105 protein-coding genes, 8 tRNA genes and 1 riboswitch (1 of these 114 running past the window's edge) are annotated in these 111944 nt (G+C 66.2%); of the genes, 51 read left to right on the top strand and 62 right to left on the bottom strand.

Translation table 11 applies throughout. The features are described from left to right. Positions 1–1181: the 3' portion of a M13 family metallopeptidase gene (locus MY55_RS02775; RefSeq protein WP_065201998.1), read on the top strand. Its footprint begins 841 nt before the window's first position; 1181 of the gene's 2022 nt are visible here — the last part of the coding sequence; the start codon falls outside the window, past its left edge; it ends in the stop codon at positions 1179–1181. A 56-nt stretch (positions 1182–1237) separates the two neighbouring features. Here the strand turns inward: MY55_RS02775 and MY55_RS02770 are convergent, their stop codons facing one another. From MY55_RS02770 to MY55_RS02760, 3 genes are all read right to left on the bottom strand, one after another. After that, positions 1238–1771 carry a YfaZ family outer membrane protein gene (locus tag MY55_RS02770; protein WP_065201938.1) on the bottom strand — a complete coding sequence of 178 codons (534 nt, stop codon included), beginning with the start codon at positions 1769–1771 and terminating at the stop codon, positions 1238–1240. A 62-nt stretch (positions 1772–1833) separates the two neighbouring features. Then, positions 1834–2466, bottom strand: a complete 633-nt coding sequence (locus MY55_RS02765) for a YceH family protein (protein ID WP_047238052.1) — start codon at positions 2464–2466, stop codon at positions 1834–1836. 64 nt (positions 2467–2530) lie between these two features. Continuing rightward, positions 2531–4063, bottom strand: a complete 1533-nt coding sequence (locus MY55_RS02760; protein ID WP_043571840.1) for a glycine betaine uptake BCCT transporter — start codon at positions 4061–4063, stop codon at positions 2531–2533. 402 nt (positions 4064–4465) lie between these two features. Between MY55_RS02760 and MY55_RS02755 the strand changes: the two genes are divergently transcribed. Then, complete coding sequence (locus MY55_RS02755) at positions 4466–5212, top strand: TlyA family RNA methyltransferase (protein ID WP_065201937.1); 747 nt, start codon at positions 4466–4468, stop codon at positions 5210–5212. A gap of 39 nt (positions 5213–5251) precedes the next feature. Here the strand turns inward: MY55_RS02755 and MY55_RS23245 are convergent, their stop codons facing one another. The 6 genes from MY55_RS23245 to MY55_RS02725 form a co-directional block, all read right to left on the bottom strand. Continuing rightward, positions 5252–5728: a universal stress protein gene (locus MY55_RS23245; protein WP_065201936.1), complete on the bottom strand. Its 477-nt coding sequence runs from the start codon at positions 5726–5728 to the stop codon at positions 5252–5254. 427 nt (positions 5729–6155) lie between these two features. Further along, positions 6156–7505: a glutamine synthetase family protein gene (locus MY55_RS02745; protein WP_065201935.1), complete on the bottom strand. Its 1350-nt coding sequence runs from the start codon at positions 7503–7505 to the stop codon at positions 6156–6158. 124 nt (positions 7506–7629) lie between these two features. Beyond that, a complete protein-coding gene (locus MY55_RS02740) occupies positions 7630–9240 on the bottom strand; it encodes a methyl-accepting chemotaxis protein (protein ID WP_043571849.1) in 1611 nt (536 codons plus the stop codon). A 146-nt stretch (positions 9241–9386) separates the two neighbouring features. Continuing rightward, positions 9387–10787, bottom strand: coding sequence for a DUF2252 domain-containing protein (locus tag MY55_RS02735; protein WP_043571850.1), 1401 nt, complete (start codon positions 10785–10787; stop codon positions 9387–9389). A 246-nt stretch (positions 10788–11033) separates the two neighbouring features. Beyond that, positions 11034–11402: a hypothetical protein gene (locus MY55_RS02730; protein ID WP_043571852.1), complete on the bottom strand. Its 369-nt coding sequence runs from the start codon at positions 11400–11402 to the stop codon at positions 11034–11036. Between the two features lie 96 nt (positions 11403–11498). Further along, positions 11499–11975 carry a WbuC family cupin fold metalloprotein gene (locus tag MY55_RS02725; protein WP_043571855.1) on the bottom strand — a complete coding sequence of 159 codons (477 nt, stop codon included), beginning with the start codon at positions 11973–11975 and terminating at the stop codon, positions 11499–11501. Positions 11976–12223: 248 nt separating this feature from the next. On the opposite strand from MY55_RS02725, the gene MY55_RS02720 reads away from it, so the two are divergent. Beyond that, the gene (locus tag MY55_RS02720; RefSeq protein WP_047238517.1) at positions 12224–13162 is read left to right on the top strand and encodes an aspartyl protease family protein; all 939 of its coding nucleotides are present in this window, start codon (positions 12224–12226) and stop codon (positions 13160–13162) included. On the opposite strand, the gene MY55_RS22415 is transcribed toward MY55_RS02720, so the two are convergent. From MY55_RS22415 to MY55_RS02660, 13 genes are all read right to left on the bottom strand, one after another. Beyond that, on the bottom strand, positions 13146–13460 hold the full coding sequence (locus MY55_RS22415; RefSeq protein ID WP_076098093.1) for a WbuC family cupin fold metalloprotein: 315 nt from the start codon (positions 13458–13460) through the stop codon (positions 13146–13148). The two genes, MY55_RS02720 and MY55_RS22415, sit on opposite strands and share 17 nt — an antisense overlap. A gap of 647 nt (positions 13461–14107) precedes the next feature. Next, positions 14108–15367: a glutamate-5-semialdehyde dehydrogenase gene (locus MY55_RS02715; protein ID WP_047249208.1), complete on the bottom strand. Its 1260-nt coding sequence runs from the start codon at positions 15365–15367 to the stop codon at positions 14108–14110. Positions 15368–15458: 91 nt separating this feature from the next. Then, positions 15459–17051, bottom strand: coding sequence for a mechanosensitive ion channel family protein (locus MY55_RS02710; RefSeq protein WP_065201934.1), 1593 nt, complete (start codon positions 17049–17051; stop codon positions 15459–15461). Between the two features lie 63 nt (positions 17052–17114). Beyond that, the gene (locus MY55_RS02705) at positions 17115–18302 is read right to left on the bottom strand and encodes a cyanate transporter (RefSeq protein ID WP_047236176.1); all 1188 of its coding nucleotides are present in this window, start codon (positions 18300–18302) and stop codon (positions 17115–17117) included. Between the two features lie 13 nt (positions 18303–18315). Further along, positions 18316–19116, bottom strand: a complete 801-nt coding sequence (locus MY55_RS02700) for an alpha/beta fold hydrolase (RefSeq protein WP_043571866.1) — start codon at positions 19114–19116, stop codon at positions 18316–18318. A gap of 91 nt (positions 19117–19207) precedes the next feature. Next, complete coding sequence (locus tag MY55_RS02695) at positions 19208–19705, bottom strand: MarR family winged helix-turn-helix transcriptional regulator (protein WP_047236178.1); 498 nt, start codon at positions 19703–19705, stop codon at positions 19208–19210. Between the two features lie 57 nt (positions 19706–19762). After that, positions 19763–20170: a lysozyme inhibitor LprI family protein gene (locus tag MY55_RS02690; RefSeq protein ID WP_043571869.1), complete on the bottom strand. Its 408-nt coding sequence runs from the start codon at positions 20168–20170 to the stop codon at positions 19763–19765. Between the two features lie 90 nt (positions 20171–20260). Further along, entirely contained in the window at positions 20261–21913 is a 1653-nt protein-coding gene (locus MY55_RS02685; protein ID WP_065201933.1) for an acid phosphatase, read from the bottom strand. Between the two features lie 82 nt (positions 21914–21995). After that, the gene (locus MY55_RS02680; protein ID WP_065201932.1) at positions 21996–22880 is read right to left on the bottom strand and encodes a phytanoyl-CoA dioxygenase family protein; all 885 of its coding nucleotides are present in this window, start codon (positions 22878–22880) and stop codon (positions 21996–21998) included. Positions 22881–22958: 78 nt separating this feature from the next. Beyond that, positions 22959–23387: a DUF721 domain-containing protein gene (locus MY55_RS02675; RefSeq protein ID WP_047236180.1), complete on the bottom strand. Its 429-nt coding sequence runs from the start codon at positions 23385–23387 to the stop codon at positions 22959–22961. A 104-nt stretch (positions 23388–23491) separates the two neighbouring features. Next, positions 23492–24805 (bottom strand): ABC transporter ATP-binding protein, encoded by a 1314-nt coding sequence (locus MY55_RS02670; protein ID WP_047236181.1) that lies wholly within the window; start codon positions 24803–24805, stop codon positions 23492–23494. A 9-nt stretch (positions 24806–24814) separates the two neighbouring features. Further along, positions 24815–26554, bottom strand: coding sequence for an ABC transporter permease (locus MY55_RS02665; RefSeq protein WP_043571877.1), 1740 nt, complete (start codon positions 26552–26554; stop codon positions 24815–24817). Positions 26555–26863: 309 nt separating this feature from the next. Continuing rightward, on the bottom strand, positions 26864–28909 hold the full coding sequence (locus tag MY55_RS02660; RefSeq protein ID WP_043571879.1) for an alkaline phosphatase D family protein: 2046 nt from the start codon (positions 28907–28909) through the stop codon (positions 26864–26866). A gap of 270 nt (positions 28910–29179) precedes the next feature. Here MY55_RS02660 and secA point away from each other — a divergent pair, with 270 nt between their 5' ends. Further along, complete coding sequence (secA, locus tag MY55_RS02655) at positions 29180–31891, top strand: preprotein translocase subunit SecA (protein WP_043571882.1); 2712 nt, start codon at positions 29180–29182, stop codon at positions 31889–31891. A gap of 270 nt (positions 31892–32161) precedes the next feature. Here the strand turns inward: secA and MY55_RS02650 are convergent, their stop codons facing one another. Both MY55_RS02650 and MY55_RS02645 read right to left on the bottom strand, forming a co-directional pair. Further along, on the bottom strand, positions 32162–33313 hold the full coding sequence (locus tag MY55_RS02650) for an MraY family glycosyltransferase (protein WP_052941682.1): 1152 nt from the start codon (positions 33311–33313) through the stop codon (positions 32162–32164). A 378-nt stretch (positions 33314–33691) separates the two neighbouring features. After that, complete coding sequence (locus MY55_RS02645) at positions 33692–34171, bottom strand: TlpA family protein disulfide reductase (RefSeq protein ID WP_043571883.1); 480 nt, start codon at positions 34169–34171, stop codon at positions 33692–33694. A gap of 119 nt (positions 34172–34290) precedes the next feature. Between MY55_RS02645 and MY55_RS02640 the strand changes: the two genes are divergently transcribed. The 6 genes from MY55_RS02640 to MY55_RS02615 all read left to right on the top strand — a co-directional run bounded on the left by MY55_RS02640 (position 34291) and on the right by MY55_RS02615 (position 39557). Beyond that, a complete protein-coding gene (locus MY55_RS02640) occupies positions 34291–35235 on the top strand; it encodes a carbohydrate kinase family protein (RefSeq protein WP_043571885.1) in 945 nt (314 codons plus the stop codon). Positions 35236–35726: 491 nt separating this feature from the next. Next, on the top strand, positions 35727–37010 hold the full coding sequence (gene gshA / locus MY55_RS02635; RefSeq protein WP_043571886.1) for a glutamate--cysteine ligase: 1284 nt from the start codon (positions 35727–35729) through the stop codon (positions 37008–37010). A gap of 139 nt (positions 37011–37149) precedes the next feature. After that, positions 37150–37632, top strand: coding sequence for a hypothetical protein (locus tag MY55_RS02630; protein WP_047243103.1), 483 nt, complete (start codon positions 37150–37152; stop codon positions 37630–37632). Between the two features lie 47 nt (positions 37633–37679). Further along, entirely contained in the window at positions 37680–38624 is a 945-nt protein-coding gene (gene gshB, locus MY55_RS02625; RefSeq protein ID WP_043571888.1) for a glutathione synthase, read from the top strand. Positions 38625–38719: 95 nt separating this feature from the next. Continuing rightward, positions 38720–39100, top strand: a complete 381-nt coding sequence (locus tag MY55_RS02620) for a diacylglycerol kinase (RefSeq protein ID WP_065201931.1) — start codon at positions 38720–38722, stop codon at positions 39098–39100. 91 nt (positions 39101–39191) lie between these two features. After that, complete coding sequence (locus MY55_RS02615) at positions 39192–39557, top strand: DUF1622 domain-containing protein (RefSeq protein ID WP_065201930.1); 366 nt, start codon at positions 39192–39194, stop codon at positions 39555–39557. On the opposite strand, the gene MY55_RS02610 is transcribed toward MY55_RS02615, so the two are convergent. From MY55_RS02610 to MY55_RS02590, 5 genes are all read right to left on the bottom strand, one after another. Further along, entirely contained in the window at positions 39558–39935 is a 378-nt protein-coding gene (locus tag MY55_RS02610) for a hypothetical protein (protein ID WP_047236186.1), read from the bottom strand. 218 nt (positions 39936–40153) lie between these two features. Then, complete coding sequence (gene topA, locus MY55_RS02605) at positions 40154–42463, bottom strand: type I DNA topoisomerase (protein WP_043571895.1); 2310 nt, start codon at positions 42461–42463, stop codon at positions 40154–40156. A 148-nt stretch (positions 42464–42611) separates the two neighbouring features. Beyond that, positions 42612–43070, bottom strand: coding sequence for a Smg family protein (locus MY55_RS02600; RefSeq protein WP_043571897.1), 459 nt, complete (start codon positions 43068–43070; stop codon positions 42612–42614). Between the two features lie 30 nt (positions 43071–43100). Further along, positions 43101–44171 carry a DNA-processing protein DprA gene (gene dprA / locus MY55_RS02595; RefSeq protein WP_043571899.1) on the bottom strand — a complete coding sequence of 357 codons (1071 nt, stop codon included), beginning with the start codon at positions 44169–44171 and terminating at the stop codon, positions 43101–43103. Then, positions 44168–45205: a LysM peptidoglycan-binding domain-containing protein gene (locus tag MY55_RS02590; RefSeq protein WP_047243106.1), complete on the bottom strand. Its 1038-nt coding sequence runs from the start codon at positions 45203–45205 to the stop codon at positions 44168–44170. Before MY55_RS02590 ends, dprA begins: the two co-directional genes overlap by 4 nt. A 127-nt stretch (positions 45206–45332) precedes the next feature. Between MY55_RS02590 and def the strand changes: the two genes are divergently transcribed. The 8 genes from def to MY55_RS02550 all read left to right on the top strand — a co-directional run bounded on the left by def (position 45333) and on the right by MY55_RS02550 (position 53817). Further along, on the top strand, positions 45333–45836 hold the full coding sequence (def, locus tag MY55_RS02585; RefSeq protein ID WP_043571904.1) for a peptide deformylase: 504 nt from the start codon (positions 45333–45335) through the stop codon (positions 45834–45836). Between the two features lie 72 nt (positions 45837–45908). After that, on the top strand, positions 45909–46832 hold the full coding sequence (fmt, locus tag MY55_RS02580) for a methionyl-tRNA formyltransferase (protein ID WP_065201929.1): 924 nt from the start codon (positions 45909–45911) through the stop codon (positions 46830–46832). A 41-nt stretch (positions 46833–46873) separates the two neighbouring features. Then, positions 46874–47731, top strand: coding sequence for a zinc metalloprotease HtpX (gene htpX / locus MY55_RS02575; RefSeq protein WP_043571909.1), 858 nt, complete (start codon positions 46874–46876; stop codon positions 47729–47731). A gap of 72 nt (positions 47732–47803) precedes the next feature. After that, entirely contained in the window at positions 47804–49054 is a 1251-nt protein-coding gene (gene rsmB, locus MY55_RS02570) for a 16S rRNA (cytosine(967)-C(5))-methyltransferase RsmB (protein ID WP_043571995.1), read from the top strand. Beyond that, complete coding sequence (locus MY55_RS02565) at positions 49041–49613, top strand: DUF4390 domain-containing protein (protein WP_230623319.1); 573 nt, start codon at positions 49041–49043, stop codon at positions 49611–49613. Before rsmB ends, MY55_RS02565 begins: the two co-directional genes overlap by 14 nt. Continuing rightward, the gene (locus MY55_RS02560; RefSeq protein ID WP_065201928.1) at positions 49613–51724 is read left to right on the top strand and encodes a sensor histidine kinase; all 2112 of its coding nucleotides are present in this window, start codon (positions 49613–49615) and stop codon (positions 51722–51724) included. Before MY55_RS02565 ends, MY55_RS02560 begins: the two co-directional genes overlap by 1 nt. After that, entirely contained in the window at positions 51724–52992 is a 1269-nt protein-coding gene (locus tag MY55_RS02555) for a sigma-54-dependent transcriptional regulator (RefSeq protein ID WP_043571914.1), read from the top strand. The genes MY55_RS02560 and MY55_RS02555 overlap by 1 nt, the downstream gene beginning before the upstream one ends. A 63-nt stretch (positions 52993–53055) precedes the next feature. Further along, on the top strand, positions 53056–53817 hold the full coding sequence (locus MY55_RS02550; RefSeq protein ID WP_173427799.1) for a HesA/MoeB/ThiF family protein: 762 nt from the start codon (positions 53056–53058) through the stop codon (positions 53815–53817). A 93-nt stretch (positions 53818–53910) separates the two neighbouring features. Here the strand turns inward: MY55_RS02550 and MY55_RS02545 are convergent, their stop codons facing one another. From MY55_RS02545 to MY55_RS02525, 5 genes are all read right to left on the bottom strand, one after another. Beyond that, on the bottom strand, positions 53911–54396 hold the full coding sequence (locus tag MY55_RS02545; RefSeq protein ID WP_043571916.1) for a TlpA family protein disulfide reductase: 486 nt from the start codon (positions 54394–54396) through the stop codon (positions 53911–53913). 20 nt (positions 54397–54416) lie between these two features. Then, positions 54417–54830 (bottom strand): acyl-CoA thioesterase, encoded by a 414-nt coding sequence (locus MY55_RS02540; RefSeq protein ID WP_043571918.1) that lies wholly within the window; start codon positions 54828–54830, stop codon positions 54417–54419. A 28-nt stretch (positions 54831–54858) separates the two neighbouring features. After that, positions 54859–55236, bottom strand: coding sequence for a hypothetical protein (locus MY55_RS02535; protein WP_043571920.1), 378 nt, complete (start codon positions 55234–55236; stop codon positions 54859–54861). A gap of 14 nt (positions 55237–55250) precedes the next feature. Further along, a complete protein-coding gene (locus tag MY55_RS02530) occupies positions 55251–56108 on the bottom strand; it encodes an energy transducer TonB (protein ID WP_047236190.1) in 858 nt (285 codons plus the stop codon). A gap of 96 nt (positions 56109–56204) precedes the next feature. Further along, on the bottom strand, positions 56205–56669 hold the full coding sequence (locus tag MY55_RS02525) for a Dps family protein (RefSeq protein ID WP_043571921.1): 465 nt from the start codon (positions 56667–56669) through the stop codon (positions 56205–56207). Between the two features lie 77 nt (positions 56670–56746). Here MY55_RS02525 and MY55_RS02520 point away from each other — a divergent pair, with 77 nt between their 5' ends. Next, positions 56747–57043 carry a DUF167 domain-containing protein gene (locus MY55_RS02520; protein WP_065201927.1) on the top strand — a complete coding sequence of 99 codons (297 nt, stop codon included), beginning with the start codon at positions 56747–56749 and terminating at the stop codon, positions 57041–57043. Here MY55_RS02520 and MY55_RS02515 read toward each other — a convergent pair. Beyond that, positions 57037–57480, bottom strand: coding sequence for an FxsA family protein (locus MY55_RS02515; protein ID WP_043571925.1), 444 nt, complete (start codon positions 57478–57480; stop codon positions 57037–57039). The genes MY55_RS02520 and MY55_RS02515 overlap by 7 nt on opposite strands. Position 57481: 1 nt before the next feature. Here MY55_RS02515 and cutA point away from each other — a divergent pair, with 1 nt between their 5' ends. The 8 genes from cutA (at position 57482) to MY55_RS02475 (ending at position 59624) form a co-directional block, all read left to right on the top strand. Next, the gene (gene cutA, locus MY55_RS02510; protein WP_081284612.1) at positions 57482–57829 is read left to right on the top strand and encodes a divalent-cation tolerance protein CutA; all 348 of its coding nucleotides are present in this window, start codon (positions 57482–57484) and stop codon (positions 57827–57829) included. Positions 57830–57952: 123 nt separating this feature from the next. Next, positions 57953–58028 (top strand) — tRNA-Lys (locus MY55_RS02505). A gap of 28 nt (positions 58029–58056) precedes the next feature. Then, positions 58057–58132 (top strand) — tRNA-Lys (locus MY55_RS02500). 25 nt (positions 58133–58157) lie between these two features. Further along, positions 58158–58233: transfer RNA gene (locus tag MY55_RS02495), tRNA-Lys, on the top strand. 36 nt (positions 58234–58269) lie between these two features. Beyond that, positions 58270–58345, top strand: a tRNA-Lys gene (locus MY55_RS02490). Positions 58346–58379: 34 nt separating this feature from the next. After that, positions 58380–58455 (top strand) — tRNA-Lys (locus MY55_RS02485). A gap of 201 nt (positions 58456–58656) precedes the next feature. Beyond that, on the top strand, positions 58657–59238 hold the full coding sequence (locus MY55_RS02480; protein ID WP_043571929.1) for a biliverdin-producing heme oxygenase: 582 nt from the start codon (positions 58657–58659) through the stop codon (positions 59236–59238). Further along, positions 59235–59624, top strand: a complete 390-nt coding sequence (locus tag MY55_RS02475) for a YbaN family protein (protein ID WP_043571931.1) — start codon at positions 59235–59237, stop codon at positions 59622–59624. The genes MY55_RS02480 and MY55_RS02475 overlap by 4 nt, the downstream gene beginning before the upstream one ends. On the opposite strand, the gene kdpA is transcribed toward MY55_RS02475, so the two are convergent. Then, entirely contained in the window at positions 59621–61426 is a 1806-nt protein-coding gene (gene kdpA, locus MY55_RS02470; protein WP_065201925.1) for a potassium-transporting ATPase subunit KdpA, read from the bottom strand. The two genes, MY55_RS02475 and kdpA, sit on opposite strands and share 4 nt — an antisense overlap. A 186-nt stretch (positions 61427–61612) precedes the next feature. On the opposite strand from kdpA, the gene MY55_RS02465 reads away from it, so the two are divergent. After that, the gene (locus MY55_RS02465) at positions 61613–61942 is read left to right on the top strand and encodes a hypothetical protein (RefSeq protein ID WP_047236196.1); all 330 of its coding nucleotides are present in this window, start codon (positions 61613–61615) and stop codon (positions 61940–61942) included. Positions 61943–61951: 9 nt separating this feature from the next. On the opposite strand, the gene MY55_RS02460 is transcribed toward MY55_RS02465, so the two are convergent. Together MY55_RS02460 and pyrE are read right to left on the bottom strand one after the other, a co-directional pair. Beyond that, positions 61952–62548 (bottom strand): DUF4124 domain-containing protein, encoded by a 597-nt coding sequence (locus MY55_RS02460; protein WP_047236197.1) that lies wholly within the window; start codon positions 62546–62548, stop codon positions 61952–61954. Next, positions 62548–63192, bottom strand: a complete 645-nt coding sequence (gene pyrE / locus MY55_RS02455) for an orotate phosphoribosyltransferase (RefSeq protein ID WP_043571937.1) — start codon at positions 63190–63192, stop codon at positions 62548–62550. The genes MY55_RS02460 and pyrE overlap by 1 nt, the downstream gene beginning before the upstream one ends. Positions 63193–63268: 76 nt before the next feature. Here pyrE and MY55_RS02450 point away from each other — a divergent pair, with 76 nt between their 5' ends. Next, a complete protein-coding gene (locus MY55_RS02450; protein ID WP_047243109.1) occupies positions 63269–64045 on the top strand; it encodes an exodeoxyribonuclease III in 777 nt (258 codons plus the stop codon). After that, entirely contained in the window at positions 64045–64641 is a 597-nt protein-coding gene (locus MY55_RS02445; RefSeq protein ID WP_047236215.1) for an alpha/beta hydrolase, read from the top strand. Before MY55_RS02450 ends, MY55_RS02445 begins: the two co-directional genes overlap by 1 nt. 20 nt (positions 64642–64661) lie before the next feature. On the opposite strand, the gene MY55_RS02440 is transcribed toward MY55_RS02445, so the two are convergent. Beyond that, a complete protein-coding gene (locus MY55_RS02440) occupies positions 64662–65501 on the bottom strand; it encodes a sulfurtransferase (RefSeq protein WP_043571943.1) in 840 nt (279 codons plus the stop codon). Between the two features lie 179 nt (positions 65502–65680). Here MY55_RS02440 and MY55_RS02435 point away from each other — a divergent pair, with 179 nt between their 5' ends. Continuing rightward, positions 65681–67330: a methyl-accepting chemotaxis protein gene (locus MY55_RS02435; RefSeq protein ID WP_052877900.1), complete on the top strand. Its 1650-nt coding sequence runs from the start codon at positions 65681–65683 to the stop codon at positions 67328–67330. A 6-nt stretch (positions 67331–67336) separates the two neighbouring features. Here MY55_RS02435 and MY55_RS02430 read toward each other — a convergent pair whose 3' ends face one another. Next, on the bottom strand, positions 67337–67735 hold the full coding sequence (locus tag MY55_RS02430) for an HIT family protein (protein WP_047243111.1): 399 nt from the start codon (positions 67733–67735) through the stop codon (positions 67337–67339). Positions 67736–67883: 148 nt separating this feature from the next. On the opposite strand from MY55_RS02430, the gene paeA reads away from it, so the two are divergent. The 3 genes from paeA to MY55_RS02415 all read left to right on the top strand — a co-directional run bounded on the left by paeA (position 67884) and on the right by MY55_RS02415 (position 71467). After that, positions 67884–69200, top strand: coding sequence for a polyamine export protein PaeA (gene paeA, locus MY55_RS02425; protein WP_043571947.1), 1317 nt, complete (start codon positions 67884–67886; stop codon positions 69198–69200). Positions 69201–69331: 131 nt separating this feature from the next. Continuing rightward, a complete protein-coding gene (locus tag MY55_RS02420) occupies positions 69332–69574 on the top strand; it encodes a hypothetical protein (protein WP_043572005.1) in 243 nt (80 codons plus the stop codon). A 276-nt stretch (positions 69575–69850) separates the two neighbouring features. Further along, positions 69851–71467, top strand: a complete 1617-nt coding sequence (locus MY55_RS02415; RefSeq protein WP_047243112.1) for a glycosyl hydrolase family 18 protein — start codon at positions 69851–69853, stop codon at positions 71465–71467. 64 nt (positions 71468–71531) lie between these two features. Here MY55_RS02415 and MY55_RS02410 read toward each other — a convergent pair whose 3' ends face one another. From MY55_RS02410 to MY55_RS02375, 8 genes are all read right to left on the bottom strand, one after another. After that, entirely contained in the window at positions 71532–72056 is a 525-nt protein-coding gene (locus MY55_RS02410; protein WP_065201924.1) for a cysteine hydrolase family protein, read from the bottom strand. A 59-nt stretch (positions 72057–72115) separates the two neighbouring features. Then, on the bottom strand, positions 72116–73087 hold the full coding sequence (locus tag MY55_RS02405) for a D-2-hydroxyacid dehydrogenase family protein (protein WP_047236216.1): 972 nt from the start codon (positions 73085–73087) through the stop codon (positions 72116–72118). A gap of 41 nt (positions 73088–73128) precedes the next feature. After that, positions 73129–74616, bottom strand: coding sequence for a sensor domain-containing diguanylate cyclase (locus tag MY55_RS02400; protein ID WP_065201923.1), 1488 nt, complete (start codon positions 74614–74616; stop codon positions 73129–73131). Positions 74617–74714: 98 nt separating this feature from the next. Then, the gene (locus tag MY55_RS02395; protein WP_065201922.1) at positions 74715–75521 is read right to left on the bottom strand and encodes a MerR family transcriptional regulator; all 807 of its coding nucleotides are present in this window, start codon (positions 75519–75521) and stop codon (positions 74715–74717) included. An 89-nt stretch (positions 75522–75610) separates the two neighbouring features. After that, the gene (locus tag MY55_RS02390; RefSeq protein WP_065201921.1) at positions 75611–79465 is read right to left on the bottom strand and encodes a DUF3683 domain-containing protein; all 3855 of its coding nucleotides are present in this window, start codon (positions 79463–79465) and stop codon (positions 75611–75613) included. Between the two features lie 163 nt (positions 79466–79628). Next, positions 79629–80606 (bottom strand): 4-hydroxythreonine-4-phosphate dehydrogenase PdxA, encoded by a 978-nt coding sequence (gene pdxA, locus MY55_RS02385; RefSeq protein WP_065201920.1) that lies wholly within the window; start codon positions 80604–80606, stop codon positions 79629–79631. Beyond that, positions 80606–81895, bottom strand: coding sequence for a peptidylprolyl isomerase (locus tag MY55_RS02380; RefSeq protein ID WP_172670347.1), 1290 nt, complete (start codon positions 81893–81895; stop codon positions 80606–80608). The genes pdxA and MY55_RS02380 overlap by 1 nt, the downstream gene beginning before the upstream one ends. 9 nt (positions 81896–81904) lie before the next feature. Continuing rightward, positions 81905–84178, bottom strand: coding sequence for an LPS-assembly protein LptD (locus MY55_RS02375; RefSeq protein WP_047236204.1), 2274 nt, complete (start codon positions 84176–84178; stop codon positions 81905–81907). A 76-nt stretch (positions 84179–84254) separates the two neighbouring features. Here MY55_RS02375 and amgK point away from each other — a divergent pair, with 76 nt between their 5' ends. The 5 genes from amgK to ruvA all read left to right on the top strand — a co-directional run bounded on the left by amgK (position 84255) and on the right by ruvA (position 87872). Beyond that, the gene (gene amgK / locus MY55_RS02370; protein WP_043579629.1) at positions 84255–85289 is read left to right on the top strand and encodes an N-acetylmuramate/N-acetylglucosamine kinase AmgK; all 1035 of its coding nucleotides are present in this window, start codon (positions 84255–84257) and stop codon (positions 85287–85289) included. Beyond that, positions 85289–85951: a hypothetical protein gene (locus MY55_RS02365; RefSeq protein ID WP_065201919.1), complete on the top strand. Its 663-nt coding sequence runs from the start codon at positions 85289–85291 to the stop codon at positions 85949–85951. Before amgK ends, MY55_RS02365 begins: the two co-directional genes overlap by 1 nt. A gap of 11 nt (positions 85952–85962) precedes the next feature. Next, entirely contained in the window at positions 85963–86661 is a 699-nt protein-coding gene (gene murU, locus MY55_RS02360; protein ID WP_080770320.1) for an N-acetylmuramate alpha-1-phosphate uridylyltransferase MurU, read from the top strand. Continuing rightward, the gene (gene ruvC / locus MY55_RS02355) at positions 86658–87188 is read left to right on the top strand and encodes a crossover junction endodeoxyribonuclease RuvC (protein ID WP_043579623.1); all 531 of its coding nucleotides are present in this window, start codon (positions 86658–86660) and stop codon (positions 87186–87188) included. The genes murU and ruvC overlap by 4 nt, the downstream gene beginning before the upstream one ends. Before the next feature lie 90 nt (positions 87189–87278). After that, on the top strand, positions 87279–87872 hold the full coding sequence (ruvA, locus tag MY55_RS02350; protein WP_043579622.1) for a Holliday junction branch migration protein RuvA: 594 nt from the start codon (positions 87279–87281) through the stop codon (positions 87870–87872). A 56-nt stretch (positions 87873–87928) separates the two neighbouring features. Here ruvA and MY55_RS02345 read toward each other — a convergent pair whose 3' ends face one another. The 6 genes from MY55_RS02345 to ribB form a co-directional block, all read right to left on the bottom strand. After that, positions 87929–88261 carry a BON domain-containing protein gene (locus MY55_RS02345; protein ID WP_047243119.1) on the bottom strand — a complete coding sequence of 111 codons (333 nt, stop codon included), beginning with the start codon at positions 88259–88261 and terminating at the stop codon, positions 87929–87931. 259 nt (positions 88262–88520) lie between these two features. Continuing rightward, positions 88521–89861, bottom strand: coding sequence for a sigma 54-interacting transcriptional regulator (locus tag MY55_RS02340; RefSeq protein WP_047243120.1), 1341 nt, complete (start codon positions 89859–89861; stop codon positions 88521–88523). Further along, positions 89858–90343: a hypothetical protein gene (locus MY55_RS02335; protein ID WP_065201918.1), complete on the bottom strand. Its 486-nt coding sequence runs from the start codon at positions 90341–90343 to the stop codon at positions 89858–89860. The genes MY55_RS02340 and MY55_RS02335 overlap by 4 nt, the downstream gene beginning before the upstream one ends. After that, positions 90340–91731 carry an ATP-binding protein gene (locus MY55_RS02330; RefSeq protein WP_065201917.1) on the bottom strand — a complete coding sequence of 464 codons (1392 nt, stop codon included), beginning with the start codon at positions 91729–91731 and terminating at the stop codon, positions 90340–90342. Before MY55_RS02330 ends, MY55_RS02335 begins: the two co-directional genes overlap by 4 nt. Positions 91732–91819: 88 nt before the next feature. Continuing rightward, on the bottom strand, positions 91820–92530 hold the full coding sequence (locus MY55_RS02325) for a riboflavin synthase subunit alpha (protein WP_065201916.1): 711 nt from the start codon (positions 92528–92530) through the stop codon (positions 91820–91822). Between the two features lie 10 nt (positions 92531–92540). Then, entirely contained in the window at positions 92541–93173 is a 633-nt protein-coding gene (ribB, locus tag MY55_RS02320; RefSeq protein WP_047244571.1) for a 3,4-dihydroxy-2-butanone-4-phosphate synthase, read from the bottom strand. A 132-nt stretch (positions 93174–93305) separates the two neighbouring features. After that, positions 93306–93454, bottom strand: a riboswitch (FMN riboswitch). 76 nt (positions 93455–93530) lie between these two features. Here ribB and ruvB point away from each other — a divergent pair. The 3 genes from ruvB to MY55_RS02305 all read left to right on the top strand — a co-directional run bounded on the left by ruvB (position 93531) and on the right by MY55_RS02305 (position 95652). Then, entirely contained in the window at positions 93531–94568 is a 1038-nt protein-coding gene (gene ruvB, locus MY55_RS02315; RefSeq protein ID WP_043579604.1) for a Holliday junction branch migration DNA helicase RuvB, read from the top strand. 84 nt (positions 94569–94652) lie between these two features. After that, entirely contained in the window at positions 94653–95072 is a 420-nt protein-coding gene (locus tag MY55_RS02310) for a hypothetical protein (RefSeq protein ID WP_043579601.1), read from the top strand. Positions 95073–95079: 7 nt separating this feature from the next. After that, positions 95080–95652, top strand: coding sequence for a nucleotidyltransferase family protein (locus MY55_RS02305; RefSeq protein WP_208856013.1), 573 nt, complete (start codon positions 95080–95082; stop codon positions 95650–95652). Positions 95653–95907: 255 nt separating this feature from the next. On the opposite strand, the gene MY55_RS02300 is transcribed toward MY55_RS02305, so the two are convergent. The 4 genes from MY55_RS02300 to MY55_RS02285 all read right to left on the bottom strand — a co-directional run bounded on the left by MY55_RS02300 (position 95908) and on the right by MY55_RS02285 (position 101194). After that, the gene (locus MY55_RS02300) at positions 95908–96981 is read right to left on the bottom strand and encodes an ABC transporter substrate-binding protein (RefSeq protein WP_043579599.1); all 1074 of its coding nucleotides are present in this window, start codon (positions 96979–96981) and stop codon (positions 95908–95910) included. An 87-nt stretch (positions 96982–97068) separates the two neighbouring features. Next, a complete protein-coding gene (gene proB / locus MY55_RS02295) occupies positions 97069–98187 on the bottom strand; it encodes a glutamate 5-kinase (protein WP_043579597.1) in 1119 nt (372 codons plus the stop codon). Between the two features lie 75 nt (positions 98188–98262). Further along, positions 98263–99762 (bottom strand): hypothetical protein, encoded by a 1500-nt coding sequence (locus MY55_RS02290; RefSeq protein WP_043579595.1) that lies wholly within the window; start codon positions 99760–99762, stop codon positions 98263–98265. Between the two features lie 82 nt (positions 99763–99844). After that, positions 99845–101194 (bottom strand): adenosylmethionine--8-amino-7-oxononanoate transaminase, encoded by a 1350-nt coding sequence (locus MY55_RS02285; protein ID WP_047244568.1) that lies wholly within the window; start codon positions 101192–101194, stop codon positions 99845–99847. Between the two features lie 268 nt (positions 101195–101462). On the opposite strand from MY55_RS02285, the gene MY55_RS02280 reads away from it, so the two are divergent. The 4 genes from MY55_RS02280 to MY55_RS02265 all read left to right on the top strand — a co-directional run bounded on the left by MY55_RS02280 (position 101463) and on the right by MY55_RS02265 (position 106322). Beyond that, positions 101463–101939, top strand: a complete 477-nt coding sequence (locus MY55_RS02280; protein WP_043579592.1) for a pilin — start codon at positions 101463–101465, stop codon at positions 101937–101939. Between the two features lie 91 nt (positions 101940–102030). Further along, positions 102031–102501 carry a pilin gene (locus MY55_RS02275; RefSeq protein ID WP_052878144.1) on the top strand — a complete coding sequence of 157 codons (471 nt, stop codon included), beginning with the start codon at positions 102031–102033 and terminating at the stop codon, positions 102499–102501. 76 nt (positions 102502–102577) lie between these two features. Then, a complete protein-coding gene (locus tag MY55_RS02270) occupies positions 102578–104440 on the top strand; it encodes a PglL family O-oligosaccharyltransferase (protein ID WP_081284611.1) in 1863 nt (620 codons plus the stop codon). Between the two features lie 94 nt (positions 104441–104534). Further along, positions 104535–106322, top strand: a complete 1788-nt coding sequence (locus tag MY55_RS02265) for a PglL family O-oligosaccharyltransferase (RefSeq protein ID WP_043579580.1) — start codon at positions 104535–104537, stop codon at positions 106320–106322. A 199-nt stretch (positions 106323–106521) separates the two neighbouring features. On the opposite strand, the gene rpoH is transcribed toward MY55_RS02265, so the two are convergent. The 4 genes from rpoH to ftsY form a co-directional block, all read right to left on the bottom strand. Beyond that, positions 106522–107385, bottom strand: coding sequence for an RNA polymerase sigma factor RpoH (gene rpoH / locus MY55_RS02260; RefSeq protein WP_043579577.1), 864 nt, complete (start codon positions 107383–107385; stop codon positions 106522–106524). Positions 107386–107512: 127 nt separating this feature from the next. Further along, complete coding sequence (ftsX, locus tag MY55_RS02255) at positions 107513–108421, bottom strand: permease-like cell division protein FtsX (RefSeq protein WP_065201914.1); 909 nt, start codon at positions 108419–108421, stop codon at positions 107513–107515. Then, positions 108418–109071 carry a cell division ATP-binding protein FtsE gene (gene ftsE / locus MY55_RS02250; RefSeq protein WP_043579573.1) on the bottom strand — a complete coding sequence of 218 codons (654 nt, stop codon included), beginning with the start codon at positions 109069–109071 and terminating at the stop codon, positions 108418–108420. The genes ftsX and ftsE overlap by 4 nt, the downstream gene beginning before the upstream one ends. 61 nt (positions 109072–109132) lie before the next feature. After that, positions 109133–110281, bottom strand: coding sequence for a signal recognition particle-docking protein FtsY (gene ftsY / locus MY55_RS02245; protein WP_065201913.1), 1149 nt, complete (start codon positions 110279–110281; stop codon positions 109133–109135). Positions 110282–110508: 227 nt separating this feature from the next. On the opposite strand from ftsY, the gene rsmD reads away from it, so the two are divergent. The 5 genes from rsmD to MY55_RS02220 all read left to right on the top strand — a co-directional run bounded on the left by rsmD (position 110509) and on the right by MY55_RS02220 (position 111878). Continuing rightward, positions 110509–111078 (top strand): 16S rRNA (guanine(966)-N(2))-methyltransferase RsmD, encoded by a 570-nt coding sequence (rsmD, locus tag MY55_RS02240; protein ID WP_065201912.1) that lies wholly within the window; start codon positions 110509–110511, stop codon positions 111076–111078. A 101-nt stretch (positions 111079–111179) separates the two neighbouring features. Beyond that, on the top strand, positions 111180–111431 hold the full coding sequence (locus tag MY55_RS02235; protein ID WP_065201911.1) for a YfhL family 4Fe-4S dicluster ferredoxin: 252 nt from the start codon (positions 111180–111182) through the stop codon (positions 111429–111431). A gap of 139 nt (positions 111432–111570) precedes the next feature. Further along, a tRNA-Tyr gene (locus MY55_RS02230) sits at positions 111571–111656 on the top strand. Positions 111657–111705: 49 nt separating this feature from the next. Beyond that, positions 111706–111779: transfer RNA gene (locus tag MY55_RS02225), tRNA-Gly, on the top strand. A 24-nt stretch (positions 111780–111803) separates the two neighbouring features. Then, a tRNA-Thr gene (locus MY55_RS02220) sits at positions 111804–111878 on the top strand. The last annotated feature ends 66 nt before the right edge of the window (positions 111879–111944 follow it).

Raw genomic sequence — 111944 nt, 5'->3', positions numbered from 1 at the left:
CCAGCTACCTCGCCAAATTGTCCGGCGCGCTGTCGCATGCGCCGGTGGCGGTGTTGAAGGATTACCTGACCTTGCGCACGCTGGACGCGTATGCCGCCTATCTGGACAAGCCATGGGTGGCCGCGCACTTCGATTTCTACGGCAAAGTGCTGGATGGCCGCAGCGCCGACCGCCCGCGCTGGAAAAAGGCGGTGTCGCTGGTGAATGAGGGCATGGGAGAAGCGGTGGGCAAGCTGTATGTGGCCAAGTACTTCACGCCGGAGGCGAAGCGCCAGGCGGATGAGCTGGTGCGCAATTTGCTCAAGGCCTACGACCAAAGCATCGATACCTTGTCCTGGATGGAGCCGGCCACCAAGCGCGAGGCCCACGCCAAACTGGCCAAGTACACGCCCAAGATCGGCTACCCGGACAAGTGGCGCGATTACGGCGCGCTGGAGATCAAGGCGGACGATCTGGCCGGCAACGTGGCGCGCATCAGCCAGTTCAATTACCAGCGCGACGCGAAGCGGCTGAACGAGCCGGTAGACCGCGCCGAATGGGGCATGACGCCGCAAACGGTGAACGCCTACTACAACCCGGCCAACAACGAGATCGTGTTCCCGGCCGCCATCCTGCAATCGCCGTATTTCGATCCCAAATTCGATCTGGCGGTCAACTACGGCAGCATCGGCGCCACCATCGGCCACGAAATCAGCCACGGTTTCGACGATCAGGGCCATCAGTTCGACGGCGACGGCAATATGCGCAACTGGTGGACGCCGGCGGACGAGAAGCACTTCAAGGAAGTGACGGCCAAACTGGTCAAGCAGTACAGCGCTTTCGAGCCGGTGAAGGGGCATCATGTCAATGGCGAGTTGACGCTGGGAGAAAACATCGCCGACAACGCCGGCCTGGAAATCGCCTACAAGGCCTACAAGATCGCGCTGGGCGGCAAGGAAGCGCCGGTGATCGACGGCATGAGCGGCGATCAGCGCTTTTTCCTGGCCTTCGCCCAGTCGTGGCGCAGCAAGAGCCGCGACGCGGCGACGGTGAAGCAGATCGTGTCCGATCCGCACACGCCCGACCTGTACCGCCCGATCGGCACGGTCAGCAATCTGGACCCGTTCTATCAGGCTTTCGGCGTCAAGCCGGGCGACAAGATGTATTTGCCGCCGGCGCAGCGCTTCCACCTGTGGTGGTGAGCGGCGGCAAAAAAAACGGCAGCGCGAGCTGCCGTTTTTCATGGCGGGGCCGGCGCTTAGAAGCTCAGGCCGGCGCCCAGATAGGCGCCGTCGGCAAGGCGGCGGCTGCGGCTGGCGTCATCGCGGCGGATGTCGAAGTAGCGGTAGCCGGCTTCCACGCTGAACGGGCCGGCCACGTTCCAGCGCACGCCCGCGGCGTAGTCGCTGACGCGGTCGACGCTGCCGCTGGCGAAGCTGCTCGGCGCGTAGTAGGCCTGGCCGAACACCTTGACCTTGGGCGCCACGTCGAAGCTGGCGCGGCCGCCTATCATCGCCGCGGTGGCGGAGCCGCTGTCCGGCGACAGCGCCATCAGCTTGCCGCCGGCCGCCACGGTCAGCGGGCCCAGCGGCAATGCGAACTCCAGGCCGGCGCCGCCGGCGCTGCCCTTGTGGTCGTGGCGCAGGTAGTCGAGGTTGAGGCCGATGCCGAAACCGTCCGACGTGCGGGTGAGCTGCTGGGTGCCGTTGCCGGCGCCGAAGATGTAGTCGGCGGCATGGGCGCCGCCGGCCAGGCTGGTCAGCGCCAGCGCGAAAGCCAGATGTTTCTTCATGGGTCACATTCCTTAGTGGGATCAAACCAGAACAGATAGTGACCAATTGCTAAAAAACAAGTTCAGCCGGCCAGATGTTGTTCCAGCGACAGCAGCCTGGCTTTCAGCGCCGCCACCTCGGCTTCCAGCGCGGCGACGCGGCCGGTGAGGCCCACGTCTATGATTTCGCAGGGAGCCGCAGCCTCGGCCTGCTGCGGCTCGCCGCTCAGCAGATGGCACCAGCGCGCCTCGCGCTCGCCGGGCTGGCGCTCCAGCTTCATCGCCAGCGGCGGGTATTTGTCGGCCAGCGCCGCCAGCGCGGTTTCCACTTCATCCACGCCGGCAAAGCCGTAGATGCGGCCGGCGCGGGTGCGGATTTCGGCGCCGGTCTGCGGCCCGCGCAGCATCAGCAGCGTCAGCGCCGCTAGCCGCGCGCCGTCGATATTCCATTCGTAGTTGAGGCGGTGCTCGTACTTGGCGACGCGGCTGCCGGCCGGCAGCCTCTCGCCCACTAGCCGCTTGGCGATCAGCGCGTCCAGCGCGGCGCTGATGTCGGCGTCGGACAGCTGCAGCACCGGCTCGCGGCTGGTCAGCTGGTTGCAGGCGCTGGCGAGGCCGTTCAGCGTCATCGGATAGGCGTCCGGCGTCAGCGCCTGCTTCTCCACCAGCGCGCCCAGCACGCGCACTTCGATCGGGTCCAGTTGGTGCGTGTCCATACATCCTCCACTGCGAGATTCAATACGCACATCATCGCACCAAAGCCGCGCCGGGCCTAGGCATTCAGCGCGTCTCGCGGCGCTCCAGCGCTTCCAGCTGGCGCAGGCGGCGGATTTCGCGCTTGCGGCCGTCGCGCTCTTCCTCGTCCAGCGCCCGGTACAGCGACACCGCCATGCCTATCATGATCAGCATGAAGGGCAGCGCGCTGACGATCAGCACCGCCTGCAGGCCCTTGAGCCCGCCGCTTTGCAGCAGGATCAGCGCCACCGCGGCCAGCAGCACGCCCCAGACCAGCTTGACGCGGTGGCTGGGGTTGAGATTGCCGCCGCTGGTGAACATGCCCAGCACGAAGGTGGCGGAGTCGGCCGAGGTGACGAAGAAGATGATCACCAGCGCCATCGCCAGCAGCGACAGCGCATGGCCGCCCGGCAGCTGCTCGAACATCACGTACAGCGCGGTGGATACGTCGCTCTTGACCGCGGACACCAGGTCGGCGCCGCCGAACAGCTGCAGGTCCAGCGCGGCGCCGCCAAAGGCGGAGAACCAGACGAAGCTGGCCAGCGCCGGCACCAGCAGCACGCCGACGATGAATTCGCGGATGGTGCGGCCGCGGGAGACGCGGGCGATGAACATGCCGACGAACGGCGCCCAGGTCACCCACCACGCCCAGTAGAACAGCGTCCAGTTGGCCATCCAGGTGCCCTGGGTGAACGGGCTCATCCGCAGGCTGGTGCTGGTCAGATTGCCTAGATAGTCGCCCAGCGTGGTGGTGAAGGTGTCGAAGATGAAGCCGGTGGGGCCAAGCACCACCACCGCCAGGAACAGCAGGATGGCCAGACAGATGTTGAGGTTGGACAGCCACTTGATGCCGCGCGACAGGCCGGTCAGCGACGACAGCAGGAACAGCGCGGTGGCGATCACCACGATGGCCACGGTCAGCCAGTCGGACGGCTGGACGCCGAACAGCATCTGCAGCCCGCTCTCGATCTGCAGCGTGCCGAAGCCCAGCGTGGTGGCGACGCCGAACACGGTGGCCAGCACCGCCAGCACGTCGATGGCGATGCCGATCGGGCCGTTCACCCGGTCGCCCAGCAGCGGACGGAAGGCGGCGCTGATCAGGCCGGGCTGGCCGCGGTTGAACTTGAAGTAGGCCAGCACCAGCGCGGTCAGGCTGTACACCGCCCACGGATGCAGGCCCCAGTGGAAGAAGACATGGCGCATCGCGGCGCGCGCGGCGTCGGCCGACTGCGGCGCGGTGCCGGCGCTGGCCGGCGCGGCGAAGTGCGAGATCGGCTCGGCGACGCCCCAGAACACCAGGCCGATGCCCATGCCGGCGGAAAACAGCATGGCGAACCAACTCAGCCGCGAGAATTCGGGCTCCTCGTCCTCCTTGCCCAGGCGGATGTGGCCGAAACGGCCGAAGGCCAGGTACAGCGCGAACACCAGGAAGCCGAACACCGATAGCAGGTAGAACCAGCCGAAGCGGGAGATGGTGAAGCTCAGCCACTGGCCGGTGGCGGCGGCCATGTGTTCGGGGGCCAGCGCGCCCCACAGGGCGAACAATACGGTGAATAACAGCGATAGTCGTAAAACCATCTGCGCTCCTTGCGATGGCGGCGACGCCGAAGCCCCGCGCGGGGCGCGTCGCCGTAAGGGATGGGAAGATGGCGGCTCTAAGGCGAGCGCCGCTGGCGGGGCCGGCTTGGGCCGGGCTTTCCGCGCCGCCCGGCGGTGCGGGCGGATGATGGATGGAGCCAGCCTGTTGGCATGATCGACTGTCGCGAGATGGCGAATGGCGGTCGATCATCAGGCTGCATCCTGATGAATAATTGAATAAAATCAATCAATTGTTATTTAGACTAACATTATTAGCATTTTCTTGTAAACCTTTGGGCGGCATTTTTTCGCCGCGCGGCGGCGCGGCGGCGCCGCTTGACAGGGCGGGGCGGCTTGTCCAACCTGTCGCGTTTCATTGCCAAGCCGCCGCGGGGAGCACGGATGATCCGAATCGATATTTTGCTGGTGGAACAAGGGCTTGCCGCGTCGCGCACCGCCGCGCAGAACCTGATCGCCGCCGGCCGCGTCAGCCATCAGGGCGCGGTGGTGGCCAAGGCCAGCCAGAAGTTTCCGCCGCATGCCGAATTCGCGGTGGTCGCCGACGCGGCCGACCGCTATGTGTCGCGCGGCGGCCTGAAGATGCAGGGCGCGCTGGCGCAGGCCGGCATCGCGGTGGACGGCTGGTGCGCGCTGGATGTCGGCCAGTCCACCGGCGGCTTTTCCGACTGCCTGCTGCAATACGGCGCGCGCCGGGTGGTGGGGGTGGATGTCGGCCACGATCAGCTGCATCAGCGGCTGCGCGACGACGCGCGGGTGCGCTACTTCGAGGGCGTCAACGCGCGCGCGCTGGACCACGCCGCGCTGCTGGCCGCCAACGACGGCGATGGCTTCGACCTGATGGTCTGCGACGTGTCCTTCATCTCGCTGAGCCTGGTGCTGCCGTCGGCGCTGCCGCTGCTGAAGCCGGGCGGCCGCCTGCTCAGCCTGGTCAAGCCGCAATTCGAGGTGGGGCGCGAGGGGCTGTCCAAGGGCGGCATCGTTCGCGACGCCAGCTTGTATCCGCTGGTGCAGGACAAGATCAACCGGGTGCTGGCCGAGCAGAACATGAAGACGCTGGCCTGGTTCGACAGTCCGATCAAGGGCGGCGACGGCAACCACGAGTTCTTCGTCCACGCCGCGCGCCGCTGAAAAAGACAAAGCCCGCGCCAGGCGGGCCGGATGGCGGTTTTACTCGACGCGGATGTCGTCGTCGTCGGTGCTGCGCACGATCAGCAGCGGGCAGTGGCTGCGGCGCAGCACGTCCTGGGCGAAGCTGCCCATGAACAGGTGGGCCAGGCCGCTGCGGCCATGGGTGCCCAGCACCACCAGGTCGGCCTGCTGCGAGCGGGCGTAGCCTATCAGCAGGTCGGCCAGGTCGTGGCCGCCTTCCCAGCTTTTTTCCAGATGGCTCAGCACATTGTGCAGGCCGGCCTCGCGCGCCAGCTGCTGCGCGCGCGCCAGCGCCTCCTGGCCTTGCTGCAGCGCCAGGTCGTAGCCGGGGTCGCCGGCGTAGACGCCCAGGCTGTCGACGGCCAGTTCGCGCAGGCTGGCGATATGGACCAGGGTGAGCCGGGCGTCGCTGAATTTGGCGACGCGGATGGCTTCGTGCAGCGCTTTGTCGGAATTGTTGCTGCCGTCTATCGCGGCGATGATGTGGCGGTACATCTGCAGCTCCTTCGAAAAACACCGGCTAGGTGGGATGCCTTCAGCATACCGCGCCGGGCAGGCGGCGTCTCGCCGGGCGAGCGCTGGTGTTGATCCAGGGCAATGAAACAAAGGCTGCTGCATGAGACGGGACGCATATCGATGGCGCGGTATGTCGGCAGCCGACCGAATCCCCCTTCGGCCCGTGCCGGCAAAACAGTTTTGTACCAGGAGTTGTTGAGCCGCCGTTTTTTGATCGGCGGCGCCTGGCGCAAGACTGTTTTGTCGGGGTTTCTCGGGCCGCTGGGGTCGCCTGGAGTGGTCAGGGGGCTGGCGAGACAGCCTCCTGACCCGTTCGGCGGGCGGAACCGCCGTGAAAATCATTGTCCGCGTAGCGGACTCCGCAGCGTTGTTGTCGTGGCTTACCCAGGCAGGACTAGGATCTCGATCAGACCAGAAACCCCAGGTACTGCCGCTCCCAGGTGGTGACTTGGCGATGGTAGTCGGTCAACTCCACCTCCTTCACCGCCAGATAAGCGCGGCAGAAGTCGGCGCCGAACAGCTTTTCGCCGATTTCCGCCGCCGCCATCGCCGCGCAGGCGGCGTCCAGCGTGGTCGGCAGGCTGGCGGCCTGCTGCTTGAACACATTGCCGTGCGCCGCTTCGTCCGGCGTCAGTTTCTGTTCGATGCCGGCCAGACCGGCGCCCAGGCTGGCGGCCAGCGCGAGGTAGGGGTTGGCGTCGCAGCCGGGCAGGCGGTTTTCCACCCGGCGCGCCTCCGGGCCGGATACCGGCACCCTGAGGCCGACCGAGCGGTTGTCCAGCCCCCAGCTGAGGTTGACCGGCGCCGCCATGCCCTTGACGAAGCGGCGGTAGGAGTTGGGATTGGGGCAGAACAGCGGCATCAGCTCCGGCAGGAAGCGTTGCAGGCCGGCGATGAAGCCGAAGAACGCCGGGCTGGCTTCGCCGCCGTCGCCGCTGAAGACGTTGCGGCCGCGGCGGTCCACCAGGCTTTGGTGGATGTGCATCGAGCTGCCGGGCTGGCCGGGCAGCGGCTTGGCCATGCACACGGCGCTGAGGCCGTGGCGGTGGGCGATTTCCTTCAGCGCGGTCTTGAACAGGAAGGTGTCGTCGGCCAGCTTCAGCGCGTCGCCGTGCTTGAGGTTGATCTCGAACTGGCTGGGGCCCATCTCGTGCACGCAGGTGTCGGTGGCGATGCCCAGCGTCTCGCAGGCCTGGTATAGCTCGTCGAAAAAGGCTTCCAGTTCGCCCAGCGCGGAAAAGCCGAAGGCGTCGAAGCCGGTTTCGCGCCGGCCGCAGGGCAGTTGCGGCGGCTGGAACGGCTGCGCCGGGTCGCCGTGGGCGGCGAACAGGTAGAACTCCAGCTCCGGCGCGACGATGGGAGTCCAGCCGTGGGCGGCGTAGCGCGCCAGCAGCTGTTTCAGGATGGAGCGCGGCGCCAGCGGCGACAGGCCGCCGTCGTGGTCGACGCAGTCGCAGATCACCAGCGCGCGCGGCGTCTTGGCCCAGGGGACGAGACGCAGGGTGTCGTAGTCCGGCGTGAGGGTCACGTCCGGATCGTGTTCGCCGTATAAGCTGTAGTCGGGGAATTCCCCGACGCAGCTTTGCAGCGGCACCGCGCGGGCGATGCGCAGCTGCTGGCCCTGGATGAAGGCCGAAGCGGGCAGGGTCTTGCCACGGGCGAAGCCGTGGACATCGGCGAAGGCGAGTTCCACATCCCTCGCCTTGCTGTGTTGCAGCCATTCGATGCGGCCTGCCGGCATGCGGGCATCAGACATACGTTTCTCCACTGAAGCGTGCTGGGGTTCCTGTCTGTCCTCAGTTTTTTTTCTTGCTTTCATGGAGCGTGCGCCCGCAGCCATTATGCCAGCCGCAACGGCGGCGGCAAGTGCCGCGATGGGTTTACAGGCGGAAGCGGCCGACGGTCTGATGCAGATTGGCGGCTTGCTGGTCGATGTCGCGCACCGCCTCCACCGCGTTGCTGACCGAGTTCTGCGTTTCCTCCACCACGCCGGCCACCTGTTCGACATTGCCGGCGATATTGGTGCCGGCCTGGCTTTGCTCGCCCATCGCCACCACCACGTTGTGGACGTTTTCCAGCGCGCTGCTGGCCTGGCGGCTGATCGAATCCAGCGTCTGCGCCGCCTGCTGCACCTGTTCCACGCCGGCCTGCACCGCCGGGCGGATTTCGTCCATCTGGCTGGAGACGTTGCCGGTTTCGCTGATCACCGCCTGCACGATGGTGCTAATCTCGTCGGTGGCGCTGGCGGTGCGCTCGGCCAGTTTGCGCACCTCGTCGGCGACGACGGCGAAGCCGCGGCCCATCTCGCCGGCGCGCGCCGCTTCGATCGCCGCGTTCAGCGCCAACAGATTGGTCTGGTTGGCGATGTCGCGTATGGTTTCGGCGATGCTGCTGATGCTGCGGCTGCGCTCGGCCAGCTGGCCGACCATGTCGCTGGCGCTGTGGATCTGGTCGGCGACCTGGCGGATGCCGTCGGCGGCGTTGCCGGCCAGCGTCTTGCCTTCGCTGGCCAGCTGGGCGGTGTCGCGCGCGCCGCTTTCGGTGTCGCGGGTGCTGGCGCTGACATGGTCTATGCTGACCGACAGCTGCTCGATGGCGGCGGCGGCCGAGGTGGTGGACGAGCTGGCGATGCCGGACACCTCGTGCACCTTGTCCATGTCGCTGGAGAGCTGGCGGCAGGAGTGGTTGATGCTCTGCGTGGCGTGGCCGATCTCTTCTATCATCCGCCTGAGCTTGCCCTGCATGTCCTGCATCGCGCCCAGCAGGCTGCCGGCGCCGCCCTTCACTTGAATGGCTAAGCTGAGGTCGCCGTCGGCGATGGCCTTCACCACCTCGGCGGCATAGGCGGGCTCGCCGCCCAGCGACTGCAGGATGGAGCGCGACATCCAGCCCACCAGCGCGCCCAGCACCACGATGCAGAGCACCGCCACTAGCAGCAGCGTGCGCGCCTCGCTCCAGAACAGCTGGTCGATGTCGTCGATGAAGATGCCGGTGCCTATGGTCCAGCCCCAGGGGTCGAAGCGGAACACGCCGTTGAGCTTGGGGAATTCCTCGGCGCCGCTGCCGGCGCGCTTGGTCTGGATGGTCAGCACGCCGTAGTGGTCCTGCTGCATCGCGTCTTCGTAGGCCTGCACGGTGGTGCGGCCGTCCGGCAGCTTGCTGCCCATGTCCACCTTGCCGACGCGGTCCTTGCTGGGGTGGAACAGCACCAGGTTGTCGCGGTTGCGGCCGAAGAAATAGATGTCGCCGACCTTCAGCGCCGACAGCGCGGCGATGGCCTGCTTTTGCGCCTCCGGCCGCGGCATGCCCTGGGTTTCCAGCTGCTGGAAGTGGCTGAGGCTGTTTTCCGCCATTTTCAGCAGATGGACGATCTGTTCGCGTTTTTCCTGGTGCAGGGTGGCGCGGGTGGAGAACAGGGCGACCGTGGAGATGCCGAGCAGCGCGATCATGCTGGCGGCGATGATGATGATCAGGCGGGTATTCAGCTGCATTTTCAATACTCTGATGGGTGAGGAACAAGCCGCCGCAAGGCGGCGACGCCCGCTGGGATGCAGCGGCGGGCGCCGACTGGATTATGCGTTTCTGTTGTTACAGTCTAGTTCAGAGCAAGAAAATCAATATTGGAAGTTTCCCTGATTCAGCGCGCCGCCGCCGCGCACGGCAAACGGCCGCTTTGGATCGCGGCGTCGAATAGCCGGTAGTCGGCTTCCACCTGATCGGCATAGGCCTGCGCGTAGTCGGCCAGCGCCTGGTCGAACTTGTCGCTGTCGCCCAGGTAGCCGGCGATCTCGGCGGCGCAGCCGCCCGATTTGGCGTGCGCGCGCGCCAGCGTCCAGGCGCAGGCCTGGCCGTAGCTGGCCAGCTCTTCGGCGGCGGCGAAGGTTTCCAGCGTCGGCGCGCCTTTCATGTCGCGCAGCTGGCGCATGTAGAAATGGCGGCCGTCGGCGCTGTGGGTCCAGCCGAGGAACAGGTCGCTGGTGGCCTGCATCAGCCGCTGGCCGAACACCACCCGCTTGCCCTGGTTGCCGTGCACGCAGTCCTGGGTGAAGGCTTCCAGCACTGACGGCCGCGCTTCTTTCAGCTGCAGGAACAGCGGCTGGTCGTAGTCGTCCTGCAGCAGCAGCGCCAGGCAGCGGGTGCCGACGCTGCCGACGCCCACCACCTTGAACGCCGCGTCCACCAGACGGAAGCGCCGCAGCAGCTCGCGGCGGTCTTCCTTCAGCGTGGCGATGTAATGCTCCAGCATGCCTTGCACCTTGGAGAGGCTGTCGGCGCCCAGCCAGTCGTCGCAGGCGGCCAGCGGGCCGCCGGCCTCGTCCAGGTGGAAGATCACCGGCGGGTTGTCGCGCAGCCGCAGCGCGCCGTCCTCGCTTTCGGTCATCTTGGGCAGCAGGCGCTCCTGGGTCTGGCTGCGCGCCTTGTCGGCCACTTTCTGCAATTGCTGGCGCATCGCCGGGTCGGGCGCGTGCGACAGCAGCTCCTCGAAGCCCACCCGGCAGTACCACAGGTCGAGCTGGCTCATCTGCGAGAAGGCGAGCAGGCGGCGGCGGTAGGTGGCTGCCAGCTGCAATACGGTGTCGCGGGCGTCGCCGGCGCCGAAGCCGCGGCTGCGCGAGGCCAGCACCAGGCTGACCGCCAGCCGCTTGACGTCCCACTCCCAGGGGCCGGGGTGGGTTTCGTCGAAATCGTTGATGTCGAACACCAACTGCCGCTCCGGCGAGGCGAAGAAGCCGAAGTTCATCAGGTGGGCGTCGCCGCAGATCTGCAGGCGCAGGCCGCTGTCCGGGCCGGCGGCGAGGTCGGCGGCCTGGATCATCGCCATGCCGCGGAAGAAGGCGAACGGCGACGCGTGCATGCGCGCGTAGCGCAGCGGCGCCAGCGCCGGCACCCGGCCTTGCGAGGTGGACTCCACCAGCGCCACCACGTCGCGGTCGGCGGCCAGCCGGCACTCAGCCTGGCTGGCGCGTGGACAGTTCTGGCGGCGGGCTTTGCCGTCGGCGTAATGCTGGTCGTACATCGGGTGGGAAACGGCAGGCATAACGGGCATCCATGGTTGCGGCGGTTGCCGTTAGTGTAAACGCAGCCGGCGCGCCGCGCCGACTGACCGGCGTCAGGGTTATCCACAGCTTGTTGTCGAACTATCCACACTATTCACAGGTATTTGTGGATGTTTTTGCTTGCCCACAGCCGCGTCACGAATCGTCACGATTTGCCGTGGCTTACGCACAGGGTTATCCCGACTTATCCAAATTACCCACAGGCGGGTGAGGATTTTCCGACTTGTTCACAGCCTCTTGCCGCTGCAGCTGTGGATCAGCTTTTTCCAGGCCGGGCTCAGCGGCAGGCCGTTCAGCTCCACTTGCAGCCGGCTGCCGTCGGCCTGCGGCAGGATTTCCACCCGGGTGCCGGAGGCGTCGCTGGCGGGGTTGCGCATCGCCAGGCTGTGGCTGCCGTCGCGCTCGTCGCGGCGTTCGATGAAATCGTCGGGGATGTGCAGTTTCTGCAGCCCTTGCTGCAGGCAATCGGTCAGCTGTGCCGGCGGGCGGGAGGAGTCCAGCGCGGGGCCGCCGGCGGGGGCGGCGCGTAGCGGCGTGGTGCAGGCGAGCAGGGGCAGGGACAGGGCGAGGGACAGCAGCAGGCGGAACTTCGGCATCGGCGCGGCGCTTGTGGCGTGAGTGGAAGATGCCTTGTTGGTGGCACGGGGCGGCCGGTGGTTCCGGCCGTCCCGCCGCCAAAATGTTAAGCGATATTACGCGAAACGCTCGCCGGCCTGGCAGCCGCGCAGGAAAGCCAGCATGTCGGCGACGCGGGCGTCGCCTTCGGCCGGGGCCCAGGCGGCCTGGTCGGCGCTGTCCAGCGGCAGGTAGGGGCCGCGTTTGACTTCGAACACCACGCTGCCTGGTTCGAGCGACACCACCGAGTGCCAGGTGTTTGCCGGCATCTCGAACACGCGCGCGCCGCCCTCTCCCAGCCGGTGGCGGGCGACCACGGTTTCGCCGGCGGCGTCGAATTCGATCCAGTCCAGCGCGCCGGCCAGCACGATCAGCAGCTCAGGGCTGCCCGGATGGCGGTGCGGGCGGACATAAGTGTCCGGCTCCATGGCGATGGCCAGGCGCTGGATGGCGTCGTCCAGCTGCTCGTGGAGATTGTGGTGGGCGCGCAGGCGCGGCGCACAGGCGGCCTTGGCGGACATGGCGGCCAGGTCTGGATTGGTCAGGGTTTTCATATTTTTGGCAAAACGAGCTTATGAGGCAAAGGGGGATTATCGCGTGAATTGAGAGGGTTGTCTGATATCGCGATGGCGGAGGCGGCGGCGAGAGGAGGGCGTGGAAGTTTCATTTAATGATTTTGGCATTGAAAATTTCAATTGCAGGACAATTTGAATGCTTTCCGCTTCAGCTCCGCGAGGCGAGAAAATTCCACGCAGGCCTGAACAGGGGCTAGCGTGCCAATAAAAATGAAGAGGAACATCAAGTGAACGCAAATAAAAAAGTAGCGCTGGCGCTGTTGGCTGGTTCTTTCGGTTTCGGCTCCCCGGCGCAGTCCGCGCCAAGCGGAGCCGATTCGTCGCCGACTCCATTCAGCGTGCCCTTGGCGAAGCAAGCCAATGGCTTTGTCGCGGTGAAGGCGCGGCTCAATGGCGTGGATGGCCGCTTCTTGCTCGACAGCGGCGCGTCGATGACTTGCGTAGACCGCAAGCAGGCGGCCCGGTTTGGTTTGGAAAATCAAGGGACAACGCGCACCTCGCATGGGTCCGCCGGGGCAACCGAGATCAAGCGGGTAGCCGACAAGCGGCTGGAATGGGGCGGCAGATTGGCGGCAGACAAGTTGGCTGTGTATTTGACGGATTTCGACGCGATCAACCAAGGTTTGGCCGAAGAAGGGGTTGCCGCGGTGGATGGCGTCATCGGCATGGATGTGCTGGCCGAGCAATATGCGGTGCTGGATTATGGGCAACAGCAGTTGCGCTTGGGAAAGGGCGCCACGCCGGCAGCGGCTTTTGATCGCTTGCCTTTGACGTCGCTGGGCGGCAGCCAATTGATGCTGGAGGGGGTGATCAATGGCGTGAAAGGGCGCTTCATCATCGACACCGCCGCGGGAGGGACGTTCGTCACCGACGATGCGCACGCCGCCAGGTTCCATCTGGTCCGCCAACCTGGAGCGAATCAGGTCCATGGCGTCGGCGGCAGCGTCGAAAGTCATTTCTACTTATTGGACAGCTTGCAGCTAGGCCCGCGTTTCACGCTGCGGCAGCAGAAGGTGGAGACCATGGATCTGGCCGGCGTGAACGCCTCGCTGAAAGCCAAAGGGCTGGAGGAGGTGGATGGCTTGCTTGGCGCCAATGTGCTGAATCAGGGGGCGGCCGTCTTTGACATCGGACAACAGGTTTTGCAGCTCAAGCCATTGATTTGATTTTGAGCCCGAGCCAGCCGGACCGCATGATCAACAGCTCCGGGCTGCCGGGGCGGCGGTGCGGGCGGACGTAGGTGTCCGGCGCGATGGCGATGGCCAGGCGCTGGATCCCGTCTTCCAGTTGTTCATGCAGATTGTGATGGGCGCGCAGGCGGCCTTGGCGGACAGGTCTTGATTGGTCTGGGTTTTTGTCGGCAAACGAGCGTGTGAAGCGACAGCCAATTATGATGCGAAATGAAGAGGGTTGTCTGTTGTTGTGGGGGAAGGGGATAGTTGAGCCTATCAGTGAAATGATCAACTAAACGCTTAAGAAAGAAATTGGCAAGTGGTAGAAGAGCTAGTTAATTTCTTGGATAAGTTCAATAAGAGCGGCAGAGAACTTGGCAACATCTAAATCATGAACCCATTTTTCATTTTTATGGTTTCCTTCTAATGTGATGATGCCTGATAGGTGTGACCAATCCGTTGGTTTGAAGTCTATGAGGTTGAACTGGCAGGAGGATAATAATTCATCCTGATCGATTCGGTGTGCATTTGTTGATTTTATTTTTTTGGAATCATCTTTTCAGCGTGAATGATCTTGTTGCATGCTGTCCTTATAAGGTTTTTATTCTCATCTCTACTTAGATTTTGAGTATTGTTTAAGAACTCTCCTGATCTGTGTTTATTGTTGATTCTATCTCTAACGGATCTGTAACTTTCTATGTCCGCGTGAAGGTTATCAAGCGTACGTATAGTGATAGCGATGTTGAGTAGTAGATGTGAGATCTCCCGCGTATAAAGTTCGTCACCTAGTTTCTTTTCTAAGCTGGGATTGGCTGGGTCAGAATTGTAAGAAATAATTGAATCTGCGTAAAATATGCAAAGAAGACGATAAATATTGAGTTTTATCGTCTCTTTGTCGAGCGCGTAGCGGTCTGGCTGGCTCATGGCATGAAGTAAAACTTACTGCCTGATCTGCCCGTCGCCCAGCACGATCCACTTCTGGCTGGTCAGGCCATTGAGGCCCACCGGGCCGCGGGCGTGGATCTTGTCGGTGGAGATGCCGATTTCGGCGCCCAGGCCGTATTCGAAGCCGTCGGCGAAGCGGGTGGAGGCGTTGACCATCACGCTGGCCGAGTCCACCTCGCGCAGGAAGCGGCGCGCGCGGCCGTAGTCTTCGCTGACGATGGCGTCGGTGTGGTGGCTGCCCCAGTGGTTGATGTGCTCGATCGCCTCATCGATGTCCTTCACCACTTTCACCGCCAGCACCGGCGCCAGGTATTCGGTGGCCCAGTCGTCTTCGCTGGCCGGCACCACCTTGTCGCCCAGTATCACCCGGGTGCGCTCGCAGCCGCGCAGCTCCACGCCTTTTTCCCAGTAGGCGTCGGCCAGGCGCGGCAGCATGAATTCGGCGAAGGCGCCGTGCACCAGCAGCGTTTCCATGGTGTTGCAGGTGCCGTAGCGGTGGGTCTTGGCGTTGAGGGCGATGTTGAACGCCTTGTCCGGATTGGCGGTGTCGTCGATGTAGACGTGGCAGTTGCCGTCCAGGTGCTTGATCACCGGCACCCGCGCCTCGGCGCTGATGCGGGCGATCAGGCCCTTGCCGCCGCGCGGCACGATCACGTCGACGTATTCCGGCATGGAGATCAGTTCGCCCACCGCGGCGCGGTCGGTGGTTTCCAGCACCTGCACCGCCTCGGCCGGCAGGCCGGCCAGGCGCAGGCCCTCGTGCACGCAGGCGGCGATGGCCTGGTTGCTGTGGAAGGCTTCGGAGCCGCCGCGCAGGATGGTGGCGTTGCCGGACTTCAGGCACAGGCCGGCGGCGTCGGCGGTGACGTTGGGGCGGGCCTCGTAGATGATGCCGACCACGCCCAGAGGCACCCGCATCTTGCCCAGCTGGATGCCGGACGGGCGGTAGCTCATCTCGCTGATTTCGCCCACCGGGTCGGGCAGCGCGGCGATCTGGCGCAGGCCGTCGGCCATCGCCAGCGCGCCGTGGGCGGACAGGGTCAGCCGGTCCAGCATCGCGGCGTCGAGGCCGGCCCGGCGCGCGGCGTCCAGATCGCGCCGGTTGGCGGCCAGGAGCAGGTCCTGGTCGCGGACGATGGCGTCGGCGATGGCCAGCAGCGCGGCGTTCTTCTGTTGGGTGTCGGCGCGCGCCAGCAGGCGCGAGGCCTTGCGCGCCGCCTTGCCCAGCTGCTGCATGTATTCTTTTATGTTCATGGCGGAAGGTCCCGGTGATCTCGGTGTCGGATTGGCTAGAGCTTAAACCAAAGCGCAGCCTGCATCCAGCCGCAAGGCCGCGCCGGATTGGCTATTGTCCGGCAGGCGGTTCGCGCCAGCGCTGGGCCGGCACCGTGACCGGTTTTTCCGGCTGTTCGACGAAGTGCGGCGACATGATCTGCACGCCGAATTCGTTGAAGGCGTCCAGGATTTCGCCGTGCAGCGCGTCGCGCGCGCCGGGCGGATCGGCGTCCGGCAGCAGCCGCAGTTGCAGCTCGTACTCGATGTAGAAATCCTGCAGCGCCAGCTTGCGCACCTGCGGCGCGTACGCCGGATCGGCGCCGGGGCTGCGGCGCGCGGCGAGCTCCAGCAGCGCGGTCACCTGTCGCCACGGGGTGTCGTAGCCTATGGTGACGCGGCTGGCGATCATCGCGCCGCCGCCTTCGCCATGGCGGCTGAAGTTGCTGATCCGGCCGCCCACCGCCACCGCGTTGGGCAGGGTGATTTCATAGCCCTGGCTGGTGGCGAGCTTGGTGGACAGCGCCGACAGTTCGATCACCGTGCCCTCCACTTCGCCCACCCGCACGTAGTCGCCGCGCCGCAGCGCGCGGGCGTAGATCAGCACCAGGCCGCTCATCGCGTGGTTCATCAGCCCGGCGGAGCCCAGCGTCACCATCAGGCCGAAGAACACGCTGACGCCCTTGAAGGCGTCGCTGCCGGCGCCGGGCAGGTAGGGATAGGCGACGATCAGCGCGAACAGCCACAGCGCCACCCCGGCCAGCCGGCGGGTGGCGCCGACGGTCTCGGCGTGCAGGCCGGGCAGCGCCAGCTGGCCACGTTCCACCGCGCCGCACAGCAGCGTCAGGCCGCGGCCCAGCAGCCGGGTCAGCAGGAAGATCATCGCCACCGTGGCCAGGCCGGGCAGCGCCGACAGGATGTCGTCGGCCAGGGTGGCGAGCAGCTGGTAGAACGAATCTCCCAGTTTGCGGCCCAGCGGCCGGGTATAGGGAAACAGGCCCAGCGCGTAGCTGAGCCAGACATAGCCGGCGAACAGCGCGCATAGCAGCGCGGTGACGTCCACCAGCTGGCATTCGGCGGCGCGCAGGAAATGGCGCAGGTCGAACTTGCCGCCCAGCCAGGGCAGCCGGCCCAGCGGCTGCCGCTGCAGGCGGCGGCGCGAGGCCGCGCGCAAGCGCAGGATCAGCGCCAGCAGAACGGCGAAGGCGGCGCTGGCCAGCAGCGCCAGCAAGGCGGCCTTGGCCATCTGTTCCGGCGAGCGCTGCTCCAGCGCGGCCAGCCGCTGTTCGTTCAGCCGGTCGCGCACCCGGGCCGCAGCCTGCTCCAGCGTCAATTGATCGCCGGGGTCCAGGTCGTCCGCCAACAGCGTGAACAGCGGTTTGCCGTGGATGCTCAGCGCGATGCCGCGCAGGCTGGAGTCGGCCAGCGGCGCGGCTTGCACCGGCTGGCTCAGGTCGTCCGGCGTCAGCTCGCGGATGCGCTCCAGCGTGCGCCGCAGCCGCTGCTCCGGGCTCAGCCTGGCCTGGGGGGCCAGAAACAGGAAGATCGGGCGGTTGTCCAGCACCAGGGTGCGGGCGCTGTCGGCCGGCGACGGGTTGGCGCGCGGTTCGGCGGCCAGCGCCGGCAGGCATAGCGCAAGCAATAGCAACAGGCGAAGCAGGGGCATGCGGACTCCATGACGGGCGGGTTTCGCCCATCATCGCACAGCCGCCCGCCGCCGCGCATCCACTCAGGCCAAGCGCATCGCCAGCCGATAGCGTTGCGGGGCGAAGCGCGCGGTGAGCAGCAGCAACAGGACCACCGCGCCGGAGAGCGCCAGCCAGGCCAGCTGGAAGCTGGCGGTGACGTCGCGCAGCCAGCCGGCGGCGAACGGCGCGCAGGCGGCGATCAGGTAGCCTATTCCTTGCACGAAAGCCGTCAGCCTGCCGGCGGCCCGGCTGTCGTCCAGGTGCGACAGGGTCAGGATCATGCTGAGCGGGAACAGGCCGCCCACGCCCAGGCCCAGCAAACCCACCCACAGCAGCATCAGCCGGTCTTGCGGCAGCGCCACCATGCCGAGCAGCCCCGCCAAGGTGAAGCACAGCGCCAGCGCCAGCCAGCCGCGCAGGTCGGGGCCGCGCGCCGACAGCGCCGGCAAGGTCAGCCCGGCCAGCACCTCCATGCCGGTCATGTAGCTGAGCATCAGCCCGCCTTGCTGGCCGCTCCAGCCCAACTGCACGAAAAACGGCGGCAGCCAGGCCAGCGAGCAGGTGTAGACGGCAGTGCCCAGGCCAAAGTAGCCGGCCAGCAGCCAGGCGCGCGGCAGGCGGCCCGGCGAGGCGGCGGAGTGGGAGTGGGAGGCGTGGCCGGCCGCGGTCGGCGCGTGCCGCCACCACAGCCAGCAGCCCAGCGCGGCGGGCAGCGCCCATACCGCTAGGCCCAGATGCCATTGGCCGCTGGCTTGGGCCAGCCACGGCGCGCCGGCCGCGGCCAGCGAAGCGCCGCCCATGATGGCGGTCACGTACAGGCCCATCAGCAGCGAGACCTTATCGGGGAAATGCTGCTTGATCAGGCCGGGCAGCAGCGCCTGGGCCAGCGCGATGCCGCAGCCGGCCAGCAAGGCGGTGGCGAGCAGGGCGGGGTAGCCGGGCGGCGGCAGGCGCAGCGCGCAGGATAGCAGGATCAGCGCCAGCGCCAGCAGCACGCCGCCGCGCGCGCCCAGCCAGGCTTCCAGCCGGCCGCCGGCGAAAGCGCCCCCGCCCATGGCGGCGATGGGCAGCGTGGTGAGCAGGGCGGCGTCGCTGAAGCGGATGCCGGTGGCGTGGCGGATCGGTTCCAGCAAGGGGCCGATCGCGGCCAGGCAGGGGCGCAGATTGAGCCCGGCCAGAATGATGGCGCAGGCCAGGGCGAGAGAGGAGCGGGTGGTGCCGGGACTCATCGTGTTCTCCGCATCAGTGTTGGCGCAAGAAGGCGAGCAGGGCGGCGTTGAAGGCGGCGGCGCTGTCCACATTGGCTACGTGGGCGGCGCCGGGCAGCGTTGCAAAGCGCGCGCCGGGCACCTGGGCCGCCATCCATTGGCTTAGCGCCGGCGGCGACACCTCGTCGCATTCCCCGGCCAGATAGAGCGCTGGCGCGGCGATGGCGGACAGGTTCTCGGCTAGGTGGTAATCGGCTAGCCCTTCGCAGACATGGGCTTGCGACGCGCCGTCCGCCTGCGCCGCCTGCGCCTGCCACTGCCAGTACAGCGCCTGCCCGGCGGGGCTGGCGCGGAAGGCGGCGTTGAGGTTGCGCGGCCAGCTTTGCTCCAGCCGTTTCAGCGGGCCGTCCGGCTCGCGCAGCGTCTGCGCCCAGCCGGCCAGCATCTGCCTGGCTTCGTCGGTGGCGGTGGAGGGGAAGCTGCAGGCCACGGTCAGGCTGCGGACCCGCGACGGTGCGTCCAGCGCCAGCTGCTGCGCCGCCATGCCGCCCAGCGACAGGCCGACGATGTGCGCTTGCGCCAGATCCAGCTGATCCAGCAGCGCGACGCAGTCGGCGGCGAGATTGGCGACGCCGTACGAGGCGTCCAGCCGCGGCGAGGCGCCGTGGCCGGCGAAGTCCGGCGCGATCACGCGGTAGCCGGCCGCGGCCAGCGCCTCCAGCTGCGGCAGCCAGGCGCGGCCGCTGTTGCAGATGCCGTGCAGCAGCAGCGCAGCCGGGCCGTCGCCGTGAGCCAGGTAGTACAGCCGTCGATTCCGGTGGGTGTAGTAAGCCATCGCGGTCTCCTAAGTGAGCCTGGCGGCGGGCGAGCCGGGGGCGGCTGGCGCCGGCGGCGTCAGGGGTGGGAAAGCGGGAAAAGAGAGGGGCTTAGCCGGGCGATTCGCCGGGGAAGCCCTGCAGCCAGAGCTTGAGCAAGCCGGCCAGTTGAGCGCGCTGCTCGGGCGCGAGCGGCGAGAGCGCGTCTTCCATGGCGGCGACGTGTCCTTCCAGCGCGCGGTCTACCCGTTCGAGTCCTGCCGGGGTCAACAAGATGCGCAGCGCGCGGCGGTCGTCGGGATTGGGTTGGCGCGTCACCCAGCCAGCGGCTTCCAGCCGGTCCAGCCGTTTGCTGACGGCGCCGGAGGTCAGCATCAGGCTGGTGTAGAGGTCGGTTGGACAGAGGCCGTCGGCGCCGCCGGCGCGGCGCAGCGTGGCCAGCACGTCGAATTCGCCGTCTTTCAGGCCGAAGGCGGCGAAGTTGTCGGCCAGCCGGTTTTGCAGGTGGATGAGGAGGCGGCCCAGCCGGCCGACCACCGCCATCGCGGAGCAATCGACATCGGGGCGGGCCTGCCGCCATTGCTCGAGTATGCTATCTAGCTTGTCCATGAATGCATCATGGCACAAATTTATCTTCCTTGGAAGTTATTTCCTTGGAAGATAGTTTCAGTGCTGCTCCGGCAGCAGCTTGGCCAGTTCGGCGGCGCGCGCCGCGGTGGCGGCCAGCGCGCAGTCGGCGGCGGCCAATGCGGCGGCGGTGCCGCCGTCCGGGTCGGCGTAGAGACGGCAGTTGGCGTCGCGGTATTGCAGCCACAGCCGTTGCGCTGCCAGCAACTGCGGCTGGCGCGGCTTGGCCAGCGCGGCCATCAGCTTGCGGTAGTTGTCGTTGAGCGTTTTGTCCTGCTTGCCATGCTCGGCGGCGATGCAGTCCTGCATGGCGACGGTGGAGACGGCGGCGTCCATGCACTGGTCGTAGGCGCGGCTGTACAGCGCGGCTTCGTCGCCGCAGGCGAGTGCGGAGGAGGATAGCAGCGCCAGCGACAGGGCGGCGCAGAGGCGGGCGTGGGTTTTCATGGCGGACCTCTTGAAGCGGTGAAGGCTGGGAATATAGCAGAAACCAGCAAAAAGCCCGGCATCGCCGGGCTGTGGTACGGGATGGAGCGCTTAGAGCTGCAGCGCGCCGGTCAGGTCGCCCGGCGGCTGGGCGCCGCGCTGATGGAAGGCCTGGTTGCGCACCTTGACGCCCTCCAGCTCCGGCAGGCCGTGCAGGCGGCTGATGAAGCGGATGATGGAGGTGGTGTCGTAGAAGGTGTGGTCGACATGGCCCTTCTTGGCGAATGGCGACACGATGATGGCCGGGATGCGGCTGCCCGGGCCCCAGCGGTCGCCCTTGGGCGGGGCCACGTGGTCCCACCAACCGCCGTTTTCGTCGTGGGTGATGATCACCACCATATTCTTCCACTGCGGGCCGCTCATCAGGTGCTGCAGCACGTTGGCGACGTGGCGGTCGCCGCTTTCCACGTCGGAGTAGCCGGCGTGCATGTTGAGGTTGCCCTGCGGCTTGTAGAAGGCCACCGCCGGCAGCTTGCCGGCCACCGCGTCGGCGATGAAGCGGTTGCTGATCGGGCTGTCGCCCAGGCCGCCGTCGCGTAGGTGTTCGGCGCGGGCCTGGGTGCCGGGCGCGAAGTTCTTGAAGTAGTTGAACGGCTGGTGGTGGTACTGGAAGTTGGGGGTGTCCGGGCCGCCCTTGCCTTCCAGCGCCGCCTGCCAGCTGCCGCCGTACCAGGCCCAGCTGACGCCCTGGCGCGACAGCAGATCGCCGATGGTGTCGTAGGTTTGCGGCGGCAGGGTATTGGCGTCGGCCGGGTCGGCGTAGCGTTGGTCGCCGCCTTGGGCCGGCTTGATGTAGCTGGGTTGGAACGGCGGCGCCATGGTGTTGACCGCATAGCCGTCCGGGGTGATGGCGCCGTTGTTGACGAACTGCGGCGGGCCGTCCATCGCCGATGTCGCTTGCTTCACCTTCAGCTGGTAGCCCTGCGGGCCGTCGTCCAGCACGGCGATCTTTTTGGCCGCCGCGGTGTCCTTGGCGTTGAAGTATTCCGGCGTGCGGGCGGAAATCAGGAACTGGTGGTTCAGGTAGGAGCCGCCGAAGGCCGCCATGAAGAAGTTATCGCACAGCGTGTATTGCTGGGCGATTTTCCACTGGTTGAGGTTTTTCGCGGTTTCGCTGTAGTGGCCCATCACCAGCGCGCCGGAGTCGGCCCAGGCGACGAACTGGTCGTTCTTGCCGCCGTTGATCTGCATCTGGTTCTGGTAGAACAGATGCCACAGGTCGCGGGTGATCACGGCCTCCGGCAGCGGCTGGCCGTCGGCGTCCTTCAGCGGGAAGGGGCCGTTGGGCAGGTTCTGGATCGCGTTTTCGTCTATCAGGTAGTACTTGCCGGCGATGGTCTGGCCGCGCTGCACCATGCCGCCCCAGATCTTGGGCAGATTCTTCAGTTTGGAGCCGTCGCGGTCCAGCTGGATACAGGTTTCGGCCGGCGCTTGCGCCAGCGGATGCTTCACGCCGGGGAAGTTGCCGTACAGATTGTTGAAGCTGCGGTTTTCCAGGTAGATCACCACGACGTTCTTCACATGGTGGCGCAGCTTGGCGTCCAGCGGGCCGTGGACGGCCGGCGCGGCTGCGGCGCTTTCGCTGATGGCGGCCGGCAGCGCCGCGGCGGCGCCGATGGCTGCCAGGCCTTCGAACAGGCGGCGGCGCGACGGGTCTTGCGGCGCGGCATCGGTCGGGGGATGGAGGGGATCGTGGTCTGACATGGCGGCTGTCCTGTTTCCGTTCGCAGGGGTCAAGGAAAAACAGCCGCCACTTTACTCCGCTTCCATGGCAATTTGAAAGCGTTCAGCCCTTTTGCATGGCGGCGCGCGCCTCGGCCAGCGGGCCGCGGATCTCCTCGGGCAGGAATTCGGTGAAGCGCGCCTGGCCCTGGGCCGGGCCGCGCAGCAGTTCGATCGGATCGCGGCCGTCCACGCTGCCGAGGTTGGGCGCGTGGACGAAGTAGCCGAGCAGCCGCTGCAGCCGTTCCGGCAGCTCGCTCGCCAGCTCCCGCGGCACCGCCAGGTAGTGGTTTTCCGCCTGGCGCAGCCAGCCTAGGTTGTAGCTGAGCACCACGCCGGTGCGCGGCGCCGCGCTGCGGTTGGCGCCGCCGGCGTGGATGACCGAGCCCAGGTAGATCAGCACCGAGCCGGCCTGCATCGCGGCGCGCACGATTTCGTCTTCTTGCGCCTCGCGCCCTTCCGGCCACAGGTGGCTGCCGGGCGCGACATTGGTGGCGCCGTTGTCCTCGGTGAAGTCGTCCAGCGCGTACATGCAGTTGATCATGCTTTCCGAGCCTGGCACCTTCACTGGGAACATCAGGCCGTCGCTGTGCAGGAATTGGCGCGGCTCGCCGGGGCCGATGCGTATCGCCTGGGTCAGGTTGAGCTGGTATTCGCGGCAGCCCTTCAGCAGGAAGGCGTCCATCACCTGCAGGATCAGCGGGTGGATGGCCAGCTCGCGGCAGGCCGGCACGCGGGCGATCAGGCCGGACAGCCGGCGGGTGGCGTAGCCGTAGAAATCGCCCTGGCAGTCGGGCGAGGCGTCCAGCAGCGGGTTCAGCTGCTGGCGGAAGCGTGCCAGCGCGGCCGGTTCCAGCAATCGGTCGATGACGACGCCGCCGTCGCGCTCCAGCGCGGCGATGATGTCGGCGGGAGAATGGTCGGGCTGGAAATGTTGCAGGGCGGGCACGGCGGCTCCTTCTATTTTATTTTGAAGGGGACTATTTGCGTCGAAATGACCTTGGCTTGAAACTGGCTATTCGTACAGTCAGCCGCGGCGCTGATGTGCGATCAGCCTGGCCAAGGCCTGGCGCACCACCGGATTGTCTATGCTTTCGGCGGCTTGCTCCATGCCGTCCAGCGCGTTTTCGCTGATGGCCAGGGTCTTGGTTTTTTTCCGCCGCGCCAGCTTCAGCATCACCTTGACCTTCACCTTGGCGGCCGGGTAGCCCTGTCTGGCCAGCTGCGGCAGCAGGCCGGGCGCGCTCATGCGCAGCCGGGCGGCGACGATGCCGTTGTCGGCGTACAGCACCAGCTCGTCGTCGCGGATGCGCACCGCGCGGCAGGCTTCGGCCATGGCTTCCGGGATCAGCTTCTTGAAGGCGCGGTCCAGCGCCATCAGCTCGTTGGCGGCGGCGGTGAGGCGGGCCAGGTGGCTGTCCTGGCGGGTGATGTCTTGTAGCGGGCGTCCGGACATGGGATGGGGAGGAAACGGTCGATGCCGCATTGTAGCACCGCGCGGCGCGGGCAAAGAAAACGGGCGCCGTTGGGCGCCCGTCGTGTTCTTGGCGGCGGGAGGGTTTACTGGCCGCCCTCCACATCCTCCAGGCTGAAGGTTTCGGTGTGGTCGTTGTAGGAGAAGATCTCGGCGTAGCGGCCCCAGCTGATCACGGTGTCCAGCGTTTCTTCCGCCGCCTGGTCGGACAGCGAGTCTTCCAGCTCCTGGGCGAAGCGCAAGCGCGGCGCGCGCTGGCCGGGGCGCTCCTGCAGCACCTTGCGGATGTGGGCGGCCATCGGCACGTGGCGCAGCAGGTGTTCGGCGAACTGCACCTTGCGCTCCTGGGTGCCGTAGTCGGCGAACAGCTTGCCGGCGGCGGTCAGCAGGATATCGCCGTCCTTCAGTTCGACGAAGCCCAGGTGTTCGAGGATTTCCGCCACCGGGAACAGATCATCCACCTCCAGCCGCAGCTTCTCGGCGATTTCCGGCATGTCGGCTTTGCCGAAGTAAGGCGCCTGCGCCACTTCCTCGATCAGGCCGGCCATCAGGTTGGTGGACACCTCGCCGAGGTGGCTGCCGATTTCCAGCGGCAGCTTGTGCAGCGTGTGGGCGCTGCGGCGCGCGGTCATCAGCGCGTAGATGTCGTCCACCATCTTGCGGAAGGCCGGGTCCAGCCGATTGCGGCGGTGCGGGAACGGCACCTTGATCTCGGCCACCACGCGGCCGGGGTTGGACGACAGCACCAGGATGCGGTCGCACATGAACACCGCTTCCTCGATGTTGTGGGTGACGATCAGCACCGACTTGATCGGCAACTGCTTGTCGCTCCACAGGTCCAGCATGTCGGTGCGCAGCGTCTCGGCGGTCAGAACGTCCAGCGCCGAGAACGGTTCGTCCATCAGCAGCAGCGTCGGGTTGACCACCAGGCCGCGGGCGAAGCCGACGCGCTGGCGCATGCCGCCGGACAGTTCGCGCGGGTAGGCGTTTTCGAAGCCGTCCAGGCCGATCAGGTCGATGGCGGCCAGCGCGCGCTTGCGGCGCTCCTTGGGCTCCACGCCCAGCGCTTCCAGGCCGGCCTCGACGTTTTGCAGCACGGTCAGCCACGGGAACAGCGCGAAGGTCTGGAACACCATCGCCACGCCTTCGGCGGGGCCGGTCAGCGGCTTGCCGCGATAGTTGACCTCGCCGCTGCTTTGCTGGATCAGGCCGGCGATGATGCGCAGCAGCGTGGACTTGCCGGAGCCGGAGCGGCCCAGGAGGCCGACGATCTCGCCCTCGTGCAGCGTCAGGTTGACGTCGTCCAGCACCTGGATCTCGTCGCTGCCCTTGGCGAAGCCGCGGCAGACGTTCTTCAGCTTGAAGATTTCTTGTCCCGGGGTGGTGGTGTCGTGAGTCATGCTTGCCCCTTAGTTGAGACGGAGTTTGTTTTCGGCGATGGCGTACATCGGACGCCACAGCAGGCGGTTGAACAGCACCACGAACAGCGACATGGTGACGATGCCCAGCAGGATCTTCGGGTAGTCGCCGGCGGCGGTGGTCTGCGCGATGTAGGCGCCCAGGCCGTGCGCGACCACCTTGTCGTTGCCCCAGGACACGAATTCGGAAACGATGCTGGCGTTCCAGGCGCCGCCCGATGCCGTTATCGCGCCGGTGACGTAGTAGGGGAAGATGCCGGGCAGCATCACCTTGCGCCACCATTGCCAGCCGCGGATGCGGAAATTGGCCGCCGCCTCGCGGAAGTCGTTGGGGAAGGCGCTGGCGCCGGCGATCACGTTGAACAGGATGTACCACTGGGTGCCCAGCACGATCAGCGGCGACAGCCAGATGTCGGGGTTCAGCTTGAAATGGACGATGAACACCACGAACACCGGGAACAGCAGGTTGGCCGGGAAGGCGGCCAGGAACTGCGCCAGCGGCTGGATTTTTTCCGCCAGCGCCGGACGCAGGCCGATCAGCACGCCCAGCGGCACCCAGACCACCGAGGCCAGCACGATCAGCAGGCTGACGCGCACCAGCGTGATCAGGCCGAGGCCGAGCACCCGCAGCACCTCCGCCACGCCCACTTCGCGGGCGATGAAGTGCACCAGGATGTTGGCGCTGTAGATGGCCAGCATCGCCACGCCGAACCACCACACCACATCGATGCCGCGCGACACCGGGGTGTGGGCTTCGGAATGGATGCCCTTGGGCAGGCTGACATTCAGCCGCAGCCGGGCGATGGTCTTGATCAGCTTGCCGAAGGGCTTGAGCAGCTGCTGGATGAAATGGGTGCGCTGGATCAGGTTCAGCACCCACGATTCCGGCGCGGATTGGCTGGCGGTGTCCTCCAGGCGGAATTTGTCAGCCCAGGCCACCATCGGGCGGAACAGGAACTGGTCGTAGACCAAGATCACCACGGTCATGGTCAGGATCACCCAGCCGACGGCGGCCAGGTTCTTGTCCTGGATCGCCATCGCCAGGTAGGAGCCGACGCCGGGCAGGGTGACGGTCTTGTCGCCGACGGTGATCGCCTCCGACGCCACCACGAAGAACCAGCCGCCGGACATGCTCATCATCATGTTCCAAATCATGCCCGGCATCGAGAACGGCACTTCCAGCTTCCAGAATTTCTGCCACGGCGACAGGCGCAGGTTGACCGAGACTTCCTCCAGGTCGCGTGGCACGGTGCGCAGGCTTTGGTAGAAGCTGAAGGTCATGTTCCAGGCCTGGCTGGTGAAGATGGCGAAGATGGCCGCGCATTCCGCGCCCAGCACCCGGCCGGGGAACAAGGCCAGGAAGAAGGTGACGGTGAACGAGATGTAGCCCAGCACCGGCACCGACTGCAGGATGTCCAGTATCGGCACCAACAGCAGGCCGGCGCGGCGGCTCTTGGCCGCCAGCGTGCCGTAAATCAGCGTGAACACCAGGGCCGCCGCCATGGCGGCCAGCATGCGCAAAGTGGTGCGCAGCGCGTATTCCGGCAGGTTGCCGGGGTCCAGCGTGATCGGCACGGTCTGCAGCGCGGTGATCGGCGCCCAGGTTTCGCGGATGCCGCTGGTGGCCAGCAACAGAAAACCCAGGATCAGCGGAAACGCGATCAGATCCCAGCGGTTGGGTATCAGCCTCCGCGCGGTGGCGGGCATGAAATGGCGGACAGCGGTGGTCATCTGGCCTCTCCGGTTTAGGGGATTGCGCTGGCCGCGGCCGGCTGGGCGGCGGGCGGCCCGCTTGTATTATGACAACTCTGGAACGGGAGGCGGCGCCATGGCGGCCATATCCGGTCCCGGCGGGAGAGCGCGGTGTCGGTTCGTTGCCGGGAACGCCCCGGTTCAGGGCATGGATGCTACCAGAGAAGGTATAAAACGGATGTGAAAAACCGGGGCGTATCGTGGGTATTTTGTGACGAAATGTACTAGGGCAAACGGTTGGGGAGGGCGCCGCCGCGCCGGCTGTCGCCGGGCGGCGGCGCGGCCGCGTCACAGCACGTTGACCACCGGGGCGCCGGCCAGCACTTCCACGGTCTGGACGCTGGCGGTGGCGGGAGATGGCGCGACGCCGCCGACCAGCTTGGCCATCTTGTGGAAGGCGCAGCTGAGCTTGGCCGGCGTCAGCGTCACCACCGCGTAGCCCTGGGCGTCGCTGTCGGCGTATTTCAGCCAGGGGTTGAAGGTTTGCAGCGTGGCGGTGAAGGTGTTGACCGTCTGGCCGTTCGCGGTCTGGTAGATCAGCGGCTTGGCCTTGGCGAAGGCCGGCACCGTGTCCACCACGTTCTTGAAATAGCTGAAGAAGGAGTTGCTGGAGATGCCGGCGGTCACCAGGTCCACCATCACCGGGGTCGGGCTGGCGGCGTCGAAGTCGTCCATCACCTGGCCGGCGAAAAAGGCGTGGATGTCGCCGGTGATGCCCACCACATTGCCGATGTTGTTGGTTTTCAGGAAGGCCATCAGCGCCTTGCGCTCGGCGTTGTAGCCGTCCCACTGGTCGGCGTTGAGGATGTATTGGTTCAGCAGCATCGACGGCGGCAGCGCGGCGTCCAGCGCCGGCTTCAGCGCGGCGGCGAATACCGGCGCGGAAATGGCGGCGCTGAAGCCGGCGAGCAAGGGCTGGGTGTTGGCGTAAGTCAGCGCCGGGGTGGCGCCGCTGACGTCGGCGGCTTTCAGGTCCAGGTACAGCGCGCCGGCCAGCTGTTGCAGCTGGGGGGCGCTTAGATTGAGGGCGAAGTTCTGCGCCAGCGCCGGGGCCAGGCCCTGCGCCAGCATGCCGGCCACCGCCTGGGTGCCGTCCACGCCCATTCTCAGCAGCGACACTTCGTTGCCCCACAGCTTCCAGGCGCCGGCGGCGCCCTGCATCTGTTGCTGCCACCAGGCGCGCTGGCTGTCGCCCAGGATGGACACCGGCTGCAGGTCGCCGCCGGCTGCGGCGATCTTGGCGGCTTCGGTGGCCGACAGCAGCGCCTGCGGCACGAAATAGCGGCTGCCGATATTGGCCAGACCGGTATTGGGGACTGAGTCTTCGGAGATGATGTGGTCGGCGCGGTACAGCCGCTGGTCGGTCATCACCAGCGTGGCCAGCTTGCCGAAATCGAAGCTACGGTAGATCTGGATGTTCTGGAACGACGGATTGGCCAGATCGATGCTGACATCGGCCGGCGTGTACTCGAACCAGGCCTGGTTGGCGCTGCGGCGGCGCGGTGTGTTGGGGGTGTCGTCTTCGCCCGGATAGTAGACCTGGCGGTCCTGCCAGCAGTCGTCGGAGAATTCGTGGTCGTCCCAGATCGAGATCACCGGGAAGTTGGCGTGCACCGCCTGGATGCGCGGATCGGCGCGGTAGCTCTTGTACAGGTAGCGGTAGTCGGCCAGCGTGGTGGCGTAGATCGCGCCGTCGGCGCGCCGGGTGCCGTTGGGCAGGGTCAGCGGCGGATGGCGGGTTTCGTTGCCGCCGGTCTGGAAGCCGGCGCCGACGGTTTCGTAGATGTAGTCGCCGACATGCATGACGAAGTCCAGGTCCAGCTGGGCGATTTCATCGAAGGCGCCCCAGTGGTTGACGCTCCAGTCCTGGCAGGTGATGTAGGCGAATTTCAGCTGCGCCGGCGAGCTGCCGGCCGCCGGCGCGGTCTTGGTGCGGCCGGCGGCGCTGACCACGCTGCCGGTGAGGAAGCGGTAATAGTAGAAGGTGGCGGCGGACAGGCCGGTGACCTTGTGGCGCACCGTATAGTCCCAGCCGGGATCGGCGCTCAGGCTCTGATTGACCAGCAGATTGGAGAAGTCGGCCTTGTCCGACAGCTGCACGGTGACGGCGAGCGGGTTGCTGCCGTCGCCGCCGTCGACGCGAGTCCACAGCACGACGCTGTCCGGACGCGGATCGCCGGAAGCCACGCCCAGGTCGAAGCGCTTGCCGGCGGCGTTCAGGTTTCTGCCGCCCGCGCTGCTGCCGCTGTCGTCGCCTATGCATCCGCTCAGTCCGGCGCTGGCCGCCGACACCGTCAGGAAACTGCCCCACTTCAGAAATTGCCGCCTGTCCATCGTTTCTCCAGAGAATGTATGCCGCAGGTTTCGCAAAATCGCGCATTATCGCCGGCAAATATTTAAGCAGCATGAATGGTTCGGTCAATTGAATCGAGCGTTTGCTCTATTTGCGTGGCGGACGGCGTAGCCTAAAACCAACAGTTGTTTGTTACCCTGCTCTTGATGTGGCGCATGGATGCCCCCATAACCTTGTCTGCGAATGTGCTACACTTTTCAGCATTTTTTGCGGACACACTTTCCGGCCCGCTGGTTTCTGGATTCGATTACATGATCTCCTCGCTACTCAAGAAGGTATTCGGCAGCCGCAATGATCGTCTGCTGAAGCAGTTCCGCCAGACGGTGGTACGCATCAACGCCCTGGAACAGGGCCTGCAAGCGCTGTCCGACGAGGCGCTGGCCGCCAAGACCGATGAATTCCGCGCGCGCCTGTCCAAGGGCGAGACGCTGGACGACCTGTTGCCCGAAGCCTTCGCCGTCTGCCGCGAAGCCTCGCGCCGCGTGATGGGCATGCGTCACTTCGACGTGCAGCTGATCGGCGGCATGGCGCTGCACTACGGCAAGATCCCGGAAATGAAAACGGGCGAAGGCAAGACCCTGGTGGCGACGCTGGCGGTGTACCTGAACGCGCTGTCCGGCGACGGCGTGCACGTGGTGACCGTCAACGACTACCTGGTCAGTCGCGACGCCGGCATCATGGCGCCGCTGTACAACTTCCTCGGCCTGTCGGTGGGCGTGAACCTGTCGCAGATGGCCCATGACGACAAGCAGGCCGCCTACGCCTGCGACATCACCTACGGCACCAACAACGAATTCGGCTTCGACTACCTGCGCGACAACATGGTGTTCAGCGTCGAAGAAAAGGTGCAGCGCAAGCTGGCCTTCGCAGTGGTGGACGAGGTGGACTCCATCCTGATCGACGAGGCGCGCACGCCGCTGATCATCTCCGGTCCGGCCGACGACAACATCGACATGTACCAGCGCATGAACGCGGTGCCGCCGCTGCTCAAGCGCCAGGAAACCGAAGAAGGCGAAGGCGACTACTGGGTGGACGAAAAAGCCCACAGCCTGCTGTTGTCGGAAGCCGGCCACGAGCACAGCGAGGACATCCTCACCCGCATGGGCCTCTTGAAGGAAGGCGACAGCCTGTACTCGGCCACCAACATCACGCTGATGCACCACCTGATGGCCGCGCTGCGCGCCCACGCGCTGTTCCACCTGGACCAGCACTACGTGGTGCAGGACGGCGAAGTGGTGATCGTCGACGAATTCACCGGCCGCCTGATGGCCGGCCGCCGCTGGTCCGATGGCCTGCACCAGGCGGTGGAAGCCAAGGAAGGCGTGGAGATCAACCGCGAGAACCAGACGCTGGCCTCGATCACCTTCCAGAACTACTTCCGTCTGTACGGCAAGCTGTCCGGCATGACCGGCACCGCCGACACCGAGGCCTACGAATTCCAGAGCATCTACAACCTGGAAACCGTGGTGATCCCCACCAACAAGCCTATGGTGCGCAAGGACGCGCAGGACAAGGTGTACCGCTCCGCCAAGGAGAAGTACGACGCCATCCTGGCCGACATCAAGGACTGCCACGAGCGCGGCCAGCCGGTGCTGGTGGGCACCACCAGCATCGAAAACTCCGAGCTGGTGTCCGAGCTGCTGCACAAGGCCAAGCTGCCGCATAACGTGCTGAACGCCAAGGAGCACGCCCGCGAAGCCGACATCGTGGTGCAGGCCGGCCGTCCCGGCATGATCACGGTGGCCACCAATATGGCCGGCCGCGGCACCGACATCGTGCTGGGCGGCAATCCGGAACCGGAAATCAAGGCGGTGCGCGCTGACGACAGCCTGTCCGACGCCGAGAAAAACGCCAAGGTAGAGGCCATCCGCGCCGACTGGAAGCAACGTCACGCCGCGGTGCTGGAAGCCGGCGGCCTGCATATCGTCGGCACCGAACGCCACGAATCGCGCCGCATCGACAACCAGCTGCGCGGCCGTTCCGGCCGCCAGGGCGACCCGGGCTCGTCCCGCTTCTACCTGTGCCTGGAAGACCCGCTGCTGCGCATCTTCGCCTCCGAGCGCGTCGCCGCCATCATGGACCGGCTGAAGATGCCGGAAGGCGAGGCCATCGAGCACCCGTGGGTGACCCGCTCGATCGAAAACGCCCAGCGCAAGGTGGAAGGCCGCAACTTCGACATCCGCAAGCAATTGCTGGAATACGACGACGTCGCCAACGACCAGCGCAAGGTGATCTACCAGCAGCGCAGCGAAATCCTGGTGGAAGAGGACGTGTCCGACGTGGTGGTGAACATGCGCGAAGGCGTGATCTCCGATCTGGTCGACCTGCATCTGCCGCCGGAATCGCTGGAAGAGCAGTGGGACCTGGCCGGCCTGGAGAAGACGCTGGCCGCCGACTTCCTGCTGGAGGCGCCGGTGGCGGCCTGGATGCAGGCTGAAACCACCCTGGACATCGAACATATCCGCCAGCGCATCATCGATCTGGCCGCCGCGGCCTACCAGGCCAAGGTGGAGCAGGCCGGCGACGGCGTGATGCGCCAGTTCGAACGCAGCCTGGTGCTGCAGATGCTGGACAACCACTGGCGCGAACACCTGGCGGCGATGGACCATCTGCGCCAGGGCATCCATCTGCGCGGCTACGCGCAGAAGAACCCGAAGCAGGAGTACAAGCGCGAGGCCTTCGAGCTGTTCGCCGACATGCTGGAGCGCATCAAGCGCAGCGTGGTGCAAGTGCTGATGACGGTGCAGATCCGCGGCCAGGAAGACGTGGAGGCGGTGGAGCCGCACGCGCTGCCGGAGTTTGAAATGCAGCATGCCGAGCCGGGTTCGGCGCTGGGCGACGACGAGGACAATCCGCTGTCGCCGGAAGCGCTGGCCTCGCAAGGCCTGCGCATCAACCGCAACGACCTGTGCCCGTGCGGCAGCGGCAAAAAGTACAAGCAGTGCCACGGCCGTCTGGCTTGATGGCCTGAGTGGCAAAGCGAAAAGCCGGCGCGTGTGCGCCGGCTTTTTTCATGGGTGGATGATCGGAGCCAATGGCGACGAGGCTACGGGGCGTCAGCGGCCAGAGAGCGAGAGTGGCGGGCTGAGGTTGGCTAGTGCGTGTTAGAGCCGTGGCGAATGGGCTTGGGAACGAGGGCCTAGGCAGGCCCTGCTTGGCGGGTGCTGTTGGGAGAGTGTTGTCGGGAGGGGCGGAGAGAGATGGCGGAGACCATCCGCTCTCCTGGATGCGCGTCAGGAGCTGCGCTGTGGATTGGCCGCGGTACTGGCGCCGACCGGCGATTGCTGCTTGATCTGCTCATTGATCATGATCCAGCGCGGGGTGCGGAAGCGGACGATCGATTTGTACAGATAGGTGTAGCTGAGCACGAAGAGCGCGGCGAAAGCCATCAGCACGTACTTTTGGTTCCAGAACAGCATCGCTGGCAAGACGGAGCTGGAGGATAGCGCCCACAGATACGGCGAAGTCATGCTGTTGCGCTGGGTCAGGTGCTTGGCTTCTTTGGACGCCACCATCCACAGCACCACTCTTTTGTAGATGATCTGGTGCAGGTGCAGCGCATCCGGGTGGCCGATGGAGCGCTTCTGCAGGAACTTGCGGCGGTAAATGGTGAACACGGTCTCGAAGACCGGATAAATGACCACCAGCAGAGGGAACCACGGCGAGACATTGGGATGCCTGGCGATCAGTAGGATGGAAATCTCCGCGACGGCGAATCCTGTGAGGTAGGCGCCGCCATCGCCGGCGAAAATCAGGCCGCGAGGGAAGTTGAGCAGCAGGAAGCCCGATATCGCGCCTATCATGGCGAAGCAAAGCGCGATCAGGAATGAGTCGTTGACCTTGAAGGCCACGTAAGCGAGCGCCAGCAGGGTGAGAATGGCCACCGTGCCGGACAGGCCGTTGTAGCCGTCGATGATGTTGAACGCGTGAGCCACGCCGCCGGCGGCGAAAATCGTGAACAGGAAGGCCAAGGGCGCGTAGTTGGCGAGCAGGTGGTCCAGCCAGGGGATCTCGACACGGTTGATGCTGCCGTGCAGCAGGTAAAAGACTAGCGCCGCGGAGACGAAAGTGGCGAGCAGGCGAGGCAGCGGACCGATTCTTTTGGTCAAGTCCTCCGTCAGGCCAAATGCGAAGGCGGGCAGGGAGGCAAGCATGAAGTACAGCGCCTCGACGGAGGCGTGGAGTACGCCGGCGACCGTCAGTCCGACCGAAAAGCCCAGGAAGATCGGAATGCCGCCGATGCGGGGAACAGGACAGGCGTGGAATTTCTGGATGCCTGCCATATCGCTGTCAGCCGAGTATTTGCTGTGCAGGTAGTTGTAGCGCACCACCAGTATCGCCAAGATGAACGAGGTGAATAGGGCGGAGAAGAGAATAAGCAGCATAGTGTTCTGTTTCGATATCCAACTCGGGGGCCAGGCGGACCGCTGGGCCTTGGCATAACCAAAAACATCGCTAATCTGAAAACTGCCGGCGCGCCGGACCGGGTACGCGGATGGATGTCCAGGCAACTTCCCCGCTTGGGCGCTTCAACGGTTTGGAATGGGGCCAGACGCCATTGGTTCCATAGGCGTCATGGCATTACCATCGGTTGGTCTCGCTTTTCACGCAGCTTGCGCGGCGGCGCCATGGCAAAGCCGTGGGCGACACAGACGCTCGATAGCGAATGGCGGCGCCATCCCCGTTGATTTTCAATTGTATCGTAAAAATCCTGTTGCAGGATGGCGCATGCCGGTTGTTTGGAGCGATCTGTGGCGCAATTCTTACAGATAAGGCTTGATGGCGGTTTCCAGCCGCTTTTCATCCAGTTTTCCTGTCAACGCGGCGGCGACTTTGCCACTGCGGTCCAGCACCAGCGTGTACGGCAGGCCGCCGGTCTTGTTGCCCAGGCTGCGCATCAGATCCAGCGTGTCGTCGTTGCCCAGCAGGATGGGATAGCCGATCTTCAGCTGCTTGACGAAGGGTTCCACCTGCTCCTTGCTGTCCAGCGCCACGCCCACCACTTCCACGCCCTTGGGCGCCAGTTTTTTGCGCAGGCCGTTCAGCATCGGCATCTCTTCGCGGCACGGTCCGCACCAGGTGGCCCAGAAGTTCAGCACCGTCACCTTGCCCTTGTAGGCGGCGGTGGTGGCGGGCTTGGCGTTCAGGTCGGTGAAGCGGCTTTGCTCCAGCGTGGGGGCGGCGTGGGCGGCCAGCGGCAGCGCGGCGATCAGCAAGGCGGCGAACAGGCGTTTTGATTTCATCGGCTTATCCTGTGATGTCATTGGAATTGTCTTGCGTTTCCGCCACTTGCGGCGGACGAGACTGCTGCAAAAATTAACTTTATGTTAAAATGGTCGATTGATTCTTTTGCGGAGTGGGCATGTCTATCCTCGTCTGCGGGGCGCTCGCATACGATACCCTGTTCTCGTTCCATGGCCGTTTTGACAGCCAGATCCTGCCGGATCAGCTGCACAAGATTTCCACCACCTTTTTGGCTCCCACCATGCGCCGCGAGTTCGGCGGCATGGCCGGCAACATCGCCTACAGCCTGTGCTTGCTGGGCGAGAAGCCGATTGTGATGGGCGTGGTGGGCGAGGACTTCGAACCGTACCGGCAGCACCTGAAACGGGTGGGCGTGGATGACCGCTTCATCCGCCTGATCCGCAAGCAGTATACCCCGCAATGCTTCGGCATTGCCGACAAGGACGGCAATCAGCTGATGGCCTTCCACCCGGGCGCGATGGATTTCGCTACCGAGAACCACGTGTCCGACATCCCGGATCCGATCGAGTTGGCTATCCTGTCGCCGGGCGGTTACACCGCCTTCATCCAGCATTCGCGCGAGCTGGCGGCGGCCGGGATCCCGTTCATTTTCGATCCGGGCCAGGAGTTGCCGCTGTTGTCGCGCGACGAGATCCACGAGATCGTCGATCTGGCCAGCTATGTGGCGATCAACGATTACGAGAGCGAGTTGATGCGCGAACGCGCCGGCCTGACGGTCGACGACCTGCGCAAGAAGGTGAAGGCGTTGATCGTCACCCGCGGCTCCAAGGGCGCCGAGATCTATGTCGACGATACCGTGCACCTGATTCCGCGTGTGCAGATGCCCATCAAGCCGGTGGATCCGATGGGCTGCGGCGACGCTTTCCGCGCCGGCCTGCTGTGGGGCATCAGCCGCGGCGTGGATTGGAAGATCACTGGCCGGCTGGCCAATGTGATCGGCGCGATCAAGGTGACCACCCATGGCTGCCAGAACCATTTCTTCGATTGGGATTCGCTGAAGGATTTGTATCTGCAGGCCTATGGCGACGAATGGCCGCTGTAAGCTGTTTTTTGCTGAAAAAGCGCCGCGTTCGCGGCGCTTTTTTCATTTTCCGGCGCGATGCCGGCGGTGTCCCCGATTTGGGTTTCAGGTAAGGCTGCTGACCTACTAGAGTATAAGCATGGTCTGCTCTACTGGCATTTATGTCAGCGTATTATTGCGGGGTCGCGCGCAGCCCCGCGCGGGGCGCTCGGGGTAAACTGCAGGCCCGGAACATTCCGGACTCGTCGCATCGGCAATGGATGCGCATTGGCCAGCCGCCGCGCGCGGTGGGTGGCGTTGCGCAATTTCTGTAATGACGATGGGTTAAAGTGACGCTGGGCAATGCTTTTCCACGCAGGTGGTCGATGCCTGGCCCGCTTCGGGCCTGGGCGGCGCGCGCCCCTGACGTCGATCGTTGCGCGGCAAGAGTGAGAGGGTGGCTTGAATATGCCGGCCGCCATCCCCACCATTAATCAATTGATCCTGATGATCGTAGCTTGCAAGGGGAAGTCATGCCACCCGTTCCGCACCTGGCCACCGCACTTACCGGCCCTCTTTACGAGTTGGAAAGCCGCATTCTGGCGGCCCAACCGCAGATCGAACACTGGTTCCGCAGCCAGTGGCACGCCCACGCCACGCCGTTCTATGGTTCGGTCGATCTGCGCAACAGCGGCTTCAAGCTGGCGCCGGTGGACATGAACCTGTTCCCGGGCGGCCATAACAACCTGAATCCGGAATTCCTGCCGCTGGCGGTGCAGGCGGCGCAGAGCGCGGTGGACAAGGTCTGCCCGGAAGCGCGCAGCATCCTGTTGATTCCGGAAAACCACACCCGCAACACTTTCTACCTGCAGAACGTCGCCACCCTGGTGCACATTTTCGAGCAGGCCGGCCTCAAGGTAAGGCTGGGTTCGCTGAACCCGGAAATCACCGAGATCACCGAACTGGTGTCCGCCAACGGCGACAAGCTGACGCTGGAGCCGCTGGAGCGGCGCGGCAACCGCCTGGTGCTGTCCGACGGCTTCAATCCCTGCGTGGTGCTGCTCAACAACGACCTGTCGGCCGGCATCCCCGATCTGCTGCAAAATCTGGAGCAGACGCTGCTGCCGCCGCTGCATGCCGGCTGGGCGGTGCGCCGCAAGACCCATCATTTCGAAGCGTACAACAAGGTGTGCGACGACTTCGCGCGGCTGATTTCCATCGATCCGTGGACGATCAATCCCTACTTCTCCAGCTGCGGCGGCCTGGATTTCCACGCCCGCACCGGCGAGGAGCAACTGGCGGAGACGGTATCGCAGATGCTGGACAAGATCCGCCGCAAATACCGCGAATACGGCATCGACAACGACCCCTTCGTCATCGTCAAGGCGGACGCCGGCACCTACGGCATGGGCGTGATGAGCGTGAAGAGCCCGGACGAGGTGATCGGCCTGAACCGCAAGGCGCGCAACAAGATGTCGGTGGTGAAGGAAGGCCTGGAAGTGTCCGAGGTGATCGTCCAGGAGGGCGTGTACACCTTTGAAACCGTCAACGAGGCGGTGGCCGAGCCGGTGGTCTACATGATGGACCGCTATGTGATCGGCGGCTTCTACCGCGTCCACACCGGCCGCGGCATCGACGAAAACCTCAACGCGCCGGGCATGCACTTCGTGCCGCTGTCGTTCGAGACGCCATGTTTGCCGGACCGCAAGGGCTTGCCGGACTGCGCGCCCAACCGCTTCTACGCCTACGGCGTGATTTCGCGCCTGGCGCTGCTGGCGGCTTCGCTGGAGCTGGAAGCCACCGACCCGGACGCCTGATGCCGCAAGGCTCCGCCGGCGCGGCGGGCCATGCCATTCGTATTGGGGTAAAATATCCGCAGGGAAAGCATGCAGCGGTCCCGCATAATATTTTCAACCATGGATGGCGGTCCGCCGGCGGCGGACAAGCAGAGGCAATATGAAAAAACTGGTTTTTGCAGGTTTGATGGCGCTGGCGAACGTGTGCCTGGCGGATGGCGTGGTGGTGAAGGTGTCGCCGGTGGCGCAATATGGCGACCCGGTGCGCATCAGCAGCAATATCCGCAACGAGTGCGCGCTGCCGGAAGCGCAGGCCGCCGCCAGCCTGAAGGGGCTGGAGGAGGCCGGCATCAGCGCCGAAGCCGCGCCGGAAGACCAGCTGAAACAGTCCGGCTATTACCTGAAGCTGCGGCTGGAGAACGTGGTGTCGATGGGCAACGCCTTCATCGGCCACCACAAGTCGGTCTCCATGATCGCCAAGCTGTACAAGAACGGCAAGCTGGTGGATACCTTCACCGGCTCGCGCGACTCGATGGGCGGCATCATGGGCGGCTTCAAGGGCTCCTGCTCGGTGCTTGAGCGCTGCACGCAAACCTTGGGCAAAGACCTGGCCGCCTGGGTGAAAGGCAAACTGGACGCCTGAACCGCGCCCGCGGCGCTTACGCCCTCCATAACTGGAAAGATTCCATCATGAGAATACTGTTCATCGCCGACCCGCTGGAGCACTTCAAGATCTACAAGGACACCACCTTCGCGATGATGGAGGAGGCGCATCGCCGCGGCCACGCCATCAGCTTCGCCGAGGCGCACCAGCTGTCGGTGGAGGGCGAGCGCATCCTGGTGGACGCGCACGATCTGGCGGTAACCGACGAGCGTCCCAACTGGTACAAGCTGGGGCAAGTGCAGCGCCAGCCGCTGACCGGCTTCAGCGCGGTGGTGATGCGCAAGGATCCGCCGTTCGACATGGAGTATCTGTACGCGTCGCAGCTGTTCACGCTGGCGGAGTCGCACGGGGTCAAGGTGTTCACCAGCGGCCAGGCGCTGCGGGATTTCAACGAGAAGCTGGCGATCCTGAATTTCCCGGAGCTGATCTCGCCGACGCTGATCAGCGGCGAAGCGCACCGGCTGCGCGCCTTCGTCAAGCAGCACCAGGACGTGATCCTGAAGCCGCTGGACAGCATGGGCGGCGACAGCATCTTTCGCGTCAAGCCGGACGATCCCAACCTGTCGGTCATCATTGAAACCATCACCTGGCGCGGCAAGCGCACCATCATGGCGCAGCGCTACATTCCGGAAATCCGCGATGGCGACAAGCGCATCCTGGTGATAGACGGCGTGCCGGTGGACCACTGCCTGGCGCGCATCCCGGCCGCCGGCGAAACCCGAGGCAACCTCGCCGCCGGCGGCCGCGGCGAAGCCAGGCCGCTGTCCGAGCGCGACCGCCAGATCGCCGAGACGGTAGGGCCGGAGCTGAAGAAACGCGGCATCCTGCTGGCTGGCCTCGACGTGATCGGCAACTACCTGACCGAGGTCAACGTTACTAGCCCCACTTGCTTCCGTGAAATCATGGACCAGACCGGCATCAACGTCGCCGGCCTCTACATCGACGCGCTGGAGCGCCACTGCCAGCACTGAGGCCGGGCGCGGTCTGGCCATCCGGCCCGCCGCGCGTTACCATGCACCCCGTTTGCCGTTAACGGCGCATGCAGGCTGAGGATGGGAGTGTGACGATGGGAAAGACGCAGGAAAGCCCGTTCAAGGGCAAGACCGGCCTGGCCAGGCTGATCAACGCCTTTGGTTATTCGCTGGACGGGCTCCGGGCCGCTTTCCGCCACGAGGACGCGTTCCGCCAGTTGGTGCTGCTGGCGGTCATCCTGATCCCGATGGCCTTCAGCGTCCACGCCGCGCCGCTGGCGCGCGCGCTGCTGGTGGCCAGCAGCCTGGCCACGCTGATCATCGAGCTGCTGAACTCGGCCATCGAGGCGGCAGTCGACCATACCTCGCTGGAACGCCACCCGCTGGCCAAGCGCGCCAAGGACATGGGCAGCGCCGCGCAGCTGCTGGGCCTGATCAATCTGGCGGTGGTGTGGGGCCTGGTGCTGTTCGGCTGAGTCCGGGAACCCCGGCGCCTGCGCCGGTTCTGAACAATAAGGAAGCCCCGCTCGCGGGGCTTTTTTCATGATCCGAACAGGAGGGGCGACGATGGTGTCTCCGCAACAGGCTGGCGCGGAAGAGGCGGTGGCGAATCTGGTGCTGTGGCTGAAGCTGGCGGTGGAGGCCGGCGGCGCGTTGGTGATCGCAGCCGGCGCGCTGTTATTGGCGATGCGCTATTTCACGCAGCGGCTGGCCGGCGGCCCGCCCGACTACAACCGGCTGCGGCTGGGTTTCGCCCGCATGCTGGCGCTGGCGCTGGAATTGCAGCTGGCGGCCGACATCCTGTCCACCGCGGTGGCGCCCAGCTGGGACCAGATCGGCAAACTGGGCGCCATCGCCGTGCTGCGCACCGCACTCAATTATTTCCTGGCGCGGGAAATCCGCGAGGCCGAAGCCGGCCGTGCCGCCGGCTGATCAGGGCAGGCGGCGGTACAAGTAGCCGGGATAGACGCGGATGCAGCCGGGCTCCTCGGCCACTTCGCCTTGCTCGCCCAGGAATTGCCAGCGCGAATCGCGCGCGATCAGCATGCGGTACACCGGGCTGCCGGCGCGGTAGAACATCAGGCCTTGGCCGCGGAAGGCGTCCAGCGGCAGCAAGGGCCGCTGTGAGGCCGGGATCAGCATCGCGGTGGCGTGCAACGTCATGTCGGCCAACTGCTCGCGGTCGGCGGCGGACAGGCCGATGAAGGCGATCAGGAAGGCCACGGGCAGGATCAGGTATTGCTGATCGGCCAGACCGAACAAGGTCAGGATGGTGGAGCCGGTGAATAGGAAGTGGCTGCTGATTTTCATGCGCGGCGATCTCAAAAACAAAACGCCGCCGGCCGATCATTCCCGGCGGCGGATGCGTTGCGATGATAGCGCAGACTGCTTGTCTTAACGCAATAAAATCAGTATGTTGACCATGATGCCGGCTTGAGTCCTTGCAAGCCGCGGCTTGGCGCGCGCAGGCCAAAAACGCAACGGCAGCCGTAAAAAAACCGCCCCTGGGGGCGGTTTTGCCGTCGCGCTCAGGCCTCTTCGGCCGGCGCGGCTTCCTTGCCTTCCGGCGGCGCGATCTGCTCGGCGTAGCCGCATTCCTTCTGCGGGCACACCTTCTCGGTGCCGCGGCGCTTGGTCACCTTGATGGTCAGGATCGGCCAGCCGCACTGCGGGCACTTCTCCGCGATCGGCGGGTTCCAGGTGGCGTACTTGCACTTGGGATAGGTGTTGCAGCTGTAGAACAGCTTGCCGTAGCGGCTCTTGCGTTCGATCAGGCTGCCGGTCTTGCATTCCGGGCATTCCACGCCGGTGTCGCGCGGCTTTTCCAGCGGTTCGATGTGCTTGCACTTCGGGTAGTTGGCGCAGCCGATGAACTTGCCGTAACGGCCCTTCTTGATGTGCAGCTCGCCGCCGCAGTCCGGGCAGGAGCGGCCTTCGATCACCGTCGGCGCCTCAGCCTCTTCTGCCGCTTGTTCCGCCGTTTCGCCCAGGTTGCGGGTGTAATCGCATTCCGGGTAGCCGGTGCAGGCGATGAAGCGGCCGCGCTTGCCGAACTTGATCGACAGCGGCTTGCTGCATTTCGGGCAGGCTTCGTCCAGGCTTTCGGTGGTGACTTCGGCGCGGGAGATGCTTTCCTTCTCGTCGATCTGCTTCTTGAAGCCTTTCCAGAAGCTGTCCATCACCGGCACCCACTGGCGGTTGCCGCTGGCGATTTCGTCGAGCTGGTTTTCCAGCTTGGCGGTGAAGTTGTAGTCGACGTACTGGGCGAAGTGCTCGGTCAGGAACTTGTTGACGATGTCGCCGGTGTCGGTCGGCAGGAAGCGCTTCTTGTCCAGGATCACGTACTCGCGGTCCTTCAGCGTCGAGATGATGCTGGCGTAGGTGGACGGGCGGCCGATGCCGAACTCTTCCAGCGCCTTCACCAGGCTGGCTTCGGAGAAGCGCGGCGGCGGCTGGGTGAAGTGCTGGTCGCCGTAGAGCTTGTCCACCGGCAGCTCTTCGCCTTCGGCCAGCAGCGGCAGCTTGGCGTTGTCTTCGTCCTCGGCGTCGTCGACGTCCTCCTCGTACACGGCGAGGAAGCCGGCAAAGGTCTGCACCTGGCCGCTGGCGCGGAACACGCCTTCCCCCACCAGGATGTCCACGCTGGTGGTGTCGAACTTGGCCGGCGCCATCTGGCAGGCCAGCGTCCGCTTCCAGATCATGTCGTACAGCTTGAACTGGTCGGTGGTGAGGAAGGGCTTCACCATCTCCGGCGTGCGCAGGATGGAGGTGGGGCGGATCGCCTCGTGCGCCTCCTGGGCGTTCTTGGCCTTGCTCTTGTAGACGGCGGGGTTCTTCGGCAGGAAGTCGGCGTCCCATTTCAGGCCGATGTAGCCGCGGATTTCCTCCACCGCTTCATTGGCCAGCGCCACCGAGTCGGTACGCATATAGGTGATCAGGCCGACGGTGCCCTGGCCGATGTCCATGCCCTCGTACAGCTGCTGCGCGGTGCGCATCGCGCGGTCGGTGGTCATGCCCAGCTTGCGCACGGCCTCCTGCTGCAGCGTCGAGGTGGTGAACGGCGCGGCCGGGCTGCGGGTTTTCTTTTTCTTCTCGATGGCGCCGACCTGGGCCGGCTTGCCGGCCAGGCGCGCCAGCACCGAAGCTTGCTCGGCCTCGTTGGGAATGGCGAACTGGTCCAGCTTGACGCCGGCGAGGGTGGTCAGCTTGGCGGAGAATTTGGTGCGGCTCTTGTGGCTGTCGAGATGGACCGACCAGTATTCCTGCTGGACGAAGGCCTTGATCTCGTTCTCGCGCTCGCAGATCAGCCGCAGCGCCGGACTTTGCACCCGGCCGGCGGACAGGCCGCGGCGGATCTTTTTCCACAGCAGCGGCGACAGATTGAAGCCCACCAGATAGTCGAGCGCGCGGCGGGTCTGCTGGGCGTCCACCAGGTCCTGGGCGATCTCGCGCGGGTTCTGGATGGCTTCCAGCACCGCGTTCTTGGTGATTTCGTGGAACACCACGCGCTGGGCGGCCTTGTCCTTCAACAGTTTTTTCTTGTTGAGGATTTCGACCAGGTGCCAGGAGATGGCTTCGCCTTCGCGGTCCGGGTCAGTCGCCAGATAGACGTGGTCTACCTTGGCGACGGCGTCCACGATGGCGTCGACGTGCTTGCTGTTGCGCGCGATCAGCTGGTACTTCATCGCGAAGTCTTTTTCGGGATCGACGGCGCCGTTCTTCGGCACCAGGTCGCGCACGTGGCCGTAGGAGGCCAGGACTTCGAAGTCCGGACCCAGGTATTTCTTCAGCGTTTTCGCCTTCGACGGCGATTCGACGATCAAGAGGCTGGTGGGCATGTTATCTTTTCAATTTCAAGCCGGGGTGACCGGCGGACACATCTTGTTATATCCGTCAAACAAAACAAGAGCGCAAGGGCGCTCTTGATCACGGAAAGCCGCTTGGCCGAACGGCGGCATGTTAAGCCTCGCCGCCTGGCCTGACAAGTTATTGCATGGTGGGCTCGCCGTGCACCGCTTCCAGCAGCGCTTCGCCGAGCAGTATCGGCAGTTCCGCCTGTTGCGCCCACAACACCATCAGCACCAGCAGTTTGGCGTTGGCGACGTCCAGGTCTTCGCCGTCCAGCTCCAGCAGGCGGTCTATCACCATCTCGCGCTGCGACGGGGTCAACGCGCCGTTGTCCTCCAGAAACTGGATCAGGCCGCGCACGTCGGCGGGCAGGTGCTCCAGCTCGCTGTCGGCGTAGACGCGCAGGCCGCTGCCTTCGTCGGCGCCGGCGTAGGCTTCCACGCTGGTTTCGCCGACGCTGTCCAGCCAGTCCAGCGCTTCGCCGATGTCGTCATCGTCGAAGCCGACGGCGTTCAGCTGGCGGGTGAGGGCGTTGCGGTCGCCGAAGGCGGCGGGGTCGCTGTATTGCTCGAATAAATAGGTGAGTACGTCAAACATCGGTATTTTTCATTGGAGAACGGCATGCGTTCAGGTTCGAGCCAGCCTTTGAAAGCGGCCGCCGGCGAGGCTGGCCACCTGGCCGTCCAGCTCCAGTTCGAGCAGCATCGCGTAAACCTCCCCGGCAGTCAACCCGAGCGCGTCCGCCAGGTTCTCGGCCAGCGCCGGTTCCCAACCCATGGCGTCCAGCAGCGGCGCGGCTTTCCCGCCGTCCGGCGCGGCTTGTTCGACCTGCCGCGCCGACAGGCGGCCGACTTCGTCCAGCACGTCGTCGACGCTTTCCACCAGCCGCGCGCCGTCCTTGATCAGCTGGTGGCAGCCGCGCGCCTGCGGGTTGTGGATGCTGCCGGGAATCGCCATCACGTCGCGGTTGCTTTCCATCGCCAGCCGCGCGCTGATCAGCGAGCCGGAGGCGGTGCCGGCCTCCACCACCAGGCAGCCGCGCGCCAGGCCGGCGATGATGCGGTTGCGGCGCGGGAAGTGCCCGGGCAGCGGCCCCATGCCCAGCGGGAATTCCGACAGCAGCAGGCCTTCGGCCGCGATGCGGTGGGCCAGCGCGCGGTTGCCGGCCGGGTAGACCCGGTCGATGCCGGTGCCGACCACCGCGATGGTGGACGCGGGGTGGGCGAGCGCGCCCTGGTGGGCGGCGGCGTCGATGCCGCTGGCCAGGCCGCTGACGATGGTATAGCCGTGCGCCGCCAGGCCGGCGGCGAAGTCCTCGGCGTTGCGCTTGCCCTGCGGGGTGGCGGCGCGGCTGCCGACCACCGCCAGCATAGGCCGCGCCAGCAGCTCGCGCCGGCCGCGGGCGAACAGCAAGGGCGGCGGCGACGCCGCTTCGGCCAGTTGCGGCGGATAATCGGGGTCCAGCAGCGTCAGCAGGTGGCAGCCTTCGCCTTCGGACCAGACCTGCGCGGCCTCCACCATAGGCGCGGCCAGGTCCTGCTGCAGCGCGTCGGCGGCCTCGCGGCCGATCAGCTTTTCCGTCTGGGCGGCGCGGGCGGCGGCGGCGTGCTCGGCCGAGCCGAAGGCGTCGATCAGCTTGAGAAAGCCGACCGGGCCGATGCCGGGAGTCAGCGCCAGCTTCAGCCAGGGGGCGCTCATTCGGCCTCCGGCGCGGCGATGCCGTCGCCGACATAGATGGCGCTGGTGCTGTCCAGCACTAGCGCGTAGGAAACCTTGTCGAACACGCGGTAGACGAACAGCTTGCCGGCCTGTTCGGTCGGCAGCTGCGTGCGGCGGGGCTTGCCGTCCGGACCGTCGATCATGATGTCGCCGCCTTTCTTGTAGATGCCGAACACCAGGCCGGGCTCCATGCCGGCCTGGCTGCCCAGGTTGACCGCGACGGTTGAGTATTGCGCCGCGCCGTCTATGCCCTGGTAGGTGCTGATGATCTTGCCGCGCAGGCCTGGCGGCGGCGAATGCGGCACGTAGTTGACGAACTGCTCGCGCGGCGCGCGCACCAGATGGTCGCCGATCAGGATTTCACCGGCCACGCGCCGGACCCGCAGCGTCTGCACGTCGCGGCCCAGCTTGTCCGCCACCAAGTCGCCGCTGTAGGCGGCCTCGACGCCCAGCACCGCCTGGCTGTCGGGGTCGAGCAGCGGTTTGCCCAGCCGGTAGGCCTGCCAGGTGCCGGTTTCGCCGACGCCGCTGGCGTAGACCTTGTCGCCCTGGCTGATGCTGATGCGCTCGTCGGGGCCGGCCACCAGCCGCGGCGCGGTGGCGAATTGCGCCGGATCCACCACCAGCGGGCGGGCGAGGAAGGGTTCTATCGCCTCGGCCGGGATGCTGGCGATGGCCTGGTCCTGTTGCTCGGGCCGCGCCTGCGGCGACAGCTTGACCTCGCGCAGGCTGTCGCCGGCCAGCGACAAGCGCGGGCGGCCGTCGACGTAATCCAGCGTCAGCACGTCGCCGGGATAGATCCAGTGCGGGTTCTTGATGTCGGCGCGGTTCATCCGCCACAGCTCGGGCCATTGCCACGGGCTTTTCAGGTAGCGGGCGGAAATGCCCCACAAGGTGTCCCCTCTGGCCACCGTGTAGCGGGCCGGCGCGTCGGGTTTGACCGTCAGTTCGTCGGAAAAGGCGGGAAGAGCCAGCCCTAGAGCCAGAGCAAGCGATATAATGCGGTTACGCATGAATGAATCCCAATCTTGGTGCCGGCAGGCCCGGGGCCCGGAGCGGGGACGGAACGAAAGCTGCGTCGGATGGCTGTATTATCGGCGCGGGCGCGGCAATACGACAACTTGGAGTGAATAAATACCAATGGCGCTGTTGAACATTTTGCATTACCCGGACGATAGACTGCACACCGTGGCCAAGCCGGTGGAGGTTTTCGACGCCGCGTTGCAGCAGCAGATCGACGATATGTTCGAGACCATGTACGAAGCCAAGGGCATAGGCTTGGCGGCCACCCAGGTCGACTACCACCGCCGCCTGGTGGTGATGGACATCTCGGAAGAGCGCGACGAGCGCCGGGTGTTCATCAACCCGGAAATCGTCGAGAAGAACGGCGAAACCGTTTACGAGGAAGGCTGCCTGTCGGTGCCCGGCATCTACGACAAGGTGACCCGCGCCGAGCACGTCAAGGTGAAGGCGCTGGATCGCGACGGCAAGCCGTTCGAACTGGAGGCCGACGGCCTGCTGGCGATCTGCATCCAGCACGAGATCGACCACCTGAACGGCGTGGTGTTCGTCGAGCGGCTGTCGCAGATGAAGCAGACCCGCATCAAGACCAAGCTGAAAAAGCGCGAAAAACAGAATATGTAAGCCAGGCCGGATGGCCAGGAGCAGGCGGCGCCGCGCGACGGCGCCGCTGTCATTTAGCGGAAAGCCCTGACGATGAAACTGATTTTTGCCGGCACGCCGGAATTCGCCGCCGCCGCGCTGCGCGAGCTGATCGCCGCCGGCCATGAGATCGCGCTGGTGCTGACCCAGCCGGACCGGCCGGCCGGCCGCGGCATGAAGCTGAAGCCCAGCCCGGTGAAGGAAGTGGCGCTGGCCCACGGTCTGCGCGTCGAGCAGCCGGAAAAGCTGCGCGGCAACCTGGAGGCGCAGCAGATGCTGCGCGACATCGGCGCCGAGCTGATGGTGGTGGCTGCTTACGGCCTGATCCTGCCGCGGGATGTGCTGGAGATTCCGGCGCGCGGCTGCCTGAACATCCACGCCTCGCTGTTGCCGCGCTGGCGCGGCGCGGCGCCTATCCAGCGCGCGATCCTGGCCGGCGACGGCGAAACCGGCATCACCATCATGCAGATGGACGTCGGCCTGGATACCGGCGACATGCTGAGCATCCATCCGCTGGCGATCGCCGCCGACGAAACCGCCGCCTCGCTGCACGACAAGCTGGCCGCTTGCGGCGCGCAAGCCATCGTCGAGACTCTGGGCCGCCTGGACGCGATCGCGCCGCAAAAACAGCCGGAAGACGGCGTCACCTACGCGCAGAAGCTGGCCAAGGCCGAGGCGGAGGTGGACTGGACGCTGCCGGCCGAGGACGTCGCCCGCGCCATCCGCGCCTACAATCCGGCGCCGGGCGCCTTCACCACGCTTGGCGGCGAGCCGCTGAAGCTGTGGATGGCGGTTGCCGAGGCCGGCGCCGCGGAGCCGGGCGCGGTGGTGTCGGCCGACGCCGACGGCGTGCTGGTGGGCGCCGGCCAGGGCCTGGTGCGGCTGACCGTGCTGCAGGCGGCCGGCGGCAAGCGGCTGGCGGCGCGCGATTTCGTCGCCGGCAAGAGCCTGCCGGCGGGAACCCGGCTGGGCGTTTGAGTTTCCAAGCCTCTGGACCACAAAGCAGATAAGGGTAGAACATGAACGACAACTGGCTGAAGACCACGGTGCTGATGGCCGCGATCATGGCCTTGTTCGCGTTGATAGGCGGCATGATAGGCGGCAAGGCGGGGATGCTGCTGGCGCTGCTGTTCGGCGGCGGCATGAATCTGTTCGCCTGGTGGAATTCCGACCGCATGGTGCTGTCGATGTACAACGCGCAGGAAGTGGACGCCAATAGCGCGCCCGAGTTCTACGGCATGGTGGCGGAGCTGGCGCAGCGCGCCGGCCTGCCGATGCCGCGCGTCTACGTGATCCACGAGGAGCAGCCGAACGCCTTCGCCACCGGCCGCAATCCGGAAAACGCCGCGGTGGCCGCCACCAGCGGCATCATGCGCATGCTCGACTACCGCGAGCTGCGCGGCGTGATGGCGCACGAGCTGGCCCACGTCAAACACCGCGACACGCTGATATCCACCATTTCCGCCACCATGGCCGGCGCGATCTCCGCGCTGGCCAACTTCGCCATGTTCTTCGGCGGCCGCGACGAGAACGGCCAGCCGGTCGGCCTGCTGCCGCGCCTGGCGATGGCCTTTCTGGCGCCGGTGGCGGCCAGCCTGATCCAGATGGCGATCTCGCGCGCGCGCGAATTCGAAGCCGACCGCGGCGGCGCGGAGATTTCCGGCGACCCGCTGGCGCTGGCGTCGGCGCTGCAGAAGATCGAGTACTACGCGCAGGGCATCGCGATGCCGACGGCCGAGGCGCACCCGGAAACGGCGCAGATGATGATCATCAACCCGCTGTCCGGCGGCGGGGGCCTGGGCGACTTGTTCCGCACCCACCCGCACACCGCCGAACGCATCGAGCGCCTGAACGCGCTGGCGCGCGGCGCGTATTGAACGTTTATATTTGAAACAGCCATGAGGGCCAGTTCCGCGCGGGACTGGCCTTGTTTTATCGAAAGACACGCCATGCATCATATCCAGCAGCTGGCCGCGGACATTCTGGGCCGCGTCGAGGCCGGCACCACTCTGACCGAGGCGCTGGCCGCCGCCCACCGCCAGGCGCCCAATCTATCCGCCGCCGAGCGCGGCGCGCTGCAGGATCTCAGCTACGGCAGCCTGCGCCACCTGGGCGCGCTGCGGCACCATTTGCGCCAGCTGGTGCCCAAGCCGCTGCCCGAGCCGCAGCTGGAGCGGGTGCTGGTCATCGCCTTCTATCAATTGCAGCACACCCGCGCCGCCAGCTACGCGGTGGTCAACGAGGCGGTGACGCTGGCCGGCACGCTGGCCAAGGGCAATTTCAAGGGCCTGGTCAACGGCGTGCTGCGCAATTTCCTGCGCCGGCGCGACGAGCTGGTCCAGCTGGCCGAGCGCGATCCGGTGGCCAACTGCAACCATCCCAGCTGGTGGCTGCAGCGGGTGCAGGCCGCTTATCCAGAGCAATGGCGGCAGGTGATGGCCGCCGCCAACTCCCACCCGCCGCTGACGCTGCGGGTCAACCGCCGCGACGGCGCCGCGGCCGACTACCTGGCGCGGCTGCGGGCCGCCGGCATGGAGGCGGAAGCGCTGGGCGGCGAGGCGGTGCGGCTGGCCAAGCCGGTGGCGGTGCGCGAGCTGCCTGGCTTCGCCGACGGCGCAGTGTCGGTGCAGGACGAGGGCGCGCAGCGCGCCGCGCACTGGCTGGACCTGCAGCCCGGCCAGCGCGTGCTGGACGCCTGCGCCGCGCCGGGCGGCAAGACCGGCCACATGCTGGAGCTGGCCGACATCGAGCTGACGGCGCTGGACATCGACGCCGCACGGCTGGCGCGGGTGGCGGACAATCTGGAGCGGCTGGGCCTCACCGCCCAGCTGCGCGAGGCCGACGCCGCCCGGCCCGACAGCTGGTGGGATGGCCAGCTGTTCGACCGCATCCTGGCCGACGTGCCGTGCTCGGCCTCCGGCGTGGTGCGCCGCCATCCCGACATCAAATGGCTGCGCCGCCCCGGCGATTTCGCCGCGCTGGGCCGCCAGCAGGCGGCGATGGCGGACGCGTTGTGGCCCTTGCTCGCCAGCGGCGGAAAAATGCTATACGCTACCTGCTCGATTTTTCCCGAAGAAAACCAACAGCAATTGGAAAGCTTCCTGCAGCGCCACCCGGATGCGGCGTGCCCGAGGCAGGAGCAACTGCTGCCCTGTGAGCGTCATGACGGCTTCTATTACGCGCTGCTTGAGAAACATTAGCCTGCTGCTGGGCCTGCTGTGCTGTCTGATTCCGGCGGCGCAGGCGGACGCCATCGCGCCGCGCCGCGCCGAAGCCGAAGTGATGGCTGACGGCACGCTGTCGGTCAGCACTCGGTTTCTCACCAAGCTCACCCCCAGCCTCAGCGAAGCGCTGCAGCAGGGGGTGTCGCTGGGGTTTCGGCTGGAGTTCCAGCTGATCAAGCCGCGCACCACCGCCTATTACCTGAGCCTGCGCGAGTGGTTCGACCCGCACGCGCAGCTCAGCTTCAAACTGTCCTACCAGTCGCTGACCGGCCGCTACCGCGTCAGCATCGGCAGCCTGTCCAATTACTACCCCAGCCTGCGCGAGGCGCTGGCGGCTATCGGCGCGATCCAGGGCTGGCGGGTGCTCAATCCCGGCACGCTGGACCCCAGAAAGCCGGGCCAGGTGGCCGGCCAGGTGCGGCTGCTGCTCGACATCGGAGATTTGCCCAAGCCTTTCCAGATGAATGCGCTGGGCTCCGACGACTGGTCGCTGGATTCCGACTGGGTCAAGCTCGACATCAAGGACGGCGGCTGATGCGCTACGCCACCATCGCGATGGCGACGCTGGGGGCGATCCTGCTCTACCTGCTGGCCGTGGCCACCGGCAACGCCTCAAAGCTCAACGACTACTACTGGTGGGTGTTCGGCCTCAACAGCCTGCTGCTGCTGGCCCTGCTCAGCGTGGTGGGCCGCCAGCTGTGGCGCTTGCGCCAGCGGGTGAAGAACCGGGTGTTCGGCGCCAAGCTGACCCAGCGGCTGGCGCTGATGTTCGCCGGCGTGGCGCTGGTGCCCGGCCTGTTGGTGTTCACCGTGTCGGCGCAGTTCCTCACCCGCAGCATTGAAAGCTGGTTCGACGTCCGCGTCGAGGCGGCGCTGGACCGTGGCCTGGTGCTGGGCCGCAGCGCGCTCAACTACGTGCTGGACGATGTCGGCCGCAAGAGCCGGCTGGTTCTGGACGAGGTGGAGCCGCTGCCGGACAGCCAGCTGCCGGCGCGGCTGGAGCGCCTGCGCGAACAACTGGGCCTGCGCGAGGTCGCCATCTTCAACCGCGGCAGCGGCCAGATGCTGGCCTTCGCTTCCGCGTCCGCCCGGCCGCAGGGGCCGGCGCCGACGCGCGAGGCCCTGCGCGCGGTCAAGCTGCGCTCGCCGCAGCAAAGCATAGAAAACGACGGCAACAGCGGCCTGATGCTGCGGGTGCTGCTGGCCTACCGGATGCCGGACGAGCAGGTGCGCGTGCTGCAGCTGCAGCAGGCCGCGCCCGCCGACATCAGCCGCGACGCCGAGCAGATCGAAAGCGCCCGTTCCGAATACCGCCAGCTGCTGCTGGCGCGCCACGGCCTGCGCACCTTCTACATGCTGACGCTGGCGCTGGTGGTGCTGCTGGCGCTGACCGCGGCGCTGGCCTTCGCGCTGTTCCTGTCGGAACGGCTGTCGGCGCCCTTGTCCGAGCTGGCGGCCGGCACCCGGGCGGTGGCGCAGGGCGACTTCTCCAAGCGCCATCCGGTGTACCGCCGCGACGAATTGGGCATGCTGACCACGCTGTTCAACCGCATGACGCAGCAGCTGGACGAGGCGCGCCAGGTGGCGGACAAGAGCCGCGGCGAGCTGGAGGGCGGCAAGCTGTACCTGGAAAGCATCCTGGCCAACCTGTCGGCCGGAGTGATAGCCTTCGGCCGCGACTGGCAGATCCGCGCCGCCAATACCAGCGCCTCGCGCATTCTGGGGGTGGAGTTCAATCATCTGGCGGAGCACCGCTTCCCGGAGTGGGGCGAGGTGATGCCGGCGGTGGAGCCGCTGGTGGCGACCGTGATGGAGCATACCGACAGCGATGTGGAAAGCGACTGGCAGACCCAGCTGAACTATGAAACCAGCCAGGGCGAGCGCACGCTGCTGGTGCGCGGCGCGCGGCTGCCGGAGCACTCCAGCGACGGCTACGTGCTGGTGTTCGACGACATCACCGAACTGGCCCGCGCGCAGCGCGACGCGGCCTGGGGCGAGGTGGCCAAGCGGCTGGCGCACGAGATCCGCAACCCGCTGACGCCGATCCAGCTGTCGGCCGAACGGCTGGCGATGAAGCTGGCGGACAAGCTGGAAGGCAACGACGCCGACATGCTCAAACGCGCCACCGACACCATCATCAAGCAGGTCGGCGCGCTGAAAAGCATGGTGGACGCTTTTCGCGATTACGCCCGCGCGCCGCGGATCAAACTGGTCAAACTTGATCTCAATCAGGTGATCCGCGAAGTGATGACCCTTTACGAATCCAATCCTGCTGTTAAGATTGCGCTGGACGAGGTTCCGCCGATGATCATGGGCGACGCCGCCCTGCTTCGGCAAGTGTTGCACAACCTGATGCAGAACGCCCAGGATGCAGTCCTTGACGTTGGCATCCCGATGATTCAAATTAGCAGCCGACAAGAAGAAGGAAACGTGCTCGTTTGCGTCGAGGACAATGGCGCGGGCTTCAGCCCCGACATCCTCCGGCGCGCGTTCGAGCCTTATGTGACCAGTAAAGCCAAGGGAACCGGTCTTGGACTGGCCGTGGTCAAGAAGATTATGGAAGAACACCATGGACAGGTCATTTTGGGGAATGCCGAACAGCAAGGTGCGCGCGTCCTTCTCTCCCTGCCATTGCTGGAGGCCTAATGCGTAGCAGCGATATTTTGATTGTGGACGACGAGATCGGTATCCGAGAACTGCTCTCCGAGATCCTGCAGGACGAAGGTTATACCGTGGCCCTGGCGGAAAATGCCGAAGTAGCCCGGCAGTTGCGCAACCAGACGCGTCCCGCGCTGGTGCTGCTCGACATCTGGATGCCGGATTGCGATGGCGTCACGCTGCTGAAGGAGTGGGCCAAGTCCGGCCTGCTCAACATGCCGGTGGTGATGATGTCCGGCCACGCCAGCATAGACACCGCGGTGGAGGCCACCCGCATCGGCGCTTTCGACTTCCTGGAGAAGCCGATCGCGCTGCAGAAGCTGCTGACCACCGTGCAGCGCGCGCTGAAATACGGCGACATGCAGGCCAACACCTCGTTGAACCTGGACAAGCTGGGCCGCAGCGAGCCTATCCAGGAGCTGAAACGCCAGCTGGAACGCGTGGCCAAGGTCAAGTCGCCGGTGCTGTTGACCGGCGAGTCCGGCTCCGGCTTCGAACTGGTGGCGCGCTTTTTCCACCAGGGCAACACGCCGTGGGTGACGCCGGCCAAGCTGGAACAGCTGGCCGACGCGCCGCTGGAACTGCTGCAGAAGGCCAACAACGGCGTGCTCTACCTGCCGGAGATCGGCCAGTACAGCCGCCGCGTGCAGCAGGGCTTGCTGTTCCTGCTGTCCAAGCTCGATCGCTTCAACGTGCGCCTGCTGTGTTCGTGCAGCCGTCCGCTGCAGGAGCTGCTGGTGGATCCGGAGTGCGACAACCGCCTGCTGACGGCGCTGTCCAGCGTGATCGTGCCGATTCCGCCGCTGCGCGAGCACTCGGAAGACATCACCTTCATCGCCGAGCAGATCCTGGTGGAGCTGGTGGAGTCCAAGCAGGTGCCGGCGCGCAAGCTGACCACCGCCGCGCTCAACGCGATGCGCCAGTATGACTGGCCGGGCAACCTGGAGCAGCTGCGCAGCATCATCAAGAGCCTGGCGCTGACCGCGGAGTCCGACGAAGTGGACGCCGGCGAGGTCAACAAGGTGCTGGCGCAGTTCCGCCATGAAAAGCCGGTGGAGGAGTCGGGCTTCGACTTCAACATCCCGCTGCGCGAATTGCGCGAACAGCTGGAGCGCCGCTATTTCGAGTACCACATCTCGCTGGAAAACGGCAATATGAGCCGGGTGGCGCAGAAAGTGGGACTGGAACGTACCCACCTGTACCGCAAGCTGAAGCAACTGGGCATAAAGTTCGCCCGCAAGGTGGCGGAGGAGTAAATCCGCCGCCGGCCATCGACGCCAGCCTGCCGGCTGGCGTTTTGCATTTTGGAGCGCCATGACATGGAATACCCGCGCGAACTGGACGACGAGGCGCTGCTGCGCTACGGCCGCCACATCCTGCTGCCCGAGATTGATATCGAAGGCCAGCGCCGGCTACTGGCGGCGCGCGCGCTGATCGTCGGCGCCGGTGGGTTGGGATCGCCAGCTGCCTTGTACCTGGCCAGCGCCGGCGTCGGCCGCATCACCATCGCCGATGACGACGCGGTGGAGCTGTCGAATCTGCAGCGCCAGATCGCCCATGACACCGCCAGCCTGAAGCAGGGCAAGGCCGAGTCGGCGGCGCGGCGCATGCTGGCCTTGAATCCATCGATAGAAGTCCGGCCGCTGGCCGAGCGGCTGTCCGGCGAGCGCCTGATCGAGGAGGTGGCGGCGCACGACCTGGTGCTGGATTGCTCGGACAACTTCGCCACCCGCCACGCAGTCAACCGCGCCTGCGTGGCTGCGCGGGTGCCGCTGGTGTCCGGCGCGGCGGTGCGCTTCGCCGGCCAGCTGGCGGTATTCGACAGCCGCGACGCCGCCTCGCCGTGCTACCACTGCCTGTTTCCTGAGGAGGGCGAGGCGAGCGACGGCCCGTGCGCGACCTTCGGCGTGCTGTCGCCGCTGGTGGGCGTGATCGGCAGCCTGCAGGCGGCGGAGGCGGTCAAGCTGCTGGCCGGCATCGCGCCCAGCCTGGGGCGGCTGACCCTGTACGACGCGCTGCGCGGCGATTTCCGCCAGATCCGCGTGCCGCGCGACCTGGCTTGCGCGGTGTGCGGAGAGTAGGGCGGAAGCCCGGCTTTGCCGGGCGTTCCGCCTGAAGCGTGGGGGTGTTGGTAGCGGCGAAACGCCCCGCAGGGGCTTCCGCCCTACCATGGTCTACAGCTGCTGCTCGATCAGCTGGCGCACTTCGGGGAAGTTCATCACCCCGACATAGCGCTTGATGATGTTGCCCTGCTTGTCGATCAGGAAGGTGGTCGGCGCCAGCTGGATGTCGCCGAAGGCCTTGGCCACCTCGCCTTGCGGGTCCAGCGCCACGAAGAAGGGCAGCTGGTTGTGGGCGACGAAGCTTTGCACGTAGTTGGGCGGGTCGTAGCTCATCGCCACCGCCACCACGTTCAGCCCCTTGCCGGCGTATTGCTGGTGCAGCTTCTTGATTTCCGGCATTTCTTCCACGCAGCCCGGGCAGCTGGTGGCCCAGAAATTCACCAGGACCACTTTGCCTTTCAGCGCCGCAGTGCTGGTGCTGACGCCGGCGAGCGAGGTCAGCTTCACTTCCGGCGCCGGATTGCGGCTAAACAGCAGCGAATAAGCGATGCCGGCGATGGCCAGCAGCGCCAGCGCCGCGATCAGACCCTTCTTCATGTCGCGTCCCCGTCCAAGGTTCAGGCCGGTTGGGCCATCATCTTTTGCAATTGTTCCTGCAGCGGGCCTTCCAGCGCCACCGCCTTGTTCTGCTTGGCGTCGAACACCACGAAGGTGACGTCGGCCTCGGCCACCACGGTGTCGCTGCCTTCCAGCAGCACGCGCTGATGGATGACCGCGCTGCGCTTGCCTATCGACTGCACGCCGGTCTCCACCAGCAGCTGGTCGCCCATGGTGGCCGGGTGGCGGTAGTCGATGTTGATGTTGACCACCACCAGCGCCAGGCCCGATTCCAGGAACAGCGCGAGGTTGCCCTCGTCTTCGAACTGGTTCCAGCGCGCCTCTTCCAGAAATTCCAGATAGCGGGCGTTGTTGACGTGGCCGAACAGGTCCAGGTGGTAGCCGCGGACCTTGATCCGGGTGTGATGCGCCATGTGTTTCCCCTTTTGTCGTGGTGCTGCGTTATTCGGCGTCGCCGTCCAGGTTCAGCGGCACGAAAGCTTCGCGTTCCAGCGGCTGGTCCACCAGGTCGGTCAGCACGCCGTGGATTTCCAGCTTGAACCATTGTTGGAACAGGTTGGGACTGAGATTCTGCGGCCAAAGGCTGTCGTCCTCGCACCAATCGGCCAGCTCAGCTTCGAACAGCTGGCGGTATTGCGCCAGCACGAAGGCGCGCGCGTCGTCGTAGTCGTCGACGGGCGGGATCAGCAGCGCGTTGCAGTTGGCGGACAGCTGCTCCAGGCTCAGATTGTGGTCCAGGCCGCCGGGCAGGCTTTTCAGCCAGGCGAGGAAGGGCGCTTGCGGGCGGAGCAGCGCGACGCTGCGGTTGACTTCGAACATGATGGATCCTTGATTCAATGGCTGGATAACAGATTATCGCGGGTGAAGACGAAACGCTGGCTGATCCGCAGCGCCGGTCCGCGCGAAAGCGCCGCGGGAAACGGCGGAAATGGCGAGGCCAGCTCGACAATGCGGCGCGCGGCCTCGTCCAGCACCGGGCTGCCGGACGAGCGGGTGACCCGCTGCGCCTGCAGGCTGCCGTCGGCGCCTATGGTCACTTCCAGCGTCACCGCGCCGTGCAGCCCCAAGCGGCGGGCTTCGGCCGGGTAGTTGAGGTTGCCGATGCGCTCCACTTTCAGCCGCCAGTCGGCTTGATAGCGCGCCCAGGGGTAGCCGCGGGCGGCGGCGCCGATGTCGGCGCCGGCCTGGCCACTTTCCAGGTCGCTGTCGGCGACGGCGTTGTCGCCGCCGCTGCGGGCCAGTTCTCCGACTTGTGCCAGCAGCGAGCCGGCGCTGGGCGGCCTGGCGCTGGCGGCCGGGGCGGCCGTCAGCTTGGCCGGAGCGGTTTCAGGCTTGACTATCGGGGCGGGCTTGGCGGCTGGCGCTGACGGAGGAGGCGGCGCGGCTTGGGCTTCGGCGGCGCGGGCCGGCATGGCGCTGCGGCTGAGCAGATGCCCGGCCTCGGCGGTATTGCCGGCGCCCTGATGGTCGTTTTCGGCCACGCGCGTGATGTCCGGCGGCGCCGGCGCGGGCGTGGACTGCAGGCGGATGCTGATCTGTGGCGCGCTTTCCGGCGCGGGCGCCGATGCGCCGGACGGCAGGCCGGCCAGGCTGAGCAGCAACAGGTGCAGCAGCAGCGACAGCGCCGCCATCAGCCATAGCAGGCGGCTGTTGGGCGCGGAGAGGCGGGTGCGGTACAGGTGGTCGGCCATGGCGTATTCCGGACTTTGGCGGATTTTAGCACGGCTGCAATGGCAAACGCCGCGCAAGGCGCGGCGTTGCCGATTCGGCGCAGGCCGGATGCCGGATTATTTCTCCAGCAGGCTGCGCAGCATCCAGGCGGTCTTCTCGTGCACCTGCAGGCGCTGGGTCAGCAGGTCGGCGGTGGGCTCGTCGCCGGCTTTCTCCACCACGGCGAAGATGCCGCGCGCGGTGCGGCACAGCGTTTCGTGGCCTTCCACCAGCTGGCGGATCATGTCGTCGGCCTTGGGCACGCCGTTGGCTTCCGGGATGGAGGTCAGGCGCGCGTAGTCGGCGTAGCTGCCCGGCGCGTAATGGCCCAGCGCGCGGATGCGCTCGGCCACCAGGTCCACCGCCAGCGCCATTTCGTTGTACTGCGCCTCGAACATCAGGTGCAGGGTGTTGAACATCGGTCCTGTGACGTTCCAGTGGAAATTATGGGTTTTCAGGTACAGGGTGTAGCTGTCGGCCAACAGGCGGGACAAACCATGGGCGATGTCCTGCCTGTCTTGTTCGTTGATGCCGATATCCATGACTAAGCTCCTGAGTGGCGGCTCTGCTGCCTGGCCGCGTTTTGGACTACACTTTCCGTTTTGAGCGGAAAATGGCGATGAAAACCTGGTTGCGATGCGATGAGGGCCGGGTGAGGCTGACGCTGCACGTGCAGCCCGGCGCCAGAAAGACCGAAGCCGCCGGCGAGCACGGCGATTGCCTGAAGATCAGATTGGCCGCTCCGCCGGTGGATGGCAAGGCCAATGCCGCGCTGCTGGCCTGGCTGGCCGAGCGCTTCGGGGTGGCCAGGCGGGAGGTGGCGCTGCTGTCCGGCGACAAGAGCCGCCGCAAGGTGGTGGAAATCGGCTGCGCGCTGGACGCGGCCGCGGTGCTGAGCCTGTTCGGCGTTCATTGAAGGTGGCGGCCTGGCCGCGGCTTGTCGTCGACGCGGCTGTATTCGCCTTCGATCACGTCGCCGGCGCCGGCGTCCGGGCCGTGGGTCGGCCGCGGGCCGCCGGTCGGAATCTGGATGTCGGGGCCTTTTATCGGCAACAGCAACAGCACCGCCAAGGCGTCGCTGAGCAGGCCGGGCAGCAGGAACAGCAGGCCGGCCAGCGCGTAGCGCAGCGGCCACAGCAGCGAGTACAGCGAAACCTTTTCGCCCTGGCGCATCACGCTGCCCAGCGTCAGCAGCGCGCCCAGCTTCTGGTTGCGCAGCATCCACAGGCCCAGCATGGACGACAGCAGCACCAGCAGGAACACTGCCAGGCCGCCGATGTGGTCGGCCAGCGCCACCAGCACGGCGATTTCGGCGAACGGGTAGATCAGCAACAGCAACAGGAGCGCGCGCATCTTGAATACTTTTCCATCTAGCGATTGTTTATTGGTCGTCTGCAATGTACCCGATCCGCAGTTGGCCGGACAGATTGCGGCGACGCTGGTGGCGGAACGGCTGGCCGCCTGCGTCAATATCTTGCCGCCTTGCCAGTCGGTATACCGCTGGCAGGAGGCGGTGGAGCGCGCCGAGGAAACCCCGCTTTTGATCAAGACCGTCCGCGCCGCCTATCCGCGGCTGGAGCGGCGGCTGGCCGAGCTGCATCCGTACCAGGTGCCGGAGATCGTCGCGCTGCCGCTGGAGCGCGGCTTGCCCTCCTACCTGACATGGGTATCTTCCAGCGTGGTTTCAAGTGGCGACGTTTGATTCGGCTGTATTGCGACTGTTTGGCGGCGGATTTCGTTCCCGCCGCCAGGCATGCGCTGAAAATATTTTTCACAGAATGGCTTGACGCTGCGGAAGGATTTCATTATAGTTGCGGACTCTCGTGGGTCGTTAGCTCAGCTGGTAGAGCAGCGGACTTTTAATCCGTTGGTCGCAGGTTCGAATCCCGCACGACCCACCACGAGAAGCTTGTATTGCATGTTCCGGACGGGTCGTTAGCTCAGTTGGTAGAGCAGCGGACTCTTAATCCGTAGGTCGAGTGTTCGAGCCACTCACGACCCACCATCCAGACATGCGCCGTACGTTGTGCGGGTCGTTAGCTCAGCTGGTAGAGCAGCGGACTTTTAATCCGTTGGTCGCAGGTTCGAATCCCGCACGACCCACCAATCAAGCGCTTATCTGTTGTCAATGCAGTTCAGGATGGGTCGTTAGCTCAGTTGGTAGAGCAGCGGACTCTTAATCCGTAGGTCGAGTGTTCGAGCCACTCACGACCCACCACCATCCCTGCATCTCCCCGACACGCATCCCCCATGGGTCGTTAGCTCAGCTGGTAGAGCAGCGGACTTTTAATCCGTTGGTCGCAGGTTCGAATCCCGCACGACCCACCAAGAATTCATGCATCTGGCCCGATCGATCCGATCGGGCCTTTTGCGTTTCCGGCGCGCACGCTGCGTGTGCCTGGTGGCTTTCCGCTTTCAGTATTAAATAAAAATGGTTATCATTACTATTTATTTGCGCGACGGCTGACAGGCCGCCGCGCATGTCTTTCCGCCGCCCCCGCGCGGCGGGATTCCATTGGAAGCGCCGCAATGAACACCATAATCGACACCACCCGCACCCAGGACCTGAAAGCCCGCACCCACGCCACCCACGACCAGCTGGACCAGCGCATCATGGCCAAGCAGCCGTTCGCCAGCCGCGACAACTACGCCCGTTTCCTGGACGCGCAATACCGCTTCCTGCGCGACGCCGACGCGCTGTACGACAATCCGGAGCTGGCCGAGCTGTTCCCCGACCTGGCCGAGCGCCGCCGCTATCACAGCATCGCCGCCGATCTGGCCGATCTGCAGCGGCCGCTGCCGCAGCTCCGGGACGCGCCGATCAGCGAAACCCTGGACGTCGCCACCGCGATGGGCTGGCTGTACGTGGTGGAGGGTTCCAAGCTCGGCGCCGCCATCCTGTACAAGCTGGCCGGCAAGCTTGGGCTGGACGAGAATTGCGGCGCCCGCCACCTGGCCGGCCATCCGGACGGCCGCGCCCGCCACTGGCGCGCCTTCACCGCGGCGCTGGATGGCCTGAATCTGGACGAGGCGGCGGAAGCGCGCGTCACCGCCGGCGCGGTGGCGGCTTTCGCCTGCATGAACGCGCATCTGGACCAGGTGTACGCTTGAACGAAGCCCGCCATCCCGCCGTGCGCTGGCTGTATCTGGCGGGCGGTTGCCTGATGGTGGCGCTGGGCGTGATCGGCGCCGTGCTGCCGGTGATGCCCACCACCATCTTCCTGATCCTGGCGCTGGCCTGCTTCAGCAAATCCTCGCCGCGGCTGGAGGCCAGGCTGCTGAACCACCCCAGATACGGCCCCGGGCTCAGGCGCTGGCGCGAGCAGCGCATCGTGCCGGTCAAGGCCAAATGCTTCGCCGCTTTCGGCATGGGCGTCGGCTTCATCGCATTGCTGCTGTCGCGGCCGCCGCATTGGGTGCCGTGGCTGGTGGCGGCGATCGAGCTGTCGGTGCTGCTGTACCTGCTGAGCCGGCCGTCGCGGCCGGCCGATGCCTAAGGGACGGCCAGCGTGATGTGTTCGGCCACCGGCCCCAGCGCCAGCGCCGGCAGATAGGTCAGCGCCGTCGCCAGCAGGATGGCGGCGATCAGCAGCAGCGCGAACAGCGGGCCGTGGCTGGGCAAGGTGCCGGCGCCGGGCGCGCGCCTCGGCTTGGCGGCCAGCGAACCCGCCAGCGCCAGCACCGGCACGATCACGCCGTAGCGGCCGAACCACATCGCGATGCCCAGCATGAGGTTGTAGAACGGCGTGTTGGCCGATAGCCCGGCGAAGGCGCTGCCGTTGTTGTTGGCGGCCGATGTGTAGGCGTACAGCACCTCGCTCAGGCCGTGGGCGCCGGGGTTGCCGAGGCCGGCCAGCCCCGCCGGCACGCTGACGCTGATGGCCGACTGCAGCAATATCAGCGCCGGCGCCAGCAGCAACACCGCCGCCATCATCTTGGTTTCGAACGCCTCTATCTTCTTGCCCAGGTATTCCGGCGCGCGCCCTATCATCAGCCCGACGACGAACACCACCAGGATGGCGTGGATCACGATGCTGTAGAGGCCGGCGCCGGGGCCGCCGAACACCACTTCCCCGGTCTGCATCATCACCATCGGCACCATGCCGCCTATCGGCGTGAAGGAGTCGTGCATGGCGTTGACCGCGCCGTCGCCGGAACTGGTGGTGACGGCGGCGTACAGCGCCGAACCGGCCGCGCCGAAGCGCGTCTCCTTCCCTTCCATATTGCCGCCGCTTTGCCGCGCGCCATGGCTCTGGTCCACCAGGGCCGGACTCAGTAGCGGATTGCCGGCTATTTCGCTGCGCATGCAGGCCGCCGCGCCCAGCGCCATCATCAGGCTCATCGCCGCGACGATGGTCCAGCCCTGGCGGGTGTCGCCGGCCATCAGGCCGAAGGCATGGCACAGGCCGGCGGGCAGGATCAGCAGGGTCAGCAGTTGCAGGAAGTTGGTGAGTGGAGTGGGATTTTCAAACGGATGGGCGGAGTTGGCGTTGAAAAAGCCGCCGCCGTCGCCGCTCATGATCTTGATCGGCTCCTGCGAGGCCACCGGCCCCAGCGCCAGGTATTGCTGGCGCGCGCTCAACTGCTGCAGCAGCGGCCGGCCATCCGCGTCTTTCAGCGCGTTGCCGCGCGCATCCTGCAGCGGCACCCGGTAGTGGCTGGCTTCCAGCGTGGCGACGGTTCGGCCTGCCGCCAGCGTCTGCGGCACGCCTTGCTGGACGAAAATCAGCGCCAGGATGAAGGATAGCGGCAGCAGGATGTACAGCGTGCAGCGGGTGAGATCCACCCAGACATTGCCCAGCGTCGCGCTCGACTGGCGCGTCAGGCCGCGCAGCAGCGCCAGCAGCGCCGCCATGCCGCTGGCGGCGGAGAGGAAGCTTTGCGCGTTGATGCCCAGCATCTGGCTGAGGTGGCTCAAGGTGGTTTCGCCGGCATAGCCTTGCCAGCTGGTGTTGCTGACGAAACTGACGGCGGTGTTGAAGGCGGAATCGGGAGCGACGGCGCGGAAGGATTGGGGATTGAGGGGCAGCCAGGCTTGGCAGCGTTGCAGCAGGTAGAGGAACAGGACGCCGACGAGTTGGAACAGCAGCAGGTTGATCGCGTAGTTTTTCCAGCCCATCTCTCGCTCCGGTTCCACCGCCGCCAGCCGGTAGAGCCGAGTCTCCAGCCAGCGCCCGGGGCCGGCCAGCAATGGCGGCTTGCCGGCCATGGCCAGGAACATGTAATGGCCGGCGGGTTTGATCAAGGCCAGCAGGGCCAGCAGGAACAGTCCGAGTTGCAGCAGCGAATATGTCGGCATGGGTGGGTCTCGCGGCGAAATGGGGGGCGGTGGCCGGCAGGACTGCCGGGGCGCCTTCTTGCCGCGTACTGTAAGAAAGCGCCTGTTAAAGTGAGCTAAGAATTTGCCGGCGGGATGTAAGAATGTCATCAAGGCGCGGCTTGCCGCATAATACGGCGATTGGGCGATGTGCCCCGGAGGAATGCGATGAGAATAGATAAGGCGGGCGCGCTGTTGGCGGCGGCGCTGGCATCCGGCGCCGCGTGGGCGCAGACGGCGGACGAGCAGCTGCTGGCGTCGCAGATGGCTTTTCAGCAGGCGCAAAGCCAGCAGACGCAGGCGGACGCCAGGCTGAAGGCGGCGCAGGACGCCAAGACGCTGGCCGAGCAGCGGCTGGCCGGCGCCCAGGCGGCGCTGGACAAGGCGAATGCGGATCTGGCCACTGCAGCCGCGGCGCAGAACAGCGCGCAGCAGGTGCTGCAAGGCGCGACGCAGGGCCTGAACCAGGCCTGGCAGCGCAAGGACAGCGGGCAGTAGGATGGCGGGTCAGCGGGCGTTCAGCTGCTGGTAGCGCTGGATGTCCTGCTGCATCTTGCGGCGGAAGGCGTCCAATTCGCCGCGTTTGGCGCGGATCAGCGCGTCGAGATCCAGCTGTTCGTGGCGCAAGGCCTGCAGATTGTGCGTGGTGGAAGGATGCGGCGGCTGGCGCAGCTTGGCGCTCAGGTCCAGGTCTTTTTGCAGGTCGCGCTGCTGGAGCAGCAGGCCCTGGGCGCGCAACTCCAGCGCGTGATAGGCGGATTGCAGCACCGACAGCTGCCTTTCCCGGTCGGCCTTCAGGTCGGCCAGCGAGGGGTAGCTCTGAATCAGCGCCTGGTCGTGGCGGGCGGCGTCCTGCTGTCTTTGCTGCAGCAGCAGGGCGGCGGCGGCGGACGCTTCGCGCGCCTTGCGCTGCGCGTCGCTCTCTGCCGGTTTCCTGACGCTGCCCTGCTGGTTCAGTTCGGCCACGCCGCCGCTTTGGCTTTGCAGCGGCGGAGAATCGCTGTAATGCACCCGGCCGGCGTCGTCCACCCACTTGTACAGCGCGCCGCCGGCAAAGGCCGCCGCGCACGACAACAGGGTGAAAAGGCCGGCCAGACGCGTCATCAGTCGTTGACTCCGTATTGAGCGCGGTAGGCGCGCACCGCATCGAGGTGGGCGGCCAGTTCCGGGCTGTGTTCGAGGAAACCCAGCAGGTCTTTCAGGGTGGCGATGGCCACCACCGGCAGGCCATGCTGCTGCGCCACTTCCTGCACCGCCGACAATTCGCCCAGGCCGCGCTCCATCCGGTCCAGCGCGATGGCTACGCCGGCCGGTTCGGCGCCGGCGGCGCGGATCAGTTCCACCGATTCGCGCACCGAGGTGCCGGCGGAGATCACATCGTCTATGATCAGCACCTTGCCCTTGAGCGGCGCGCCGACCAGGGTGCCGCCTTCGCCGTGGTCCTTGGCTTCCTTGCGGTTGTAGGCGAAAGGCACGTTGCGGCCCTGTTCGGCCAGCGCCATGCCGGCGGCGGCGGCCAGGATGATGCCTTTATAGGCCGGTCCGAACAGCATGTCGAACGCGATGCCGCTTTCCGTGATGGATTTGGCGTAGAAGCGCGACAGGCTCAGCGTGGAGGCGCCGTCGTTGAACAGGCCGGCGTTGAAGAAGTAGGGCGACTTGCGGCCCGCCTTGGTGATGAACTCGCCAAACTTCAAAACCTGCTTGTCGAGCGCAAAACGAATAAAATCCTGACGGAAATCGCTCATCCTTACTCCTTTATCAAATCGTTAACTGTTTGAACGGCTGAAAAAAATCGCCGCAAGCATAGCACAGGAGAGTCTCTTGCTTCGAATCGTTTCCGCCAACCTCAATGGCATCCGCTCGGCGGACAAGAAGGGCTTTTTCGACTGGCTGGCCACCATCGACGCCGATTTCGTCTGCGTGCAGGAATTGAAGGCGCAGGCGGCCGACCTGTCCGAGCGCATGCGCGCGCCGGACGGCCTGACCGGCTATTTCCATTACGCCGAGAAGAAAGGCTACAGCGGCGTCGGCGTGTATGCCCGCCGCCAGCCGGACGCGGTGGTGGAGGGGCTTGGCGTGGACTGGATCGACGCCGAAGGCCGTTTCCTGCAGCTGGATTTCGGCAATCTGTCGGTGGTGTCGCTGTATCTGCCGTCCGGTTCCAGCAGCGACGAGCGCCAGCAGGTGAAGTTCGACTTCCTCGACGTGTTCATGCCGCACCTGGAACAGCTGCGCGCCGCCGGCCGCGACATCGTGATCTGCGGCGACTGGAACATCGCCCACAACGAGATCGACCTGAAAAACTGGAAGGGCAACCTGAAGAATTCCGGCTTCCTGCCGGAAGAGCGCGCCTGGATGACCGACCTGCTGGGCCGCGTCGGCTGGCGCGACGCCTGGCGCAATCTGTACCCGGACGCGCCTGGCTACACCTGGTGGAGCAACCGCGGCCAGGCCTACGCCAAAGATGTGGGCTGGCGCATCGATTACCATATCGTCACGCCGTCGCTGATGGAGCAGGCCGAGTCCGCCAGCATCTACAAGGACGAAAAGTTTTCCGACCACGCGCCCTTGATCGTCGATTACCGCCGGGAGCTGTGATGTGGGACGACGATGATGTCACGCTGCTGACGGCGCCGGGCTGGGGCAATTCCGGCGACGCGCACTGGCAGAGCCGCTGGGAGCTGACCTATCCGCTGGCGCGCCGCGCGGAGCAGCGCGACTGGCTGTATCCGTCCCGCGACGAGTGGGTAGCCGGCCTGGCGGCGGCGGTGGCCGCCGCGCCCGGCAAGCTGGTGATCGCGGCCCACAGCCTGGGTTGCCATGCCGCGGCCGCCTGGCTGCTGCAAGCGTCGCTGCTGGAGCAGCGCCGGCTGAAGGGCATGTTGCTGGTGGCGCCGCCGGCGCTGCCGATCGGCGCGGACATCGCGCGCGCCAGCGGCGAACTGCCGGCGGGCGCGCCCTTGCCGGATTTCGCCGGTTTCGCGGCTGCCGACGAGCGGCGGCTGCCGGTTCCCGTCATCGTCGCCGCCAGCCAGGACGACCCGTTCTGCGATTTCGCCGTCGCCAAGCGAATGGCGGCGGATTGGGGCGCGGAGCTGTTCGACGCCGGCCGCTGCGGCCATATGGGCAGCCATGCCGGCCTGGGCAGCTGGCCGGCGGGCCAGCGGCTGCTGCAGCGGTTGATCCTGGGCTGATCCCGCCAGAGACGGGGGGGTCAGCGTTCCACCGGCCGAGCCGGGTCGCTGCACCATTCGCTCCACGAGCCCGGGTAGAGCCGGCTGCCGGCAAAGCCGGCGATCTCCATAGCCAGCAGGTTCTGGCAGGCGGTGACGCCTGAGCCGCACTGGTGGACGATGGCGGCCGGATCGAAACCGGCGCCCAGCAGCGCTTCCCATTCCGCGCGCAGCTGTGCAGCCGGCTTGTAGCGCTGGCCGGCGTCCAGATTGTTCATGAAGAAGCGGTTGGCCGCGCCCGGAATGTGGCCGGCGACCGGATCTATCGTCTCGCCCACGCCGCGGAAGCGCTCGGCGCTGCGGGCGTCCACCACGGTGAAGTCCCGGCTTGCCAGATTGGCCTGCACCGCGCCGGCGTCCACCGCCTGCTGCAGCGGCGGGCGGATGGCGAAGCGGCAGGAGCGGCGCTGCGGTGTTTCGGCGTCCACCGCGCCGCCGCCGGCCTGCCAGGCGGCGAAGCCGCCATCCAATACCGCCACTTTCTCATGTCCCAGCCAGCGCAGCAGCCACCAGGCGCGCGCCGCGTATTGGCCGGCGCCGTCGTCGTAGGCCACCACCTGGGTGTCTTCGTCCACGCCTATCGCGCCCAGATCCACCGCCAGCCGCTGGCCATCCGGCAAGGGATGGCGGCCGTTGTGGCCGTTTTTGCTGCCGGACAGGTGGTAGTCCAGATGCAGGTAATGGGCGCCGGGAATGTGCGCGGCGGAGTAGGCGGCGTGGCCGTAGTCGGGCTGGTCCAGCTGGAAGCGGCAATCCAGCACCACCAGCCGTTCGGCCGGCAGGCCGGCCAACTGGGCGGGGGAAATCAGCGTGGTGTACATGGCGTGTCCGTATCGATGGGAGAGCGGCCAGCCTAGCCGCTGGAGCCGGGCGCTGGCAAGTGTGCTAGAACGTTAACATTGATCATTCAAGCGCGGACATTACGAAGGTATGCTTCACTCCGGCGCGCCATCGCGGCGGCCGACAATAATTCAAGACAATGCGTAAACGGGGAAACAATATGTTCAGTGCATTTACCATAGGCCAGCGCATCCTGCTGCTGGCCTGCAGCCTGTTGCTGGCGCTGTGCCTGGTGGGCGGCGGCGGCTGGTGGTCGCTCAACGGCATAGGCCGCGAACTGACGGTGCTGTTCGGCGAAAAGATCGCCTTCCGCCACCATCTGGACAGCATGCAGCGCAGCATGCTGCGCGTGCGCCAGGACGAGAAGAACATTTTCATCAGCATCGGCAATCCGGCGAATACCGACCAAAGCATCCAGACCAACAAGCAGCTGCTGGACAAGGAAATCGCACTGTTCAAGGAGCTGGCCGGCCAGGCCAAGACGATGCCGATGGCGGCCGAGCACCAGGCGGAGTTCGATAGCATGGTGCAGGGCATAGACGGCTACCAGCAGGGCATGGAAAGCCTGTACCAGCGCATCGCCAAGGGCGAGATCACCGCGGCCAACGCCGGCGACGCCGCCATCATCCCGTTCAAACCCAAGCTGTACGCCGCGCGCGACGCGCTGAACAAGCTGACCGACCTGGCCGACCAGACCTCCAAGGAGTCCGAGGAGCAGATGGCGGCGACGATGGCGCGCACGATACAGGCGATGCTGGCGCTGGTGGTCTTCGCGCTGCTGCTGGGCGGCGGCCTGGCCTGGCTGATCTCGCGCTCCATCACCCGGCCGCTGGCAGCGATGCAGGAGCGGATGCGCCATGCGGCGGCCAATAACGACCTGACGGTGGAAATAGACCAGACCGGCCGCGACGAAGTCAGCGAGACCGGCCGCGCGCTGGCGCAATTGCTGGGCAATCTGCGCGCTTTCATCGAGCGCACGCGCGAGGACTCGGCCCAGGTCACCAGCACCGCCCGCTCGCTGTCTCAGGTGTCGCAGCGTATCGCCGACGCTTCGCGGGTGCAGACCGACGCCTCGTCGTCGACGGCGGCTTCGGTCGAGGAGATGACGGTCAGCATCAACCTGGTGGCCGACCACTCGAATGAAATGGCCGGCGAGGCGCAAAGCAGCATGCGCGAGGCGGTGAGCGGCAGCCAGGTGGCGGGGGAAGCGGCGCGCGAGATGCAGGAGATCGCGCGGGTGATAGGCGAATCGGAGGCGGTGATCGATACGCTGAACCAGCGCTCGGACGAAATCGGCAATATCGTCGAAGTGATCCACGACATCGCCGAGCAGACCAATCTGCTGGCCTTGAACGCGGCGATTGAGGCGGCGCGCGCCGGCGAGATGGGCCGCGGCTTCGCGGTGGTGGCCGACGAGGTCCGCAAGCTGGCCGAGCGCACCGCCCAGGCCACCGGCGAGATCTCGTCCAAGATCCAGGCGGTGCAGGGCGACACCACCACCGCGGTGGCCAGCATGCGCGAGGCCGCCCAGCGGGTGGGCAGCGGCGTGGCGCTCAGCGCCCAGGTCAGCGAGCGGCTGGCGCAGATACGCGAGCTGTCGTCGCGGCTGCTGGAGAAAACCAGCGAGATCGCCGCCGCGATGCGCGAGCAGAGCACCGCCAGCAACGACGCGGCCAAGAGCGTGGAGCGCATCGCCAGCATGGGCGCGGAAAACGGCCAGTCGGTGGAGGCGTCGTCCGACATGGCGCAGCAGCTGTCCCAGCTGGCGCACGGCCTGGATCAGGCTATCAGCCGCTTCCGCACCGCCTGACGGCGCTTAGCGCGCCAGCGCGGCGCGCAGCAGGCCGGCCAGGTTCGCCTGGCCGTGGTCGGCGCCGTCGCGGCGCGGCGCGGCCCAGATCGGGCTGGGGAAGTGGGCGTCGTCCTCGAAGCGGGGAATCACGTGCCAGTGCAGGTGCGGCACCATATTGCCCAGGCTGGCCAAGTTGATCTTGGCCGGCCGCATCACCGCGCGCAGCGCCGCCTCCACCCGGTAGACCCAGTCCATCAGGTGGTTCCGCTCGGTCGGGGACAGATCGGTCATTTCGGCGACGTGGCCGCGCCAGATTACGCGGCAAAAGCCCGGATAGCCGGGCTCGTCCACCAGCATCACGCGCAGCGCGTCGTCCTGGTGCAGCAGTTCGCCCTTGGCTTGTTCACATAGTTCGCAATGCATGGTCCGCCCCTGTTTTTTGAATAGACCTTTGATTTTACTCCCTGCGCCGCCGCCGGGGCAGCGGCGCGGCTCTGTTATACTCAAAGGGTCGGCGCGGCTAAAGCGCCATGCCGGTGGGCAATTTCAACCATAACAGCCAGGAATCCACGTGAGTTTCGCCAACAGTCTTTTCGTCATCGCCCTTCTGATCGCGGCCAGCGCCTTTTTCTCGGTATCGGAAATCTCCCTGGCCGCCGCGCGCAAGATCAAGCTCAGGCAGCTGGCGGACGAGGGCGTGGCCAGCGCCGAGCGGGTGCTGGAGCTGCAGCAGCAGCCCGGCCATTTCTTCACCGTGGTGCAGATCGGCCTCAACGCGGTGGCGATTCTGGCCGGTATCCTGGGCGAAGCCGCCTTCACCCCCTACTTCGCCACGCTGCTGCACATGGTGACGCCGGCGCAGTGGGTCGAGCACCTCAGTTTCATCCTGTCCTTCGTCACCGTCACCTCGCTGTTCGTGCTGTTCGCCGACCTGATGCCGAAGCGGCTGGGCATGGTGGCGCCGGAGCGCATCGCGCTGTTGGTGGTCGGGCCGATGCTGTTCTGCGTGCGGCTGTGCAGCCCGCTGGTGTGGCTGTTCAACGGCCTGGCCAATGTGTTCTTCCGCCTGTTCGGCGTGCCCACCGGCCGGCCGGACGACCTCACCTCCGCCGACATCGTGGCGATGATGGACGCCGGCGCCGAGGCCGGCGTGCTGCAGCAGCGCGAACATCATCTGATCGAAAACGTGTTCGAGCTGGAGAGCCGCACCGTGCCTTCGTCGATGACCGCGCGCGAAAGCATCATCTACTTCACGCTGCACGAGGACGAAGCCAGCATCAAGCAGAAGATCGCCGAACATCCGCATACCAAATTTCTGGTGTGCGACGGCGTGATCGACTCGGTGATCGGCTATGTCGACTCCAAGGACATCCTGATGCGGCTGATCAACCAGCAAAGCCTGTCGATGAAGCGCGAGCTGACGATACGCAATGTGCTGATCATTCCCGACTCGCTGACGCTGTCCGAACTGCTGGAGCGCTTCAAGGCTTCGCGCGAGGATTTCGCGGTGGTGATGAACGAGTACGCGCTGGTGGTGGGGGTGATCACCCTCAACGACGTGATGAGCACGGTGATGGGCGACCTGGTCAGCCAGTTCCAGGAGGAGCAGATCGTCCAGCGCGACGAGCGCTCCTGGCTGGTGGACGGCGCGACGCCGGTGGAGGACGTGCTGCGCGCGCTGGACATCGAAGCCTTCCCCGACGACGAGAACTACGAGACCATCGCCGGCTTCATGATGTACATGCTGCGCAAGATTCCCAAGCGCACCGACAGCGTCGAGTTCGAGGGCTACAAGTTCGAGGTGGTGGACATCGACAACTACCGCATCGACCAGTTGCTGGTGACGCTGATTCCGCCGGCGCCGGCGGAAATCGAATCGGCGCGCTGACATTACGATTGGTTACACCCCCTTACACATGCCTCACAGACGGGCCATCGGCGGCCTGCCTAAGATGAATTCAAGGACGCGCCAAACAGCGCGCCAGACAGCAAAAACATCTCAGACACGGGAGCATGACCATGAAAAAACTGACCGCCCTCCTGCTGGCCGCCACCCTGGGCCTGGCCTCCGTCGCCACCTACGCCGCCGACGCGTCCGCTCCGGCTGCCAAGGCCGCCGCGCCGGCGCATCACAAGCATCACCATAAGAAACACCACGCCAAGAAGGCAAGCTCGGCTCCGGCCGCGCAAAAGGCCCAGGCCGCCAAGAAGCACGGCCATCATCACCATCATCACAAAAAACACCACCGCCACGTGAAGTAAGGCGGCTCTGCTGCCGGGTCGGTCCGGATGTGGAAAAAGGAGGCTGAGGCCTCCTTTTTTTATTGTCCGGCGGGAGGCGGGCAGGGTGGTCTTTTTCTGTCATTATGGATTGTCAAAACCTGTACTAAATGACAGATGTTTAAATTTCCTCTTGTATTTTTCAGCAGAGATTTCGATTCTAAATACCAATGTAATACCACATGAGGCGCTCATGTCGGTGATTGCAGTGGCAAGAGCGAGCCCTCTGCCGTTATCCATCACAAGAGGAGAACCACCATGCTGCACTTCCCCCTGTCGCGCGTACTGCTGGCCGTCGGCACGGCCCTTGCGTTGACCCAGGCGGCGTACGCCGCGCCAAGCTGCTCGCCGTGGGCCAGCGGCCAGGTTTACAACGCCGGCGACTACGCCACCTACGGCGGCAAGACCTGGCGCGCCAGCTGGTGGACCCAGGGCGAAACGCCCGGCAGCAGCCAGTGGGGCGCCTGGCAGGAGCGTCCGGCCAGCGAGTGCACGCCCGGCGATCCGAGCCAGCCCGGCCAGCCCGGCAACGGCGTGCCGCCGGAACCGAAGCCGACGGTGGGCCGCAATGTCGGCTCCTACTTCACCCAGTGGGGCATCTACGACCGCAATTACAAGGTCAGCAACCTGGTGCAGGCCGGCGGCGACAAGCAGCTGACCTTCCTCAACTACGCGTTCGGCAACGTCTACGCCAACGGCCAGTGCGGCATGGTCACCAAGGCCGAGAGCGGCAACGGCGACGGCGGCGACGCCTGGGCCGACTACCAGCGTTCCTTCGCCGCCAACGAGTCGGTGGACGGCAAGGCCGACAACTGGAACGATCCGCTGCGCGGCAACTTCAACCAGCTGCGCAAGCTGAAGCTGGCCAATCCCTCGCTGAAAGTGCTGATCTCGCTGGGCGGTTGGACCTGGTCGAAGAACTTCGGCACCTTCGCCGCCACCGACGCTGGCCGCAAGGCGATGGTCAGTTCGTGCATCGACCTCTACATCAAGGGCAACCTGCCGGTGGGCGAAAGCGCCGGCGGACAGGGGGCGGCGCTGGGCGTGTTCGACGGCTTCGACATCGACTGGGAATACCCGGGCGGCGGCGGCCTGCCGACCAATAGCGTCGATCCCAACGACAAGCAGAACTACACGCTGCTGATGGCCGAATTCCGCAACCAGCTGAACGCGCTGTCCACCGCCAACAAGCGCCGCTACTACCTGACCGCCGCAATAGGCTCCGGCGTCGACAAGATCCGCAACACCGAGCCGGCCGCCTACAGCGCCTACCTCGACTGGATCAACGTGATGACCTACGACTTCCACGGCGGCTGGGAAGCCAAGGGCCCGACCAACTTCCAGTCCAACCTCTACCGCGATCCGGCGGCGCCGGTGACTGGCGACCAGGTCTACTACACCGTCGACGACGCGGTGAAGACCCTGGTGAACGCCGGCGTGCCGCGCGCCAAGATCAACGTCGGCCTGCCGTTCTACGGCCGCGGCTGGACAGGCGTGGCGGCGGGGGCCAAGGGCGACGGCCTGTACCAGGTGGCCACCGGCCCGGCCAAGGGCACTTACGAGCAGGGCATCGAGGACTACCGCGTGCTGGTGAACCGCAGCACCAAACAGTTCAACAGCCCGATAGCCAAGCAGTTGTGGACTTACGACGGCAACGAGTTCTGGAGCTACGACGATCCGGCCACCATCCGCGGCAAGCTGGACTACGTGCGCTCGCAGCAGTTGGGCGGGGTGTTCAGCTGGTCGCTGGATGGCGACGACGCGCAGGCGACGTTGCTGAAGACCAGCGCGGAAGTGCGGCTGGACGCCGCCACCGCCGCCAAGCGCAAGGCGGCGGCCGCAGCGGCCAAGGCCAAAGCCGCCAAGAAGCAGTAAGCGGCAGACGGCAAAACGGCGGGGCTGCGGCCCCGCCGTTTTCATTGCGCCGTCTGGATCCGGTTTACAGTTCGGCGGCGGGCTTGACCAGCAGCGGCTGCGGCGTGGCGCTGGTGGCGCGCCAGGCGGCGGTGAAGTGGTCGACCACTTGCTCGCCGCTCAGCGCGAAGGCGCTGACGGTGGTGTGGCCGTCGGCGATCACGGTGGCCTGATAGCCGCGCGACACCGCGTTGCGCAGCGTGCTGTCGACGCAGAAATCGGTGGCGGCGCCGCCTATCCACAGCTTGCTGGCACCGTGCGCCGACAGCAGCTGCACCAGATCGGTCTCGCAGAAGCTGTCGCCGTAGCGCTTGTAGACGATGGGATCGCCGTCCTGGCGGGCGAGGGCGGGATGCAGCTGCCAGGCGTCGGAGCCGCGCGGCAGGTCGTCTTCCTCGTGCTGGACGAAGATCACCGGCATGCCGCGCTGGCGGGCCTTGGCAATGGCCAGGTTGAGCTTGTCGAGCACGCTGTCGAGGCGGGCGGCGCGCAGTTCGCCTTCCACGACGCCGACTTGAACGTCGATGATCAGCAGGGCGGTATCGGACATCGGTTTTCTCCTGGGTGGGGGGCGGCGGTCCGCGGTCGGCACCGGCCGCGAATGCCATGTCAGGCCAAGGCTTCCGGGTTCAGCACATGGGAGGCGTCGCCCTCGAAGAAGCGGACAGCGTTGCGATGGGCGATCTCCAGGTACTGGCGGTAGCTGGCCTGCTCGGCGTAGCCCAGGTGCGGCGAGCACAGCACGTTGGGGCGCAGCAGCAGGGGGTGGCCTGGGTCGTAGATCGGTTCTTGCTCGAACACGTCCAGCGCGGCGAAGCCGGGCCGGCCGGCGTCCAGCGCCGCTTCCAGCGCGCCGGGCGCGATCAGTTCGGCGCGGCTGGTGTTGACCAGCAGCGCGTCCGGCTTCATCGCGGCCAGATCGGCCTGCGTCACACCGCCCGCGGTGGCGGGAACCAGCCGCTGATGCAGGCTGACGACATCGGCGGCGGCGAAAAAATCTGCGCGGCAGGCGGCGGCGCGGTAGCCCAGTTCCAGCGCTTCTGCGCGCGCGCGTTCGCTGCCCCATACCAACACGTCCATGCCGAAAGCTTGGCCATAGCCGGCCACCAACTTGCCGATCTTGCCGAAACCCAGAATCCCCAGCGTTTGGCCGCGCACGGCCCGGCCTATCGGTCCCTGCCAATGGCCGGCGCGCAGGCTGTCCAGGTTTTCCGCCAGCCGGCGCCGCGCCGCCATGATCAGCAGCCAGGCCAGCTCGGCCGGCGCGTAGGGCGAGCCGCTGCCTTCCACCACCGCGACGCCGGCCGCGCTGCAGGCGGCGATATCGATATTGCGCGCCAGCTTGCCGGTCTGGCTCACCAGCTTGAGCTTGGGCATGCGCGCCAGCAACGCCGCGTCCACCACCGTGCGCTCGCGTATCAACAGCAGCCCCTGAGCTTGCGCCAGCAGCGCGTCGGCTTGCGGGTCGCGCGCGAGATCGGCCAGCGCGCGGCACGGGTAGCTCGGGTTCTGATGCAAGGCGGCGATCTGGCGGCTGGCCAGTTGGTAGTCGTCGGCTACCAGCAGGGATATGGCGGTCATGGCGGCTGGCATGCGGTAAAAGTCCGCATTATAACCCAGCGTCATCTTTCTGCGGAGGCTGCCTGCCCGGTCGCCGGGGCGGGAATGGCCTGGCAGACGCGGTTGCGGCCGGCCTGCTTGGCGGCGTACAGCGCCTGGTCGACGCGGTCGATGGCGGCTTCCAAGGTCTCCGGCGGCTGCCACAGGCCGATGCCCACGCTGATGGTGATGGTCAGCTTGTCCGGCGCGCCCTGCATGAGATGGCGCGCGACGATGCTGCGCAACCGTTCGGCCAGCGAGTCGTCCAGGCCGTGGCTGGCCACCAGCACCATGAATTCTTCGCCGCCCCAGCGTATCAGCAAATCGTTGCCGCGCAGCTGCGAACGCAGCAGCTCGGCGGTTTCCTGCAGCAGCCGGTCGCCCACCTGGTGGCCGTAGCGGTCGTTCGCCTGTTTGAAGTGGTCGATGTCCAGCATCAGCAGTTGCGGGATCGCGCCGATGCGCTGGCAATGGCGCAGCCAGCCGGGCAGCAGGTCGAGAAAGGCGAGGCGGTTCAGGCAGCCGGTCAGCTGGTCGGTGGTGGCCAGTTGGCGCAGCTTGCGCTGATGGCGCTGCAAGGTGGCCAGCACCGCCATCACCACCAGCAGCAGGATCGCGCTGTTGATCGCCAGATTGGCCAGCAATGAGGCGCGCAGCGGCTGCAGCGCGCGGCTTGCGTTCTGCTCCACCAGCAAATGCCAGCCCAGTTCCGGCAGGAAGCGGCTGGTCAGCAGGTAGCGGTTGCCGTCCAGGCTGTATTCCAGCCGCTGCGGCGCTTCCCGGCCGGACAATATCGCCGGGCTCAGCGCGGACAGGCCCGGCAGCTCCTGCAGCCGTTTGCCGCTTGGAAAGGCGCGCGAGCTGCTCAGCATGACCCGGCCGGCGCGGTCGATGAAGTAGATGCGGCGGCGGAAGCGCTGCTCGTGCGCGGCCAGTTGCCTGGCCAACTGATCCAGCGGCAGGCCGACGCCGATCACGCCCAGCAGGCGGCCCTGGTCGTCCAGCATCCGGTGGTTGATGAACATGGTGGCCTGGCCGCCATTGGTCATGTCGCGGTCCAGATTGATCTCATGGTCTTGCCGCATGCCGCGGCAGCGGAAATACCAGGCGTCGTGGGGGTTGGCGGCGGAGACGATCTTGTGGATGCCGCCGGCGTAGTAGTAGCGTCGGCTGCGCTCGGAAACCAGGAAGCTGCCGCTGATGCCGTTGCCGCCGTTGATCGCGCTCAGATAGCGGCTGGCGCGTTCGGGGCTGATCTCGCCGTTTTGCATCCAGTCGGCCAGAAAGGTATCGTGCGCCATCAGCGCGGCCACCGACAGCGGCCGCAGGATGCCCTGGTCTATCTGGGAAAAAATGGTATCTCCGGTCAGCGGCAGGCCTTGCTCGACGATGCTGCGGCGGATCTCGTCGCTGCTCTGCCGGTAGTACAGGCAGGCGTTGACGACGATGCCGCCCAGCAGCAGCAAGGTGACGATGATGACTAGGCGGTAGCGGGCGAGTGGGCCGGACACGCGCTTCCCTTCAGGGTGGAAATGGCGGATTGTCCTATGAAAATAGAATGCCGCGCGGCGCGCGGCAATGCCATCTCCGGATGGGACGGCCGGGAGGCTCAGCGAATGGGGATGTACAGCTCGGTCAGCGAGTCCGGGTGGTCGGGCGCGAGGAAGCGCTGATCCATGTATTCGAACTCGATGCCGTCCATCGCCTCCAGGCCGGCCGCCGGCAGCCAGCTGCCGTGGATGGCGCGGAAGGTGTCGGGCAGGCCGGCCACCGGGCCGCGGTGCTGGAAGCGGGCGTAGCGCTGCGCCGGCACGTCCACGGCGTCCATGCCGTCAGGGACGGGCGCATCCGGCGCGGTTTGCAATGCGGCCAGGTAGCGCCATTGGCCGTCGGCCAGCGGCTGGCAGATGCCGTAGCTGCTGCCGGGGCGGGCGTCGGCGATTTCATGCTCGCGCAGCAGGAAGCGGCCCCAGAGTTCGGGGATGCCGTATTCGTCCTGCGGGCTCCAGGCGAGGCCGATGACGCGGAAGGCGGGGAGGGTGACGATGTCGGGGGTCTGCATGGCGGGAAGGCTCCAGTCGGCTTGGTTGAGATAGCGCGCGATCTGCGCGATCTGCCCGCGCTTTTCCTCGATCTGCTGCTGCAGGCGGGCGGCATGGGCGCGCAATTGCTCGCGCAGCGCGCCGCCATCCCGCAGGCCGCCTTCCTGGCACAGCCGGCGGATGTCTTCCAGCGACAAACCCAGCCGGCGCAGCCGGACGATCAGGCCCAGCTCCTCCACCTGCGCCGGCAGGTAGTAGCGGTAGCCGTTGTCCGCGCCGGTGAAGGCGGGGCAGAACAGGCCGATGCCGTCGTAGTGGCGCAGGGTCTTGGTGCTGAGGCCGTGGCAGCGGGCCAGTTGTCCGATAGTGAGCATGCGATGGTTTCGCGGGCAGATGCGGCCAGTCTGGACCTTGCCCCAGGGGAAAGGTCAAGACCGGCCGTTTGCCGATGGAGATGGGGCGGTTACAGCAGCACTCGCTCGATGCCGCCGTCGCGCGCCCGAGCCACGTATTCCGGCAGCCAGTTCTGCCCCAGCAGGTGCTTGGCGATTTCCACCACGATGTAGTCGGCCTCGGTGCCGGTGTCGTCGTTGTAGCGCGACAGGCCCTGCAGACAGGACGGGCAGGAGGTGAGGATCTTCACCGGCAGGGCCGGCGGCTGGCCGCCGGTCAGCGCCTGCAGGTTCTTGTTGATCTCCTCCTCCTTGCGCGCGCGCACCTGGGTGGCGATGTCGGGCCGGCTGGCGGCGAAGGTGCCGGCCTCGCCGCAGCAGCGGTCGGACAGCGGCACGCCGCCGCCCATCAGCTCGTTGACCACTTTCAGCGGCTGGTGGGTCTTCATCGGCGTGTGGCAGGGGTCGTGGTACAGGTATTGCTGGCCGCTGATGCCGTCCAGCTTCACGCCTTTCTCCATCAGGAATTCGTGGATGTCGATCACGCGGCAGCCGGGGAAGATGTCCTCGAAGCGGTAGTGCGCCAGCTGGTCGAAGCAGGTGCCGCAGCTGACCACCACGGTCTTGATGTCCAGGTAGTTCAGCGTGTTGGCGACGCGGTGGAACAGCACCCGGTTCTCGGTGGTGATGGCGTCGCCCTTGTCCTGGTAGCCGGCGCTGGTCTGCGGATAGCCGCAGCACAGGTAGCCGGGCGGCAGCACCGTCTGCACGCCGACGTGCCACAGCATCGCCTGGGTGGCGAGGCCGACCTGGCTGAACAGCCGCTCCGAGCCGCAGCCGGGGAAGTAGAACACCGCTTCGGCGTCTTCGGCCAAGCGCGGGTTGCGGATCACCGGCACGATGTTGGCGTCCTCGACGTCCAGCAGCGCGCGCGCGGTCTTCTTCGGCAGGCCGCCCGGCATCGGCCGGTTGATGAAGTGGATCACCTGCTGCTTCACCGGCGCCGGGCCGACGGTGGACGGCGGCTGCTTTTTCTGCCCGCCGATCAGGCCCAGCCGCTTGCCGACGGCGTTGCCCAGCCGCTGCGCCTTGTAGCCGACGCCGACCAGGCCGGCGCGGATGGTCTTGATGGTGGCCGGGTCCTTGGCGGTGAGGAAGGCCATGCCCAGAGCGGTGCCGGGATTGAAGGTTTTGTTGCCGGACTTGCGCAGGAAATTGCGCATCGCCACCGACACGTCGCCGAAGTCTATCTTCACCGGACAGGGTTTGACGCAGCGGTGGCAGACCGTGCAGTGGTCGGCCACGTCGGACAGCTCCTCGAAGTGCTTGAGGCTGACGCCGCGGCGGGTCTGCTCCTCGTACAGGAAGGCTTCGGTCAGCAGGCCGACGCCGAGGATCTTGTTGCGCGGCGAATACAGCAGGTTGGCGCGCGGCACGTGGGTGGAGCACACCGGCTTGCACTTGCCGCAGCGCAGGCAGTCCTTGATCGAGTCGTTGATCGCGCCGATGTCCGACTGTTCCAGGATCAGCGATTCGGCGCCGAGCAAGGAAAACGACGGCGTGTAGGCAAGCGCCAGGTCCGCGCCCGGCAGCAGCTTGCCGCGGTTGAAGTGGCCGTTGGGGTCCACTTGCGCCTTGTAGTCGCGGAAAGGCTGGATTTCCGCTTCGGTGAGGAATTCCAGCTTGGTGATGCCGATGCCGTGCTCGCCGGAAATCACCCCGCCCAGCTCCCGCGCCAGCGCCATGATGCGCACCACCGCGCGGTGGGCGGTCTGCAGCATCTCGTAGTTGTCGGAGTTGACCGGGATGTTGGTATGGACATTGCCGTCGCCGGCGTGCATGTGCAGCGCGACGAACACCCGGCCGCGCAGCACGTGCTGCTGCAATTCGCCGATAGCGGCGCGGATGCCGGCGGCGGCGGTGCCGGAGAACAGCTGCTCCAGCTCGGCCAGCACTTCGCGCTTCCAGCTGACGCGCAGGACGAAGTCGCGCAGCGCGTGGAATACGGTGTCGGGCTGGGCGGCGGAGTCTTCGCGCGGGGCGTCCGGCCAACGGGCGGCGTAGTCGGGATAGGGCGCGTCCATGTGGTCGAGCAGCCACTGCCAGCGGTCGCGGCTGATCGCCAATAGCGACAGCGCGGCGGCGCGCCTGTCGCCGATCAGCTCTTCCGACGGCAGGTTGGTGTCCATCTTGTCCACCGGCAGCCGGCCGTGGAAGTACTCGGTCAGCGTGTCCAGTAGCTCAATCTTGTTGGCGATGGACAGTTCGATGTTGATGCGCTCGATGCCGTCGCTGTAGTCGCCGAGGCGCGGCAGCGGGATCACCACGTCCTCGTTCACCTTGAAGGCGTTGGTGTGGCGGGCGATGGCGGCGGTGCGGCTGCGGTCCAGCCAGAAGGTCTTGCGCGCTTCCGGCGTCACCGCGATGAAGCCTTCGCCGTGGCGGGCGTTGGCGATGCGCACCACCTGGCTGGCGGCCTCGGCGGCGGCGTTCTCGTCGTCGGAGACGATGTCGGCGATCAGCACCATCTTCGGCCGGCCGCGGCTCTTGGCCTTGGTGGCGTAGCCGACCGCGCGCACGTAGCGCCAGTCCAGATGCTCCAGGCCGGCCAGCCGGACGCCGGCGGCCAGGCAGGCGCCGCCCGGCTGGAACAAGTCGGTGATCTCGACGATGGCCGGCGTGGCCTCGGCGACGGTGCCGAAGAATTCCAGGCAGACGGTGCGGGTATGTTGCGGCATCTTGTGCAGCACGAAGCGGGCGCTGGTGATGATGCCGTCGCAGCCTTCCTTCTGCACGCCGGGCAGGCCGGCCAGGAATTTGTCGGTGACGTCCTTGCCCAGGCCCACTTTGCGGAAGGCCTGGCCGGGAATCGCCAGCTCGCGGCTGGACACCGCGGTCCTGCCGTCGTCGGCCAGCCGCGACACGCGGAAGCGCGCCTCGGCCACGTCGTGGATCTTGCCGTAGTTGTGGCCTATGCGCTCCACCAGCAGCCAGTGGCCGTCCGGATCCACCATTTTCCAACTGGCCAGGTTGTCCAGCGTGGTGCCCCACAGCACCGCCTTCTTGCCGCCGGCGTTCATCGCGATGTTGCCGCCGATACAGGAGGCTTCGGCCGAGGTCGGGTCCACCGCGAACACCAGGCCGGCGGCGGCGGCGGCTTCGGAGACGCGGGCGGTCACCACGCCGGCGCCGCATTGTATCGTCGCCTGCGGGCCGGACAAGCCGGGCAGCTCGATATGCTCTATGCCCAGGTGGCGGTCCAGCTTTTCGGTGTTGATCACCGCGCTCATCCGGTCCAGCGGCACCGCGCCGCCGGTGTAGCCGGTGCCGCCGCCGCGCGGGATGATGGTGAGGCCCAGCTCGATGCAGGCGCGCACCAGCGGCGCCATTTCCGCCTCGCTGTCCGGGCTCAGCACCACGAACGGGTATTCGACGCGCCAGTCAGTGGCGTCGGTGACGTGGGCGACGCGCGACAGGCCGTCGAACAGGATGTTGTCGCGGCGGGTCAGCCGGGTCAGCTTCTTCAACACCCGGGCGCGCAGCTCGCGGGTTTCATCGAACTGGCGGGCGAACTGTTCCACCGCCTGGCGGGCCGAAGCGATCATCTCGCCGACGCGGCCGTTGCCGTCGCGGCGCTTTTCCACTTCGTTCAGGCGGTGGCGCATCGCCTCCACCAGCGCGGACAGCCGCTTGGGGTTGTCCAGCAGGTCGTCCACCAGGTAGGGGTTGCGGTCCACCACCCAGATGTCGCCCAGCACCTCGAACAGCATCCGCGCCGAGCGGCCGGTCTTGCGCTCGCCGCGCAATGCATCCAGCAATTTCCACATCGGCTCGCCCAGCAGGCGGATCACGATTTCACGGTCGGAATACGAGGTGTAGTTGTACGGGATCTCCCGCAGGCGCTGTTCGCTGGTGATGGCTGTCATTTGTCCGCAAGCTTTGATTTATTAGAGGAATGCCTGCCAGTGTAGCCCAATGTTGCGGCGCGAAAAACCCATCCCGGATGGGGTCTTGCTTCTTGATTTGAAGAATTTTCGTGTGAATGGATATTGTTGGACAGCCTGGCGGCGGGCGCCGCCGGGCCGGGGCTCAGCGCGCGGCCAGCTGGGCGGCCAGTTGCACCGCCTCCACCAGGCTGCCGGGATTGGCGAGGCCGCTGCCGGCCAGGTCCAGCGCGGTGCCGTGGTCGACCGAGGTGCGGATGATGGGCAGGCCCAGCGTGATGTTGATGCCGGCGCCGAAGCTGGCGTGCTTCAAAACCGGCAGGCCCTGGTCGTGGTACATCGCCAATACCGCGTCGGCCTGGGCCAGCTTGTCGGGATTGAACAGGGTGTCGGCTGGCAAGGGGCCGATCAGCTCGATGCCTTCGGCGCGCAGCGCGTGCAGCGCCGGCTCGATGACGTCGATCTCCTCGCGGCCCATGTGGCCGCTCTCGCCGGCGTGCGGATTGAGGCCGGCCACCAGGATGCGCGGCGCGGCGATGCCGAATTTGCGCTTCAGGTCGGCGTGCAGGATGCGGATCACTTCGAACAGCAACGGCGCGGTGATGGCGTCGGCCACCGCGCGCAGCGGCAGGTGGGTGGTGGCCAGCGCGACGCGCATGCCGCCGCCGGCCAGCATCATCACCACTTTTTTCGTGCCGGTGCGCTCGGCCAGGTATTCGGTATGGCCGGAAAACGGCACGCCGGCCTCGTTGATCACGCCCTTGTGCACCGGCGCGGTCACCATCGCGGCGAATTCGCCGGCCAGGCAGCCGTCTATCGCCGCGTCCAGCGTATCCAGCACGTAGCGGCCGTTGGCCGGGTCCAGCCGGCCCGGCGCGGCCGGCGCCGCCAGCGGCACGTGCAGCACTTCCAGCGCGCCGGCGGGGCCGATCTGGCCGGCGCGGTAGTCGGCCAGGCTGACATCCAGGCCGAGCAGGCCGGCGCGCTGGGCCAGCAGGCCGCGGTCGGCGATGACGACGCAGCGCCGCTCGGGCAGCAAGCGCCGCAGTTGCAGCGCGAGGTCGGGACCGATGCCGGCGGGCTCGCCGGCGGTCACGGCCAGGATGGGCCGGGCCGTCGGCATCACTTGTCGTCCAGGTGTTCTTCGACGAAGGCGGAATCGCGCAGCTGGCGCACCCAGTCGGCGTAAGCCTGCTCCATCTTGCGGGCGCGGATCTGCTGTTTGATCGCCATCTTCTCGTGGTCGCTGGAAACGTCCTGGTTGCGCTTGCCTTCCACCAGGATCAGGTGCCAGCCGAACGGCGAGCGCACCGGCTGCGACACTTGGCCGACCGGCAAGGCCACCATCGCCTTCTCGAAGTCGGGCACCAGGTCGCCCAGGCTGACCCAGCCCAGGTCGCCGCCCTTGGCGTTGCTGCCGTCTTCCGAGTACAGCTTGGCCATGTCGGCGAACTTGGCGCCGCGCATGATGCGGTCGCGCACCTGGTCGATGCGGGCCTTGGCGTCGGCTTCGGACACCGCTTCATTGGTGCGGATCAGGATGTGGCGAGCATGGTATTGCTCGATCAGCATCGGCGCGCCGCCGGCGCGCTTCTCCTGCAGCTGGAAGATGAAGAAGCCTTGCTGGGTGCGGATCACGTCGGTGTGGGCGCCGGTTTTCAGCTGCTCCAGTATCTGCACGAACTCCACCGGCAGCGAGGTGGCGCTGCGCCAGCCCATGTCGCCGCCCTTGAGCGCGTTGGGCGCGTCGGAGTAGGCGGCGGAAACCTTGGCGAACGGCTGGCCGGCGTCCAGATCGGCCAGCGCCTTGTGCACCTTCTGCGACAGCGCGTCGATCTGCTTGGCGTCGGCGCGTTCGGGCACGCCGACCAGGATGCTGGCCAGATGGTATTCGGTGCGGTTGGCGCTTTGCGCGCTCTTCAGCACCTGGTCCACCTCGCTGTCGCTGACCATCACCCGCGAGCCCACTTCGCTGTCGCGCAGGCGCGAGATGGTCAGCTCGCGGCGGATGTCGCCGCGCAGGCGATCCATCGTGATGCCGTCCTTGGCCAGCTGCGCCTTCATGCCGGCCTCGCTCAGCTTGTTCTGCTTGGCCAGATTGGCCACCGCTTGATCGACCGCCGCGTCGTCGATGCGCAGGCCGCCGCTGGCGGCGTATTGCAGCTGCACTTCCTCGGTGATCATCTGCTCCAGCACCTGGTGCTCCAGCACGTCGCGGGCGGGCGGCGCCACTTTCTGCGCCTCCAGCTGCTTGATGGCCTCGTCGACGCGCGCCTTCAGCTCCTGCCAGGTGATCACGTTCTTGTTGACCACGGCGACGATGCGATCCACTTCGCGTACCGGGGTGGCGGGAGCGGCCAGCGCGGCTTGCATGGCGCTGGCGAACAACAGGGCAAGCAGGGTCTTTTTCATGGTCAGGCTTTATTGCTCGTTAGTCTTGGTGTAACCCGGGATGGCCAGGCGCAGCGCGCTTTGCAGGCTGCCGCTGCCCAATGCTCCCAGTCCCTTCAGTTCCAGCTGGAAGAATACCGCGTTCTTGGTGGTGGTCAGGTCGGTGGCGTAGCGCTGGCTGTACAGCCGCGCCGACCAGCAGCCATCGTTGTACTCGAAGCCGGCCAGTTGCTCAATAGGGCGCTGCTGGATCAGCGAGTAATTGTAGCGGCCGATGGCGTACCAGCGCTTGGCGATCGGCCATTGCGCCGCCACGTCCACCTGGCGCAGCGGGCCGTAGGTGCCGTTGTCGTCCTGCAGCTCGTAGATGCCGTAGCGGTAGCGGATGCTGGCGACCTTGCCCGGCTCCGGGTTGTAGCGCAGCTGAACGTTGTAGCGTTGGGTGGCGTTGATGGTCGGGTTGTACTCGTAGCTGCTGTCCAACCGGAAGGTCTTGGTCAGGTCGCCGCCGGCGCTCAGCATCCAGTCATTGCCGGTATTGGTCACCTGCGGCGGCGTGCCATCTAGAACAATACTTTGCTGGCTGAAGTAGTAGCGCTTGCCGATGGCGATGCGCAGGCGCTCCAGGCCGTTGCTCTGGTCGATGAAGCGGCTGGTCAGCGCGGTGGTGATCTCGTTGGCGCCGTTGATGCGGTCGTAGCCGGAGAAGCGGTTTTCGGTGAACAGCTGCGCGAAGTTGAAGTCGTTGACCGAGGTGTCGAAGTTGGGAAGCTTGCTCTGATCCTTGTTGGGGATGTTGACGTAGAACAGGCGCGGTTCCAGCGTCATCAGGTGATCGCGCCCCATGAAGGTGGTGTCGCGGTCGAAATACAGGCCGGCGTCGGTGCTGAAGATCGGCAGCGTGCGGCTCAGCGTGCCTTGGGCGTTGCCCTGGTAAGCGTTCAGATTGTATTCGGTGTAGTTGACGCCGAACTTGGGCCGGATGAAGCCCCAGCTGCGGTCGAAGCTCCAGGTCACGCTGGGGTAGGCGACGAAGCGGTCGCCGGTTTGCAGCGTGGGATGGTCGAAGCGGGTCAGGTCGGTGACCAGGTTGGCGGAAAATCCGCTGGGCAGCGACTGGTTGGCGTTGAAGGTCAGCTGCGGCATCCGCGCGTAGGGGATGTCGGTCGGCTGCGGGTTGATGGTCAGGTTCTGGTAGTGCTGGGTGCGCAGCGTGACGTTGCCGCCGCCGCCCTGCCAGCCCAGCGCGTAGTTCAGCCAGGCTTCGCGGTTGAGGTTGATGTTGGAGGCGATGGCGACTTGGTCGCCGAAGTCGGTGAAGTAATTGTTGTCCGATACCTGGTTGTAGTCGAGGCCGAAGGTCAGGCCGTGGCCGAAATTCTGCTGATGGCGCGCGCTCCAGGCATAGCGCGAGGTGTTGGTGACCTTGTCGTTGGGCAACTGTTCGGTGTAGATGCTGCCGTTGTAATCGGGTTCCAGATAGCGGAATTCGCCGGCCAGCATATTGCCGTGCTTGTCGTTGAAGTGCGGCGTGATGGTGGCGTCGAGGTTGGGGGCGATGTTCCAGTAGTACGGCACCGACAGCTCGGTGCCCGACGAGCCGGTCTTGAAGGTGGGCGTCAACAGGCCCGACTTGCGGTTGCCGTTCAGCGGGAAGTCCAGCCACGGCGTGTACAGGATGGGCACGCCGTAGAATTGCATCCAGGCGTTGTGCGCCACGCCTACGCCGCTGGTGTAGTCGAGGTCGGTGCTGGCGGCCCGCAGATACCAGGCGTCGTCTCCCGGATCGCAGGTGGTCATCCGGCTGCCGTAGATCTTGTACTGATTCTGGCCCTGGAAGTCCACCTGGCTGCCGTTGCCGCGCATGGTGACGGGTTTGGCGGGCTGGCCGCCGGGCGTTTTGGCCGCCGGCGGGTTCTGCCGCGACATCGAAAACACCGGATCCATGCCGGTGCCGGTGTAGTCGTCGACGTTGTAGTCTAGGGTGCTTCCGTCGATCACGTCGCTGCCGCGCGTCATGTGGAAGCGGTCGCCGGCCTTGACGCGGTTTTTGGCCTGGTAGTAGTCCAGCCAGTCGGATTCCACCTTTTGATCGTCGCGGGTGACCACCACATTGCCCTTGGCGTGCAGGATCACGTTCATTTCGCCGTCAAGCTGGTCGGCGGTGACTACGGTCTGGCCTTGTTGTTTGGGCGGGGCGGGCAGCGCGATCGGCGCGTCGTCGTCGGCGCGGGCGGTCTGGGCGTTCAGGGCAAAGGCGGTGGCGACAGCCAGGGCCAGCGGAGTCAGTTTTTGTCTGTGCATGCACAAAGCCATATCGTGGGGGCTAGTGGGCGGTATAGAATCGCCCAATTCTATATCAGTACCACGACAAAGCGACATGCAAAGACTGGAACAGCTCAAGAAATGGCTGGCGCAGCAATATCCTGGTGTTGAAATCCAGGTCGAGTTCGCCGCCGCAGACGCCGACTTCCGCCGCTATTTCCGCGCGATCTGGCCCGACGGCGCCAGCCGCATCGTGATGGACGCGCCGCCTGATCGGATGAACACCGACGCCTACGTCATGGTGCGCGACGTCTTCGCGATGGTCCGGGTGCCGCAGATCCTGCTGCGCGACCGCGAGCAGGGCTTCATGCTGCTGGAAGACCTGGGCAAGATCACCTATCTGGCCGCGCTGCAGCACGACGAGCGGCCGCAGGTGCACCAGCATCTGCTGCTGGAGGCGCTGGACACGCTGGTGGATATCCAGAAAGCCAGCCAGCCCGGCGTGTTGCCGGAATACGACGAAGCGCTGCTGCTGCGCGAACTGAATCTGTTCCCGGAATGGTACTGCGCGAAAGAACTGCAAAAGCCGCTCAATTTCGCGCAGAGGCAATTGTGGGACGCCGGCGTCAAGGCGCTGCTGCCGGCGTTGCTCGCCCAGCCCAAGGTATACGTCCACCGCGACTTCATCGTGCGCAACCTGATGCTGAGCGCCGGCGCGCCGGGCGTGCTGGACTTCCAGGACGCGGTGTACGGCCCGATCAGCTACGACCTGGTGTCGCTGCTGCGCGACGCCTTCATCGAGTGGGAAGAGCCGGTCGTGCTCGACATCGCCATCCGTTACTGGGAGAAGGCGCGCGCCGCCGGCCTGCCGGTGCCGGAGGCGTTCGACGATTTCTACCGCGCCTTCGAATGGATGGGCGTGCAGCGCCACCTGAAAGTGGCCGGCATCTTCGCCCGCCTGTACCACCGCGACGGCAAGGACAAGTACCGCGCCGAGATTCCGCGCTTCATCAAATACCTGAAGCGCGCCTGCCGCCGCTACCACGAGCTGGCGCCGTTCTACCAGTTGCTGGTGCAGCTGGTGGGCCAGGACGAAACCGACGCCGAGCTGCAGTCCAGCTACCCGGTGTTGGGCGTGAAGGGCGGCTGATGCGGGCGCTGGGAGCCGGCCTGTTGCTGATGTCCGGCCTGGCCGGCGCGGCCGGCTTGCAAGCGCGCGTCTGCCTGCCGTCGCAGGATTTGAAAATCTGCCTGTATCAGGACGCGCGGCTGGCCGGCGAGCGCAACGGCGGCATCGGCAGCGGCGGCGGCGAGGGCGGCGACTGGTCGCCGCCGCTGGCGCCGGCCGAATTGCGTGTGTATACGCGCGGCGGCGCCCAACTGAGCCGGCTGCGGGTGGGGCGGCTGGCGGATATCCGCCGCAGCGCGCTCGCCGACGCCGGCAAGCCGGTGTTCCTGCTGGACGAAGATCATTCCGCCGGCTTCGGCTCCTATTCCGGCGTGGAGACGCGGCCGTTCACCGTGAGCGCGCGCGGCCTGCGCTTCGCCCAGCCGCCAGGCGGCGATCCGGCCAAGCCCTTCATCCTGGCCCAGGCGCTGAAAAGCGGCTGGAAGGAGAGCCGTGATGGTTTCCTGCTGGTGTCCTGCGCGCCGGACTTTCCGGCCAAGGGCAAGTGGGACGGCGAAACTTTCCGCGTCCGCTATGCCCGGCTGACGCTGCGGGACGGCCAATGGCGGCTGAGCGAGCGCAGCGAACGCGGCTTCTGGGAGAACGAAGGCGCTTTCCCGGCCGAGCGCCTGTTCCCGAAATGAGCGAGAAGAACATGAAGGCAATGATACTGGCCGCCGGCCGCGGCGAGCGGATGCGGCCCCTGACCGACCATACGCCCAAACCGCTGCTGACGGCCGGCGGCAAGCCGCTGATCCAGTGGCACGTCGAGCGGCTGGCCCGCGCAGGGGTGACGGAGCTGGTGATCAACCACGCCTGGTTGGGCGCGCAGATTGAAGACGCGCTGGGCGACGGCTCGCGCTTCGGGGTGTCCATCGCCTACTCGCCGGAGGGCGAGGCGCTGGAGACGGCCGGCGGCATCGCCACGGCCCTGCCGCTGCTGGGAGACGCCCCTTTCATCGTGCTCAACGGCGACGTGTTGAGCGATTTTCCGGTTCAGCGTCTGGTCGAGGCGGCTGGCCGTCTGGATGGCGAATCGATGCTGGCCCACCTGACGCTGACGCCCAAGGCAGGCTATAAGACCGGCCGCGACCTGACATTGCGCGCCGACGGCCGGGTGGCGGCCTGCGGCGACGGCGACACGCCATACACCTTCTGCGGCCTGGCCGCCTATCATCCGGCCTTCTTCCGCGGCGTGGCGCCCGGCGTGGCCAGCCCGCTGCTGCCGTGGCTGCTGGCCGCGATGGAGCAAGGCCGGGTCCGCGGCGAGGTGCAGTCCGGCCTGTGGCTGGACGTCGGCACGCCGGAGCGCCTGGCCGAGGCCGACCGCATCGCCGCCGGCTGGACCGCATGAGCCGGCGCATCCTCGGCATCGACCCCGGCAGCCTGATCACCGGCTTCGGGGTGATAGACGTGGTCGGCAACCAGCGCCATTACGTCGCCTCCGGCGCGATCCGTAACAAGAGCGGCTCGACGCTGGCGGAGCGGGTCAAGGTGCTGGTTGACGGCATTCACCAGGTGGTCGACACCTACCAGCCCACCGAGGCGGCGCTGGAGCGGGTGTTCGTCAACGTCAACCCGGCGGCCACGCTGATGCTGGGCCAGGCGCGCGGCGCCTGCATGGCGGCGCTGGTGCTGAAGGACCTGCCGGTGGCGGAATACACCGCGCTGCAGGTCAAGCAGTCGGTGGTCGGCCAGGGCAAGGCGCCCAAGGAGCAGGTGCAGTACATGGTGGTGCGGATGCTGAACCTGTCCGGCACGCCGCAGGCCGACGCCGCCGACGCGCTGGCGGTGGCGCTGACCCATGCCAATCATAGCGGCGGGGCGATAGGCAAGCTGGCGCTGAGCGGCCTGAAGGTGAAGGGCGGGCGGCTGGTGTAGGCCGATGCCCGGCTGCGCCGGGCGTGCCGCCGCGGATAGCCCGAAGCGGGCTACAGCCGAATCACAACGAATTCACAGGAAAGAATCATCATGATCGGACGCCTTACCGGCAAATTGATCGAGAAACTGCCGCCGCAGGTGGTGGTGGACGTGGGCGGCGTCGGCTACGAAGTGGACGTGCCGATGACCACCTTCTACCAATTGCCGGCGCTGGGGCAGAATACCACGCTGTTCACCCACCTGGTGGTGCGCGAAGACGCCCACCTGCTGTTCGGCTTCGCCAGCAAGGAAGAGCGGCAGACCTTCCGCCAACTGATCAAGGTGACCGGCATCGGCGCCAAGATCGCGCTGGCGGTGCTGTCGGGCATGACGGCCGACGAGCTGGCCGTCGCGGTGGCCAGCGAGGACATCAAGCGCCTGTCGTCGGTGCCGGGCATCGGCAAGAAAACCGCCGAGCGGCTGGTGCTGGAATTGCGCGGCAAGCTCGCCACCGGCGGCAACCTGACGGTGCCGGGCGGCCTGCCTTTCGCCGCCACTCCGGATGAGAAGAGCGACATCGTCAACGCGCTGCTGGCGCTCGGCTACAACGACAAGGAAGCGGCGGCGGCCACCAAGAGCCTGCCGGCGGACGTCACCGTCAGCGAGGGCGTGCGGCTGGCCTTGAAGAGCCTGATGAAGGCCTGAGGCCGCGGCATGAAAAAGCCCGCCGGGAAGGCGGGCCGATGCGGATGCGGAGCGGCTTAGCCGGCCGGCAGCAGGCTGACCTGGCTGCGCACGCTCTTCACGCCGGGCACCCGCGACACTTCCTCGGCGATGCGGGAAATCGCCTCCTGGCTCGGCGCGGTGCCGCTCAGCACCACGTCGCCGTTGCTGACCTGGGCTTCCACCTTGGCGCCCAGCTGCGCTGCCTTGGCCAGCACTTCATTGACCTGGCGGCCCAGCTCGGCGTCGGCCGGGGCGGCTGCGGCGTGGCGTTCCGCCGCCGGCGCGCTGGCGGGCTGGCTCTGTTCGGCGAAGCTGGCGCCGGCGTACAGGGCGGGGATCAGGCTGGCGAGGATCAGGGTTTTGCGCATGGCAAGAGTCTCCTTGGACTGGGTGAAGGTCACTGCCGCGGTTTGGCGGATCTGCCTGTCCGCGGCGCTTGCCGGATATTCAGCAAGCCCCGTGCCAGCCTTTGGTTTTTATTTAAAATCAAGTATTTATGGTTTTTTTACGGGGCGGAATCCCGCCGCCGGGCTGGCTTTTGTCGCCTGGCGGCGACAGCGGCGGCGGCGAGATCCGGAAAAGCCTGTCCCATCAATGGTTTGGGCCTGTCGCCATCTGGCGACAAGCTCAATCGTCCTGGAACGCGGCGGCGTTCAGCTCATGCTTTTGCAGCAGCCGGTAGAACTCGGTGCGGTTGCGGTCGGCCAGCCGGGCGGCGTCGCTGACATTGCCGCCGGTCAGCCGCAGCAGGCGTTCCAGGTAATCGCGCTCGAATTCGCGGCGCGCGTCGGCCAGCGTCGGAATGGCCTGCGCCTCGCCTGCCACCGCCTTCTCCACCTGGGCCAGGGTCAGCAAGGGGCCGGTGGCCAGCACGCAGCACTGCTCCACCACATTGGCCAACTGGCGGATATTGCCCGGCCAGCGCGCGGCGGCGAGGAAGGCGAGGGCGTCCGGGGCGAAGCCCGTCACCGTCTTGCCGTAGCGCGCTGAGACCTGTTGCAGGAAATGCTGGGCCAACAGCGGGATGTCTTCGCGCCGCTCGGCCAGCGGCGGCAGCGTCAGCGCCACCACGTTCAAGCGGTAATAGAGATCCTCGCGGAACTGGCCGTCGGCGATGCGGGCCGGCAGGTCGCGGTGGGTGGCGGACAGCAGGCGGATATCCACCGGCAGCGGCCGGGCGCCGCCCACCGGCCTCACCTCGCGGTCCTGCAGCACCCGCAGCAGCTTGACCTGCAGCGGCAGCGGCATGTCGCCGACCTCATCCAGGAACAGCGTGCCGCCGTCGGCCTGGCGGATCAGGCCCTCGTGGCGGACGGCGGCGCCGGTGAAGGCGCCTTTTTCGTGGCCGAACAGCTCGCTTTCCAGCAGGTTTTCCGGAATCGCGCCACAGTTGACGGCGACGAAGGGCCGGCCGGCGCGGCGGCTGGCCTGGTGGATGGCGCGCGCCAACACCTCCTTGCCGCTGCCGCTTTCGCCTTGCAGCAGCACGCTGGCGTCGGTGGCGGCCACCATCCGCGCTTCGCTCAGCAGCTCCTCCATCGCCGGGCCGCGGCTGACGATGCCGGCGCGCCAAGCGTCGCCGGCGGCGCCGTCGCCCGCCGACAGCGTCAGGCCCTGCGCCACCTTGTCCAGCAGCAGCTGGCCGTCGAACGGTTTCTCCAGATAGCAGAACACGCCGCGGCTGACCGCCTCCACCGCGTCCGGCACGGTGCCGTGCGCGGTGAACAGGATGACCGGCAGCGTCGGATAGCGGCGGCGCGCGGTTTCGAACAGCTGCAGGCCGTCCATGCCCGGCAGCCGCCAGTCGGTCAGCAGCAGGTCGGCGCGGCGAGCGGCCAGCGCCGTCAGCGCGGCTTCGGCGCTGGAGAGCGCCTCCACCTCGTGGCCGGCGGCTTCCAGCCGCAGCCGCACCAGGCACAGCAGGTCGGGATCGTCGTCCACCAGGACGATGCGGGCGGGGGCGTTCATCGCTTGCTTCCTTCACTCAGGCCATTGGGTTTGGGCAGATCCAGCTCCAGGCGGCGCAGCGCGTCCAGTTTGGCGGCCTGGTCGTCGATGCGTTTTTGCTGGTCGCGCAATTGCTGTTGCTGGCGCTCGTTTTGGTCCTGCAGCCGGAACTGTGTCTGGGCCTGGCGCAGCTGCAGCCGCGCCAGCGCGGCGCTGGCCGGCGACAGGCTCTTGTCGGCCAGCAGTTTGTCCAGCTCGCTGGCCAGGCGGCCCGGCTCGGCGCGATTGGCGCGCAGGATTCGCAGCAGGCGGTAGCTGTCGCAGGCTTCGTAGGCCTGCCAGCGTTGGCGCAGGGCTTCGTCCGGCCAATCCAGCGCGATCAGCAGCGCGTCGCCGCCGGGGCAGTAGCGGACCGGCGCGGCCGGCGGCCGCAGCGCGCAGGCGGAAAGCAGCGGCAGCCATAACAGCGGCAGCCAGCGGCGCGGAAAAACGGGTGGGGTCATATCGGCTCCGGTTCTGGCCAGTGGAGGCGGAAGCGCGCGCCGGGGCCGTGGTCCAGCAGGCTAAGTTCTCCGCCCATCAGCTGCGCGTAGCCGCGCGCCATGGTCAGGCCGAGGCCGCTGCCGGGGCGCTCGCCGTCGGGCGCGGGGCCGCTCCAGAAAGGTTCGAAAATCTTGTCCCGGCATGCTTTGGCCACGCCCGGGCCCTGGTCGGCCATCTCCAGCCAGACCTGGCCGCGCTCGCGGCCGCAGCGCAGCGTCAGCCGGCCGCCGGGAGGGCTGTGGCGGATGGCGTTGAGCAACAGGTTGTCGACGATGGTTTCCACTTTGGACGGATCGCCGTGCACTTCGCCCGGCATGCCGTCCAGCGCCACGATCAGCCCTTTGGCCTGGCACAGCGGCTGGCAGCTGGCGAGCCTGGCCTCCAGCAAGCGGCGCAGCGAAAATGCGGAAACGTTCAGCGTGGTGGACAGCCAGGGGCCGGCGTCCCGCTTCAGCAGCGCCTCAACTCTTTGCCGCAGCGCCAGCGCATTGTTGCCCAGGATGTCGACGATGCGCCGCTGTTGCGGGTTGAGCGGGCCGGCCACTTGTTCGCGCAGCAGCGCCGCGGCTTCGTGTATCGACGCCAGCGGCGTTTTCAGCTCGTGCGACGCCTGGCGGAAGAAGCGGGTCTGCTGCTGCTCCAGCTCCACCAGCCGCCGGTCCAGCTGCTCCAATTCCCGGCCCAGCCGCTGCAGGTCGGCGGGGCCGGCCTGGCGCCAGTTCAATTGGCGGGCGCCGCCGGCCAGCCGGGCGATGCGGCGCTGCAGGCCGCGCAAGGGGGCGTGGATCAGCAGGGTGACGATCAGCGCCAGCAGCACGGCGGCGGCCAGCGCCAGCCAGGCCAGGCGGTTGGCTTGCAGCCGCATCCGCTCGATGTCGCCGCGCCAGCTCGCTTGCCGTTTCTCGCCGGCCTGGACCAGGATTTGCTGTTGCTGTTCCAGCACGCGGCGCAGTTGGCGGAAGCGCGCCTCGCGCTGTTGGCTGTGGGCCGGCGTCTGGGCGCAGAGGGCGAGCGCGGCGTCGATGCCGGGCAGCGCCTCGGCCGGCGCATCCTGCCGCAGCGTCCGTTGCGCGCTTTGCAATTCGGCGCGGGCCTGGCTGGCGGTTTCGTCGAGTTTGCGGTCGCGCAGGATCGCAGCCTGGCGGCTGGCGCGCTCGTACTGCAGCGCCTGCTCCTGCGACAAGCGGGCGATGTCTTGCCAGCGCTGGGTTTGGCGCTGTTGGCGCTGGGCGCTGTCGGCGGCCTGGCCCAACTCGTGGCGCAGTTGCATCAGCGCCGCGGCGGGGATCAGCGCGACGCCGAGGAAGCCGGCCAGCAGCAGGCCGCGGAAGGAAAGGAAGCGGAGCATGGCATCGGGGATGAAAAACAGGGACGCGGATGCGCCCCTGTTCAGCAGACAGGCGGGCGGCCGATTGGTTCGCGGCCGCCGCCCGGGTTCAGCGCGCCGCCAGCGCCGGCTGGCGGCGCGCAGCCGGCAGCAGCGCGGGGGCCAAGTCGTCCAGCCTGGCGGCCAGGAGCGGCGCCAGCGCCGCGAACTTGTCCTCCAGCGCCTCGCGCATGGTGTCGACCAGCACCTGGGTCTGCCGCTCGATTTCCAGGTTGATCCGGTCGCCCGCTTGCTTGCCGCCCAAGGTGGTGGCCTGGCGCGTTTCCGGGATCAGCCACACTTCGAACCAGCCTTCGCGCTTGTCGATGTCGGCGATGGTCAGGCTGACGCCGTCCAGCGCCGCGTAGCCCTTGGCGAACAGGTAGCGCAAGGCGCCCGGCGGCACGCTCAGCCGCAGGCGCAGGTTGTCGCCGCATGCCTCTCGTTGGGCGATGGTGGCTTGATAGTCGACATGGCCGGATAGCGCGTGGCCGCCGTTCTCCGCGCCGTCGGCCAGCGCCCGCTCGGCGTTGACCGCGTCGCCGGCCTGGCAGCGGGCCAGCGTGCTGGTGACCAGCGTCGGCAGGATCAGGTCGAACTCGGCGTTGTCTGCCTGCGGCGGCGCCGCCACGGTCAGGCAGGCGCCGTTTACGGCGACGCTGGCGCCCTGCCGCAAGCCGTCGCAAAAGCCCGGCGGGAAAGCGAGGGTGAGCCGCCGGCTGCCGTCGCCATCCTGGACGGCAATGATGCGGGCGATGGCCTGGGTGATGCCGCTGAACATGGCGTCCTCCTCAGGCGTCTTGCCGTTGCAGCCATTCGGCCAGCTCCGCCACCGTCAGCTGCGGCAGGCCGTGCCGTGCGGCATAAGCGTCCAGCTGGGGGCCGCGCATCATGCTGCCGTCCGGGTTCATCAGCTCGCACAGCACGCCGGCCGGGCTGAAGCCGGCCAGACGCGCCAGCTCCACCGAGGCTTCGGTGTGGCCGCGCCGCTCGCGCACTCCGCCGGCGCGGGCGACGATGGGGTAGACGTGGCCGGGGCGCACCAGGTCGCCGGGCTTGGCGTCGGGGGCGATGGCGGCGCGCATGGTGGTGACGCGGTCGGCGGCGGAGACGCCGGTGGTCACGCCCTCGGCCGCCTCGATGGCGACGGTGAAAGCGGTGCCGTAGCGGCTGCCGTTGTCGGCGGCCATCGGCGGCAGCGCCAACTGCGCGGCGCGCTCCGGCGTGATGCACAGGCAGACGATGCCGCTGCCGTCGCGGATCATCCGCGCCATTTCCGGCACGGTGAGCATGTCGGCGGCCAGGATCAGGTCGGCCTCGTTTTCGCGGTCGGCGTCGTCGGCGACGATCACCGGCAGGCCGCGGCGCAAGGCGTCAAGCGCGGCGTGGACGCGCAGGGAAAGGATATCGGTGTGGGCGTTCATGGAAACGGTCCTCAAATAATGGATTGAGAAACACGTCCCGTGGGCGTGAAGCGGATAGCGTACGGCTATCCGGCGCGATAAACGCGCGGATACGACACAGTTTTCCCGCCGCGGGCGCGGACGGAAAGCTGGCGTCGTCTTCTTTCATCCGGACTATTACCGTCGGCTCTGGCATTTCACCAGATCTGCTGACCCCTCGCCGTGCGGCGAAGGCGCTCGCGGGCTCGGCGCTTGCGCGCCATACCGCCGGTGGGGAATTGCACCCCGCCCCGAAGACGTTGGCCGCACAGCGCGGCCAGCGGCGAGTATAGCGCGGTGTTAGAATGTCGGCAGCAAGATTTCCCCCAAGAGTCCCCGATGATAGAAACCGACAAGCTGTTCGGCGCCGCGCCGGAGCGCCGCATCGTCACCGCGCAACGCGCGTCCGAGCAGGAAGAGGCGCTGGAGCGCGCGCTGCGGCCCAAGCAGCTGGACGACTATGTCGGCCAGAAGAAGGCGCGCGAGCAGCTGGAGATCTTCATCGAAGCCGCCAAGCGCCGCGGCGAGGCGCTGGACCACGTGCTGCTGTTCGGCCCGCCGGGCCTAGGCAAGACCACGCTGGCCCACATCGTCGCGCGTGAGATGGGCGTCAACCTGCGCCAGACTTCCGGCCCGGTGCTGGAGCGCGCCGGCGACCTGGCGGCGCTGCTGACCAATCTGGAGCCGCACGACGTGCTGTTCATCGATGAAATCCACCGGCTGTCCCCGGTGGTGGAGGAAATCCTCTACCCGGCGCTGGAGGATTACCAGATCGACATCATGATAGGCGAAGGTCCGGCGGCGCGGTCGGTGAAGCTGGACCTGCCGCCGTTCACGCTGGTGGGCGCCACCACCCGCGCCGGCATGTTGACCAATCCGCTGCGCGACCGCTTCGGCATCGTCGCCCGGCTGGAGTTCTACACCGCCGATGAGCTGACGCGCATCGTCAGCCGCTCGGCCGGCCTCTTGAACGTACAGCTGTCCGATGACGGCGCCTTCGAAGTGGCCAAACGCTCGCGCGGCACGCCGCGGATCGCCAACCGCCTGCTGCGCCGGGTGCGTGACTACGCCGAAGTGAAATCGGACGGCGTGGTGACGATGGCGGTGGCCGACGCCGCGCTGGCGATGCTGGACGTCGATCCGGCCGGCCTGGACGTGATGGACCGCAAGCTGCTCTCCGCCATCCTGGAGAAGTTTTCCGGCGGCCCGGTGGGCCTGGACAACGTCGCCGCGGCGATAGGCGAATCCACCGACACCATCGAGGATGTGATCGAACCCTTCCTGATCCAGCAGGGCTATCTGCAGCGCACCCCGCGCGGACGGATGGCCACCTCCCAGGCGTATCTGCACTTCGGCCTGCCGGCGAAAGACGCCTGAGTTTGCCCGCGCGCAAGCGCGGCCGCCGGTGGGCGGCATGCGGATCGCGTACAATGCCATTATCTGCACCGTAAGCGAGAAATCATGTTCTACGTGTTGTTCGCCACCATCCTGATCGTGGTGGTTGCCGCGGCCGTCGCCGCCGCGCGTTTCTTCGACCCGGCCGTGGCCAAGATCCTCGGCCGCACCCTGGGCCAGGAGCTGGCCGACGCCTGGCGCAAGTATGTGTTCTTCGCCATTGTGGTCAGCGGCGTGTCCGGCGGCGTGCGGCCGTGGTCGCTGGAGCGCTATCTGGCGCCGCTGCCGGGCAAGGGCAGCAGCCAGCTGCAACTGGGCGGCGAGCGCTGGATGCTGGAGCTGTACACCGCCGGCATCGAAACGCTGCGCTCCATCGCCTGGGTGGTGCTGCTGTTCTTCCTGTGCGCGATGCTGGCCTATGTGATCATGCGCGCGGTGGAATTCCGCCGCCTGGAAGCGGAAGAACGCCGCAGCCATCCGGAATAGTGCCGGCATGCTGGAAGAGCGGCTGCGGGGGCTGGTTCGCGCCAGCCCCTGGCTGATGGAGGCTTTGCGCGCGGCGCGGGCGCTGCATCTCGCCGACTGGTGCATAGGCGCCGGCGCGCTGCGCAGCCTGGTGTGGGATGCGCTGCATGGCTTCGCGTCCCAGCCGTCGGCCCTGTCCGACATCGACCTGGCGCATTTCGACGCCAGCGACCTTTCCCCCGGGCGCGACGCCGCGCTGCAAGCCCGTCTGCAAGCCTCCCATCCCGGCCTGCCCTGGGAAGTGACCAACCAGGCCGCCGTCCATCTGTGGTTCGCCGATTATTTCGGCTACGCGGTTGAGCCGCTGTCTTCGCTGGAGGATGCGGTGGCGACGTGGCCAGAATACGCCACCGCGGTGGGCGTGGCGCTGAACGCCGACGACAGCCTGCGCCTGATCGCGCCTTATGGCCTGGACGACCTGTTCGCCATGCGGGTGCGCCGCAACCCGGCGCGGGCCAGCGTGGAGATCTATCGGCAGCGGCTGGCGCAGAAGCGCTATGCCGAGCGCTGGCCGCGGGTGAGGGTGGTGGAGTCGGCCTGACGACTTTTCATGGCGGTTCCGCCAGCCGGACGGGCCGGGGGGGCTGCGCGGCCAGCCCCCCGGCACCCCCAGGCCGCCCCTGCGGCCCGAGAAACCCCGACAATACAACCTTGCGCCAGGAAGCCGCCGATCGAAAAAACGGCGGCTTAAACCCACTGGTCCAAGGCGGTTTTGTCGGCACGGGCCAAAGGGGAGGAGCGGCTGCCGATCCGCCTGTCAGGCCCAGCAGGCAGCGCAAGCTCGCTTAAGCGCTTCCTAGCGCCCGATCTTCACCTGCGTCCACAAGCGGTTCAGCTCGCGGCGCGATTTCGCGTCCAGATCCTTCAAGGCCACGTACCTGCCCTTGGCCGGGTCCAGCATGATCACCGGATTGGCCTTGATCTGCGGCTTGAAGAAAGCTTCGGCCGCCTTCACCGGATTGGTGGCGCCGATCTGGTTGGAGATCTCCGCGGCGTTCTTGCCGTCCAGCATGAAGTTGATGAACTGGTAGGCCAGGTCCGGGCGCGGCGCGTCCTTCAGGATGGTCATATTGTCTATCGCCAGCACATTGCCTTCCTTCTGCGGCTGGTAGGCCAGCTCGAACGGGCGCTTGGCGGCTTTCACATCCTGTTGCGCCTGGTAGAGGTCGTTGGAATAGCCCAGCGCCACCCAGATGTTGCCGACGGTCAGCTCCTTGATGTAGCTCTGGTTGTTGAACGCCGCCCAGTAGGGCTTGGCCTTGCGGATGACGTCGGCGGCGGCCTTCCAGTCGGCGGGGTTGACGGAGTTGGCGTCGCGGCCCAGGTACATCAGCGCGGCGGCCATCAGTTCGCGCTGGCTGTCCAGCACCGTCACCTTGCCCTTGATCTTGGCCAGCAGCGCCGGGTCGAAGACCAGCGCCCAGCTATTGGCCTTGTCGGCTAGGCCGGCTTTTTTCAGTTGGCTGGCGTTGTAGCCCAGCAGCGTCAGCGACACCACGGTCGGCGCGGCATAGCGGTTGCCGGGGTCGAAGGGCTGGTTGAGCCGCAGGTAGCCGGGGTTCAGGTTCTTCCAATTGGGCAGCTTGGCTCTATCCAGCGCCTGCAGCTTGCCCTGCTTCAGCAGCGCGTTCACCGCGAAGGCGGTGGGGAACACCATGTCGTAGCCCTTGGCGCCGGCGGCCAGCTTGGCCAGCATTTCCTCGTTGTCGCCGTAGTAGTCCTGCACCAACTGGCAGCGGCACGCTTGCTCGAAGCGCTTGGCGGTGTCAGGCGACAGCGCGTTGTTCCAGTTGTAGACATGCAGCACATCCGCGGCGGATGCCGAGCCCCAGGCTAGTGTCATCAGCGCCGCGAGAGCCAGCTTGTTCATACCTTGTCATCCTTGTGTCAGATAAAAATGAAACCCCGGCCAGACACTGGCCGGGGCGGGAAAACGCGTGTGGAGCCGGGACGGCGCTTACAGCGCCACCATATTGTCGCGGTGGATCAGCTCGGGTTCGACGATATAGCCCAGCGCGCCCTCGATCTCGCGGGTGCTCTTGCGCATGATCTGGCGCGCCTCGTCGGAACTGTAGTTGACCAGGCCGCGCGCCACCTCGTTGCCGGCGGCGTCGACGCAGGCCACCGCCTCGCCGCGCAGGAAGTCGCCCTCCACCGCGCTGACGCCCACCGGCAGCAGGCTGGTGCCGCGCTCGCGGATGGCCAGCGCCGCGCCGTCGTCCAGCAGCAGGCGGCCGGACAGCTTCAGGTGGTCGGCCAGCCATTGCTTGCGCGCCGCCATGCGGCTGGTGGCGGCCACCAGCTGGGTGCCGATGGCTTCGCCGTCGGCCAGCCGCGACAGCACCTGGGCCTCGCGGCCGCAGGCGATCACGGTGGCGGCGCCGCTGCGCGCGGCGCGCTTGGCGGCCAGAATCTTGGTGATCATGCCGCCGGTGCCGACGCTGGAGCCGGCGCCGCCGGCCATCTCTTCCAGCCTGGGATCGCCGGCTTCGGCCAGGCGGATGAATTCGGCGTCCGGATGCTTGCGCGGGTCGGCGCTATAGAGGCCTTGCTGGTCGGTGAGGATCACCAGCGCGTCCGCTTCGATCAGGTTGGTGACCAGCGCGCCCAGCGTGTCGTTGTCGCCGAAGCGGATCTCGCTGGTGACCACGGTGTCGTTCTCGTTGATGATGGGCACCACGTTGAGATTGAGCAGGCTCACCAGCGTGGAGCGGGCGTTCAGATAGCGGGTGCGGTCGGCCAGGTCTTCGTGGGTGAGCAGGATCTGCGCGGTCTGCAGGCCGAAAGCGCGGAAGGCGCTTTCATAGGCCTGGCACAGGCCCATCTGGCCGACGGCGGCGGCGGCCTGCAATTCGTGCACGCCCTTGGGGCGCACGGTCCAGCCCAGGCGCTGGCAGCCTTCGGCGATGGCGCCGCTGGAAACCAGCACCACCTGCTTGCCGCGGCGCTTGAGTTCGGCGATTTCGGCGGCCCAGCGCGCCAGGGCGGCAAGGTCTAGGCCCTTGCCGTCGTTGGTTACCAGACTGGAACCGACCTTGACCACGATGCGGTCGGATGCGTGTATCACCGAATCCATCAACAGACCTCGCTATGAAAGCAAATGATTATAGAGAGGTCAGTGTACCCGAAAAAGCGCCGGGCTTGAGCCAGGTCAAAAGTACTCGCTGGGCCGGTATTCGATCAGTTGAAAGTGAGGGGATTGCTGCAGCAGTTTGGCGGCGCGTATCAGTTTTTCCCCGGCGTCGTCGCGCAGGCGGAATTCGCGCAGCTGGCTGAACTGGCGTCCGGGCAGCAACAGCAGGTCGGGGCGGCCGGCGGCGGCCGGCAGCCGCAGGCCGCGCAGGAAGCTGTCGCCGCTATGGGTGATGCTGGGCATCGCCAGCACCGGCTGCGGCAGGCCGCCGAGGATTTCCACGCCGCATTCCACTTCCTTGCCGGTGGGTTGCATCAGCACCCAGCGCACCGCGCACAGCTGCGCCGCTTCCGGCTGGTCGGGCGGATGCAGCAGCAGCGCTTCGCCGGCGCGCAGCGTCTGTTCGCGCGGCAGGCCGCGCAGCAGATAGCCGGATTCGCTGCGGTTGACCAGGGTCAGCAGGCAGGAGGACGGCGGGCTGCGCAGGCGGGCGTTCTCCTCTTCCGAGCCGGCGCCGGCCAGCTGCCAGCTGCCGTGGTTGGCCAGGTGCCAGATCGAGGAGAGGGTGGAGACGACCTCGACCACTGCCTGGCTGTCTTCCCGGCCGTGCTTGCGGCGGCGCGGATGCTGCCATTCTTCCACCAGGCCGCTCAGCAGCTGCACGACATCGCCCAGCTGCGCGGCGGCGTTGCCGCTGGCGCTCTGCAGCTGTTCCAGGCTGCGGCGCATGGTGTCCACCGCGCCGCTCAACTCCAGCATGCTGCAATGGCCGTGCAGCGAGCCGGGGGTGATCAGCAGGTGGCGCGGCGGATTGTCTTCCAGCGGGTCCAGCAGATAGCCGTGGCGGTTGTCGTTCAAGCCCGCCACCGGCAGCAGCGATACTTGGCGCGCCAGGTCGTAGATCAGCTGGCGCGCCAGGTGCATGTCGACAACCGACAGGCGGTTGGTGGAGGTCAGGCCCAGCAGCAGGATCTGGCGGTAGATGACGGCCAGCGAGTCGTCGCCGGACAGCGCCTTGTCCTGCCAGCCGCGCTCCCGCGCCAGCGCGTAGAGCTGGTGGCAGTCCAGCCAGAAGCCCGCCGGCAGCGGGCAGTAATTCTGCTGGCTGACGTTCAGGTACTGGCGGGCGGCCATCATGGTGTACAGCAGCAGTTCGATCTTGGGCTGCTCTCGCTCCAGCAGCGCGTGGCGGCCCAGCTTTTCGTTCAAGGTCTGTTTGAAGGCGATGTACAGATTGGCGAACAGTTTGACGCTGAGCACCGCCAGCAGCCGGGTCTTGGGCGAGGACAGGATATCGTTGTGCTGCGATTCGGCTTCCAGCAGCGGGTAATAGCGATCCAGCGCCTTCAGATAGAGCAGCAGCAGCTTGAAGCGCTGCGTCGGCTCCAGCGGCGTGCGCGCCAGCTGGTACAGCGCCTGGCTGAGCAGCCGGCCGCATTCCGGCAGGTCGGTGTAGGGAAGGCGTTCCAGCCAGGCCGCGACGCTGGCTGGCTGGGTGTCGACGAGTTGCGGGTCCATATCCTTCTTCGGCAAGGCGAGTGGCGGCATCCGGACAGGGCTCCGAGGCTGTGTCGCGGGACGGCGCCCGGCGCGCCGCGCTTCAGGGCAGCGGCGTTTCCGCGCCTGCCGTCTGCGAGCCGCCGGCCAGGACTTCGTCCAGCGCTGAGCAGCTCGACTCGACCAGCCAATCCATTTCTTCGTTGTTCAGGGTATAGGGCGGCATGAAGTAGACGGTCTTGCCTATCGGCCGCAACAGACATCCGCGTTTCAGCATGGCCGAAAAAAAGGCCAATGCAAAGTCGGCGCGCTCGGTGGCCACGTCGAAGGCCCAGATCATGCCGGTGTGGCGGAAGTGGCGGATGTCGGGGCGGGAGGACAGCGGCCGCATGCGGCGGGTGAATTCGGCGGCCTTCTCCCGGTTGGCGGCCAGCACGTCGTCGGCCTCGAAGATGTCCAGCACCGCCAGCGCGGCGCTGCATGCCAGCGCGTTGCCGGTGTAGCTGTGCGAATGCAGGAAGCCGCGCGCCACATCGTCGTGGTAGAAGGCCTGGTAGATTTCGTCGCGGGTCAGCACGCAGGACAGGGGCAGGAAGCCGCCGGTGATGCCCTTGGACAGGCACAGGAAGTCCGGCAGGATGCCGGCCTGCTGATAGGCGAAGAAGGTGCCGGTGCGGCCGAAGCCCACCGCGATCTCGTCGGCGATCAGATGCACCTGGTGGCGGTCGCACAGCCGGCGCAGTTCGGCCAGATAGGCCGGATCGTGCATCGCCATGCCGGCCGCGCCCTGCACCAGCGGCTCGACGATCACCGCGGCGATCTCGCCGGCGCGCTTGGCCAGCAGGTTTTCCAGCGCCACGGCGGCGCGGCGGGCCGGGTCGGCGGCGGTTTCCCCGGGCGCGGCCTGGCGGGCGTCCGGACTGGGCGCCCGCAGGCCAGGCTTGAGCAGGTCGGCGTAGGTGGACGAGAACAGCGGCACATCGGTGACGGCCAGCGCGCCGACGGTTTCGCCGTGGTAGCTGTTCTCCAGGCTGACGAAGCGGGTCTTGCCGGGCTGGCCGCGGTTTTTCCAGTAGTGGAAGCTCATCTTCAGCGCGATTTCGGTGGCGCTGGCGCCGTCGGAGCCATAGAAGGCGCGGCCGAGGCCGGACAGCGCCGCCAGGCGTTCCGACAGCTCCACCACCGGCTGGTGGGTGAAGCCGGCCAGCATCACGTGCTCCAGGCTGTCCAGCTGGCGCTTGATCGCCTGCTTGATGCGCGGCTCGCCATGGCCGAACAGGTTGACCCACCAGGAGCTGACGCCGTCCAGATAGCGTTTGCCGTCGAAGTCGGTCAGCCAGACGCCGTCGGCGCTGGCGATGGGGACGATGGGCAGGCTTTCATGGCGCTTCATCTGGGTGCAGGGATGCCAGACGGCGGCGAAGCTGCGCTCCAGCCAGGCTTGGTTGCTCATGCGATGGGCTCCGGTAGGGGGATGGCGGATGCTAGCATAGTCCGCGCCGCGGTTCCGATGTGACGAAAAACGTCAGTTTCTGCCCAGCGGCGACAGCCAGGGCCGCGCAGGGGCGCGCCAGGGCGGGTCCGCGAAGGCCTGGCATGCTTTCTGCTGGATAAGGCGGACATGCGTCGGGCGGCACGCGCCCGGAAACCCGCAGACGAGGCTGGCGGCCGCGGCCGCCGCCATTCCATTTGGCGAAGCTTGGCAATCCGGGAGTTCAATCATGAAGAGACAGCAGATCCAGCAGGGTTTCACCCTGATCGAGTTGATGATCGTGGTGGCCATCGTCGGCATCCTGGCGGCCATCGCCATCCCGGCTTATCAGGACTACACCAAGCGGGCGCGGGTGACGGAAGGCCTGGCGCTGGCGGATTCGGCCAAAACCGCGGTCACCGAGTACTACGCATCCAACAATGCTTTTGTCGCGTCAGGCACCGCACCGTATAACACTAGCTATGGGCTTGCCACAACCATCACCGGCAGTTCGGTTGGCAGCCTGTCGGTGCTGGCCAGCGGCGTGATCCAGGTCGCCTACAACAGCACGGTGTCCAGCGGTGCCCTGCTGGATCTGGTGCCTACTGTTACTTCCGGCTCGGTTTCCTGGGTCTGCACCTATACCGGCACCGGCGGCGGCACCACCGCCATCGCAGCCGCCAACCAACTGTCGGCCAACTGGGTGCCCAGCACCTGCCGCCAGTAAGCGTGGCGGCGACAGTCGCGGAGCAAGAGGCACTGCGGTGCCTCTTGATTTTTGCGGCGGGCCCGGGTTTGAGCATCAGGAGATGCGGAAGATGCGGAACAGAACGACGCAGCGCGGCTTTACCCTGATAGAGCTGATGATAGTGGTGGCGATAGTCGGCATCCTGGCCGCCATCGCCATCCCGGCCTACCAGGACTACGCCAAGCGGTCGCGGGTGGCCGAGGGGCTGGCGCTGGCCGACGCCGCCAAGACCGCGGTGGCGGAGTACTACGCCAGCAAAAGCGCGTTCGCCAGCTCCACGCCGTACAACAGCGCGTACGGGCTGTCGACGGCGTCGTCGATCACCGGCAACGCGGTCAGCAGCGTGTCGGTGCTGGCCAGCGGCGTGATCCAACTGACCTACAACAACACGGTCTCCAGCGGCGCGCAGCTGGATCTGGTGCCCTCGGTCACCTCGGGTTCGGTTACCTGGGTTTGCACCTATACCGGCACCGGCGGCGGCACCACGGCCATCGGCACGCAGTTGCAGGCCAACTGGGTGCCGACCAACTGCCGGCAGTAGGCCTATGCTGCGCCATGGCATCCCCGTGCGCGGGGCCGCTGGGTATAATCATGTCATTCGATAGCCGGTGGCGCAGATGCAAGGATCAAGCCAGTTGAGCGACAAGACCTGGTGGCGCGATGCCGCGCTGTATCTGTTTTTTTGCGGCTGTTTCGTCTTTCCCTTTTTCAATTTCGCCCGCTACACGCCGCTGCAGGACTGGTGGACCAATGCCGGCGTGGTGCTCTGCGTCGGCATCGCCGGCTTGTTCGCGCTGCGCCGCGGGCAAAGCGGCGTGCGGGTGCCATTGGCGGCGGCGGCGCTGGCGGCGCTGCTGCTGTTGCTGTCCTTCAGCAATGGCTTGCTGCTGGAGAATTACCAGCCCGCCATTCTGATCCTGGCCAGCCTGGCCGCGATGCTGGTGCTGGCGGTATTCCTCGTCAACCGGCTGCGGCCGGACCTGGCGCGCGTCTGCGTCATCCTGGCCTCCTGCCTGTTGCTGGGCAGCTGCATCCAGATCGTGCTGGGCAGCATCCAGCTGCTGGACCTGGCCCGGTATTGCCGCGGCCTGGTGACGTTGAACTATCTGAACCCGACCGAAGTGATGGGCAATGTCGGCCAGCGCAACCAGTACGCGCAGTACTTGAGCTGGGGCGTGGCGGCGGCCTGTTACCTGTATGGGCGCGGCCGGCTGCGCGCCGGCTTCTGCGCGCCGCTGGTGTTGTTCCAGCTGCTGTTGATTACCTGGTGCGGCGCGCGGCTGCCGCTGGCCTACAGCCTGGGCATTTGCGGGCTGTGCTGGTTCTGGCACCGCCGCGCGCCCGGCGACGAGGCGTTGCTGCGCATGCTGAAGGCCCTGGCGGCGGCGATCATCGTGCTGGCGCTGCTGCAATTGTTCAATGAAGAGATCGTCTGGCTGCTCAACCGGCTGGGCTTGCCCATCCATGTGCAAAGCGGCTCCGAACGCCTGCTGGACGCCGGATTCGGCGCCCGCCGCCGCATCGAGTGGACCAAGGCCTGGATGGTGTTTCAGCAGCACCCCTGGTTGGGGGTGGGGCTGGCGCGCTATCCGGCGCAGTCGGTCTGGCTGGAGGCGTTTGGCGGCCTGCCCAAGTACCCGGAAGGGGTGTTGTTCACCCAAAGCCATAATCTGATTTTCCAGCTGTTGGCCGAAACCGGGCTGTCCGGCGCGCTGGTCGCGGGGCTGGGCTTGTGCGGCTGCCTGCTGCCGTTTTTCGCCCGCGGCCGGCAGAGCCCGGAAAACCTGCTGCTGATCTGCATCGCGATGATGCTGCTGACCCACAGCATGTTCGAGTTTCCGCTGTGGTACCTGCCTTTTCTGGCGATGCTGGTGACGGTGTGCGCGCTGGGTCCGGCGCCGGTTTGGCAGGTGCCCACCCGCACGATGCTGTTGCGGCTGGCCTGCGCCGGCGGCGGGGCGCTGATGATCGCGCATATCGTCAGCGGGGTGTTCATCTTCTGGAATCTGGTGGCCTACAGCCGGCCCAGCCTGTCGGCGGCGGAAAACATCCGGCGGGTGAACTACATCGAAAAAGTGGAGCGCAATCCCTTGTGGATAGACGCGGCCTCGATGGTGATGGGCAATTACCTGCTGCCGGGCCGGCGGCAGCTGGCGGTGGTGCTGCCGTTCTACGAGCAACTGGCGCGCAACCAGCCGTATATCGCCGTGCTGCAGCGGCTGAGCGTATGCCAGGCGCTGGCCGGCCAGCCCGAGGCCGCCAGACGCACGCTGGTGATGGCCATCGCCAGCTATCCCGACGAAGTGTTGAAGTTGGACGCCAGCCTGCAGCCGTGGCAAGAGCCCGAGGTGCGCGCGCTGGCCGAACTCACCAGCCGGGTGAAGGCCATCTATTTGCGGCACGGCGCGTATACCGACGCCGCGCGGATGGCGGCGGTGACGGCGGTGGCGTCGCCGGTCACGCGCAAACCGTTGTTTTGACGGGTTTGTAACGCGCGGACACATTTGACCGGTTTTGCCGGCTGTGCGCATGCGGTATGCTGCCGGCTTTGCTGTTTTCGATATCTGGTCCGCCATGACTTTTCAGAAAATATCCGAACGCCTGGCCCTGCTGGCATTGTGCCTGATCGCCATCGTGCCGTTCGCTTCCCGCGTCCATTTCGTGCCGCTGCCGCAGTGGTTCGGCGAAATCAACGTGATCTGGCTGCTGGTGGCCGCCGGCGCCTTGCTGCTGCCCGGCGGCAAGCTGTTCGACGCGGTGCCGCGAGCCGGTTGGTGGTGCCTGCTGCTGGCGGGGGTCTGGGCGCTGCAGCCGCAGCTGGTCAGCCTGATGTTCCCCGGCATGAGCTACGCCACCGCGCTGGGCTGGTTGGCGCTGGCGTTGCTGGCCTCGATCACCGCCTCCTTGCGCGGCGCTTTCGGCGAACGCGAGTTCGCGGTATGGCTGGCGCGCGCCGTCATCGTCGGCGGCCTGGTGCAGTCGCTGATCGGCGCCGCCCAGCTCACCGGCCTGGCCGCGCCGCTGGGGCTGTTCTACGATGGCTCCCACCCCACCACCAACATTTTCGGCCACATCGGCCAGCGCAATCAGTACGCCCATTACCTGATGTGGTCGGTGGTATCCGGCGTCTATCTGTTCGCGGTGGGCAGGCTGGGGCGCAACTGGCTGGTGGCGCTGGTGCTGTGGATGGCGCTGATGCTGGCCTGGGCGGGGTCTCGCACCACGCTGCTGTATCTGGTGGCGATTTCGGCATTGGCCGCGCTGTGGCACTGGCGCAGCCGCAATGAGGTTTCGCGCCGGCTGATGCTGGCGATGTGGGCTTGCAGCGGCGCGGTGCTGGCCGGCCAGTTCGCCCTGCCGCTGTTCAATCACCTGATTTCGCTGTTGACCCATTCCGACGTGGAAAACGCTTCCGGCGTGGCGCGGCTGGCGGCCAACGGCGACGACATGGGCGCGCGCCGCTTCGCCGAGATGCACAAGGCTTGGCTCACCTTCAAGGCGCATCCGCTGTGGGGCGTGGGCTGGTCGCAGTATGCGGCGGAAAGCGTGCGCCTGCAGCCGCTGCCGCAGTTCGCCGCCGCAGGCTACAACAGCGGCCTGTTCACCAATGCCCACAACCTGGTGCTGCAATTGCTGGCCGAAATGGGCGGCGTCGCCACCGCGCTGGTGCTGGGCGGCTTCGTCTGGGCGGTATGGCCGTTCTTCCGTCGCCAGGCCGAGCCGGAAGGCGTGCTGGCGCTGGCTTGCATCGCGGTGACGCTGACCCACAGCATGCTGGAGTATCCGCTGTGGTATTTCTATTTCCTGGCAATGCTGGTGCTGTTCATGGCGATGGCGCCGCGCGGCGAGTCCAGGTCCTTGCCGTTGCCGGCGCGACTGCCGTTGCTGGCGGCGCTGGCATGGGTAGGCTGGCTGTCGATCAGCACCACGCCGATGTTCTGGGAGCTGGTCAACCTGTACACCCCCACCGGCAACGCGCAGAAGGACGCCAAGCGCGCCGAGCGGCTGATCGAAATCGTCAAGACCAAGCCGCTGTTCGCCTACCACGCGCTGTACACGCTGGACGACTACCTGCCGATCACCCGCGACAATCTGAAGCAGAAGCTGGCGCTGGAAGACCGGCTGACCGAGTTCCGCCCGTATCCGGACGTGATGCTCAAGCGCGCGCAGATGGAAGTTTTGGCCGGCGAGCAGGCCAAGGCGGAACAGACGCTGCGCACCACGCTGGCCTCGTTCCCGACCTATGCCGGCCAGTTCCTGGAAACGCTGGGCGACGCCAACCCGGAATGGGAGCCGCTGCGCAAGATCAGCCGCGAGGCCTACGACAAGCTGCCGGCCAAGTTCCGCACTTTGCCGGAGTAAGCCCATCCCCGGCTAGCGGGGGGGATGAAAAAAGCCGCTCTTTCGAGCGGCTTTTCGTTTGCCGGCATTCAGGCTGCCTGCGCGCGGCTGGCGATCCAGGCTGGGAATGAATGCGCCGCTCCTGCAGCAGATGCGCCAACTCCCGGTGGCGGGCAATAAAAAAGCCGCTCATTCGAGCGGCTTTCTGCATGGGGGCGGATCAGTTGTCCAGCACCACGCCCTCGCTGAGCGCGGCCTTCATCTTGGTCAGCGCCTTGGCCTCGATCTGGCGGATGCGCTCGGCCGACACGCCGAATTCGGCCGCCAGCTCGTGCAGCGTCGAGCCGCTGTCGTCGGCCAGCCAGCGCGCTTCGACGATGCGGCGGCTGCGGGCGTCCAGCGTCGACAGCGCGTATTCGAGGCCTTCCGACTGCAAGTGGTCGAAAGCGCGGCGCTCCAGCGCGCGGGTCGGCTCGCTGTGCGAGTCGGCCAGCCAGTCTATCGGCGCGTAGCTGTCCTCGTCGTCGCTGTCGGCCAGCAGGGACACATCCTGGCCGTTCATGCGGATTTCCATTTCGCGGACTTCCTCGGGCTTGACGCCCAGGTCGGCGGCGATGGACTTGGCTTCCTGTTCGGACAGCGCGGAGAAGCCGCTCTTCATGCTGCGCAGGTTGAAGAACAGCTTGCGCTGCGGCTTGGTGGTGGCGATGCGCACCAGGCGCCAGTTGCGCAGGATGAATTCGTGGATCTCGGCCTTGATCCAGTGGATGGCGAACGAGAACAGGCGCACGCCGCGGCCCGGCTCGAAGCGCTTCACCGCCTTCATCAGGCCGATATTGCCTTCCTGGATCAGGTCGGCCTGCTGCAGGCCGTAACCGGCGTAACCGCGCGATACCGACACCACCACGCGCAGGTGCGACAGCACCATCTGCCGCGCCGCTTCCAGGTCGTTTTCCTGCTGGAAACGGGTCGCGAGCTCGGTTTCCTGCTCCGGCGACAGCATAGGGACGCTGTTTACCGCCTGGATGTACTGCTCCAGGCTACCGCTGGTCGACGGAACGGGCAGGGCAAATGTTGTGTTCATTGCGATGGCTACCTCCTTGGGTAGTGCTATGTTAGCACTCGTATATGGAGAGTGCTAGCAATGAAAGGTTCCCGCGTCAATGATTTTAACAATCGATGCGATAGCTGAAACCTTTCACTTGGCATATCTATTTCGGCTCTACCTTGCGCAGGTGATGGTCGGCGGCGAGGCGGGCGCCCAGCATCGCCAGGAAGGCGGCCACGCCGATCAGCGCCGCCAGCTCCTGCAGATTAAGGCCGCGCAGCTCCACCCGCTCGCCGTACAGCATGGCGAATTCGCGGATGGCCGGATTGGCCAGCGCCGCCAGCCAGCTCGACAGGCCCCAGGCCAGCAGCGCGGCGAACACGCCCTGCCACAGCGCGTGGTAGAGGAAGGGCCGGCGGATGAAGCTGTCGGTGGCGCCGATCAGCTTGGACACCTCGATTTCATCCTGCCGCGCCAGAATCTGCATCCGGATCGCGTTGTGGGTCACCAGCACCAGCGCCAGGCCCAGCGCGGCGGCCAGGAACCAGGTCAGCTTCTTGCCCATGTCCACCATGCCGTACAGCCGCTTGGCCCAATGCGCGTCGAACTGCGCCATTTCCACCATCGGCAGGCCGGATAGCTCCTTCTGCAGCATTTCCATTTCGCGCGGTTCGAGCGAAATCGGGGTGACGACGAAGGCGTCCGGCAGTGGATTGCCGTCCAAGCCGTCGGACAGGCCGGACAGGCCGTTGCGCTGCTCCAGGTCCTGCAGCGCCTTGCTCTTGCTGATAAAGGTGAAGCTCTTCACCTTGGGGTGGTGCGACAGGGTGCTGTTGACGGCGGCGATGTCGGCCTCCTCGGCCGATTGCTCCATGAACAGCGTGATCTGCGGCGTGGCGGTAAGGCGGCCGACCCAGTCCTGCACGCTGCTGACCGACAGGTAGAGGCACAGCGGCAGCGCCAGCGCCAAGGCCAGCATCAGCAGGGTCAGCAGGCTGCCGAACGGTTGGCGCAGGATCTTGATCAGCGCCTGCTTGGCGCTTTGCCAGTTCAGATAGAGAAAGTGTTTCATGCGGCGAACTGTCCTTCCCTCAGGCGGATGATGCGGCGGCCGTAGTCTTCCATCAGGGTTTCGTCGTGGGCGGAGATCAGCACGGTGACGCCCACCTGGTGGAAGGACTTGAACAACTCCATGATGTCGAGCGCGTAGGCGCGGTCGAGGTTGGCCGACGGCTCGTCGGCCAAGAGGATGCTGGGGCGGTGCACCACCGCGCGGGCGATGCACAGCCGCTGCTGTTCGCCGCCTGACAGGCGGATGGGCATCATCTTTTCCTTGCTGAGCAGCCCCACCTTGTCGAGCGCGGCGCGCACGCGCTTGGCTGCGTCGCGGCGGTCGAAGCCTATGATGTCCAGCGGCAGCATCACGTTGTCGAACACGCTGCGGTCGAACAGAATCTTGTGGTCCTGGAACACCATGCCCAGATGCTGGCGCACATAGGGGATCTGGCTGCCGCGCAGTTTGGACAGGTTCTGGCCGTTGACCAGCACGCCGCCGCTGGTGGCGCGCTCGATGCCGGCGATCAGTTTCAGCAGCGTCGACTTGCCGGCGCCGGAGTGGCCGGCGAGAAACACCATTTCGCCGGTTTCGATGGTGAAGGACAGGTTCTTCAGGGCTTCGTTGCCGCCCGGGTAGCGCTTGGTTACCTGGTCGAACTGTATCATGGAGAGGTTTCCCGCTTATTGGCTGAGAAAAGCGGCCGCCTGGCGCGGCCGCGGGCGTGTCTTATTCGAACAGCGCGTCGATGTAGTCGCGGCTGTCGAACGGCCGCAGGTCGTCTATGCTTTCGCCGACGCCGATGAAGCGCAGCGGGATCGGCCGCTGCTTGGCGATGGCGGCGATCACGCCGCCCTTGGCGGTGCCATCCAGCTTGGTCAGGATCAGGCCGGTCAGGCCCAGCGCGTCATCGAAGGCTTTCACTTGGTTGACGGTGTTCTGGCCGATATTGGCGTCCAGCACCAGCACCACTTCATGCGGCGCGTCCGGCAATGCCTTCTGGATCACCCGCTTCACCTTTTTGATTTCCTCCATCAGGTGCAGCTGCGTCGGCAGGCGGCCGGCGGTGTCGGCCAGCACGATGTCGATGCCGCGGGCGATGGCGGCCTGGATCGCGTCATAGCAGACGGCGGCGGAGTCGCCGCCCTGCTGCGCGATCACGGTGACGTCGTTGCGCTCGCCCCAGGCGATCAGCTGTTCGCGCGCGGCGGCGCGGAAGGTGTCGCCGGCGGCCAGGAGCACGCTCTTGCCCTGGCTTTGGTAGTACTTGGCCAGCTTGCCGATGGAAGTGGTCTTGCCGGCGCCGTTGACGCCGGTCATCATGATCACGAACGGCTTCTTGCCTTCGACGTCCAGCGGCACTTCCAGCGGGCCGATCAGGTCCTGCAGCGAATCCTTAAGCGCGCCTTTGAGTTCGGAAGAATCCTTCAGGCCCTTCAACGATACCCGTTCGCGCACGTCCTTCAGCAGATGCACGGTGGCGTCCATGCCCATGTCGGCGGTCAGCAGCACCGTTTCCAGCTCTTCGTACAGCTCTTCGTCTATCTTGCCGCCGCCGAACAGGCCGGCCAGCTGCTTGCCCAGGCGGTCGCGGGTCTTGGCCAGGCCGGCCTTCAGCCGCTCGGTCCAGCTCATTTTCTTCAGCGGCGTCGGCGCGGCGTCTTCGGACGGTACCGGCGGGGCAACAGCGGCGGCGGTTTCGGCCGGCAGATCGCCGACGGCATCAGGGGCCGGCGCCGGAGCAGGCGCTTCAAGCGCGGCGGCGGCCGGACTGGCGGGCTCGGCGATGAGTGCCGGAGCGGCATCGACGACGGCTGCCGGCGTTTCGGTTTGCGGTGTCTCCACCGGCTTCGGTTTTTTCTTGAAGAAGCTGAACATGCGTAATCAGGCCAGAGATTTCGGTAAACGGCTAAATTGTATCCTCAAATGCCCTCGCGCACCGAATTGGCGCGCATGGCATTGACTGCGGATGGTTAACAAATATAAGGAATATGATGCCGTTTGTTGGCTGGCGCGCGACACTAATGCGGCGCGAGCCCGCATGATTGAGGCGGTAAAGTCCTGATCAGGTTAAACTCTGGCGCTTGTTTCAAGAGTCAAGAGCCATGAGTCAGTCACGTAACAAGGTCAGAATCATCGGCGGCGAATACCGCCGCCGCCTGCTGCCGTTTCCCGACGCCGAAGGTTTGCGTCCCACGCCGGACCGCGTCCGCGAAACCCTGTTCAACTGGCTGGGCCAGGATCTGTACGGCAAGAACTGCCTGGATCTGTTCGCCGGCAGCGGCGCGCTGGGCTTCGAGGCCGCCTCCCGTTCCGCCCGTCGCGTGGTGATGGTGGAGAAATCGCGCAAAGCGCACGAATCGCTGCAAGCCAATCGACAGCTGCTGCAGGCCGGCGCGCTGGACGTGCAGTGCGGCGACGCGCTGCTGTACCTGAAGAACAGCCGCGAACAGTTCGACGTGATCTTCCTGGATCCTCCCTATGATTCCGACCTGCTGGAGCAGGCGCTGCCGCTGCTGCTGCCGCGGCTGGCGGAGGAGGGCATGGTGTACCTGGAGGCCAGGCTATGGCCGGAGCAGCTGCCGGAAGGCCTGGAACTGGTGCGGCGCGACAAGGCCGGCCTGGTGCAGTACGGCCTGCTGCGGCGCGTCGCGGCCGCCCCCGTTTTGTTGTGATCCATGGCCGGGTCGCCGCATAAGGTTATAACCAGCGCGAACTTGCGACCCGCCGCCGCGGGTGACAGAATTCATGTTGTGGAATACTTGAGGAATTTACTATGTCTTTGATAATTACCGACGAATGCATCAATTGCGACGTCTGTGAGCCGGAATGCCCGAACAACGCGATCTCGCAGGGCGAAGAGATCTACCAGATCGATCCCGACCTGTGCACCCAGTGCGTCGGCCACTACGACGAGCCGCAATGCCAGCAGGTCTGTCCGGTGGATTGCATTCCGCTGGATCCGTCCCATCAGGAGAGCGAAGAACAGCTGCATGCCAAGTATCTGAAGATTTCCGGCAAGGCCTGAAAATCGCAAGGTATTGAAAGCAAAGGAAACGCCCCGCCGCTTGCGGGGCGTTTGCCGTTTTGACGCGAAATAATTCAAATTTTTTCGCGAAAGGTGTTGACGGCGGGGGAGGGCATCTATAATATTCGGGTCTCTCACGGGGGGGGTTACCCCAGCGGTCAACGGGTCCGGACTGTAAATCCGGCGGCTTAGCCTTCGAAGGTTCGAATCCTTCTCCCCCCACCAGAATTTGTAAGACGTTTGGCAAGTGGCAGTGTTGTGGTGTAGTGACCAGGCGGGTGTAGCTCAATGGTAGAGCAGAAGCCTTCCAAGCTTACGACGAGGGTTCGATTCCCTTCACCCGCTCCAAGCGTTTGATAGCCTGTTTTAAGGGCCCATGTAGCTCAGGGGTAGAGCACTCCCTTGGTAAGGGAGAGGTCGGCAGTTCAATTCTGCCCATGGGCACCACCAATTTACTTTGCTTGTTTCGTATTCAGGAAATTTGCCATGGCTAAGGAAAAGTTTGCGCGGACT

This window comes from Chromobacterium subtsugae (assembly GCF_001676875.1).
GTDB lineage: Bacteria > Pseudomonadota > Gammaproteobacteria > Burkholderiales > Chromobacteriaceae > Chromobacterium > Chromobacterium subtsugae.
This window is presented reverse-complemented; position numbering and strand designations above follow the sequence as displayed.

Coding starts and splice junctions, on each gene's coding strand:
- MY55_RS02630 (WP_047243103.1), top strand. CDS start 37,150: ATGAAAAAACTGGTTTTTGCAGGTTTGATGGCGCTGGCGAACGTGTGC.
- MY55_RS02345 (WP_047243119.1), bottom strand. CDS start 88,261: ATGCGCAAAACCCTGATCCTCGCCAGCCTGATCCCCGCCCTGTACGCC.
- MY55_RS02285 (WP_047244568.1), bottom strand. CDS start 101,194: ATGAGCAACCAAGCCTGGCTGGAGCGCAGCTTCGCCGCCGTCTGGCAT.
- MY55_RS02395 (WP_065201922.1), bottom strand. CDS start 75,521: ATGCTCACTATCGGACAACTGGCCCGCTGCCACGGCCTCAGCACCAAG.
- MY55_RS02705 (WP_047236176.1), bottom strand. CDS start 18,302: ATGAGTCCCGGCACCACCCGCTCCTCTCTCGCCCTGGCCTGCGCCATC.
- MY55_RS02365 (WP_065201919.1), top strand. CDS start 85,289: ATGCGGGCGCTGGGAGCCGGCCTGTTGCTGATGTCCGGCCTGGCCGGC.
- MY55_RS02645 (WP_043571883.1), bottom strand. CDS start 34,171: ATGAAATCAAAACGCCTGTTCGCCGCCTTGCTGATCGCCGCGCTGCCG.
- MY55_RS02430 (WP_047243111.1), bottom strand. CDS start 67,735: ATGCATTGCGAACTATGTGAACAAGCCAAGGGCGAACTGCTGCACCAG.
- ftsE (WP_043579573.1), bottom strand. CDS start 109,071: ATGATACAGTTCGACCAGGTAACCAAGCGCTACCCGGGCGGCAACGAA.
- MY55_RS02330 (WP_065201917.1), bottom strand. CDS start 91,731: ATGCTCCGCTTCCTTTCCTTCCGCGGCCTGCTGCTGGCCGGCTTCCTC.
- MY55_RS02410 (WP_065201924.1), bottom strand. CDS start 72,056: ATGTCCGATACCGCCCTGCTGATCATCGACGTTCAAGTCGGCGTCGTG.
- MY55_RS02665 (WP_043571877.1), bottom strand. CDS start 26,554: ATGACCACCGCTGTCCGCCATTTCATGCCCGCCACCGCGCGGAGGCTG.
- rpoH (WP_043579577.1), bottom strand. CDS start 107,385: ATGAACACAACATTTGCCCTGCCCGTTCCGTCGACCAGCGGTAGCCTG.
- MY55_RS02325 (WP_065201916.1), bottom strand. CDS start 92,530: ATGTTCAGCGGCATCACCCAGGCCATCGCCCGCATCATTGCCGTCCAG.
- MY55_RS02380 (WP_172670347.1), bottom strand. CDS start 81,895: ATGAAAAAGACCCTGCTTGCCCTGTTGTTCGCCAGCGCCATGCAAGCC.
- MY55_RS02640 (WP_043571885.1), top strand. CDS start 34,291: ATGTCTATCCTCGTCTGCGGGGCGCTCGCATACGATACCCTGTTCTCG.
- dprA (WP_043571899.1), bottom strand. CDS start 44,171: ATGAGCGCCCCCTGGCTGAAGCTGGCGCTGACTCCCGGCATCGGCCCG.
- MY55_RS02770 (WP_065201938.1), bottom strand. CDS start 1,771: ATGAAGAAACATCTGGCTTTCGCGCTGGCGCTGACCAGCCTGGCCGGC.
- ftsY (WP_065201913.1), bottom strand. CDS start 110,281: ATGTTCAGCTTCTTCAAGAAAAAACCGAAGCCGGTGGAGACACCGCAA.
- MY55_RS02265 (WP_043579580.1), top strand. CDS start 104,535: ATGACTTTTCAGAAAATATCCGAACGCCTGGCCCTGCTGGCATTGTGC.
- MY55_RS02715 (WP_047249208.1), bottom strand. CDS start 15,367: ATGAACATAAAAGAATACATGCAGCAGCTGGGCAAGGCGGCGCGCAAG.
- MY55_RS02560 (WP_065201928.1), top strand. CDS start 49,613: ATGCGCTACGCCACCATCGCGATGGCGACGCTGGGGGCGATCCTGCTC.
- MY55_RS02310 (WP_043579601.1), top strand. CDS start 94,653: ATGTTCTACGTGTTGTTCGCCACCATCCTGATCGTGGTGGTTGCCGCG.
- MY55_RS02540 (WP_043571918.1), bottom strand. CDS start 54,830: ATGGCGCATCACACCCGGATCAAGGTCCGCGGCTACCACCTGGACCTG.
- MY55_RS02415 (WP_047243112.1), top strand. CDS start 69,851: ATGCTGCACTTCCCCCTGTCGCGCGTACTGCTGGCCGTCGGCACGGCC.
- fmt (WP_065201929.1), top strand. CDS start 45,909: ATGAAACTGATTTTTGCCGGCACGCCGGAATTCGCCGCCGCCGCGCTG.
- MY55_RS02760 (WP_043571840.1), bottom strand. CDS start 4,063: ATGGTTTTACGACTATCGCTGTTATTCACCGTATTGTTCGCCCTGTGG.
- MY55_RS02275 (WP_052878144.1), top strand. CDS start 102,031: ATGCGGAACAGAACGACGCAGCGCGGCTTTACCCTGATAGAGCTGATG.
- MY55_RS02235 (WP_065201911.1), top strand. CDS start 111,180: ATGTCTTTGATAATTACCGACGAATGCATCAATTGCGACGTCTGTGAG.
- MY55_RS02270 (WP_081284611.1), top strand. CDS start 102,578: ATGCAAGGATCAAGCCAGTTGAGCGACAAGACCTGGTGGCGCGATGCC.
- gshA (WP_043571886.1), top strand. CDS start 35,727: ATGCCACCCGTTCCGCACCTGGCCACCGCACTTACCGGCCCTCTTTAC.
- MY55_RS02675 (WP_047236180.1), bottom strand. CDS start 23,387: ATGTCCGGACGCCCGCTACAAGACATCACCCGCCAGGACAGCCACCTG.
- ftsX (WP_065201914.1), bottom strand. CDS start 108,421: ATGAAACACTTTCTCTATCTGAACTGGCAAAGCGCCAAGCAGGCGCTG.
- MY55_RS02480 (WP_043571929.1), top strand. CDS start 58,657: ATGAACACCATAATCGACACCACCCGCACCCAGGACCTGAAAGCCCGC.
- MY55_RS02700 (WP_043571866.1), bottom strand. CDS start 19,116: ATGGCTTACTACACCCACCGGAATCGACGGCTGTACTACCTGGCTCAC.
- proB (WP_043579597.1), bottom strand. CDS start 98,187: ATGGATTCGGTGATACACGCATCCGACCGCATCGTGGTCAAGGTCGGT.
- MY55_RS02525 (WP_043571921.1), bottom strand. CDS start 56,669: ATGGATATCGGCATCAACGAACAAGACAGGCAGGACATCGCCCATGGT.
- MY55_RS02290 (WP_043579595.1), bottom strand. CDS start 99,762: ATGGACCCGCAACTCGTCGACACCCAGCCAGCCAGCGTCGCGGCCTGG.
- def (WP_043571904.1), top strand. CDS start 45,333: ATGGCGCTGTTGAACATTTTGCATTACCCGGACGATAGACTGCACACC.
- MY55_RS02670 (WP_047236181.1), bottom strand. CDS start 24,805: ATGACTCACGACACCACCACCCCGGGACAAGAAATCTTCAAGCTGAAG.
- MY55_RS02600 (WP_043571897.1), bottom strand. CDS start 43,070: ATGTTTGACGTACTCACCTATTTATTCGAGCAATACAGCGACCCCGCC.
- MY55_RS02300 (WP_043579599.1), bottom strand. CDS start 96,981: ATGAACAAGCTGGCTCTCGCGGCGCTGATGACACTAGCCTGGGGCTCG.
- MY55_RS02535 (WP_043571920.1), bottom strand. CDS start 55,236: ATGTTCGAAGTCAACCGCAGCGTCGCGCTGCTCCGCCCGCAAGCGCCC.
- MY55_RS02530 (WP_047236190.1), bottom strand. CDS start 56,108: ATGGCCGACCACCTGTACCGCACCCGCCTCTCCGCGCCCAACAGCCGC.
- MY55_RS02725 (WP_043571855.1), bottom strand. CDS start 11,975: ATGAAAACCCTGACCAATCCAGACCTGGCCGCCATGTCCGCCAAGGCC.
- htpX (WP_043571909.1), top strand. CDS start 46,874: ATGAACGACAACTGGCTGAAGACCACGGTGCTGATGGCCGCGATCATG.
- MY55_RS02550 (WP_173427799.1), top strand. CDS start 53,056: ATGGAATACCCGCGCGAACTGGACGACGAGGCGCTGCTGCGCTACGGC.
- MY55_RS02695 (WP_047236178.1), bottom strand. CDS start 19,705: ATGGACAAGCTAGATAGCATACTCGAGCAATGGCGGCAGGCCCGCCCC.
- MY55_RS02610 (WP_047236186.1), bottom strand. CDS start 39,935: ATGAAAATCAGCAGCCACTTCCTATTCACCGGCTCCACCATCCTGACC.
- MY55_RS02390 (WP_065201921.1), bottom strand. CDS start 79,465: ATGACAGCCATCACCAGCGAACAGCGCCTGCGGGAGATCCCGTACAAC.
- gshB (WP_043571888.1), top strand. CDS start 37,680: ATGAGAATACTGTTCATCGCCGACCCGCTGGAGCACTTCAAGATCTAC.
- MY55_RS02440 (WP_043571943.1), bottom strand. CDS start 65,501: ATGTACACCACGCTGATTTCCCCCGCCCAGTTGGCCGGCCTGCCGGCC.
- MY55_RS02420 (WP_043572005.1), top strand. CDS start 69,332: ATGAAAAAACTGACCGCCCTCCTGCTGGCCGCCACCCTGGGCCTGGCC.
- secA (WP_043571882.1), top strand. CDS start 29,180: ATGATCTCCTCGCTACTCAAGAAGGTATTCGGCAGCCGCAATGATCGT.
- MY55_RS02465 (WP_047236196.1), top strand. CDS start 61,613: ATGAGAATAGATAAGGCGGGCGCGCTGTTGGCGGCGGCGCTGGCATCC.
- MY55_RS02305 (WP_208856013.1), top strand. CDS start 95,080: ATGCTGGAAGAGCGGCTGCGGGGGCTGGTTCGCGCCAGCCCCTGGCTG.
- MY55_RS02650 (WP_052941682.1), bottom strand. CDS start 33,313: ATGCTGCTTATTCTCTTCTCCGCCCTATTCACCTCGTTCATCTTGGCG.
- MY55_RS02710 (WP_065201934.1), bottom strand. CDS start 17,051: ATGCCCCTGCTTCGCCTGTTGCTATTGCTTGCGCTATGCCTGCCGGCG.
- rsmD (WP_065201912.1), top strand. CDS start 110,509: ATGAGTCAGTCACGTAACAAGGTCAGAATCATCGGCGGCGAATACCGC.
- pyrE (WP_043571937.1), bottom strand. CDS start 63,192: ATGAGCGATTTCCGTCAGGATTTTATTCGTTTTGCGCTCGACAAGCAG.
- MY55_RS02405 (WP_047236216.1), bottom strand. CDS start 73,087: ATGACCGCCATATCCCTGCTGGTAGCCGACGACTACCAACTGGCCAGC.
- MY55_RS02515 (WP_043571925.1), bottom strand. CDS start 57,480: ATGCGCGCGCTCCTGTTGCTGTTGCTGATCTACCCGTTCGCCGAAATC.
- MY55_RS02735 (WP_043571850.1), bottom strand. CDS start 10,787: ATGCCTGCCGTTTCCCACCCGATGTACGACCAGCATTACGCCGACGGC.
- MY55_RS02375 (WP_047236204.1), bottom strand. CDS start 84,178: ATGCACAGACAAAAACTGACTCCGCTGGCCCTGGCTGTCGCCACCGCC.
- kdpA (WP_065201925.1), bottom strand. CDS start 61,426: ATGCCGACATATTCGCTGCTGCAACTCGGACTGTTCCTGCTGGCCCTG.
- MY55_RS02520 (WP_065201927.1), top strand. CDS start 56,747: ATGAAAACCTGGTTGCGATGCGATGAGGGCCGGGTGAGGCTGACGCTG.
- rsmB (WP_043571995.1), top strand. CDS start 47,804: ATGCATCATATCCAGCAGCTGGCCGCGGACATTCTGGGCCGCGTCGAG.
- MY55_RS02660 (WP_043571879.1), bottom strand. CDS start 28,909: ATGGACAGGCGGCAATTTCTGAAGTGGGGCAGTTTCCTGACGGTGTCG.
- MY55_RS02755 (WP_065201937.1), top strand. CDS start 4,466: ATGATCCGAATCGATATTTTGCTGGTGGAACAAGGGCTTGCCGCGTCG.
- MY55_RS02745 (WP_065201935.1), bottom strand. CDS start 7,505: ATGTCTGATGCCCGCATGCCGGCAGGCCGCATCGAATGGCTGCAACAC.
- MY55_RS02460 (WP_047236197.1), bottom strand. CDS start 62,548: ATGACGCGTCTGGCCGGCCTTTTCACCCTGTTGTCGTGCGCGGCGGCC.
- MY55_RS02335 (WP_065201918.1), bottom strand. CDS start 90,343: ATGACCCCACCCGTTTTTCCGCGCCGCTGGCTGCCGCTGTTATGGCTG.
- ruvB (WP_043579604.1), top strand. CDS start 93,531: ATGATAGAAACCGACAAGCTGTTCGGCGCCGCGCCGGAGCGCCGCATC.
- MY55_RS02590 (WP_047243106.1), bottom strand. CDS start 45,205: ATGCGTAACCGCATTATATCGCTTGCTCTGGCTCTAGGGCTGGCTCTT.
- ruvC (WP_043579623.1), top strand. CDS start 86,658: ATGAGCCGGCGCATCCTCGGCATCGACCCCGGCAGCCTGATCACCGGC.
- murU (WP_080770320.1), top strand. CDS start 85,963: ATGAAGGCAATGATACTGGCCGCCGGCCGCGGCGAGCGGATGCGGCCC.
- MY55_RS02615 (WP_065201930.1), top strand. CDS start 39,192: ATGGTGTCTCCGCAACAGGCTGGCGCGGAAGAGGCGGTGGCGAATCTG.
- MY55_RS23245 (WP_065201936.1), bottom strand. CDS start 5,728: ATGTACCGCCACATCATCGCCGCGATAGACGGCAGCAACAATTCCGAC.
- MY55_RS02445 (WP_047236215.1), top strand. CDS start 64,045: ATGTGGGACGACGATGATGTCACGCTGCTGACGGCGCCGGGCTGGGGC.
- MY55_RS02620 (WP_065201931.1), top strand. CDS start 38,720: ATGGGAAAGACGCAGGAAAGCCCGTTCAAGGGCAAGACCGGCCTGGCC.
- MY55_RS02690 (WP_043571869.1), bottom strand. CDS start 20,170: ATGAAAACCCACGCCCGCCTCTGCGCCGCCCTGTCGCTGGCGCTGCTA.
- MY55_RS02685 (WP_065201933.1), bottom strand. CDS start 21,913: ATGTCAGACCACGATCCCCTCCATCCCCCGACCGATGCCGCGCCGCAA.
- MY55_RS02340 (WP_047243120.1), bottom strand. CDS start 89,861: ATGAACGCCCCCGCCCGCATCGTCCTGGTGGACGACGATCCCGACCTG.
- MY55_RS02740 (WP_043571849.1), bottom strand. CDS start 9,240: ATGCAGCTGAATACCCGCCTGATCATCATCATCGCCGCCAGCATGATC.
- MY55_RS02555 (WP_043571914.1), top strand. CDS start 51,724: ATGCGTAGCAGCGATATTTTGATTGTGGACGACGAGATCGGTATCCGA.
- pdxA (WP_065201920.1), bottom strand. CDS start 80,606: ATGCCGACGGCCCGGCCCATCCTGGCCGTGACCGCCGGCGAGCCCGCC.
- ribB (WP_047244571.1), bottom strand. CDS start 93,173: ATGAACGCCCACACCGATATCCTTTCCCTGCGCGTCCACGCCGCGCTT.
- topA (WP_043571895.1), bottom strand. CDS start 42,463: ATGCCCACCAGCCTCTTGATCGTCGAATCGCCGTCGAAGGCGAAAACG.
- MY55_RS02730 (WP_043571852.1), bottom strand. CDS start 11,402: ATGCCGAAGTTCCGCCTGCTGCTGTCCCTCGCCCTGTCCCTGCCCCTG.
- amgK (WP_043579629.1), top strand. CDS start 84,255: ATGCAAAGACTGGAACAGCTCAAGAAATGGCTGGCGCAGCAATATCCT.
- MY55_RS02765 (WP_047238052.1), bottom strand. CDS start 2,466: ATGGACACGCACCAACTGGACCCGATCGAAGTGCGCGTGCTGGGCGCG.
- ruvA (WP_043579622.1), top strand. CDS start 87,279: ATGATCGGACGCCTTACCGGCAAATTGATCGAGAAACTGCCGCCGCAG.
- MY55_RS02280 (WP_043579592.1), top strand. CDS start 101,463: ATGAAGAGACAGCAGATCCAGCAGGGTTTCACCCTGATCGAGTTGATG.
- MY55_RS02545 (WP_043571916.1), bottom strand. CDS start 54,396: ATGAAGAAGGGTCTGATCGCGGCGCTGGCGCTGCTGGCCATCGCCGGC.
- MY55_RS02435 (WP_052877900.1), top strand. CDS start 65,681: ATGTTCAGTGCATTTACCATAGGCCAGCGCATCCTGCTGCTGGCCTGC.